Origin of the sequence: Roseibium sediminicola (genome assembly GCF_023156505.1) — a bacterium.
Classification (GTDB): domain Bacteria; phylum Pseudomonadota; class Alphaproteobacteria; order Rhizobiales; family Stappiaceae; genus Roseibium; species Roseibium sediminicola.
Genome location: NZ_JALNMJ010000019.1, coordinates 1 through 111,733, shown reverse-complemented (window position 1 = coordinate 111,733; position 111,733 = coordinate 1). Strand labels below are relative to the sequence as shown.

Annotated in this window: 96 protein-coding genes and 1 pseudogene; 46 read left to right on the top strand and 51 right to left on the bottom strand. The window is 61.6% G+C overall.

All coding sequences use genetic code 11. The annotated features are described in order from the left end of the window. Nucleotides 1-117: 117 nt before the first annotated feature. Together M0H32_RS22375 and M0H32_RS22370 are read right to left on the bottom strand one after the other, a co-directional pair. Complete coding sequence (locus M0H32_RS22375; protein WP_248157770.1) at nucleotides 118-1,305, bottom strand: hypothetical protein; 1,188 nt, start codon at nucleotides 1,303-1,305, stop codon at nucleotides 118-120. Nucleotides 1,306-1,469: 164 nt separating this feature from the next. Continuing rightward, nucleotides 1,470-2,249: an SDR family oxidoreductase gene (locus tag M0H32_RS22370; protein WP_248157769.1), complete on the bottom strand. Its 780-nt coding sequence runs from the start codon at nucleotides 2,247-2,249 to the stop codon at nucleotides 1,470-1,472. Nucleotides 2,250-2,513: 264 nt separating this feature from the next. Between M0H32_RS22370 and M0H32_RS22365 the strand changes: the two genes are divergently transcribed. The 4 genes from M0H32_RS22365 to M0H32_RS22350 all read left to right on the top strand — a co-directional run bounded on the left by M0H32_RS22365 (nucleotide 2,514) and on the right by M0H32_RS22350 (nucleotide 7,240). After that, nucleotides 2,514-3,317, top strand: a complete 804-nt coding sequence (locus M0H32_RS22365) for a UDP-2,3-diacylglucosamine diphosphatase (protein WP_248157768.1) — start codon at nucleotides 2,514-2,516, stop codon at nucleotides 3,315-3,317. Next, nucleotides 3,314-4,363: a glycosyltransferase family 4 protein gene (locus M0H32_RS22360; protein WP_248157767.1), complete on the top strand. Its 1,050-nt coding sequence runs from the start codon at nucleotides 3,314-3,316 to the stop codon at nucleotides 4,361-4,363. The genes M0H32_RS22365 and M0H32_RS22360 overlap by 4 nt, the downstream gene beginning before the upstream one ends. Nucleotides 4,364-4,578: 215 nt before the next feature. After that, complete coding sequence (locus M0H32_RS22355) at nucleotides 4,579-5,604, top strand: threonine ammonia-lyase (protein WP_248157766.1); 1,026 nt, start codon at nucleotides 4,579-4,581, stop codon at nucleotides 5,602-5,604. Between the two features lie 304 nt (nucleotides 5,605-5,908). Beyond that, nucleotides 5,909-7,240 (top strand): globin-coupled sensor protein, encoded by a 1,332-nt coding sequence (locus M0H32_RS22350; protein ID WP_248157765.1) that lies wholly within the window; start codon nucleotides 5,909-5,911, stop codon nucleotides 7,238-7,240. 85 nt (nucleotides 7,241-7,325) lie between these two features. Here the strand turns inward: M0H32_RS22350 and M0H32_RS22345 are convergent, their stop codons facing one another. After that, nucleotides 7,326-8,501, bottom strand: coding sequence for a protein phosphatase CheZ (locus tag M0H32_RS22345; protein WP_248157764.1), 1,176 nt, complete (start codon nucleotides 8,499-8,501; stop codon nucleotides 7,326-7,328). A gap of 121 nt (nucleotides 8,502-8,622) precedes the next feature. On the opposite strand from M0H32_RS22345, the gene M0H32_RS22340 reads away from it, so the two are divergent. Then, on the top strand, nucleotides 8,623-9,783 hold the full coding sequence (locus M0H32_RS22340) for an MFS transporter (RefSeq protein ID WP_282449491.1): 1,161 nt from the start codon (nucleotides 8,623-8,625) through the stop codon (nucleotides 9,781-9,783). 186 nt (nucleotides 9,784-9,969) lie between these two features. Here M0H32_RS22340 and dgcA read toward each other — a convergent pair whose 3' ends face one another. Next, on the bottom strand, nucleotides 9,970-10,953 hold the full coding sequence (gene dgcA, locus M0H32_RS22335; protein ID WP_248157762.1) for an N-acetyl-D-Glu racemase DgcA: 984 nt from the start codon (nucleotides 10,951-10,953) through the stop codon (nucleotides 9,970-9,972). Further along, nucleotides 10,950-11,963, bottom strand: coding sequence for an N-acetyltransferase DgcN (dgcN, locus tag M0H32_RS22330; RefSeq protein ID WP_248157761.1), 1,014 nt, complete (start codon nucleotides 11,961-11,963; stop codon nucleotides 10,950-10,952). Before dgcN ends, dgcA begins: the two co-directional genes overlap by 4 nt. A 92-nt stretch (nucleotides 11,964-12,055) precedes the next feature. Between dgcN and M0H32_RS22325 the strand changes: the two genes are divergently transcribed. Genes M0H32_RS22325 through M0H32_RS22310 form a run of 4 tightly spaced genes read left to right on the top strand, consistent with a single transcriptional unit; the run spans nucleotide 12,056 to nucleotide 16,660 of the window. After that, on the top strand, nucleotides 12,056-13,204 hold the full coding sequence (locus tag M0H32_RS22325) for an ABC transporter permease (RefSeq protein WP_248157759.1): 1,149 nt from the start codon (nucleotides 12,056-12,058) through the stop codon (nucleotides 13,202-13,204). 38 nt (nucleotides 13,205-13,242) lie between these two features. Beyond that, nucleotides 13,243-14,022 (top strand): ABC transporter ATP-binding protein, encoded by a 780-nt coding sequence (locus tag M0H32_RS22320; protein ID WP_425607349.1) that lies wholly within the window; start codon nucleotides 13,243-13,245, stop codon nucleotides 14,020-14,022. A 10-nt stretch (nucleotides 14,023-14,032) separates the two neighbouring features. Continuing rightward, on the top strand, nucleotides 14,033-16,027 hold the full coding sequence (locus M0H32_RS22315) for an MlaD family protein (protein WP_248157756.1): 1,995 nt from the start codon (nucleotides 14,033-14,035) through the stop codon (nucleotides 16,025-16,027). A 27-nt stretch (nucleotides 16,028-16,054) separates the two neighbouring features. After that, nucleotides 16,055-16,660: an ABC-type transport auxiliary lipoprotein family protein gene (locus M0H32_RS22310; protein WP_248157755.1), complete on the top strand. Its 606-nt coding sequence runs from the start codon at nucleotides 16,055-16,057 to the stop codon at nucleotides 16,658-16,660. A gap of 10 nt (nucleotides 16,661-16,670) precedes the next feature. On the opposite strand, the gene M0H32_RS22305 is transcribed toward M0H32_RS22310, so the two are convergent. From M0H32_RS22305 to M0H32_RS22280, 6 genes are all read right to left on the bottom strand, one after another. Then, nucleotides 16,671-17,951 (bottom strand): CynX/NimT family MFS transporter, encoded by a 1,281-nt coding sequence (locus M0H32_RS22305; protein ID WP_248157754.1) that lies wholly within the window; start codon nucleotides 17,949-17,951, stop codon nucleotides 16,671-16,673. Next, nucleotides 17,948-18,625 carry a FadR/GntR family transcriptional regulator gene (locus M0H32_RS22300; RefSeq protein WP_248157753.1) on the bottom strand — a complete coding sequence of 226 codons (678 nt, stop codon included), beginning with the start codon at nucleotides 18,623-18,625 and terminating at the stop codon, nucleotides 17,948-17,950. The genes M0H32_RS22305 and M0H32_RS22300 overlap by 4 nt, the downstream gene beginning before the upstream one ends. 126 nt (nucleotides 18,626-18,751) lie before the next feature. Next, nucleotides 18,752-20,086: an adenylate/guanylate cyclase domain-containing protein gene (locus tag M0H32_RS22295; protein WP_248157752.1), complete on the bottom strand. Its 1,335-nt coding sequence runs from the start codon at nucleotides 20,084-20,086 to the stop codon at nucleotides 18,752-18,754. An 87-nt stretch (nucleotides 20,087-20,173) separates the two neighbouring features. Next, nucleotides 20,174-21,481: a TRAP transporter large permease gene (locus M0H32_RS22290; protein WP_248157750.1), complete on the bottom strand. Its 1,308-nt coding sequence runs from the start codon at nucleotides 21,479-21,481 to the stop codon at nucleotides 20,174-20,176. A 4-nt stretch (nucleotides 21,482-21,485) separates the two neighbouring features. Further along, a complete protein-coding gene (locus tag M0H32_RS22285; protein WP_248157748.1) occupies nucleotides 21,486-21,995 on the bottom strand; it encodes a TRAP transporter small permease in 510 nt (169 codons plus the stop codon). A 2-nt stretch (nucleotides 21,996-21,997) separates the two neighbouring features. After that, entirely contained in the window at nucleotides 21,998-23,026 is a 1,029-nt protein-coding gene (locus M0H32_RS22280) for a TRAP transporter substrate-binding protein (protein ID WP_248157747.1), read from the bottom strand. A 164-nt stretch (nucleotides 23,027-23,190) separates the two neighbouring features. Between M0H32_RS22280 and M0H32_RS22275 the strand changes: the two genes are divergently transcribed. Then, nucleotides 23,191-23,724, top strand: coding sequence for a MarR family winged helix-turn-helix transcriptional regulator (locus M0H32_RS22275; RefSeq protein WP_248157746.1), 534 nt, complete (start codon nucleotides 23,191-23,193; stop codon nucleotides 23,722-23,724). A gap of 338 nt (nucleotides 23,725-24,062) precedes the next feature. On the opposite strand, the gene M0H32_RS22270 is transcribed toward M0H32_RS22275, so the two are convergent. Together M0H32_RS22270 and M0H32_RS22265 are read right to left on the bottom strand one after the other, a co-directional pair. Beyond that, nucleotides 24,063-24,575, bottom strand: a complete 513-nt coding sequence (locus M0H32_RS22270; RefSeq protein WP_248157745.1) for an Hcp family type VI secretion system effector — start codon at nucleotides 24,573-24,575, stop codon at nucleotides 24,063-24,065. Between the two features lie 636 nt (nucleotides 24,576-25,211). Further along, on the bottom strand, nucleotides 25,212-30,788 hold the full coding sequence (locus M0H32_RS22265) for an apolipoprotein A-IV repeat region-like domain-containing protein (protein ID WP_248157744.1): 5,577 nt from the start codon (nucleotides 30,786-30,788) through the stop codon (nucleotides 25,212-25,214). 280 nt (nucleotides 30,789-31,068) lie between these two features. Here M0H32_RS22265 and M0H32_RS22260 point away from each other — a divergent pair, with 280 nt between their 5' ends. The 3 genes from M0H32_RS22260 to M0H32_RS22250 all read left to right on the top strand — a co-directional run bounded on the left by M0H32_RS22260 (nucleotide 31,069) and on the right by M0H32_RS22250 (nucleotide 32,433). Beyond that, nucleotides 31,069-31,383: a hypothetical protein gene (locus tag M0H32_RS22260; protein WP_248157743.1), complete on the top strand. Its 315-nt coding sequence runs from the start codon at nucleotides 31,069-31,071 to the stop codon at nucleotides 31,381-31,383. A gap of 253 nt (nucleotides 31,384-31,636) precedes the next feature. After that, on the top strand, nucleotides 31,637-31,999 hold the full coding sequence (locus tag M0H32_RS22255; RefSeq protein ID WP_248157742.1) for an Hpt domain-containing protein: 363 nt from the start codon (nucleotides 31,637-31,639) through the stop codon (nucleotides 31,997-31,999). Between the two features lie 113 nt (nucleotides 32,000-32,112). Continuing rightward, nucleotides 32,113-32,433, top strand: a complete 321-nt coding sequence (locus M0H32_RS22250) for a 2Fe-2S iron-sulfur cluster-binding protein (protein ID WP_248157741.1) — start codon at nucleotides 32,113-32,115, stop codon at nucleotides 32,431-32,433. Between the two features lie 495 nt (nucleotides 32,434-32,928). Here M0H32_RS22250 and M0H32_RS22245 read toward each other — a convergent pair whose 3' ends face one another. Beyond that, nucleotides 32,929-34,155, bottom strand: coding sequence for an MFS transporter (locus M0H32_RS22245; protein WP_248157739.1), 1,227 nt, complete (start codon nucleotides 34,153-34,155; stop codon nucleotides 32,929-32,931). Between the two features lie 249 nt (nucleotides 34,156-34,404). Between M0H32_RS22245 and M0H32_RS22240 the strand changes: the two genes are divergently transcribed. From M0H32_RS22240 to M0H32_RS22225, 4 genes are all read left to right on the top strand, one after another. Continuing rightward, entirely contained in the window at nucleotides 34,405-34,785 is a 381-nt protein-coding gene (locus M0H32_RS22240; protein ID WP_248157737.1) for a hypothetical protein, read from the top strand. Further along, the gene (locus M0H32_RS22235) at nucleotides 34,785-34,982 is read left to right on the top strand and encodes a helix-turn-helix transcriptional regulator (RefSeq protein ID WP_248157735.1); all 198 of its coding nucleotides are present in this window, start codon (nucleotides 34,785-34,787) and stop codon (nucleotides 34,980-34,982) included. Before M0H32_RS22240 ends, M0H32_RS22235 begins: the two co-directional genes overlap by 1 nt. Nucleotides 34,983-35,028: 46 nt before the next feature. Further along, a complete protein-coding gene (locus M0H32_RS22230) occupies nucleotides 35,029-35,817 on the top strand; it encodes an AraC family transcriptional regulator (RefSeq protein WP_248157733.1) in 789 nt (262 codons plus the stop codon). A gap of 67 nt (nucleotides 35,818-35,884) precedes the next feature. After that, the gene (locus M0H32_RS22225) at nucleotides 35,885-36,313 is read left to right on the top strand and encodes a universal stress protein (protein WP_248157731.1); all 429 of its coding nucleotides are present in this window, start codon (nucleotides 35,885-35,887) and stop codon (nucleotides 36,311-36,313) included. Between the two features lie 7 nt (nucleotides 36,314-36,320). Here the strand turns inward: M0H32_RS22225 and M0H32_RS22220 are convergent, their stop codons facing one another. The 8 genes from M0H32_RS22220 to M0H32_RS22185 all read right to left on the bottom strand — a co-directional run bounded on the left by M0H32_RS22220 (nucleotide 36,321) and on the right by M0H32_RS22185 (nucleotide 46,544). Continuing rightward, nucleotides 36,321-37,436, bottom strand: a complete 1,116-nt coding sequence (locus M0H32_RS22220; RefSeq protein ID WP_248157729.1) for a class I SAM-dependent methyltransferase — start codon at nucleotides 37,434-37,436, stop codon at nucleotides 36,321-36,323. Further along, nucleotides 37,433-38,608 carry a vWA domain-containing protein gene (locus M0H32_RS22215; RefSeq protein ID WP_248157726.1) on the bottom strand — a complete coding sequence of 392 codons (1,176 nt, stop codon included), beginning with the start codon at nucleotides 38,606-38,608 and terminating at the stop codon, nucleotides 37,433-37,435. Before M0H32_RS22215 ends, M0H32_RS22220 begins: the two co-directional genes overlap by 4 nt. 83 nt (nucleotides 38,609-38,691) lie before the next feature. Further along, complete coding sequence (locus M0H32_RS22210; protein ID WP_248157724.1) at nucleotides 38,692-41,745, bottom strand: beta strand repeat-containing protein; 3,054 nt, start codon at nucleotides 41,743-41,745, stop codon at nucleotides 38,692-38,694. A gap of 200 nt (nucleotides 41,746-41,945) precedes the next feature. Then, a complete protein-coding gene (locus tag M0H32_RS22205; protein ID WP_248157722.1) occupies nucleotides 41,946-42,992 on the bottom strand; it encodes a YcjF family protein in 1,047 nt (348 codons plus the stop codon). Beyond that, nucleotides 42,989-44,482: a YcjX family GTP-binding protein gene (locus tag M0H32_RS22200; RefSeq protein ID WP_248157720.1), complete on the bottom strand. Its 1,494-nt coding sequence runs from the start codon at nucleotides 44,480-44,482 to the stop codon at nucleotides 42,989-42,991. The genes M0H32_RS22205 and M0H32_RS22200 overlap by 4 nt, the downstream gene beginning before the upstream one ends. Nucleotides 44,483-44,547: 65 nt before the next feature. Next, on the bottom strand, nucleotides 44,548-45,072 hold the full coding sequence (locus tag M0H32_RS22195; protein ID WP_248157718.1) for a SixA phosphatase family protein: 525 nt from the start codon (nucleotides 45,070-45,072) through the stop codon (nucleotides 44,548-44,550). A 61-nt stretch (nucleotides 45,073-45,133) separates the two neighbouring features. Continuing rightward, nucleotides 45,134-45,652: a hypothetical protein gene (locus M0H32_RS22190; protein ID WP_248157717.1), complete on the bottom strand. Its 519-nt coding sequence runs from the start codon at nucleotides 45,650-45,652 to the stop codon at nucleotides 45,134-45,136. 46 nt (nucleotides 45,653-45,698) lie between these two features. Next, complete coding sequence (locus M0H32_RS22185) at nucleotides 45,699-46,544, bottom strand: AAA family ATPase (protein WP_248157716.1); 846 nt, start codon at nucleotides 46,542-46,544, stop codon at nucleotides 45,699-45,701. A 304-nt stretch (nucleotides 46,545-46,848) separates the two neighbouring features. Here M0H32_RS22185 and M0H32_RS22180 point away from each other — a divergent pair, with 304 nt between their 5' ends. From M0H32_RS22180 to M0H32_RS22170, 3 genes are all read left to right on the top strand, one after another. Further along, nucleotides 46,849-48,231, top strand: a complete 1,383-nt coding sequence (locus tag M0H32_RS22180; protein ID WP_248157715.1) for a flagellar hook protein FlgE — start codon at nucleotides 46,849-46,851, stop codon at nucleotides 48,229-48,231. A gap of 70 nt (nucleotides 48,232-48,301) precedes the next feature. Continuing rightward, complete coding sequence (gene flgK, locus M0H32_RS22175) at nucleotides 48,302-50,155, top strand: flagellar hook-associated protein FlgK (RefSeq protein ID WP_248157714.1); 1,854 nt, start codon at nucleotides 48,302-48,304, stop codon at nucleotides 50,153-50,155. Nucleotides 50,156-50,169: 14 nt separating this feature from the next. Then, complete coding sequence (locus M0H32_RS22170; protein WP_248157713.1) at nucleotides 50,170-51,705, top strand: flagellar protein; 1,536 nt, start codon at nucleotides 50,170-50,172, stop codon at nucleotides 51,703-51,705. Between the two features lie 97 nt (nucleotides 51,706-51,802). On the opposite strand, the gene flaF is transcribed toward M0H32_RS22170, so the two are convergent. The 9 genes from flaF to M0H32_RS22125 all read right to left on the bottom strand — a co-directional run bounded on the left by flaF (nucleotide 51,803) and on the right by M0H32_RS22125 (nucleotide 61,098). Beyond that, nucleotides 51,803-52,138, bottom strand: coding sequence for a flagellar biosynthesis regulator FlaF (flaF, locus tag M0H32_RS22165; RefSeq protein ID WP_248157775.1), 336 nt, complete (start codon nucleotides 52,136-52,138; stop codon nucleotides 51,803-51,805). Further along, nucleotides 52,068-52,565 (bottom strand): flagellar biosynthesis repressor FlbT, encoded by a 498-nt coding sequence (gene flbT / locus M0H32_RS22160; protein WP_248157712.1) that lies wholly within the window; start codon nucleotides 52,563-52,565, stop codon nucleotides 52,068-52,070. Before flbT ends, flaF begins: the two co-directional genes overlap by 71 nt. 91 nt (nucleotides 52,566-52,656) lie before the next feature. Continuing rightward, nucleotides 52,657-54,150, bottom strand: a complete 1,494-nt coding sequence (locus M0H32_RS22155; protein ID WP_248157710.1) for a flagellin N-terminal helical domain-containing protein — start codon at nucleotides 54,148-54,150, stop codon at nucleotides 52,657-52,659. A gap of 288 nt (nucleotides 54,151-54,438) precedes the next feature. Continuing rightward, entirely contained in the window at nucleotides 54,439-55,941 is a 1,503-nt protein-coding gene (locus M0H32_RS22150; RefSeq protein ID WP_248157708.1) for a flagellin N-terminal helical domain-containing protein, read from the bottom strand. A gap of 555 nt (nucleotides 55,942-56,496) precedes the next feature. Continuing rightward, complete coding sequence (locus M0H32_RS22145) at nucleotides 56,497-57,999, bottom strand: flagellin N-terminal helical domain-containing protein (RefSeq protein WP_248157706.1); 1,503 nt, start codon at nucleotides 57,997-57,999, stop codon at nucleotides 56,497-56,499. A 491-nt stretch (nucleotides 58,000-58,490) separates the two neighbouring features. Beyond that, a complete protein-coding gene (locus M0H32_RS22140) occupies nucleotides 58,491-58,886 on the bottom strand; it encodes a flagellar protein FlaG (protein ID WP_248157704.1) in 396 nt (131 codons plus the stop codon). A gap of 255 nt (nucleotides 58,887-59,141) precedes the next feature. Continuing rightward, the gene (locus tag M0H32_RS22135; RefSeq protein WP_248157702.1) at nucleotides 59,142-59,636 is read right to left on the bottom strand and encodes a flagellar protein FlgN; all 495 of its coding nucleotides are present in this window, start codon (nucleotides 59,634-59,636) and stop codon (nucleotides 59,142-59,144) included. Further along, complete coding sequence (locus tag M0H32_RS22130) at nucleotides 59,633-59,956, bottom strand: rod-binding protein (RefSeq protein ID WP_248157699.1); 324 nt, start codon at nucleotides 59,954-59,956, stop codon at nucleotides 59,633-59,635. The genes M0H32_RS22135 and M0H32_RS22130 overlap by 4 nt, the downstream gene beginning before the upstream one ends. Next, entirely contained in the window at nucleotides 59,956-61,098 is a 1,143-nt protein-coding gene (locus M0H32_RS22125; protein WP_248157697.1) for a flagellar basal body P-ring protein FlgI, read from the bottom strand. The genes M0H32_RS22130 and M0H32_RS22125 overlap by 1 nt, the downstream gene beginning before the upstream one ends. Nucleotides 61,099-61,411: 313 nt before the next feature. On the opposite strand from M0H32_RS22125, the gene M0H32_RS22120 reads away from it, so the two are divergent. Both M0H32_RS22120 and dksA read left to right on the top strand, forming a co-directional pair. Then, a complete protein-coding gene (locus tag M0H32_RS22120) occupies nucleotides 61,412-61,831 on the top strand; it encodes a flagellar assembly protein FliX (protein WP_248157696.1) in 420 nt (139 codons plus the stop codon). 165 nt (nucleotides 61,832-61,996) lie between these two features. After that, on the top strand, nucleotides 61,997-62,413 hold the full coding sequence (gene dksA, locus M0H32_RS22115; protein WP_248157695.1) for an RNA polymerase-binding protein DksA: 417 nt from the start codon (nucleotides 61,997-61,999) through the stop codon (nucleotides 62,411-62,413). Between the two features lie 275 nt (nucleotides 62,414-62,688). Here dksA and M0H32_RS22110 read toward each other — a convergent pair whose 3' ends face one another. The 8 genes from M0H32_RS22110 to flgF form a co-directional block, all read right to left on the bottom strand. After that, nucleotides 62,689-64,671 carry a bifunctional 2',3'-cyclic-nucleotide 2'-phosphodiesterase/3'-nucleotidase gene (locus tag M0H32_RS22110; RefSeq protein ID WP_248157694.1) on the bottom strand — a complete coding sequence of 661 codons (1,983 nt, stop codon included), beginning with the start codon at nucleotides 64,669-64,671 and terminating at the stop codon, nucleotides 62,689-62,691. 154 nt (nucleotides 64,672-64,825) lie between these two features. After that, entirely contained in the window at nucleotides 64,826-65,689 is an 864-nt protein-coding gene (locus M0H32_RS22105; RefSeq protein WP_248157693.1) for a dienelactone hydrolase family protein, read from the bottom strand. Nucleotides 65,690-65,942: 253 nt separating this feature from the next. Continuing rightward, on the bottom strand, nucleotides 65,943-66,203 hold the full coding sequence (locus tag M0H32_RS22100) for a lytic murein transglycosylase (RefSeq protein WP_248157692.1): 261 nt from the start codon (nucleotides 66,201-66,203) through the stop codon (nucleotides 65,943-65,945). A 166-nt stretch (nucleotides 66,204-66,369) separates the two neighbouring features. Continuing rightward, nucleotides 66,370-67,131 (bottom strand): NAD(P)H-dependent oxidoreductase, encoded by a 762-nt coding sequence (locus M0H32_RS22095; protein ID WP_248157691.1) that lies wholly within the window; start codon nucleotides 67,129-67,131, stop codon nucleotides 66,370-66,372. 436 nt (nucleotides 67,132-67,567) lie between these two features. Further along, a complete protein-coding gene (flgH, locus tag M0H32_RS22090; RefSeq protein ID WP_248157689.1) occupies nucleotides 67,568-68,317 on the bottom strand; it encodes a flagellar basal body L-ring protein FlgH in 750 nt (249 codons plus the stop codon). After that, nucleotides 68,317-69,300: a flagellar basal body P-ring formation chaperone FlgA gene (gene flgA / locus M0H32_RS22085; RefSeq protein ID WP_248157688.1), complete on the bottom strand. Its 984-nt coding sequence runs from the start codon at nucleotides 69,298-69,300 to the stop codon at nucleotides 68,317-68,319. The genes flgH and flgA overlap by 1 nt, the downstream gene beginning before the upstream one ends. A 17-nt stretch (nucleotides 69,301-69,317) precedes the next feature. After that, a complete protein-coding gene (gene flgG, locus M0H32_RS22080; RefSeq protein WP_248157687.1) occupies nucleotides 69,318-70,100 on the bottom strand; it encodes a flagellar basal-body rod protein FlgG in 783 nt (260 codons plus the stop codon). A 21-nt stretch (nucleotides 70,101-70,121) separates the two neighbouring features. Continuing rightward, a complete protein-coding gene (flgF, locus tag M0H32_RS22075; RefSeq protein WP_248157686.1) occupies nucleotides 70,122-70,862 on the bottom strand; it encodes a flagellar basal-body rod protein FlgF in 741 nt (246 codons plus the stop codon). Nucleotides 70,863-71,145: 283 nt separating this feature from the next. Here flgF and M0H32_RS22070 point away from each other — a divergent pair, with 283 nt between their 5' ends. The 5 genes from M0H32_RS22070 (at nucleotide 71,146) to M0H32_RS22050 (ending at nucleotide 78,621) form a co-directional block, all read left to right on the top strand. After that, complete coding sequence (locus M0H32_RS22070; protein WP_248157685.1) at nucleotides 71,146-71,655, top strand: flagellar basal body-associated FliL family protein; 510 nt, start codon at nucleotides 71,146-71,148, stop codon at nucleotides 71,653-71,655. A gap of 17 nt (nucleotides 71,656-71,672) precedes the next feature. Next, the gene (gene fliM, locus M0H32_RS22065; RefSeq protein WP_425607348.1) at nucleotides 71,673-72,902 is read left to right on the top strand and encodes a flagellar motor switch protein FliM; all 1,230 of its coding nucleotides are present in this window, start codon (nucleotides 71,673-71,675) and stop codon (nucleotides 72,900-72,902) included. Continuing rightward, nucleotides 72,899-73,453 (top strand): DUF6468 domain-containing protein, encoded by a 555-nt coding sequence (locus M0H32_RS22060; protein ID WP_248157684.1) that lies wholly within the window; start codon nucleotides 72,899-72,901, stop codon nucleotides 73,451-73,453. The genes fliM and M0H32_RS22060 overlap by 4 nt, the downstream gene beginning before the upstream one ends. Further along, complete coding sequence (locus tag M0H32_RS22055; RefSeq protein WP_248157683.1) at nucleotides 73,450-74,202, top strand: MotE family protein; 753 nt, start codon at nucleotides 73,450-73,452, stop codon at nucleotides 74,200-74,202. Before M0H32_RS22060 ends, M0H32_RS22055 begins: the two co-directional genes overlap by 4 nt. Nucleotides 74,203-74,391: 189 nt before the next feature. Continuing rightward, nucleotides 74,392-78,621, top strand: a complete 4,230-nt coding sequence (locus M0H32_RS22050; protein WP_425607347.1) for a tetratricopeptide repeat protein — start codon at nucleotides 74,392-74,394, stop codon at nucleotides 78,619-78,621. Between the two features lie 410 nt (nucleotides 78,622-79,031). Here M0H32_RS22050 and M0H32_RS22045 read toward each other — a convergent pair whose 3' ends face one another. From M0H32_RS22045 to M0H32_RS22035, 3 genes are all read right to left on the bottom strand, one after another. Next, on the bottom strand, nucleotides 79,032-80,102 hold the full coding sequence (locus tag M0H32_RS22045; RefSeq protein ID WP_248157681.1) for a DUF2336 domain-containing protein: 1,071 nt from the start codon (nucleotides 80,100-80,102) through the stop codon (nucleotides 79,032-79,034). Between the two features lie 214 nt (nucleotides 80,103-80,316). Next, nucleotides 80,317-81,009, bottom strand: coding sequence for a flagellar type III secretion system pore protein FliP (fliP, locus tag M0H32_RS22040; protein WP_248157772.1), 693 nt, complete (start codon nucleotides 81,007-81,009; stop codon nucleotides 80,317-80,319). Nucleotides 81,010-81,083: 74 nt separating this feature from the next. Further along, on the bottom strand, nucleotides 81,084-82,661 hold the full coding sequence (locus tag M0H32_RS22035) for a flagellar biosynthetic protein FliO (protein ID WP_248157680.1): 1,578 nt from the start codon (nucleotides 82,659-82,661) through the stop codon (nucleotides 81,084-81,086). A 419-nt stretch (nucleotides 82,662-83,080) separates the two neighbouring features. Here M0H32_RS22035 and flgB point away from each other — a divergent pair, with 419 nt between their 5' ends. The 9 genes from flgB (at nucleotide 83,081) to chrA (ending at nucleotide 91,659) form a co-directional block, all read left to right on the top strand. Beyond that, nucleotides 83,081-83,485, top strand: coding sequence for a flagellar basal body rod protein FlgB (gene flgB / locus M0H32_RS22030; protein ID WP_248157679.1), 405 nt, complete (start codon nucleotides 83,081-83,083; stop codon nucleotides 83,483-83,485). A 32-nt stretch (nucleotides 83,486-83,517) separates the two neighbouring features. After that, the gene (gene flgC, locus M0H32_RS22025) at nucleotides 83,518-83,928 is read left to right on the top strand and encodes a flagellar basal body rod protein FlgC (protein WP_248157678.1); all 411 of its coding nucleotides are present in this window, start codon (nucleotides 83,518-83,520) and stop codon (nucleotides 83,926-83,928) included. Nucleotides 83,929-83,959: 31 nt separating this feature from the next. Next, on the top strand, nucleotides 83,960-84,274 hold the full coding sequence (gene fliE / locus M0H32_RS22020) for a flagellar hook-basal body complex protein FliE (protein WP_248157677.1): 315 nt from the start codon (nucleotides 83,960-83,962) through the stop codon (nucleotides 84,272-84,274). 24 nt (nucleotides 84,275-84,298) lie between these two features. Next, the gene (gene fliQ / locus M0H32_RS22015) at nucleotides 84,299-84,565 is read left to right on the top strand and encodes a flagellar biosynthesis protein FliQ (RefSeq protein WP_248157676.1); all 267 of its coding nucleotides are present in this window, start codon (nucleotides 84,299-84,301) and stop codon (nucleotides 84,563-84,565) included. A 13-nt stretch (nucleotides 84,566-84,578) separates the two neighbouring features. Beyond that, on the top strand, nucleotides 84,579-85,352 hold the full coding sequence (gene fliR, locus M0H32_RS22010; protein WP_248157675.1) for a flagellar biosynthetic protein FliR: 774 nt from the start codon (nucleotides 84,579-84,581) through the stop codon (nucleotides 85,350-85,352). 9 nt (nucleotides 85,353-85,361) lie between these two features. Beyond that, nucleotides 85,362-86,441, top strand: a complete 1,080-nt coding sequence (gene flhB / locus M0H32_RS22005) for a flagellar biosynthesis protein FlhB (protein WP_248157674.1) — start codon at nucleotides 85,362-85,364, stop codon at nucleotides 86,439-86,441. Nucleotides 86,442-86,593: 152 nt separating this feature from the next. Next, complete coding sequence (gene cckA, locus M0H32_RS22000; protein WP_248157673.1) at nucleotides 86,594-89,146, top strand: cell cycle histidine kinase CckA; 2,553 nt, start codon at nucleotides 86,594-86,596, stop codon at nucleotides 89,144-89,146. A 374-nt stretch (nucleotides 89,147-89,520) separates the two neighbouring features. Then, on the top strand, nucleotides 89,521-90,339 hold the full coding sequence (locus tag M0H32_RS21995; protein ID WP_248157672.1) for a chromate resistance protein ChrB domain-containing protein: 819 nt from the start codon (nucleotides 89,521-89,523) through the stop codon (nucleotides 90,337-90,339). Nucleotides 90,340-90,372: 33 nt separating this feature from the next. After that, nucleotides 90,373-91,659: a chromate efflux transporter gene (gene chrA / locus M0H32_RS21990; protein WP_282449492.1), complete on the top strand. Its 1,287-nt coding sequence runs from the start codon at nucleotides 90,373-90,375 to the stop codon at nucleotides 91,657-91,659. Nucleotides 91,660-91,738: 79 nt separating this feature from the next. On the opposite strand, the gene M0H32_RS21985 is transcribed toward chrA, so the two are convergent. Genes M0H32_RS21985 through M0H32_RS21965 form a run of 5 tightly spaced genes read right to left on the bottom strand, consistent with a single transcriptional unit; the run spans nucleotide 91,739 to nucleotide 96,374 of the window. Next, the gene (locus M0H32_RS21985; RefSeq protein WP_248157670.1) at nucleotides 91,739-92,479 is read right to left on the bottom strand and encodes an alpha/beta fold hydrolase; all 741 of its coding nucleotides are present in this window, start codon (nucleotides 92,477-92,479) and stop codon (nucleotides 91,739-91,741) included. Continuing rightward, nucleotides 92,476-93,276, bottom strand: coding sequence for an HpcH/HpaI aldolase/citrate lyase family protein (locus M0H32_RS21980; RefSeq protein WP_248157669.1), 801 nt, complete (start codon nucleotides 93,274-93,276; stop codon nucleotides 92,476-92,478). The genes M0H32_RS21985 and M0H32_RS21980 overlap by 4 nt, the downstream gene beginning before the upstream one ends. After that, entirely contained in the window at nucleotides 93,270-94,115 is an 846-nt protein-coding gene (locus M0H32_RS21975) for an HTD2 family dehydratase (RefSeq protein WP_248157668.1), read from the bottom strand. The genes M0H32_RS21980 and M0H32_RS21975 overlap by 7 nt, the downstream gene beginning before the upstream one ends. 1 nt (nucleotide 94,116) lies before the next feature. Next, a complete protein-coding gene (locus tag M0H32_RS21970; RefSeq protein ID WP_248157771.1) occupies nucleotides 94,117-95,211 on the bottom strand; it encodes a CaiB/BaiF CoA transferase family protein in 1,095 nt (364 codons plus the stop codon). 2 nt (nucleotides 95,212-95,213) lie between these two features. After that, nucleotides 95,214-96,374 carry an acyl-CoA dehydrogenase family protein gene (locus tag M0H32_RS21965; RefSeq protein WP_248157666.1) on the bottom strand — a complete coding sequence of 387 codons (1,161 nt, stop codon included), beginning with the start codon at nucleotides 96,372-96,374 and terminating at the stop codon, nucleotides 95,214-95,216. 126 nt (nucleotides 96,375-96,500) lie between these two features. Between M0H32_RS21965 and M0H32_RS21960 the strand changes: the two genes are divergently transcribed. Continuing rightward, nucleotides 96,501-97,439 (top strand): LysR family transcriptional regulator, encoded by a 939-nt coding sequence (locus tag M0H32_RS21960; RefSeq protein ID WP_248157665.1) that lies wholly within the window; start codon nucleotides 96,501-96,503, stop codon nucleotides 97,437-97,439. 181 nt (nucleotides 97,440-97,620) lie between these two features. On the opposite strand, the gene M0H32_RS21955 is transcribed toward M0H32_RS21960, so the two are convergent. Further along, nucleotides 97,621-98,592: a LysR substrate-binding domain-containing protein gene (locus M0H32_RS21955; RefSeq protein WP_248157664.1), complete on the bottom strand. Its 972-nt coding sequence runs from the start codon at nucleotides 98,590-98,592 to the stop codon at nucleotides 97,621-97,623. 95 nt (nucleotides 98,593-98,687) lie between these two features. On the opposite strand from M0H32_RS21955, the gene M0H32_RS21950 reads away from it, so the two are divergent. The 3 genes from M0H32_RS21950 to M0H32_RS21940 all read left to right on the top strand — a co-directional run bounded on the left by M0H32_RS21950 (nucleotide 98,688) and on the right by M0H32_RS21940 (nucleotide 102,404). Then, on the top strand, nucleotides 98,688-100,265 hold the full coding sequence (locus tag M0H32_RS21950) for a trimethylamine methyltransferase family protein (protein WP_248157663.1): 1,578 nt from the start codon (nucleotides 98,688-98,690) through the stop codon (nucleotides 100,263-100,265). A gap of 8 nt (nucleotides 100,266-100,273) precedes the next feature. Further along, a complete protein-coding gene (locus M0H32_RS21945) occupies nucleotides 100,274-101,458 on the top strand; it encodes a mandelate racemase/muconate lactonizing enzyme family protein (protein WP_248157662.1) in 1,185 nt (394 codons plus the stop codon). A gap of 214 nt (nucleotides 101,459-101,672) precedes the next feature. Further along, nucleotides 101,673-102,404, top strand: a complete 732-nt coding sequence (locus M0H32_RS21940) for a trypsin-like peptidase domain-containing protein (protein WP_248157661.1) — start codon at nucleotides 101,673-101,675, stop codon at nucleotides 102,402-102,404. A gap of 283 nt (nucleotides 102,405-102,687) precedes the next feature. On the opposite strand, the gene M0H32_RS21935 is transcribed toward M0H32_RS21940, so the two are convergent. After that, nucleotides 102,688-103,311, bottom strand: a complete 624-nt coding sequence (locus M0H32_RS21935; RefSeq protein WP_248157659.1) for a DUF1287 domain-containing protein — start codon at nucleotides 103,309-103,311, stop codon at nucleotides 102,688-102,690. 232 nt (nucleotides 103,312-103,543) lie between these two features. Between M0H32_RS21935 and M0H32_RS21930 the strand changes: the two genes are divergently transcribed. From M0H32_RS21930 to M0H32_RS21920, 3 genes are all read left to right on the top strand, one after another. After that, complete coding sequence (locus tag M0H32_RS21930; RefSeq protein WP_248157657.1) at nucleotides 103,544-105,016, top strand: diguanylate cyclase domain-containing protein; 1,473 nt, start codon at nucleotides 103,544-103,546, stop codon at nucleotides 105,014-105,016. Between the two features lie 190 nt (nucleotides 105,017-105,206). Beyond that, nucleotides 105,207-106,019: a type VI secretion system amidase effector protein Tae4 gene (locus M0H32_RS21925; RefSeq protein WP_248157655.1), complete on the top strand. Its 813-nt coding sequence runs from the start codon at nucleotides 105,207-105,209 to the stop codon at nucleotides 106,017-106,019. Next, the gene (locus M0H32_RS21920) at nucleotides 106,016-106,492 is read left to right on the top strand and encodes a hypothetical protein (RefSeq protein WP_248157653.1); all 477 of its coding nucleotides are present in this window, start codon (nucleotides 106,016-106,018) and stop codon (nucleotides 106,490-106,492) included. Before M0H32_RS21925 ends, M0H32_RS21920 begins: the two co-directional genes overlap by 4 nt. 445 nt (nucleotides 106,493-106,937) lie before the next feature. On the opposite strand, the gene M0H32_RS21915 is transcribed toward M0H32_RS21920, so the two are convergent. Both M0H32_RS21915 and M0H32_RS21910 read right to left on the bottom strand, forming a co-directional pair. Beyond that, entirely contained in the window at nucleotides 106,938-107,978 is a 1,041-nt protein-coding gene (locus M0H32_RS21915) for a PLP-dependent cysteine synthase family protein (protein ID WP_248157651.1), read from the bottom strand. Nucleotides 107,979-108,016: 38 nt separating this feature from the next. Continuing rightward, nucleotides 108,017-108,562: a LuxR C-terminal-related transcriptional regulator gene (locus M0H32_RS21910; protein WP_248157650.1), complete on the bottom strand. Its 546-nt coding sequence runs from the start codon at nucleotides 108,560-108,562 to the stop codon at nucleotides 108,017-108,019. Between the two features lie 408 nt (nucleotides 108,563-108,970). On the opposite strand from M0H32_RS21910, the gene M0H32_RS21905 reads away from it, so the two are divergent. The 3 genes and pseudogenes from M0H32_RS21905 to M0H32_RS21895 form a co-directional block, all read left to right on the top strand. Beyond that, on the top strand, nucleotides 108,971-110,500 hold the full coding sequence (locus M0H32_RS21905) for an AMP-binding protein (RefSeq protein WP_248157649.1): 1,530 nt from the start codon (nucleotides 108,971-108,973) through the stop codon (nucleotides 110,498-110,500). Next, nucleotides 110,497-111,300, top strand: a complete 804-nt coding sequence (locus M0H32_RS21900; protein ID WP_248157648.1) for an SDR family NAD(P)-dependent oxidoreductase — start codon at nucleotides 110,497-110,499, stop codon at nucleotides 111,298-111,300. Before M0H32_RS21905 ends, M0H32_RS21900 begins: the two co-directional genes overlap by 4 nt. Before the next feature lie 332 nt (nucleotides 111,301-111,632). Further along, nucleotides 111,633-111,733, top strand: a pseudogene (locus M0H32_RS21895) (IS5/IS1182 family transposase); the annotation flags it as partial.

The following is a 111,733-nucleotide window of genomic DNA, read 5'->3' as shown; positions in this document are numbered from 1 at the left end:
CTCGAAAAAGCCGAACGCCACGTTCGCGGAACTCAGCTGTATATCTCGGGGGAACTGTCTTCTGATCCATAACGGGTATCCTGTGAGAGTTTTACTCTCCGGTAAACCCGGGGCGGTTCAATACTGTACAATCTCCCAATCACTCAGCAAGCCAACTGGCTTGAGCAGGCCGCCCTGTAGGCAGAAGGCCGAGTTGCCGCGCAATAGATTGATTTCATTCTCGACAATCATCAGGTGAAGAGCGTCATGGTCCTGCAGGGGGGATGCAAAGGCCTCGCCAAAGAGTCGTCTCCAGCCTTGTGTTTCCAGGAAATCCAACTGTTTACCTGCTGCCTGCACGATCTCCAGCATTCTTTCATTGGAGACCTGGATCTGATGTGTTTTTAGCAACGAGAAATATGGGTTGCGATCTTCTTCCTGAACAAACCGGTTGTCTTGCGACCGATGGAACCCATTGCCGAGCCACCTTACCTCAATATTAGGATGTCTTTCGGTCGCTTCCGTCTTGATGGACGAAAGCGTGACGGGATCCGCGTTGTTCGCGCGCAGTCTTCCGGCGACCGTCAAAAGCAGGTCAGACAGCTCTTGAAGGCTCTTGCATCGCTCCGGAAAGGCGACGGTGGGTGTAGGTGGAAAATACCAGTCGCGCGCCGCACCGCCCAGTTTGCCAACAGCCTCATTGCCAACGTCTCCGAACCGGATCGGGATTGGGTTGCCTATACCCGTTGTTGCGTCCATGGCTTCTGCAAAGTAGCTCAGCTCTCCAGCCGAGTTGCAATACCAGGCAGTGCCTTCATCCGCACCGGAATAATGCGTCTGAATCAGCCAGAGTCCACCATTGATCAGGTAAAGCCCAAGTCCGTAGCTGTCACGAACACCGAGCGCTTTAACCGCCAGATCCCGCCAGACGGTCTTCTCCAGATCACTGAGCACCGTGCGCGCCGCCTTCAAAGCGTTGCGAAGAGCCTCGGGCGTTTTGCCGTCTTGATTTGATGTGCCGGAAGCATAGTTGGCGCGTTCCGTGATATGACCCGCCCCACGGTCGTTCTCCGGTTCGCGGCCCGATCCGTAGCCGTCCAGATACGCATGCCGGTAAAACTGCGAGGCCTCCCAATAGCTGCGCCCAATCTGAACGGCACACCAATAATCATCATAGTCCGCATCGTTGAACTTGTGCGGATAGGCAATGATCAGGATCGGCTCGTTGCCAAGCGGTTTCAGTTTTTCGTCTGCGTTCAGAAGCAATTTTCCCAAAGCGTTTGAAGCAGCTTCGGCGTCGGTTTCATTGTCGGAACTCTTCGGCATCTCAAATCCGGATTGAGCAATTGGTTCGCCCCTGCTGGTGAAGCATTTGGTAGCGACCCATCGGATCATGGCGCAAACGGAATGAGTTAGGGGCCCAATCATGCATTAGTTCCTATAGGTGAGCCTCATTTGGGCAGATTTCAGGAGTCCGCCGCTCTCCCCCCTCAAAACGCCGCCGGATAAAGTCCGCCGTCCATCAGGATGTTCTGCCCCGTGATGTAGCCCGCATGCTGCGAGCAGAGGAAGGCGCAGGTCTGGCCGAATTCTTCTGCCGTGCCGAAACGCCGGGCCGGAATGCCGGCGGCCTGCTCAGTGCGGACCTCGTCGAGGCTCTGGCCGGTCTGTTCGGCGGTGCGGGAAAAACCGCCCTTGAGGCGGTCGGTGTCCATCTTGCCGGGCAGCAGGTTGTTGATTGTGATGCCGTGCGGAGCCAGCTGGCGGCAGACTCCGGCCAGGAACGCGGTCAGGCCGGCCCGTGCACCGCTTGAGAGATCAAGGCCCTCGATCGGCATCTTCACCGAGAGCGAGGTGATGTTGACGATGCGGCCGAAACCGCGCGCCTTCATGCCGGGCGTCACCGCCTGGATCAGCTCGATCGGCGTGACAAAATTCTGGATGGCGCCATTCAAAAGCGCCTCGCGGTCAAGTTCGGTATAATCCTTGCGCGGCGGGCCGCCATTGTTGTTGACGAGGATGTCCGGTTCAGGACAGGCCTCGAGCAGGGCCTTCTGACCGTCCTGCGTGGAGACATCGGCGGCGACGGCCGTGACCTGGACGCCGAAGCGCTCCATGATCGCGGCGCGGGTGGCGGCGAGCACGGCTTCGTCGCGGCCATTCAGAACGATCGCGCAGCCGGCTTCGGCGAGTGCTTCCGCGCAGCCCCGGCCAAGCCCCCGGCTGGACGCGCAGATGATGGCCTTCTTGCCCTTCAGGCCGAGATCCATGGAACGTCTCCCTTGCGTTGTGTTGTTCGTCTTTGTGGCCGCTTGTGACCTGGGCTGTCAAACAGTCCGCGGACCGACACCGGCGCCGGCCGGGCCCGCTTCCGATCCGGTGCCGCAGCGAACGGCGAGGGAGAATTGCCTCTCCGGACAAGAATTAACCCATAAGGCGGAAAACAACTCCGGAACATGAAGACGGCTTAATTGTCATAATAGTGATACTTGAATCGCGTCTATAGCGGCCCAAAAGGATTTTGGAGAAGTGCTATGTCGACCGCTGAGGAACCTCGGCATTACAGGACCTTGTTTCTTTCAGACGTTCACCTTGGCACCCGCGGTTGCCAGGCGGAGATGCTGCTCGACTTTCTGAAGGACCATGACGCCGAGACCATTTACCTCGTCGGCGACATCGCCGACGGCTGGCGCCTGAAGCGCTCCTGGTACTGGCCGCAGCTGCACAATGACGTGGTCCAGAAAATCCTGCGCAAGGGCCGCAAGGGCGCGCGCATCGTCTACCTTCCGGGCAATCACGACGAATTCCTGCGCAATTTCCTCGGGACCCATTTCGGCGGTGTCGAGGTGACCGACAGCATCATCCACGAGGCCGCCAACGGCAAACGCTATCTGGTGATCCATGGCGACCAGTTCGACGTTGTCATTCGCCACGCCAAGTGGCTCGCCTTTTTCGGCGACAAGGCCTATGTGACCGCGCTCAGCATCAACACCTGGGTCAATTTCGTGCGCAGGAATCTCGGCCTGACCTATTGGTCGCTGTCCGCCTGGGCGAAGCTCAAGGTGAAGAACGCTGTCAGCTTTATCGGCCGCTTCGAAGAGGCCCTGTCCGACGAAGCGCGCCGGCAGGGCGTCGAAGGTGTCATTTGCGGCCATATTCACCATGCAGCCGACAGGGACCTTGACGGGATCCACTATATCAACACAGGTGATTGGGTGGAGAGCTGCACGGCGGTCGCCGAACACCATGACGGTACGTTTGAGGTGATCAGATGGGTGGACAAGACCCAGACCAAAGAGGTGCGGCCAAAATCGAAGGAAGCACCGGTCGCCGCATGAGTTCCATTTTGATTGTGACGGATGCCTGGCATCCACAGATAAACGGTGTTGTCCGGTCCCTGGAACGCACCGCCGAAGAGCTTGAAGCCATCGGTATCCGGGTCGAGGTGCTGTCGCCGCAGGAATTCAAGACCCTGCCATGTCCGACCTACCCGGAAATCCGGTTGTCGCTGACCCATCGTGGCATTGTCCGGCGCAAGATCGAGGAATATGGCTGCGAGCATCTGCATATTGCGACAGAAGGACCGCTTGGCATCCTGGCCGCGAGCGCTGCCAAAAAGACGGGCCGTCCGTTCACCACCAGCTATCACACGCGCTTTCCGGAATATGTGTCCGCGCGGCTGCCGGTTCCCCTGGCCTGGTCCTACAGCTGGCTGCGCCGGTTTCACAATTCAGGCAACGGCTGCATGGTGGCCACAAGGTCGCTTGAGCAGGATCTGCGCGCCCGAGGCTTCAACAATCTGATGCGCTGGTCGCGCGGCGTCGACGAGCAGCAGTTCAAACCCTATGAGGGCTCCGTGCTGCCGGCGGATCTGCCGCGGCCGGTGTTCATGTATGTCGGCCGGGTCGCGGTCGAAAAGAACATCAAGGCCTTTCTGGATCTCGACCTGCCGGGCTCGAAAGTGGTGGTCGGCGGCGGCCCGCAGCTGGAAAGCCTGCGCCGGGAATATGCCGGCGTGCATTTCACCGGCTCAAAAGTGGGCGAGGATCTGGCACGCCACTATGCGGACGCGGATGTGTTCGTGTTTCCCTCGCTCACCGACACGTTCGGCAATGTCATACTGGAAGCACTGGCCTGCGGCGTTCCGGTCGCCGCGTTTCCGGTGATGGGGCCGCTCGATGTCATCGGCGACACGGGCGCAGGCGTGCTGTCGGACGATCTCAAGGAAGCCGCGGAAGCGGCTCTCGACATTCCGCGCGACCATTGCCGCAAGATCGCCTTGAACTACACCTGGGCCGCCAGTGCCCAGCAGTTCCTGGACAACTGCATCGAGGCACAGGACATCTTTAACAGCGTCTCCGGAGATGCCAGGGCAGCGGAATAGCACCTGTCCCCGGTTTGCGCCGGTGGCAGAGCCAATCCGGCCGGAAAAGCTCCAAAATTGACACCGGGACAAGTTCCGGCTGGATCGAACAGCTTACCTGTGAAAACACTTGCTCCCAGAAAGCCGCCCTTTTTGAAGGGCGGCATGGCCTGTCCGTGCGCCGCCGGCACACGGTCGGCCTCAGCGTCAACGTTTGAGATCAAAAGCGAGTTCCGATGGCCGATATCCAGTCTCAGCCCCTTGCCGAAGACGTGCCGGATCTGTCCGGCTTTGCCGTTTCTATCGAGGATATCGAGGCCGCGGCAGGGCGGATCGATGGCCAGGCGGTGAAGACACCGGTGCTGCGCCATCCGCTGCTGGACGAACGCACCGGCGCCCGTGTCCTGATCAAGCCGGAGAACCTGCAGCGCAGCGGCTCGTTCAAGTTCCGCGGGGCGTTCAACCGCCTCAACCTGATCCCGGAAGCAGACCGGCCGAAGGGCGTGGTGGCCTGTTCATCGGGAAACCATGCGCAGGGCGTCGCCGCCAGCGCCCAGCTGCTCGGCATGCCGGCCACCATCGTGATGCCAGAGGACGCGCCGCAGATCAAACTCGAACGCACCCGCGGCTATGGGGCCACCGTGGTGACCTATGACCGGGAAACGGAAAGCCGGGACGCGATTGCCAAGGCGCTATGCGATGAGAGCGGCGCGACTTTCGTTCATCCCTATAACGATCCGGGTGTGATCGCGGGACAGGGCACCGTCGGCCTCGAATTGGCGGCGCAGGCGGCCGCGCTCGGGCTGCCGCTCGACGACGTGCTTGCCTGTACCGGTGGCGGCGGACTGGCCAGCGGCATTGCCGTTGCGCTGGCGCACAAAACCCCGCAGACCCGCTTCCATACGGCCGAGCCGGCTCTTTTCGACGACTATAAACGGTCCCTGGAAAGCGGAACCATCCAGACCAATGCCGCCAAATCGGGATCGGTCTGTGACGCGCTCCTAACCGAAGCGCCGGGAGAGGTCAGTTTCTCCATCCTGCGCGAGCTGGCGGGAGAAGCGGTCGCGGTCACCGACGAGGAAGCACTCGCCGCGGTCGCCTTTGCCTTCAGCGAATTGAAGCTGGTTGTCGAACCTGGCGGGGCCGTGGCACTGGCCGCCCTGCTGACCGGCAAACTGCCGCTTCAGGGCCAAACCGTCGGAGTTGTTCTGACCGGCGGCAACATCGATCCACAGATGCTGATGCAAGCGCTCGGCCGTTAACGCCCTCTTAGGAGCCTCTTCGATAGAGCGGAAGGGAAGGCGGCAACGTTTGCAACCGGGCAAGGGTCCGGTGCGATGGTGCCGCCGTCATCTCGTCATGACGGGACGAACGGAATGCAGGACCTGATTTTGAACCGCAACGGCTGAGCGCCGGCGGGACATGTCTTCTTCCATCACCGGGACGTAACCGTGACACCGTACCGACGCCTTGCGTTGTGCGGCCGCTGCCTCCCCGTTTGCGCGGGCAGAGGCCCGGGCAGCACCTGGCGGGCCGGCACGTGCTTTATCGATCCAAGAGGCAGAAATGCAGAACACCAGTTTGAACGACCGGCTGAAATTCTTCCGATACACGGAGGAAGACCGTGCTCTTGCACGCGCGCTCTGGCCCTTGTTCAAGGATGCCCTGCCGGAGATCCTTCAGGACTTCTACGCTCATGTGAAAACGGTGCCGCACCTGGCGGCGCTGGTCGGCGACCAGCAGTCCCGGCTGGTCGCAGCCCAGCTCGCTCACTGGCAGGGGCTGTTCTCCGAAGGGCCGGACGCGGCCTATCTGGAACGGGCCGTCCGGATCGGTCTGGCGCATGTGCGCATCGGCCTCGATCCAAGCTGGAATATCGGCGGCTATTCCTTTGCCGTCACCCGGCTGAGCGATGTGGTGATGCAAAAACGCTTTCTCACCAACAGCAAACGTTCCCAGGCGCTGGGCGTTCTGAACAGGCTCGTGATGCTGGACATGGATGTCGCGATCTCGACCTATCACGACAAGATGGTCGCGGATGCCGTCGCGCGGGAAAACGGTCTGAAGGGCGCCCTCCAGGAGTTTCAGGAGGCTCTTGGCGGCACCATCGGCGCGCTCAGGACGGCGTCGGACGATCTGGACACGTCCTTCGGCAGCCTGAGCCGGGAGACCGAGGCCATCAGCGCGCGCATGACCGCCATGGACGCCTCGTCCGGGGAAACCGCAAGCGGGGTTCAGTCCAGCGCGACGGCAACGGAAGAAATGTCCGCCTCCATCACCGAGATCGGCCGCCAGGCCGGCCAGTCGCGCGAGATGGCCCTGAAGGCTGTTGAGGGCGCGCGCAACACCAACGAGTCCATGACCCAGCTGGCCCGGTTTGCCGACCAGGTCGGCTCGGTGATCGGGCTGATTTCCGACATTGCCGCCCAGACCAACCTGCTGGCGCTGAACGCCACCATCGAGGCCGCGCGGGCCGGCGAGATGGGCAAGGGTTTTGCGGTCGTGGCGTCGGAAGTGAAGGAACTGGCCAGCCAGACGACAAAGGCGACCGAGGACATCACCGAGCAGATCGCCAGCATCCAGCAGGCCACCCAGCGGTCCGTGCAGGACATCGATGGCATTACCGCCATCATCGGCGAACTGTCGGAGATCGCCACCAGCATCGCCTCCGCCGTCGAGCAGCAGGCGGCCGCGACATCGGAGATTTCCTCCAGCGTCCAGCTGGCGGCCCAGGGCACCCAGGCGGTGACGGACGAAATCACGGCGGTGCGCGGTTCGGTCGAAACGGTCGACGGCACCGTCGGGTCGATCCGTTCCCTGTCTTCTTCGCTCAAGGGGCAGGCGGACGATCTCGGCCGTCAGGCGGAGCGGTTCTTCGCGCAGATCAATGTGAGTTGAGGCAACGGCCCCTTAGTTTACGTGCGGTTCAAGAAAAAGGGCGCTGCCATCCGGCAGCGCCCTTTTTCCATTCCATGTGCCGTGATCAGTTGAAGAGCGCCTGGCGCTCGGCTTCCGACAGGTTTTTCAGCGGATCGTCGCCGTCTTCTTCAGCGGCTTCCGCGGTCAGTTCCCAGTCGGCATCGGCTTCCGCTTCGTCTTCCTCGGCTTCCGAAGCCTTCACCTCGTTGTCGAACAGCGCCTCGATGGCGGCTTCGTCAAGGGTTGCGTCCGGGTCGGCGCCCGCAAAGTCATCCTCTGCAGCGGCCTCGTCTTCTTCTGCGGCCGGCGCGGCGGCAAACATGTCGTCGATGGCGGCTGCGTCCATTGGTTCGTTGCCGCCAGCCATGATCGCGTCGATATCGGCTTCGTCGGCCACAGCGTCTTCCGCGGCATCGGTGGCGGCCATGATGGCATCGACATCGGCATCGCTGGCATGAACCGGTGCCGGTGCGTCGATGGCAGCGTCCGCCTTGGTTTGCTTCATCGCCGCGTCAAAGACATCGTCGCTGGCGGAGAACAGCTCGTCGACATTGTTTTGCGAAACGCCGCCAGCAAGCTGCGGGCCATTGAGCAGATGGGCATCCGGGCGACTGTCGACAGGGCCGGCGGTGTCGTCGGCTTCCATGTCCTCGATGCCCCAGATGTTGATCATCAGGTTGATGCGGCTTTCCAGGTAACGCAGCACCTGGACCACCTTGTTTGTGCGCTGGCCGGTCAGGTCCTGGAACGAGCAGGCCATGAAAATCTCGGTCGCCTTGGCATCGATGTCGTCGCAGGTCGCGTCGTCGGCACCGTTCTCGCGCAGCACCCAGGCCTTTTCCTGGATTTGCTCGGCGGCTTCCAGGATCGACTGGGTCGCGCCTTCCGTCTGGGTGACGATGGCATCGAGCTCGTGGGAGGCGTCGACGAAGCGGTTGCTCTCGTCGCCTTCCTGCTTGATATTGGCGATCTCGGCCTTGGTCCGCTCGATCGCCTCATGCATGTCGGCGATGTCAAGGCGGATCTTGTCGAGATCCGGCACCTTGCGCTGCCGGGTGACCACTTTCTCAAGCCGGTGAATGGCACCCAGGATCTCTGTTGTCTCGGGTGTCTTGTTGCGATTGAGAAACTCTTTTAGAAACCGACGCCCGCGATCGGATTCCATCAGGGTCTGTTCGAGAGTCTGATACTCGGCTTCGCCGATCAACTCTGGCTGTTCCTGTACTGCTTCCGCTTTCATGTGGACGCGAATCTCAACTTGCCTAAGGGTCGTTTGTTGCCGTACCACGGACAACTTCTCCTCCAAGGTAAGGCGAAAATCGTTAACATCCTTTTTAGCAAGACACCTTGCCTGGTTATTCATGTCCTTTGCCCTGCCCAGTATTAGCGCCCGGGTTTCCGGTCTGTTTGCGAGCCATTTCTTCGGAGTTGGCTTGTTTCTGCCGTTTTTTCCGGTCGTTCTGGGGTTTCGCGGGCTTGATGCCGCCGAAATCGGTCTTGTCCTGGGAATTGGCACGATTGCCCGTATCGGCGCGAGCCCGGTGTTGTCGAATCTCTCAGACCGGACTGGTCAGCGCCGGCTGTCGATCCTGATCTACGCGCTTGCGGCGGCCGCGCTGCTCCTGCTTTACTTCCTGCCCTTCGGTCTGGTGTTCGTCTCGGTGGCGGTGATCGGCTTCATGGTCATGAACGCACCGATCGTGCCGCTCAGCGATGCCTACGCGCTTGATGTCCAGCGCAACACAGGCGCGGATTATGCCAGAATGCGCCTGTGGGGTTCGGCGGGGTTCGTTGTCGCCAGCATCGTCGGCGGGACGCTGGCCTCGGAAGACACGTCATGGCTGGTGGTGGTTGCCATCGTTCTTTCCTCGTTTGCGACGGGGGCGGTGGCGATGTCGCTGCCGAGACAGAAGCGCGGCAAGGAAAAGCAGGACAGCGATGCGGCGGACGCGGCCACGCCTTTCCGGAGCGTGTGGTTCTGGCCGCTGCTGACGGTACTGGGGCTGTATCAGGCCAGCCATTCGGCATTTTACGGCTTCGGCACGATCTACTGGCAGGCCATGTCGGTCCCCGATTTTGCGATCGGGCTGCTCTGGGCGACCGGGGTGGTCGCGGAAATAGCACTGTTCACGGTGGCCGGAAAGCTTTCACAGCGTTTCGATCCGGCGATCTTTCTGCTGGCGGCCGGTGTTGCGGCGTCCCTGCGCTGGCTGCTGTTTCCCTTTGCCGACACTCTGCCGGCCATGGCGGCCCTGCAAACCCTGCACGGCCTGTCCTTCGGCGCGGCCCATCTTGGCGCCGTCGCGATCCTGGCCAGGATCGTTCCGAGCCAGTGGGCGGGCACCGGGCAGGGGCTTCTGGCCACTTCCGTCGGCATCCAGATGGCCATCGGTCTCAGCATTTCCGGCGCGCTGTATGAGGTGAACCCGGACTGGCCGTTCTACCTGATGTCCATTGTTGCGGCGGTCGGCACCCTGGCGACGCTGGTCATGACGCCTATGCTGCGGCGGAAGATGGGCTAGGGGGACCATTCCACTTCCAACCAGAAGCGTCATCCTGAGGAGGGCCATCAGGCCCGTCTCGAAGGAGCGGCCAGACACTCTGGTTCAAGCGGCGGATCCTTCGAGACGGCGCTAGTGCGCCTCCTCAGGATGACGTTGTTTGTGTTGAACCTCAGTGCTTTGGCACAAGTCCGATCGGATTTCAGCCTACCCCCAAAGCTCCGGCTCCGGCGGATAGAGCGTGCTGCCTTCGAACCGAAGGCCGGGCGTGCGGTCCTCGGCGAGCAGAAGCGGTCCGTCGAGATCGACATAGTCGGCTTCCTGCGCGATCACCACGGCGGGGGCCATGGCCAGCGATGTGCCGAGCATGCAGCCGACCATCACTTTCAGATCCTGTGCGCGCGCGTCTCGGACAAGCTTCAGCGCGGCGGTGAGGCCGCCGGCCTTGTCGAGCTTGATATTCACCGCGTCGTATTTCTCCGCAAGGCCGTCGATGCTCTTGCCTGGATGCAGGCTCTCATCGGCGCAGATGGTGACCTTGCGTTTCAGCCCCGCCAGAAGCCCGTCGTCCTTGGAGGGCAGGGGCTGTTCGATCAGGGCAACGCCTGCGGCTTCGCAGGCGGCCATGTTGATCTGAAAGCAGCTGTCGTCCCAGGCCTCATTGGCATCGACAATCAGGGTGCTATCGGGAGCGGCCGCGCGCACGGCTGCGATGCGGGCATCGTCGCCGGGACCGGCCAGCTTGACCTTGAGCAGCGGCCGATGGGCCGCCGCGCGGGTCTTCTCCGCCATGATTTCCGGACTGTCGACACTGATGGTGAAAGCGGTCATGACCGGTTTCAGAACGCCTGGGCCGGCCAGCTCAAAGGCCCGCTTGCCGGTGCGCTTCGCCTCGAGATCCCAAAGGGCGCAGTCAACCGCGTTGCGGGCGGCGCCCGCGGGCATGGCCTCCAGAAGCTGGTCCCGCGTCAGGCCTTCCTTCAGAAGTTCGGCAACTTCCCCGATCTGGGTCTGCACGCTTTCCAGCGTTTCGCCGTACCGTGGATAGGGCACACATTCACCGTGGCCTTTATGGTCGCCGTCGGCAAGCGTGACGACCACCACCTGGGCATGGGTGCGGGTTTCGCGGGAGATCTTGAAACCGCCCGCGATTTCGAAGCGCTCGGCCTCGATCTCTACGGACAGGCTCATGGCGCGCCGAACTCGGCGGACACCTTGTCGACAATCGCCTCCATGCCATAGCGGACCGGGTCGGTCGCCGGCAGCCCGTGTTTCTCGCCGATCTTGGCGAGATAGGCGAGCGCCTCGTCGTCGTCGAGCGCCTGGGTGTTGACGGCGATGCCGACACAGCGGATCTCCGGATTGGTCAGCTGGCCGCACTGGATCGTCATGTCGATCACCTGCTGGATGGTCGGCAGGGGCGTCTCGACACCGCGCATCCTGGTGCGGGTCGGCTCATGGCAGACGATAAAGCCGTCCGGCTGGGAACCGTGCAGGAGGCCCAGGGTCACACCGGCGAAAGACGGGTGGAACAGGGAGCCCTGGCCCTCGACAATCTGCCAGTGATCGTCTTCAGTTGCCGGTGAGATCCATTCGGCGGCGCCGGAAATGAAGTCCGCGATCACGGCGTCGAGAGCGACGCCGCGCCCGGAAATGAACACGCCGGTCTGGCCAGTGGCACAGAAGGAGCTCTTGTAGCCGCGCTCATTCATGGCCTTGTCCATGGCAAGCGCGGTGTATTTCTTGCCGACCGAACAATCGGTGCCGACAGCCAGGATGCGTTTGCCGGACCGCTTGGTGCCCTTGCCGGTGGCGAAGGTCTCCGTGCTGTGGCGCACATCGTGCAACTGGCGGCCGTTTCGTTCCGCCGCGTCCTTGATGGCAGGAATGCTGGCGAGGCGGACATGCAGTCCGGAGGCAACGTCGAGACCCGCGTCGAGGGCCTCGACAACCGATTCGACCCAATGTTCGGGCAGACGGCCGCCGGCATTGACGGCGCCGATGATGAAAGTTTTCGCACCGGCCGCCGCGCCTTCGGCAATCGTCTGGTCCGGAAGCCCCGTGTCGGCGGCGCAACCGGGCAGGCGCACCTGGCCAAGACACCAGTCCTTGCGCCAATCGACGATGCCAATCGCGGTCTTGGCGGCCAGGGCATCAGGAACGTCACCGAGGAACAACAGGTAAGGACGGGCAATTTCCATGGACAAAGCTTTCAAGTGGCTGCTGGACGTTAAACTTCTCAATCAGGTATACGAGGGATGACGAACCAGCGGCAAGAGGGCAGCCAGCCGGAATGGCATTCTTGGAAAAAAACACGGCACCGTCGATCGCTCTGAAGGCGGACGGTCCCGAACATCAGTTCCTGGCCCTGACCGGCGACTGGACCGTCAGCACCATCGGCGATGCCGAAAAGGAGCTGACTGACCTCCAGGTCGCCCGCGATCAGCTGACCTGCATCGATGTTTCCGGGATCGACCATCTGGACACCAGCGGCGCCTGGCTGATTCACCGCACCCGCGGCCGGTTGGAATTCAAGGGCCGCCGGGTAGGGCTGACCGGCGTGACGCCGGTCCGTCAGTCGCTCTTTGACGAAATCGAAAGCCATCATCCGCCGAGCTGGAAACCAGACTACAACGGCTTTTCCATCGCCGGTTTCCTGGAGAACATCGGTCGCCATATGGTTGATGCCTTTCAGGATGCGAAGGCCATGCTTCATATCCTGGGCTCTCTGGGGCTGGTGCTGTCGACCGTTCTCATGCAGCCCAAACGCCTGCGCAGCATCTCCATCGCGGTGCAATTCGAGCGCAGCTGTGTCGGCGCGGTGCCAATCGTGGCGCTGATGAGTTTTCTGATCGGTGCCATCATCTCGCAACAGGGCGGATTTTATCTCAGGCAATTCGGGGCGGACATCTATGTTGTCGACTTGGCGGGCATTCTGGTGCTGCGTGAAATCGGCGTCATCCTGACCGCGATCATGGTCGCCGGCCGCTCGGGGTCCGCGTTCACGGCGGAACTTGGGGCCATGCGCATGCAGGAAGAAGTCGATGCGCTGCATGTAATCGGCCTAAGCGTCACGGAAGTGCTGGTTCTGCCGAGAATCCTGGCGCTGATGGTTGCCCTGCCGATCCTGACCTTCATTTCCGACATGGCCGCCCTGTTCGGTTCCGGCCTGATCACCTGGATCTACCTGGACATTCCGCCAGCCGCATACCTGACGCAGTTGCAGGCGGCGATCTCCATCGACACGCTGGTGGTCGGCCTCGTGAAAGCGCCGTTCATGGCGTTGATCGTTGGTCTTATCGCCTGCGTGGAAGGTCTGAAGGTCGAAGGCTCTTCCGAATCGCTCGGGCGCCACACGACCATGTCCGTGGTCAAGGCGATCTTTCTGGTCATCGTGGTCGATGGATTTTTCGCGGTGTTCTTTGCCGCTATTGGAGTCTGAGCCTGCCGATGAATCAGCCAGCGACAGATACCCCGGCGATGGAGACCCTGGATACGGGAGAGGACGCCGATCACGTCCTGTCGGTGCGCGACGTCACCGTCGGCTTCGGCTCTAAGATCATTCTGCAGGATCTGGACCTGGACGTGCGCCGGGGCGAGGTGCTGGGATTTGTCGGCGGGTCGGGCACCGGCAAATCCGTGCTGATGCGAACCATTCTCGGGCTGACGCCCAAGCGGACCGGGGCCATTTCGGTCTTCGGGCACGATCTGTCGCGCGCCAATCAGAAGGAACGCAAGGCGATCGAGCGCCGCTGGGGGGTGCTGTTCCAGCAAGGGGCCCTGTTCTCTTCGCTGTCGGTCAAGCAGAACATTCAGGTGCCCATGCGTGAGCATCTGAATCTGTCACCGCAGCTGATGGATGAACTTGCGAGCCTGAAACTCGAGCTGGTCGGACTGCCCCAGGACGCCGCGGACAAGCTGCCGTCGGAACTCTCCGGCGGCATGGTCAAGCGCGCCAGCCTGGCCCGCGCCCTTGCACTCGACCCCGATTTGGTGTTTCTGGACGAGCCGACCTCCGGTCTGGATCCAATTGGGGCGGCTGCTTTTGATTCGCTGATTGCAAACCTGAGTTCGACACTCGGACTGACCGTTTATATGGTTACACATGACCTGGACAGTCTGCATTCCATCTGCGATCGCATTGCTGTTCTTGGGAAAAAGCGTGTTCTGGCGATTGGAACACTGGACGACATGACAAAAAATGACGATCCCTGGATCAAGTCTTATTTCCGCGGCGAGCGGGCATTGCGCCGAATATAGGTTGGACTGAATGGAAACCAGAGCGAACTACATCCTGATCGGTGCTTTTATGGTGGCCATACTGATCGGTGCGTTCGGTTTTGTTTACTGGAAGGCCGTCTCCGCCGAATCCCGCCAGAACGTGGAACTGAAGATCCTCTATCCGGGGCCGGTGACCGGCCTTCCGGTCGGCGGCCAGGTGCTGTTCAACGGTATCAAGGTCGGTGACGTGAAATCCCTGGATTTCGCGCCCGGGGACCCGACCAAGGTTGTGGCCACGGTCCGCATCAGGCCGACCACTCCGTTGCGCGAGGATACCAAGGCAACCCTGAACTTTACAGGCCTGACCGGTGTCGCCTATGTGGATCTGAGCGGCGGAACCTCCGATTCTCCTCTTCTCCTGGGCCGCGACGACGGCAAGGTGCCGGAAATCGAGGCCGAACGGTCCTTCTTCGACGATATTGTCGACGGTGCTCGCGACGTGCTGAAGCGGGCGGATTCGACCATGAAGACGGTCGACGACCTTTTGAAGGACAACGGGCCTGCGATCTCCAAGATCATCAACAACGCGGAAACATTTTCCGACGCGCTAGCGGCCAATTCCGATGGCGTGAAGGACTTCATGGCCAGCATCGGCAAGGCATCGGATGCCTTCTCGAGCCTCTCCAGCCGGCTCGAAAAGCTGGTCGACGAGGGTGAGCGGCTGATGGCCGCCGTGCCGTCCGACAAGGTGACGGCGATTGTCGACGATTTCAGCACTTTCTCTGAAAGCCTCGGCAAGGCCAGCAAGGACATCGACCTGCTGATGGCCGACGCGCAGAGCGCCGCCAAGGAACTGGAGACCTTCACCAAGAACCTGAACGAGGGCCTCGACAACGTGCACAAGATTGTCGAAGCGGTGAAGCCCGAGGACATCGAGAAGGTCATGGCGGGTGCCGCGGCGCTCGGCGACGTGCTTGAAAAGCGGACCGGTGACATCGACACGCTGATCAGCTCCACAAGCAAGACCATGGAGAACGTCAGCCAGATCGTCGAGGTCATTCAGCAGCGCGAAGGCACCGTTGTGGAGATCCTGGAAGGCAGCCGCGATGTGGTTGCCAAGGTCGATACGATCATGAGCCGCGGGGTGGAGATTGCCGCCGCCATCGATCCGCTGCGGGTCGAGCAGGTTGTCACTTCCGTCAGCACCTTTTCAGAGGGCATGAATGCCTCGCTGGTGCGGGTCGACGAGATCCTGGCAAGCGTCGATCCGGATAAAGTCGGCAAAACCGTCGACAATGTCGCCGCCATCGTCGACAACTTCAACAATCAGCAGAGCCAGATCAACGAGATCATCGCCTCCACCAAGTCGACGGTGCAGAATTTCGAGGCGGTTTCCGCCACAGTGCGCGGTCAGGATGACCGGATCGCGGCATTGATCACAGATGTCCAGGCCGCCGCCGAACGCTTTGCGACGACGCTGGAAACGGCCAACGAACTGATGCAGGCGGTGGATCCGGAAAAGGTCGCCAACATCGTCGGCTCGGTCGAGACGGCGGCTTCGGGCCTCGCCAATCCGGAAGACGGTATTCCGGCGATCCTGGCCAGCGCCCGCAAGGCGGCGGACAATGTCCAGGAGATGACGGCGAACCTGCAGAAGCGCACACCGGATGTCGACCAGATCATCACCGACGCGAAGCAGATGACTGCGACGCTGAACTCCACGTCCGTGCGGGTTGAAAGCCTGGTCGAGAAGGTTTCCACCATGGTGGATGGCGACGGTGAGGGCTTGATCAAGGAAGCGACGCTCGCAGCACAGGCCATCCGCAAGATCGCCGTGGCTTTTGAGAGCCGGGCGGATACGATTGCCGGTGGCCTTTCCAAATTCGCGACCCAGGGCTCGTCGGATTTCTCCGCGGCGCTTGGCCAGGTCAATCGTACGCTGATCTCGATCCAGCGCGCGGCGGAGAGTTTTGAACGCAGTCCGAACCGGGTGATCTTCGGGGGCGAGGATGTGCCGACCTATACAGGCGGGCGCCGGCGATGAGACAGAAGAATTAAGAGGCAAGGGCGCATGACGAAGACAGGCACAGACATGACCCGCCGGGGCGTTCTTGGAGCGCTCGGGTTCGGCGTGCTGGTGTCCGGCTGCGCCAGCTCCGCACCGTCCGCCTATTACGGCATCCGCGCGGCCGACGGCTCCGGTCTTGCCGGCCGCGCCAGCCGCGTCCAGGTGCTGGTGGCCGCGCCGCGGGCGCTGAAGGCCCTAGACACCAGCTACATCGCCGTTGTCGACAAGGGCCCGATCTACAGCTACTTCCCGGACAGTGCCTGGGCGGACACGCTGCCCAATGTGGTGCAGCAGAAACTGGTCGAAACCCTGCAGAATACCGGCCGCCTGCGCGGCGTCGGCGTGCCGGGCGACGGGCTCCTGATCGACTATCAGCTGCAGACCGAAATCCGGGCGTTCGAGCTCCGGGTTGACGGCACAGACCGCGGTCTTGTCGAGATCTCCGCACGTGTCGTCAACGACCGCAACGGCCGCACGGTCGCCACCAAGGTGTTCCGCGCCGAAACCCCGTCGGGCAGCACCTCGGTCGACAAGGCCGTAGAGGCGATGAACGCCTCCGCCGACAGGGTCTTCGCCGAAATGGCCGCCTGGACGCTGCGCAACGTTTGAGGCGATCCCGCTAACCGCCAAGTTTCACGGTTTCGGCCTCAACTTGGAGCGCTTGGCCCGCAAAGTAGCCGTTGACGGCCGCGCCGAGGCCGAGCGCCACGAACAGGACGGCGCTCCAGGCAAAACTGCCGGTCCAGCCCTGAATAAGGCCGACCAGAAGCGGGCCGATGGCTGCCAGAGAATAGCCGACGCATTGCGCCATGCCGGACAGTTGCGCAGCGGCATGCGGATCCTTTGTTCGGAGTACGATCACCGTCAGCGCCACGGCAATCAGGCCGCCCTGGCCGATCCCCTGCAGCACGGCCCAGAGCCAGACCGTCGACAGCGGGGCGAATTGCAGGCCGAGAAGGGCTGTCACCGCCAGAACGCTGAGCGCGACATTGATCAGCCGCTGGTCCCGGCCGCGAACGGCCAGATGGGGCAGGATCAGGCAGGCCACGGCCTGGACCATGACGGACACGGAGACGACGGCGCCTGCCGTCACCCCATCCAGGCCACGGTCCCGGAGGATCGGAACGAGCCAGCCGAACACGCAATAGGCGAGGGCGGATTGCAGGCCCATGAACAGCGTCACGTGCCAGGCAAGCCGGTCGCGCCACATGCCCCTGACCGCATAGCGGTCGCGTTTGACGCGGCTGCGGGACGACAGCACTTGCGGCAGCCACAGCAGCGCGACGACAACCGCCGGCACGGCCCAGATCGCCAGGGCGCCGTTCACGGAACCGCCGAGCATGGATTGCAGCGGGATGGTCAGGCCGGCACCACCGGCGGCACCGGCGCACAGAGCCATCGTGTACCAGCCGGTGACCAGCGCGGCCTTGTCGGGAAAGTCACGCTTGACCAGGCCCGGCAGAAGGACATTGCCGACGGCAATGCAGGCGCCTGCGAGTGCCGTACCGAGATAGAGCAGCGGAATGGAATCGAGGCCGCGCGCAGCCGTTCCAAGCGCCAGCAGGAAGACAATGGCCAGAAGCGTGCGTTCCGTGCCGATCCTGCGGGCGAGGATCGGGGCGAAAGGAGAAAAAAGTCCGAGACACAGAACCGGCAAGGTGGTCAGCAGGCTTGCCGCCGCACTCGAAAGTCCGAAGCCGTTTCGAATTTCCGGAAGCAGCGCGGACGCGCTGGAAAAGACCGGCCGCAGATTGAAGGCGATCAGCACCAGGCTGGCGCCGAGAAGAAGCCGGACCATCGCCGCCGGCGCAGGCGCGGCCTCCACGCTGTCACGCTCGAGCAGGGGCTCGGCTTCAATCAACTCGATGGAACCGGGATCTATCCGGTCTGTGTCCCTCATGATCCGAGCAACCGTTCCAGGTCTCTGAGGACGGGCGCCATGAAGCCGCGCACGACGGCTTCCGCGCGGTCCGGATTTCCTGTTTCAATGGCGTCGATGATGGCGGCGTGGGCGGCCATGTCGGGTTCCTGCAAGTCCTTGCCGAGCGTTGCCTCGATGGTTTCGCTGATAAGCGTGGAGAAGAAGGCGTACATGTCGACCAGAACGCGGTTTCTGGAGGCCGCCACCACGGCCTTGTGAAAGGCCAGATCGCGCGCAATGAAGCCTGCCTTGTCGCTGCCGTCGAAATTGCCGCGCCGGTCCAAAAGTGCGCGCAGCTCGACGATCACCTGAGGGGTCTGGCGCAGGGCCGCCAGCCGGGCTGCTTCCGCGTCGAGGGCAAGGCGCGCCTCGAACTGGTCGCGCAGGCTGGCCCGCCGCGCCATGGTCAGCGGACCGGTCGCATCCGCGGTCGACAGCACATAGGTACCCGAGCCCTGACGTGTCTCCAGATAGCCTTGCGAGACAAGGATGCGCACGGCCTCGCGCACGGTTCCGCGGCTGACCGACAGGAATTCGGAGAGTTTGGCTTCGTTCGGCAGTTTTTCCCCGACCGGCCAGCGGTTGCCGGCGATTTCGGTGCGGATCGCGTCCGCCGCACGATCGGCCAGGCTGGTCTTGTTGAGCGATTGCATGGGCGTTTTATCAGGTCATCAGATGACTTGATGACATAGCAGGGAGGATGCGGGATGTCCAGCCGTGGCGTGACGGGCAGATGGGCGGGGTTTCGCGGATGATGCCTTTGCTCTGACCCTAGGCTGTTACAGCTGGTAAACGTCGATTTCCCGACTGTGGCCGCGCAGCTTGATCGGGCCGCGATGGGTCAGCCTGGCGCGGAGAGCCGCCACGTCAGGGCGGTTTTCAGCTTCCGCGGCTGCGATCAGCGAGGCGCTTGCCAGACAGCTGCAGCCGATGTCCCTGGTGGCGCCCTCCAGACGGCTGGCCACATTGACCGTGTCGCCGAGAACGGCAAATTCCAGCCGCCTGCGGCTGCCGATATTGCCGACCACCACCGGTCCGTAATGCACGCCAACGGCGAGCCGCAAATGCCTGCCCTCTTCAGGACCGCCGGTCTGTTTCCAGCGTTCGAACACCTCGATCATCTCGATCATGGCGGCGACCGCGTTCGAGGCGTCGGCGTTTGAGGGTTCCGGCGTGCCGAAGGTTGCCATCAGGCCGTCGCCGATGAATTTGTCGAGGGTGCCGTCATGCCGGAACACTACCTCGGCCAGCAGGCCGTGGACCTCACGCAGGAGCTTGATGGTTTCCTTCGGGCTATGCTTTTCCGACCAGGAGGTGAAGGCGACCAGGTCGGCGAACAGAACGGCGGCCTCATGTTCGCTCGGACTGGAAAAGGGATCGGTGCGTTCGGCCAGCATCTGGGCTGTCTTTTTCGGAAAATACCGGCCGAGATTTTCCTTCTCCCGGGCCAGAACCGCCTGCCGCAGGGCAATCGTCCGTGAGCGCCTGACCGCCAGGGCCAGCAGGCCGGCGGCAATCAGGAACACAGCAATTTCCTGGAGAGCTACGCCGGCGTCTACATAGGTTGGATTTGCGATTGCGGCGAACAGGGTCTGGAAATCGGTCTCTCCGGACGGGGCCGCAACGGTGTCGGGGAGAGCCATCAGGCAGGCGATGCCGATGGCCCAGCTGATTGAGCCTGAGATGCCGCCCCACAGCACCAGCCTGGGCTGGTAAACGTAGGCGAGGCCGGCCAGCAGAACGAAGAAATAGATGAACGGGCCGAAACGCAGGGCAAATTGCGGCGGGTAGTCGAACGGGGTCAGCGGATTTGGATAAAGCAGCGTGACAGTCAGCAGTGCAAAATCCGCCGTGACAAAAAGATATTGATGCCAGGGCCTGCCCCACTCGGATCGGGCGACGAACCAGGCACACCAGCCGAGCCAGACGAATACCGCCAGCAGTCCATAGGTGAAAAGAGGTGCCGGCCAGGGCGAGAGCAGGGTGACGAGCGCGGCGATGACGACCAGGGCAATCGTACGGCCGGTCATTGCGGTCTTCTGAGCCGCCAGTTCCTCGGCCCTGAGTGCCTTCAGCGTGTCCAGGTCGCCGAGTTCCGTTTCACTCAGTTTCACTTTTTCCCCCTGCCCAGGTTGTGCTGGCGGCACTATAGGCACAAGCGCGGGGGATGTCGTGCAGGAGAACGCCAGCCTGCAATACGCTCAGACCAGAAGCAGGGACAGCGCCGGAACCGCGATCAGGAGCGCCAGCCGCAGGATATCGGCCAGCCAGAAGGGCAGGATGCCGGCGAACATGGTCCGGAGCGGCACGTCGGTCAGGACCGAGCGCAGCACGAACACATTCAGGCCGATGGGCGGCGAGATCAGGCTGATCTCGGTGACCACGACGACGACAATGCCGAACCAGATCAGCACCATTTCCGGGTCCGACAGGAGGCCGCTGCCGAAATCGAGCGAGGTCACCAGCGGGAAGAACACCGGCACGGTCAGCAGGATCATGGAAAGGCTCTCCAGGACCGCGCCGAGGACCACGTAAATCAGCACCAGCACGAGGATGACCACATAGGCGTTGACGTCGAGCGACTGGACGAAGCTGAGCAGGGCATCCGGCACGCCGGCATAGCTGATGAAATTTGAAAACACTTCCGCGCCGATGATGATGGCGAAGATCATCGCCGTGGTGCGGGCGCAGTTGAGGCCCGCGCTGTAGAGTTTTTCCCAGGTGAGGCCTCCGGAGACAAGCGCAATCACGAGCGCGGCGGCGGCGCCGATACCGGCGGCTTCCGTCGGAGTAAAGAAACCGCCATAGATGCCGATCATGATCACGGCGAAGAGGCCGACCACGGCCAGAACGCCCCAGACGTCCTTGCGCTCAAGCTGCAGGTCTTCCGCGTCCTGCGGGGCAAGGCCGGGCTTCAACAGCACGGTGACATAGACGGCGGCGAGATAGAACAAAACACCGAGCAGGCCCGGGATGATACCGGCGATGAACAGCTTGCCGATATCGGCCTCTGTCAAGAGGCCGTAGATGATCAGGATGACGCTGGGCGGGATCAGGATGCCGAGCGTGCCGCCAGCGGCGATCGAGCCGGTGGCGAGGCTGTCGGCATAACCGGCCTTGCGCATGGAGGGCATCGCCACCTTGGACATGGTCGCGGCTGTTGCCAGCGACGAGCCGCAGACGGCGGAAAAACCGCCGCAGGCAACGATCGCCGCCATGGCGAGACCGCCGCGCATACGGTGCAGCAGGCGATGGGCCGTGGAGAACAGCGACTGGCTGACGCCGGAGATGGTCAGAAGATTGCCCATCAGGATGAACAGCGGGATCACCGAGAGCGTGAAGGAGAGGCCGGTGTCGAAGGCGGCGTTGCCGAGCAGGTTCAGCGCCGCGTTCCAGTTGCGCAAGGCGGCAAAACCGGCGGTGCCGACGATGATCATGGCGATGGCGATGGGCACGCGCACCAGCACGAGGGCGAACAGAGCGCCAAATCCGATCAGAGCTTCAAACACGGGCTCAGGCCTTTTCGCGGAAACGTTTGGTGAAGAAGAAGAGAGCGGCCAGGGCCGAGACGGCAAAGGAAGCCGCGCCGAGCCAGCCGACCAGGGAGAGCGGTATTTCCAGGGAATCCGTCACCCGGCCGCGGCGGCCCAGTTTTTCGGCATGGCCGACCATCTCCACGGCGATGACACCGAAAATCCCGACAGTACAGATGGCGGCCGCAACGGTGCCGAGCCGCTTCAGGAAACTGCCTTTCAGGCCGTCGAGCAGTTCCACCTCAATATGTTCGCCGGCGGCCGTCGTCAGCGGCAGGGCGAGGAAGATCAGGGTGGCGAGCAGGATCTCCGTCAATTCATAAGCGCCGGTAACCGGGCTGTTGAAGGCATAGCGCGCGACGACGTCGACGCAGGTCAGGCCGATCAGCGCGGCCAGCACCAGCAGACAGGCCAGGCCGAGAAGAAAGGCGGCTCCGCGCCGGATCTTTGCAATCCGGCCCGGAGCGTCTGTGTGTGGCTGCGGCAGCATGATCAGGGCTTGATGCCGGTCTGGTCGCGGAAGGCTGCGAGGGCGGCAGTGCCGTCAAAGCCGGTCTTCTCAACCGCGTCTGCCCAGGCGGCCTCATGCTTGGCAGCGAGCGCCTTGACGGCTTCGAGAACCGGGGCCGGGGCGTCATAGACCTCGATGTCCTTGTCGGCGATATAGGCCGCGCCGCGCGTGTCGGCGCTGTCCCAGACGGACCCGGCCAACTCGGCAAGGGCAGCGCCGGAGACACCTTCAATGGCGGTCTGGTCTTCCGCTGAAATGCCGTCCCAGATGTCCTCGTTCATGACCATGAACCAGGAGGTGTTGTAGATGCCGCCCGGGATGCGCATGGAAAATTTGATGTGATCGGTCAGATTGAACGCCTGCAGGGCTTCCATCGGGAAGGTGACGCCGTCAATGACGCCGCGGGAGAGTTTTTCATAGACTTCGCCCGGGCCCATGAACTGGGTGATGATGTCGAGATCCTGGGCAAGACCGGCAATGTAGCCGCCCGGCGTGCGCACCTTCAGGCCGGAGAAATCTTCCGGGGTCTCAATCTTGCGCTGGTTGTTGTGGAACATGCCCGGGCCGTGCACCCAAAGGCCCAGAAGCTTGGTGCCCTGATGCTCGGCTTGCGCGTCCAGCGAACCGGCATAAACGTCCCAATAGGCCTTCGAGCCGTCGGTCGCGGTGTCCGCGATGAAGGAGAACTGGCCGATGCGCGAGCGCAGGAAGCGGTCGTCCTTGGTGAAGGAATGCAGGCCGTAGGTGATGTCGACAATGCCTTCGGCGGCAAGGTCGAAATGCTCCGGCGGCGAGCCGACCGGCTTCGGCAAGATGCGCACCGTGACGCGGCCCTCGGTGACATCGGCGACCTGGGCGGCCCAGGGCTCGATGACGCCGGTGACGATCGGGTGTTTCGGCGGCAGCCAGGACGACAGCACCAGTTCGTCGGCGCTTGCGGTCGAGACGAGGCCGGTCAGGGCGGTCGCGGCGACGCCTGCCAGAATGGAAAGTGCTTTAAACTGTTTCATGATTTTCTCCTCCCCCTCATTTCATGAAGGCCGGTCTTGCCGGTATGATCCTGTGTCTGAGGTGCGATACTCAACATAGTTACATATGAAACAAAATAGTTGCAAGTGAAACCAAGTCAATCGTAAAATCGTGTTGATAGCCAAACGGACGATGCTGAGGACCGATGAGCAAGCTGACCGACCTGAACGAGGATGTCTCGGAACTTATTGAAAACGCGGTTGAAACGGCGACTGAAGACGCCGCTTCCTTCGAGCTGGAAACGTTTTTTCCCTATCGGGTTCGGGTGTTTTATTCCGACGTTACACGGGCATTGTCGGCGGTTTATCAGCGCGATTACGGCATGATGCCGGCCGAGTGGCGCACCATGGCGATCCTTGGATCGGCCTCCTCAGGCCTGCAGGCAACGGAAATCGTCGCCCGCTCCAGCATGGACAAGGTGGTGGTCAGCCGGGCGGTCAAACGCATGGAGGAGCGCGGCTTCCTGGTGCGCGAGAGCAACGCCGCCGACGGCCGCAGCTTCCTCCTGAAACTTTCCGACGAGGGCCGGTCGGTCTATGAGGACCTCGGCCCCAAACTGAAAGCCGTTGAGCAGCGCATGCTGGACGGCCTGTCGGCGAGCGAGATCGAAGGCTTTCTGGAAGTGACCCGGCGGATCCGGGAAAATCTTGCCGGGGAGCTGGACGGGGTGAGCGATTAGGGCAAGCGGTCACTGGACGTGAAACACTGTTTTCAGCGGCACTCTCTGGCGTCACCCCGGCCAAGCGCGGCGCGAGCCGGGGCCCACTCGCAGTTCCGCTTGTCGAAGCGGTGCCAAATTGCGGCTCTGCCGTGCCGGAAAACAAAACGCTCTGGAAATGAGTAGGCCCCGGGTCTCGCGATGCTCGCCCGGGGTGACACCTGAGGGGAGCTTGGTCCTAAAAAAACCGCCCGGTGGTGGGACCGGGCGGTTTGAGCCGGCAGGAGGGGCATCCCTTCGGCTGATCGGACCGCGTTGCAGGTCGCGGTCCAAGGGTGTTATTGGGGCTATGTCAGGCCTTAGGTGACCGGAGCGCGGTAGTCGTCGGATGCGTTGGTACCGGCTTTCTCGTGGGTCCAGACGGCCTTGCGGTAGGTGAAGGACCACTTGTCGCAATCGCCGCGGGAGGCGTTGGTTTCGTCATTCACATCCGGCAGGATCGTCTTGCCTTCGACCAGGACGGCGTCTTCGAACTTGACCGTGTAGTAGTGTTCCTGAACGCCCGAGGTTGACGTGCGCCAGAACTGGACTTCGATTTCCAGGGTCTCGCCGGTGGCCAATGCCTGCCACAGCAACGGGGTGGCCTTGTCGACCGGCTTCATGAAAGAGGTCGGCATGTGGCGCCGTGTGGCGATGATGGAGCCGGACTGCGGGTCCCGCGGCACAACGGCGTGCTGTTCGAAGGCATAGACCAGGGATTCGCCTTCATGGCCTTCCTGCCACAGGTTGCCGATGCTGTCGGCGGTGGTGGCGTCGGACGTGATGTCGCCCTGGGTTGCGCCTTTGATGGTGACATATGCGATGTTGGACATTTTCAGTCTCCTTGGATCTTGCGTTGGTGTCTGTACTGCCTGTTGTCTTTTCGATTTCCGGGGCGCCGTGTTGTCCGGTGCCGATGCAAACAGAATTGCAACAGGCGTGCCAACTTGGCGAGACTTCCTCAGTTCGTTGATATTTAAAGAGAAAATCCCTTCAAGGCGAAAGTGTTAAAATGTGCAACTGTGCAGATTTCTGCACAGTCCTCCAGTTGATGCGAACAAACATGCGCAGTGAAAGTGTGACGAACATCACAAAATGAGATTTCGAGGAAAAGGGCCTGAGACGGGAGTGGATCTTGCCGCGAGATTGGTCGCGCCAACTGGTCGGTCTCTGGAAATGAGTGGGCTCCGGGGGAGGTCAAAGTCCGCATAACCCCGGTGTCACCCCGGCCAAGCACAGCGCAGAGTCGGGGCCTACTCGCATGTCCACTTGTTAAAAAAGGGAGGAAGCGGCTAAGCAGTGCCAAAGAAAGGGGCGCTCTGGAAATGAGTAGGCCCCGGGTCTCGCGTCGCTCGCCCGGGGTGACACCAGGGGGGAAGGTTTCAGGTTTCTGAAACCATGGGAGGCCAATCAGGTCCCCAAAAAAAGGCGGCCCGGGGCCGCCTTTTTCGCGTCTTGATGGTCTCGACCTAGTCGAGGCGGCCGCTGGCGTGGGCCAGCATGGTGTAGACCTTGCCGGTGTCCGAGGTGAGATACGTCTGGCCGAGCATGTTGTCGCGGTCATTGCGCGACACCTGGGCCAGGAGCTGCTCGAAATCGGCCACGTAGCGTTCCACCGCCGTGCGGAACTCAGGGTCGCGGGAATACTTCTGACGGATTTCGTCGAAGGTCTGCTGGCCCTGAAGGGTGTAAAGGCGGCGGGTGAAGACGTGACGCTCACCGTTGCGGTAGCGGTTCCACAGATCGACGAAAGTCTCGTGATCGATGGCGCGGGCAATGTCCACGGACAGCGAGTTGAGGCTTTCTACCGTCTGCAGCGGTGTCCGGCTCATGTCGGTGTCCGAGCTGGCATCGTCATCCCGCGAGGCGCGGCGCAGAAGATCCGCGACCCAGCCCTTGCCGCCGGAAGACCCGGCTGGTGCGGCCGGTTCCGGCTGCTGACGGCGCGGCTCGGCCGGGCGGACCGGCTGCTGCTGGCGGGGTTCGCTGACCGGAGCCGCCGGAGCATAGCTCGCCGGGGCCGGCTGCGGCGCAGAGTGTTGCTGCGGGGCAGGGGCGGCGCTGGCGGCGACTGCCTGGGCCTGCGGCCGGGAAATGTCCAGCGAGTTGGACTGCTTGGCAACGATTTCCGACAGCTCGGTGAGCGCACGGATCTGCTCGTTGACCACCTTGCGCAGGGCCGCGGAGGATTCCTCGGCTTCGTCCGGCAGGTTGAGCACACCCTGTTTCAGTTCGTTGCGGGTCGCTTCCAGTTCACGATGGACCTCGCGGGCGACGTCACGCATGCGGGTGGCCGCATCGTTGAAGCGCTCGGAGGCGTCGCTGACCGTGCGCGACATTTCCGAGATGATGTCGTCCTGGGCGGACCGGATGGCTTCGCGGGCCTTCTGGCCCTCCATGCCGGCGGTCAGGCGCATCGATTCGAACTGCTCGGCCACCTGCTTGGAGGCAGCTTCCGCGGCCGCCGACAGCATGTTGGCGGCATCGCGGGCCTTGTCGTCGGCCGATTCCAGCGTTTCCGACAGCGTCTGGGTGAAGGTCCGCATGAGGCTGTCGACGGCTTCGGTCTTGGACAGAAGCGTTTCGGCAACTTCCTCGATGGCGGTGCGGCGCTCGGCCACGCGGCCCTCGACGGAGCGGTTGGTCTCTTCCAGATGCCGGGCGGCCTTGGTCAGTTCCTCCGACTGGTCGCCGAAGCGGCCGGTCAGATTCTGGATGTCGGCCAGGGTCGTCTCGGTGACATCGCGCAGGTTGGAAACCTGCTCGGAGATCAGCGTCGTGGTCGCATTGGTGTCGGTCACGGCGCGGTCGACCGCGGAGCGGAACTCGCCGGCGCGGCGGGCCAGGTTGCCCTCCACTTCGTTGAGGTTCTCGCCGGCCGTTGAGACGATGCTCTGCAGGTTGGTGTTGCTTTCCTCGATCTTGTTGAGGATCTCGGTGACATCGGCTTCCAGGCGCTGCTTGGTGTCGCTGAGCAGGCTGGTCGCCTGGGCGCTGCGCTCGTTGATGCTGGCAACGATGCGGTCGCCGGCTTCGACCAGCGAGCGGGTCGCATCGAGACCGGTATGCGCGAAGGTGTCGGTGACATCCCGGCCCTTGACCGTGATCGCTTCCAGGATGGCGGTGTGGACCTCGGACAGGCGTCCAGTGAGGTCGTTGGCGCGCATCTCGATGGCGTTGACCAGTTCGTTGCCGTCGGTGCCGACGATCCTGGCGAGCTCGCCGGAGCGGGCACCGAAGGCCTCGTTGAGGCTGGTGGCCTTTTCAAGCAGCTCGTTGGCGACCTCGTTGCCGCGTCCGACCAGGAGGTCGGCGGCTTCGGCCACCGCGCTGTTGACCCGGGCGCGGACCATGCCGGCCTCGCTCGACATCTGACCGCGGATTTCCTCCAGGGTCTTGGCGAGGGTCATGCGTGCCTGTTCGCTTTCCGCGGACAGGTTGCCGGAGATTTCGGCGATCAGGCCGGACAGCTCGTTGCGGACCTTTTCGCTCTCGCCGGTGAGCGAGCCGGTGAATTCGGCCAGCGTGCCGGCATAGAGCGTGCGGGCATTCTCGCTTTCGGCGGCCATGGCACGGGCGGCATCGCTGACGGCGCTGAGCACCAGGTCGCGGATCTTGCCGCTTTCACCCGACATGGCGCCGGTGGCCTGCTGCATGGCCGTGGTGACCGCGTCGGCCGCCTTCTGGCTTTCGCCGACCAGTACGCCGCGGGCCTCGCCCACGGAGCCGAGAACGATCTGGCGCATGCGGTCGCCTTCGCCGGTGAGCTTCTCGGTTGCCTGGGAGAGGGCGCCGTCGACGATTTCCACCGTCTTGGTACGCTCTTCGGCCAGGGTCTGCACCGCGGCGGTGACGGCTTCCTGAATGACGTCGCGCAGCTGCGTGCTCTCGGTCGACAGGGTCGCGCCGGCTTCGGAGATCACGGCCGTGAGGATGTCGCGGGCGCGCTCGCTTTCACCGGTGAGCGTGCCGGAGATGCTTTCCAGGCGCTCGTTGAGGATGGTTTCCAGCTGGGTCGCGCGGCTGTCGAGGGTCTCTGCGACCTCGAACACCTTGGCGCCCAGGGAGACGTTGATCTCGGCGATACGCTCGGAAAGGGACTCGGTGAGCTCCTCGCTCTGTTTGCCGAGCACGTTGCCGGCTTCCGCCAGACGGTTGTCGAGGGCCGAGGTCATCTCGTCCTGACCTTCGACAAAGGCCTGCGCGATTTCCTTGGTGCGGTTGATCAGCGTCTCGGAAATCTGGCGGGCCCGGGCATCGAGGGTCTCGTCGATGCGGTCGGTGCCGCTGGTCATGGAAGCGGACAGGAGTTCCGCTTTTTCGGCCATGGAAACAGCGGCGCCGTCAACCCGTTCGGACAGCGACTTGCCGATGTCTTCGGCGCGTTCCGCCAGGGTGTTGCCGGCTGCCTCGATGCGCTGACCGAGCTGCAGGGTGATCGCATCGGAGCGGTCGGCCAGAACATCGGTGATGTTGCGGGTCTTTTCCTCCAGCGCGTCGCTGATGCCCGTGGTGCGGTTCTCGATCGCGTCCGACAGGATCTGCGTGCGGGCTTCCAGGGTAGCCTCGAAGGCGGCCGTGCGCTGATCCAGGGTCAGATCCAGCGTGTTGATGTGGCTGCCAAGCGACGCATCCATGGTGGAAATGCGCTCGCTGAGCGACGTGTCCATGCCGGTGAAGCGCTGCTCAAGCGAGGAGTCCAGAGTGCTGATCCGGTCGGTCAGCGTCGCATCCATCATGGTGAAGCGCTGCTCGAGCGAAGTGTCCATCGTGGAGATGCGCTCGCTCAAGGTGCCGTCGATGGCCGAGTAGCGCTGATCCAGGGACGCGTCCATGGCGGCGATGCGGTCGCCGAGGGAGGCGTCCATGGCATCGATCCGGGCTGCGAAGGTCGTGTCGAGCGTGCCGAGGCGTGAATCCAGGGCTTCGGACAGGAGCAGGGTCTTGGTGTCGAAGGCGTCGATCAGCTGGCCGCCGCGATCTGTGACAATGGTCTCCAGCTCGGTGAGGCGGGTGGACAGGCCTTCCTGCAGCGCCTGGCCGCGGACTTCCAGCGTTTCGGCGATCTGGCCGCTGATCTGGTTGATGTCGCCGGCAACCCGGTCGCCGCGGCTGCCGATCAGTTCGGCCAGCTGCGTTCCGGTTTCGGCCAGCTTCAGCGTGAGGGCGTTGGTCTGCTCGCCAAGACCGGCGGCAAAGGTGCCCGAGACGCTTTCCAGGGTCTCGCGGAAGCCGACGGTCTGCTGTTCCAGGATCGTGGCCATCTCGTTGCTGCGGGCCGCCAGGCGCTGGTCCAGCTCGGCACCGTCGATGGAGATCGCGGTGTAGATGCGCTCGGAAATATTGTCGAATTTCTCGGCCAGTTCGCCGCCGCGTACCGTGATGGTCTCGGTGAGGGAACCCGCGGTCTCGTCCAGCTTGGAGGCGATTTCGCCGCCGCGCAGGGACAGATCGACCACGATGCTCTCGCCGGTGCCGCGCAGGATCTCGGCGACTTCGGTGGAGCGGCTCGACAGGGTCTCGACAATTTCCGCGCCGCGGATCGAGATGGTGTCGGTGACCGTCTGGCCTTTTTCCGAAATGCTCTCGACGACCCGGTTGCCGGTTTCGGCCAGGGACTCATCCAGCGAGGTGACGCGGCTGTCGACGGTGGCGACCAGTTCCTCGGTGCGCGAGGTGATCGTGTCTATCAGGCGGCCAGAGGTAAGCGACAGGTTGGCGTTGATCTCTTCGCCACGTGCCGTGATGATGTCGCCGACCGTGTTGCCGGTGTTTTCCAGGGTCAGGCGGAACTCGTCCGCCTTCTCGCTCATGGAGCTGATCACCGAGGTGCTGGACGTGGCGAGGGTCTCGTTGATTTCCGTGCTGCGCGCGGACAGGGTTTCCACGAAGGTGTTGGCCGTGGACGCGAAGCGTTCGTTGACGTCGTTGCCGCGGGCGGTCAGCGTTTCCCACATGGTGGCGCCGGTTTCCGCCAGGCTGTCGACAAGGTCGTTGCCGGTGGTCGACAGGCGGGCGACATAATCCTCGGCACGCACGGTCAGGCTGTCGACCAGTTCGTTGCCGGAAGCATTCAGCGTCGCCCCCAGGGATTCAATGCGGCTGTCGACGGTCGCCGTCAGTTCCTCGACGCGGCTGTTGACGGCATCGATCATGCGCTGGGTTGCCAGATCGACGTTGCTGCCGAGTTCGCCGGAGGTGCTGGACAGCTGCGAGGCGAAATTCTCATGCGCGCCGGCGATTGTCTCGCGCACGCGCTCGGCGTTCATGACGATGGATTCGCGCTGGCTGACCAGTTCCTCGATCAGCCCGCGGATCTTCAGTTCGTTGTCATTATAGGAACGTTCCAGCGAGGATACCTCGTTGTGTACGAGAACCTCCAGTTCGCTGGCCCGGGCAATGGCGCGCTCGATGCCGTCGCCCATGGCGGCGACTTCGCGGCGGATGGCCTGGCCGACACTCAGGATGCTTTCCTTGGCCATGTCTTCCGGCTCGGCCAGACGCAGGGCGACCTCTGTCATGCCGCGGGCGACAATGCGCATTTCCTGCGCGCGCCAGATCATCATGGCCATGACAAAGAAGAAGATGATCGGTACGACGATGCCGACGGCCGCCAGGATCATCTCAGGAGAAGCCAGCAGTGCCTGCGGATCGGTGAGGGACGTGACCTTGTCTGAGAAGGCGCTCATGAAGAGGCTGCTGCCGAGCGCGGCCCAAAGGGCGCTCAGGGCCAGAGCCCCCCAGAACGGGGCGGAGGAGGGACGGCGCTGCAAGGCATAGATGAGGCTGCCGATGTTGCGCCGGTCGTCGTTGGCTGCGGGTGGGCGTCCACCACGGCCGCGGCGGCGCGACTGGCGCTCCTCCCGCTGGGTCGTGCCTTTGGTGTCCGCCTCGGCCCGGTGCGCGGGTTCCGCTTGCGCCGCGCTTGCCTGGGCCGCCGGTTCGGACAGCATGGTTTCCGGTCCGCCGAAATCGAGTTTCAGGGCCTCTTCCACTGCTGACAGGGCTGCTTCCGCCGGATCTTTCGCCTTTGTCGGATTTGCCATTTAGGGTCGCCTCACATCCGTACTCATTACACACCGGTAATACACCCGGACTGCCGGGGGCAGTCCGTTACAGTTCTCTACCGGATGCGTCCTCGTTGCGCGCCGCCCACCGTGACAGCATCGCAAAACCTGTTCGTGGTGGAGGGCCGCCGCTGACCGACCGCGAACTTTTCGTTCGACGGTTCTCTCCCCACCTTGCCGCATCAGTAACTGTAATGGCACACTCTCTCCTAACGAACAAGAAACGGCAATAGCGTGAGTCACTTAGGGGGCGGTCCGGATGTCAGAATCGAAGGCGGGCGACGTGGCGGAAGGTGCTGAAATCGCGGTTGGAACGGCTGCGCTCAAAGCGAGCAAGCTGACGGCGCCGCAAAAGCGCTGGTTGCAAAAGGGGCTCGATCAACCGGGAGGCAAGCTGCCGCTGTTCGACGATCAGGGTAAGGAAATTCCGGCGCGCACAATCCGGGCCTGTGTCGAGGCAGGCTGGGCAGAGCCTTGGTTTTCCAACCCAATCAAGCCCGATTGGCTGGTCTGCAAGCTGACGCCTGCCGCAGTCGAGGTGCTCTCCGCAAGCCAAAAAGGTAAAAAAAGTTAACGCCGAATCAGATGATTAAAATTTTAGCGATTCGAAAAACCGGCGGAAATGCAAGGGCTTTTTTGAGCGTGTTTCGAAAGGCGCGTTAATTCGCGTTAACCAAGAAATCAATTTTTTGGGGACTTCCGCGCATTCAGCCGGTTTCACGAACCGGTTTAACCCGCTGTTTGCCGGTTGAGGCTCACTCTGACTGACAGTGAGAGCTTGCGGCAGGGTGCCGTCAGGCATGAGTTGAGTAGTTTGGAGCACCCTCATGGCCCATTCTTCCCTGGCCCGCGTTGCCGGCCGGACCACTCCGGAAGCACCGATCGATCTGGTGCAGCTGGCAACCAACACCTTGGGCAACCGGGACCTTGAGGTCCAGGTCCTGCATCTGTTCAAGTCGCAATCCGCCGGCACGCTCGAGCGGCTCGCGCGGGAAAGCGATGCCACGGTGCGGCGCGATCTTGTGCACACGCTCAAGGGCTCGGCCCGGGCCATCGGCGCGGAAAAGGTTGCGCTCGTTTGCGAGACCCTGGAAGGTGAAATGCAGACGGATGCGGACGCGCCGACGGACGGGCTGGCAAGCGTTGTGAATGAAGTCAACGCCTATATCCGGGATCTTCTGGACAGCTGACGCAAATACCGGTGGCAGAATGCCGCGCGGAAACGGCACGGTCCTTGACCTTTTGCGCCAAATCTTTATGTCGGTCCTTGAGATGTTCAGAATTCAGGGCTTGGACGCGACATATGCCGAAAATCACATACGTAACCGCCGACGGAAACCAGACCGAAGTTGAGGCCGCCGAAGGCTCCACGGTGATGGAAAATGCCATCAAGAACATGGTTCCCGGCATCGAGGCGGAATGCGGCGGCGCCTGCGCCTGCGCCACCTGCCACGTCTATGTCGACGAGGCCTGGAGCGGCAAGACCGGCTCTCCGGAGCCGATGGAAGAGGACATGCTCGACTTCGCCTACGACGTGAAGCCGACCTCGCGCCTGTCCTGCCAGATCAAGGTCACCGGCGATCTGGATGGCCTCGTCGTGCATATCCCGGAGCGCCAGGCCTAAGGCCTGGGCAAACAAATCCATCAGCACATTTTGCCTCATCCTGAGGAGCGCGCCCGCGCGCGTCTCGAAAGGGCCGCGTCTTGTTACCGAGCGAGCCGCGGGTCTTCCGAGACGGGCCTGCCGCGCTCCTCAGGTTGAGGTTTTTGTTTGGGGTGTTGGTCGGGTGAGAACAGGGCAGACCGTAGCCAATTCCGAACGCTCAGGACTGGCACGGCCTCTCCACCGTCATTCCGGACGGTCTGCAGCGCAGCTGCATGACCAGATCCGGAACCCTGCGGATACTTTGCGCCTTATGCGCGCCTTTATAAAAACAAATCAGTTGCTTGTTTGGATTTGTGCTCGCTTTCGCTTGCGCTGATGCGCTGGGTTCCGGATCAGCGTGCAGCGCTGCTGCACTTGTCCGGAATGACGAGTTGACAGGCAACGAAATACGTAAAAGGGCGGTCGTTGGACCGCCCTTTTTGCGTGGTGTCAGCTTTCTTCAGCAGAACCGTCTCACTCCGCCGGCTGGGCCGCCTGCTTGCGGTACCAGAAGTCAACTTCGTGGCCTTCTTCCGGATGGCTGGGGATCAGGCTGGCCAGAAGCAGGCTGATCACCGCCATGCCGGCACCGGCCAGGAACACGGCCGCCGGGGAAATCAGCCAGATCAGGCCAAACAGCACCGGGATGAACACCGCTGCAATGTGGTTGATGGTGAAGGCGACACCTGCGGTCGGCGCGATGTCGGCCGGGTCGGCGATCTTCTGGAAATAGGTCTTGATGGCGATCGCGATGGCGAAAAACGCATGGTCGATCACGTAGAGGCTGGCGGCCAGGGTGGCGTTGGTGACGAAGGCATAGGTCACGAACACGCCCGCCAGACCGACATATTCAAAAATCAGCGCCTTGCGCTCGCCGAAGCGGACGATCAGCTTGCCGAGACTCGGCGCCAGCAGCATGTTGAAGGCACCGTTCAGGAGAAACAGCAATGCCAAATCGTCGACGTCGTAACCAAAGCGCTCGACCATCAGGAAGCCGGCAAAGACCGTGAAGATCTGCCGCCGCGCACCTGCCATGAAGGTGAGGGCATAATAGAGCCAGTAGCGCTTTTTCAGGATCAGCTTCTTGTGCTGCGGCACGCCCTCGCGGAAATGCGGATAGGCCATCATCAGGAAGGCCAGCACTACGAGCGTCAAACCGCCGGCAATGGCAAAGACGACCGTGAAGGAGAGGTCGAAGCGTTTCCAGGCTAAGTAGATCAGGCCATAGGCGATCAGCTGGGCAAATGCCCCGACCGAAATGATCTTGCCCATGCTGGCGGCGGCCGTTGCCTTGGGTAGCCATTGCAGCGACAGCGACTGGGCCATTGTCTCGTAATAATGAAAGCCGATCGACATGATCAGGGTGGTTATGTAGAAACCCATGGCCGTCGGGAAATAGCCGGTGACGGCGACACCGACGCCCAGGAGCAACAGCGAGACATAGGCAAGGGTCTGCTCGCGCATCAGCAGCAGCAGATAGATCGCCAGAAAGCTCAGAAAGCCCGGGATCTCGCGGATCGATTGCTGAATACCGATTTCGCGGCCGGTGAAATCCAGCTCCTGAACCGCGAAATTGTTCATCAGGTTCCACCAGGCCGCAAAGGACAGCTGCATGGCGCCTGCCATGATCATCAGGAGAACCGCCGGCGAGCGCCAGCCAGTCATTTCATTGGGATGGGCGTTTTTCGTGAAGTAGGTCATTCCGTAGCCAGATAAGAGAAACAGTCCGACAGCGCTGTGCCTTGCTTTTAAGCCGAAGGGCGTGTTGCGTGTTAGCGCTGTTTTGTCATGATATGTTTCCGAGGCGCCAAATTTTCGACAGATGGTCTATTTCCTCTGGACAGACGGCGGCTGAAATCGTGCCGCGCCGAGTGATGTAAAGGTTGCTTTACATTCTGTGCGGGATGTGAGAGGTAAAGCTTGCTTTATATTATGATCCGGGAGCCGGAGATGACCAAATTTGATCGCCTGTCTGCAAGATATACATTTGAAGCCTTGTCTGCCGCGGTTCTGTTCCTAGCGGTCAGCTATTTTGTGCAACCTTTTCTGGAAGCAGATCGTCCCTTGGCCGAGCTTGCCGGCCTTGCGGCCCTGTCGGTCCTGCCGATGGCACTGGCGATGTGGTCCGTTGTCCGCTTTTTCCGAAATGTGGACGAGCGGGAGCGGCATATCCTGGCGACTGCGGGCGCCATAACGGTCATGGCCGGCGTGCTGGTCGCGATGTTCCTGGCAAAGCTGGACGGGGTCCTGACCGTCAATCTCAATTATTACGCTGCTTTTCTCATGATCTTCTGGACTGGTGCGACCCTGATCGTGCGCTGGAGAAGCTGATGGACAATTATCTGAAGCGGCTCCGGGCCGAACAGGGCTGGTCCCAGGCGGATCTTGCCGAAAAGCTCGACGTCTCGCGCCAGACGGTGATTGCCCTGGAACGGGGAAGATACGATCCGAGCCTGAAACTCGCCTTCCGACTGTCGAAGGTGTTCGGCCTGCCGATCGAGCAGCTGTTCGAACCGGACGAGGGCTGATTGCAACCGCTGTGCAATTGTCGGCAACGCCTGTAAGATCCGCGCCATGAGCATTCATCCCGAACTTGCCGAATTCCCGACCGTCGCCATTCCCGGCCCGCTGATCGGCTATGCCAAGAGCCAGCCGGCCGGGCAGGGTCACAATGGCTGGCACTCCCATGATGCCGGCCAGTTGTTCCATGTGGTCAAGGGCTCGATTGCCATCGACACGGAGATGGGCACGTTTTTCGCGCCGCCCGAGCGGGCCGTCTGGCTGCCCTCGCGTGTGCCGCACCAGACCCGCTATCTGACCGATACGGAAATCCGCTACATCTATGTGCAATACGACCATGCGCAGGATCTGCCGCAGACGGCGCAGGTCATCCAGGTGACCACGCTGCTGAGGGCGCTCATCCTGGAATTCATGTCCTATCCGCGCCTCGAGACCGCCGAGGGACCGGCGGCCCGGATCGCCGCGGTAATCCTTGATCAGCTGAAAATGCTACCCGCCGCGCCTTTGCAGCTGCCGATGCCGCAGGATCCACGGCTGCGCGACCTTTGCGAAGCCCTGGTACGTTGTCCGGCGCATATTCCCTCGCTCAGCGAAGCCGCCGAGCGCTGCACCACCTCGGTGCGCTCGTTCGAGCGGCGGATCAAGGCCGAGACGGGGCTGAGCTACCGGACCTGGTGCCGGCAGGTGAAACTGTTCCGGGCTCTGGAACTGCTTGCCTCAGGGCGCAGCGTCTCCGATGTCTCGCACAAGCTCGGCTATGAGGGGCCGAGCGCCTTTGTGGCGACCTTCAGGAAATCCTTCGGTGTGACGCCGGGCCGCTACTTCGGCGGCGAAGCCGATTGATCCTTGTCATGGCGGGCACACGTTCCCCGCCGCAAGAATGGCTCAAACCATCTTGGGGAGTCATCAGATGTTCAAGAAAGTTCTCGTACCCGTCGATCCCGCCGAAACAGGCTTTGCAGAAGACGCGCTCGCAAAGGCGTCGCAAATCGCGCGCGACTACGGCGCCAAGATCCATCTTCTGGCGGTTTGCCCGGAGGTCCAGAGCTTTGTCGCCAGCCAGCTGCCCGAAGGCTGGCAGGAAACAGAGTTTCAGGAAACGGCCAAGATTCTCAATCAGATAGCCGAAGGCCTCGACGCGCCGGCCGGCTCGGTGGATGTCGCCGTGCGCATGGGCTCGGTCTATCACGAGGTGATCGAGGAAGCGGAGCGGTCGGCCTGCGACCTGGTGCTGATGACCTCGCACAAGCCGGGCTTGTCGACCTATTTCGTCGGCTCCAACGCGGCCCATATCGTCCGGCACGCGCCGTGCTCTGTTCTGGTTCTGCGTGGAAAATAAGCGCTTGTCAGCCAGTGCGCGTCAGCAGCATGGCAATGGCGATGTAGCGGAACGGATAGCGTTCCGGATTGGCCTTTAACAGCTCTACGGCCCTGTCGTAGATCCGATCGACGAGCCTGTCCCTGTCCGCCGTCGCGGGCAGGGCGGCCTTGAGCACGGCTTCGGTGAAAGCGCGGAAAAAATTGACGTAATCCGTTGCATAGCGGTCCAGGTCGCCGTCGGCCGCATAGCGTTCGTTGAACGGCACCGCGACCTCGTAGGATTTTGTGTCCTCGATCTGAAAAAGACCCGACGCCCCATATCGATCCTTTGTGACCGGGGCAGTCAGTTCCGCCAGGGTTCGCATATAGACCGCCTGATAGTAACGGTCATAGGTCTCCGCCGCGATGTCACCGGTGCCGACGGAGGCCAGAACGGCGTCGTTTAGGAGGTCGTAGATGCCGTCGCAAGTGCGCGCGTCCTCATTGCCGCCGAATACCTGAACCAGCAGCTTGCCACCTGGCACAAGCTCACGGGAACGGGCTTTCAGGAAGGCACCGACATCCCGTTTCGCCTGATCGGCGAAGGCATTTCGATCTTCTTCCGAAACGTAACCGTTGCCCCGCGCGGTGCTTGGACCGTTCGGGAGAATATAGCCCGGAAGGCTGTCGACCGGGCGGCGTGACAGGAACCCGATCGCATTGAAAGTGGTTGCCAGATGCACGGAGCTGTCGGGCAACAGCTGGTCGAACATGGACCCGCCGACCGCTGCTGAGAAAACCTGTTCGCTGTCGAAGGCTTTTTGACGGCCGGCGCCAAGGGTCAGGAACAGCTTGGAAAAATCGTTGCTCGGCAGGTCGGAATGAACGGTCTGGACCGGCCGTTTCGTGCGCGGCAACAAGATGGCGAGAGCCTGCTGCATCACCGCGATCGAGTTACGGCCTTCCGAGCAGCCGAAATCAGCCAGGCCGACGGTTCCCGTGCCCTCAATAGGGAGCGACGCGGCGGCCTTGTTGACGAGGGGCAGGACGGCCTCGATTGCCTTCCATTGGGCCGCGGAGTTCGCATCGTAGAACCCGCCGCCGATCATTCCGGAGGTGGTGCTGTGAGGTGTAAACGGGGTTCCGCCCGTTTGTTTGCTCACCGCGCCAGTTCCTTCATCGCCTCGGTGAGGCCTTCCACGGTCATCGGGAACATGCGGCCCTCCATCAGTTCGTTCAGCATCTGGATGGACTGGGTGTAGTGCCAGTGCTGCTCCCGGACCGGATTGAGCCAGATCGCGCTTTTGTAGAGCCCGGTCAGCCGCTGCATCCAGGCAGCGCCCGGTTCCTCGTTCCAGTGCTCCACCGAGCCGCCCGGATAGGCGATTTCATAAGGGCTCATGGAGGCGTCGCCGACAAAGATGATCTTGTAGTCGGCCGGATACTTGTGCAGCACGTCCATGGTCGGAATGCGCTCGGTGTGGCGGCGGCGGTTCTCCTTCCAGACATATTCGTAAAGGCAGTTGTGGAAGTAGAAATGCTCCATCACCTTGAACTCGGAACGGGCGGCCGAGAACAGTTCTTCGCAGATCCTGATATGGTCGTCCATCGAGCCGCCGATGTCGAAGAACAGCAGCACCTTGACAGCATTGTGCCGCTCCGGGCGCATCTTGATGTCGAGCAGGCCCTTGTGGGCGGTCGCGCGAATGGTGTTGTCGAGATCGAGTTCGTCGGCCGCGCCGGTGCGGGCAAAGTTGCGCAGCCGTTTCAGGGCGACCTGGATGTTGCGGGTGCCGAGCAGCTGGGTGTCGTCGAGATCCTTGAACTCGCGCTTGTCCCAGACCTTGACCGCACGCCGGTGTCGGCTTTCCTTCTGGCCGATGCGCACGCCTTCCGGATTGTAGCCATAGGCGCCGAAAGGGGAGGTGCCGGCCGTGCCGATCCACTTGTTACCGCCCTGGTGGCGCTTTTCCTGTTCCTTCAGGCGCTCGCGCAGGGTTTCCATCAGCTTCTCGAAACCGCCAAGGGCCTCGATCTGGGCCTTTTCTTCTTCGCTCAGGTGCTTTTCGGCGAGCTTTCGCAGCCACTCTTCCGGAATGTCGGTCAGGGGCACGTCGCTCATCAGCTCCAGGCCCTTGAAGACATGGCCGAACACCCGGTCGAACTTGTCCAGGTTGCTCTCGTCCTTCACCAAAGTCAGGCGGGCGAGGTAATAGAAATCCTCGACGCTTTTCTCGGCCAGATCCCGGTCAAGCGCCTCCATGAGGGTGAGATATTCGCGGAGCGAAACCGGGATGCCGGCAGACTTGAGTTCGCTAAAGAAGGTGATGAACATGGGGCGAAGGTAGCCGCGCCCAACGGCTCTGTCGAGATGGCAATTGAGCGGCCGGTGCAGCCGCTCACCGGGTCAATTTCGGATCAGAAAGCGACCTTGCCACCGAGGCGGACGGTCGCGGACAGGGTCTCCGCGCTGTCATAGCCGCCTTCGATGCCGGCCAGGAACTTGGCGCCGCCATTCGATTGCCAGACGGCATTGGCGGCGGCAAAGCCGCGCACCACCGTGTCGTCATCGTCGATGGACAGGTTCAGGGCGGTTCCCGACACATCGCCGTCAACGTCGTCGCTCAGGGTGAAGATGCCGTCTATGCCGGCTGCAACGCCGAAATGAAACGCGCCGGTGTCGCGCATGATCGGTGCGAAATCGTATTCAGTCTGGCCGCGGAGCTCCGCAACGTTAACGGATCTGCCGGAGACAGTCAGGCCCGTGTTGCTCTCCGTGGCGTCACCGGTCTGCCAGAGGCCGGAATAGCGTGCCCGAATGCTCGGCGTGAAGGTGCCCTGCGCGGACGCAAAGGCATGGCCCAGCCGGATCGTGGGGCTGACAAACACATAGTCATAGTCGATGGAGACATTCTGGACTCCGCCAGCGACCATGTTGTTGAGGACGGAGACGTCTTCGTCGCTGCCCAGATAACCGCCGAGCAGACTGAACTGCGCGAAGGTGGCCTGCCAATTCCGGGTGACATAACCACCGGCGAAAACGCTGTAGGATTCGGCGGAATGGACGTCATTGTCGCTGTCGGTCTGGCCAAACGAGAAACCACCGGTCACGCCGGCCCGAAGGTCCGCGCCAAAGCCGCGTTCCGCACCGCCCATCAGACCGCCGAAACTGTGGTTGAAACCATCGCTGCCGCTGCGGTTCAGCACACCGCCATAGAGCGTAGCCCAGACTGACCAGCGATCTGCGACCGTCTGTGCGGGCGAGCCGTTGGTGGCGACAAAACCCGTTTCGCCGAGACGACTCAGATCCATCTGCCGCTCGGTGACATCCGCCAGCTCGCGCGACAGGGCGGTGAAGGTCAGCGCCGTGGTGCCGATCTGAAAGTCGTCCGGATTGAGATAAGTGACGGTGTTGCCATTGGTCCCGAAGACCAGGTCTCCGGAAGTCACTGTGCCGGGCACGCTGGAAAAGCCGAAGATCGCGGTCCGGTCGCCCGCATAAGAAAAGGACGCGGTCGAGGCGTCGGTAAACGTCATTTGGCCAATGATCAGGGACCCGTCCCTCAGGGTCACTGTGGCATTTGCGCCGTTGATGTAAATGGCCGAGCCGTTGTCGGAAGATATAGTTCCGGAATTGGTGACAGTGGCATTGTCGCCGACGATCGAAACGCCGTGACCCGACGCCGCGACTGTTCCGGTCCGTGCCCCGGTGTTCTCGATATTGCCGGTGTTGGTGACCGTTGCGTTGTCTCCGGTGATGCCGACGCCGTTGCCGTCTTCGCCCGACGCTGTGATCTGGCCGGAATTGTCGACATCGGCATTGTCGTTGTCGACCTCAATCCCGAAAGCGTTGCTGCCGCTGACCGAAATGGTGTCGAAGCTGGTGTTGGATATGGTTGCACCGCTTCCGGTGGCGCTGATGCCATGCGCTTCCGCGCCGGAAGTGTGGATAGAGCCGGTGTTGGCAATGGTTGCGCCGTCACCATCGGCGTCGATCCCGTGCCCGCCGTCTCCGGTCGTCGTGATCGACCCGCTGTTGGTGACGTTGGTGTCGTCGCCATCGGCGTCAATGCCGTGCGCGTCCAACCCGGCGGTCGTGATCGAGTTCGAGTTGAGGACAGTCGCCCGGTCGCCATCGGCGTTGATGCCGTCGGAATCTTCGCCCTCGGTTGCAATGGTACCGGAGTTGGTCACTTCCGAGTCATCACCTGTTGAGCCGATGCCGAAGGCATCCTCACCGGTGGTGGTTATTGAACTTGAATTCAGGACGGTCGCGCTTGCACCGGACGTGAAGATAGCGTCGGAATCTTCGCCTGCCGTCGTGATCGTGCCAGAGTTGGTGACATCGGCGCGATCTCCGAGGGCTCCGATACCGAAGGAACTGAAGCCGGTCGTGGAGAGGGTTCCCGAGTTGGTGACGGTGGAATCGTCGCCCTGGGAGCCAATGGCCGGAGCGCCGCTTCCTCCGGTGGTGATCGAGCCTGTGGCGGAGTTGGTTATGGTGCTGCCATCGCCTTTGGACTCGATCCCAAGCGCACTGTCGCCCTGAACGGAGATGGTCCCGCTGTTGGTGATGACGGCGTTGGTGGCGCCGCCGTCGGAATCGATCCCGGTGGCGTCGTCGTTTGTTGTGGTGATGGTGCCGCTGTTGGTCACAACGGCATTGGCGCCGTCCGCATCGATGCCGTGGGCGTCGTCGCCGGTCGTCGTGATCGTGCCGGAGTTTGTGGCGCTCGAGTCGTCTCCGGCAATATTGATGCCATCTGCATCGTCGCCAGTCGTGGAGACCGTACCGGAGTTGGTGACTGTCGCGTCATCACCGTCGGTGCCAATGCCGAAAGAGTCGTCGCCTGTGGTGGTAATGGTGTCGTTGTTGATCAGCGTGGACGCTGCACCGTCGGAATAGATGCCAAAAGCATCTTCTCCGGTGGTCTCGATCGTACCGCTATTTGTGGCCGTGCCGTTGTCGCCGAAAATATACATGGCATCGGACTGAAAACCGTTGGTGAAAATACTGCCAAAGTTTTCCGCACTAGAATCGTCACCATCGAGCTCGATGCCGGTCGTGAAATCGCCGTCAAGATCGATGATTCCCGAATTGACCACAACCGCGTCGTCTTCCGTCGTGACGATACCGAAAATGAAGTCGCCGGTGCCGGTAATGGAACCGTTGTTGGAAATATTGGAATTGGTGCCGAGGGACCCGATGCCCGCAAGGGAGGGGCCGCCCGTGCGCTCAACAAAAATGTCGCCATTGTTGACGGCCGTCTGGTCGTCGTTGTCGAGGACCAGGCCATCCTCGTCGGTGACGTCAATCGTGCCACCGCTGTCGATGGTGCCGGTGTCGCCGACATCTGTCAGCGTTTGTGTAGTGGTAACCGTCGTACCGCTTGGGATTGTGATGTCACCGGCATGGGCCGTCGCGGACATGGCAACCCACAGCGCGCAACTTGCCAGCAACGCCTGTTTCATGTGGTTAGCCCCGCGGCCGGGCTTGCGTTTGCCGGTCATCCCTGACGCCTTTTGATTTTCTTAATTTTTATCTTATTTCGCGAGCAGCACGAAGCGAAAACGATTTGCCGGGACAGGTCTTAAGAGGTCCGTTGTAAATGCACAACAGACGGGATGCGTTTTGACGTTAAACTAAGGTTTAATTAAGTTTTTTCAACATGTTAACTGTTTCCGTCTGTGTCCTGTTTATTCGCGAGCGACGTCAGTTCAGCCATGAAATCCTTCACGCTTGGACCGGTTCCTGCGATGAAGGGGGCCGGGCGGCAGACAGAGATTGCGGCAATCCCGATGCGCGCGGTCAGGAGACCGTTGATGACACCTTCTCCCAAACGTGCCGACAGCCGGGCCGCAAGACCATGCCCCAGAATCTCCGAGGCGAGGCTGTCTCCGGCGGCCATGCCGCCTGTGACGGCCAGGTGGGCGACCACGTGCCTGGACAGGCGCAAAAACCCGAGCGTGCCCGGCCGGCCGCCGTAAAGCGTCGAGATTCGGCGGATGATTCTGAGGTTTTCGAAAAGCACCATCAACAGGTCGACCAGGGCTCGCGGGCTTACGGCCGTGACGATGGAAACGCGCTTGGCGCTGTTGAGGACGATCCGGCGCGCCTCCAGGTCAAGCGGGCTCAACAGGTCGCGCTCGGCCAGTTTGACCAGGTCGCGCCCATCGATGACTTCATGCATATGTCCGGCCAGGGCCTTGCGGCCCTGAGCCGTTTCCGGGCGGTCTGCGTAAAGCGCCATCAGCTCCTTCAGTCCCGCCGTCGCGGTTCTTGCATCGTCGTCGTCGGCCGCCGTTCTGAGCTTGTCGCGCAGGTGGTCGATCCGGCCGAGCCGCGCCAGCCCGGCCAGCTCGCGAGCGACCAGTCCCAGAAGACCGAGGGCCGCCAGGGCCGCCAGGGCGACGGCGAGCCAGCCCAGCCAGTCTGTGCGCGCGAAGAGATCGCGGATCAGGCTGTCCACCGCCAGTCCGATACCGAGCGAGACCAGACCCGTCAGGCCGACCATCAGCCATTTGCCGAAGCCGAAACCGCCTTTCGGCGTGCTGGCGGCGCGGGGAAGGCGCGGCTCTTCGTCGTCGAGGAAAGCCTGGGTGATCAGCGCTTCGTCGGCCGAGGGTCTCCTGCTGTCGTCGTCGGTCAGGCGCACCTTGCTGTCGTCGAGGCGGAAAGCTGTCGGCTTGCGGCCAGGAGGCGTTGACGATCCGCTCATGCCAGTCGATCTCCGATCAGAAATTCAAGGGCCCGGTCCAGCCGGATATGGGGCAGAGACAGGGTCAGGCCTTCCGCCGTGGTGTCGAGTTCGGGCGGACGGAAGCGCAGAAACTGAAGATTCGCCTGAGCTGCTTGAAAACTTGGTCGAGTCTCCTCGGAAACTGAATCAACTTTGGCAAAAAGTGATTCAGGATCCTGGGGCAAGTCCCCAGGAAACATCGCGATTTCCGTCCCGCCGTCATAGGTGTCGCCATTCAGGCGCTCGCCCGGCAGCGGGGTGCCGAGGATGGCCGGCAACTCCTCCCCACGATGTTTCACGGTCGCTTCCCGGGTTGCGCGAACGGCAGCCATGGCCAGCACCTCCACCTCCGCGCCCTTGAACCGCGCCCGGTTCTCGGCGCGCGCGACCAGACGTTTCAGGATCGCTTGCAGACGGTCGTGATCGGTTCGGTGCAGGTGGTCCGCCTTGGTGGCGGCAAACAGGATGCGGTCGATCCGGCGCGTGAGGATGGAGGAGAGCCAGCTGCGCCTGCCTGGCCGGAACGCGCCGAGCACTTCGCTCAGGGCGACTTCCAGATCGGCAACCGCGTGAGGGCCCGCATTCAGCGCGTGCAGCACGTCGACCAGAACGATCTGGCGGTCGAGCCGGGCAAAGTGGTCCCGGAAGAACGGGCGCACGACATGCGACTTATAAGCTTCATACCGCCGTTCCATCATGGCGCGCAGGGTTCCGGTCCGTGCAGGCGCGGCGTCGGCGGGCAGGTCCAGAGGCGCGAAGGTCAGGGCAGGAGAACCGTCCAGGTCGCCGGGCATGAGAAACCGGCCCGGCGGCAACATGGACAGGGCGTGCGCGTCGGCGCGGCAGGCCGCCAGATAGTCCTTGAAACAGGCCGCAAGTTTCTGCGCGGCGGGCTCGCTTTCAGGCGCGTCCGGATCGGTTGCCGCAAGCGTGTTCAAAAACGGTTCGGCGATTTGCGCGCGGCTGGAGGCAAGGGCGCGCTGCAAGGCTTCGGCGGAGAAGGTGGCGTAGTCCTTGCCCAGAAGCGGCAGGTCGAGAAGCCACTCGCCCGGATAGTCGATCAGGTCCAGATGCAGACGTCCAGGTCCGAGCTTTCGGTAGAAATAGGACGCGCTTTCATAGTCGATGGTCAGGCGCAGTTCTGAGACCTGGCGGGTAGAGGCAGGCCAGACCCTGTCCTTAATCAGCGCGTGGACATGAGCCTCGTAGTCGAACCGGGGCACAGCGTCGTCCGGCTGCGGCTTGAGCTGCGCGCCGGTCATGCGGTGGCCAGCTGCGGCCGCGAACAGCGGCAAGCGGCCGCCGTGAACGAGATTATGGACAAGCGCCGTCAGAAACACGGTCTTGCCGGCGCGGGCGAGACCCGTCACGCCCAGGCGAACGCTCGGCACGGCCAGATCGGTCGCCGCGTCAGCCAGGTTGGCCAGTGTCAGCCGGGTCTCTTCGGTCAGTGTGGTCAGTCGGTTCACAAGGCGCCTCCAGCGCGTTCATGTAAGCGCAGGGCAGGCCAAGTGCAATTGCCGATCTAAGCCGGTCAGTCGAGATCGTCCCGCAGGTCACGTGGTTTGATGAACCGCTCCAGGTGGCCGGTGCCCGGCTGGAGTTCGCTCCAATCAACAATGTCAAAATCGATCACGGCAAGCGCCGCGGTCGGATATTTTTCCTTCAGATCCGCCATGGCTGCACTGTCGCCTGTGCCGGTGAGCGTGAGAGCCGTGTCTTCGGTGGCCGGATTGTGCGCGATCACCATCAGGTTCTGGGCTCGGCCGCCGTGTTTGCGGATGAGACCGAGGTAATCGTCTTCGCTTTGCAGGTAGAGGTCGGACAGAAGATGGATCTGGGCTTCCTGCTGCAGACTGGGCAGAACCCGGGCCAGCGTTTCGCGGGCGCGCTGTGCCGTTGAGCACAGGATCTGATTGGGCAGGAGGCTCTGATCCTTGAGATAGCGGGCCATCTTCAGGGATGCGGCCTTGCCCCGGCTGTTCAGGGGGCGGTCGATGTCGGCCAGGGCGGTGTCGCCCCAATCGGATTTGGCATGTCTGAGCAGTAAGAGCCGCATCTGTGTTTCCAGCTTTCTGAGTGGCCGCGGAGGAAACGCCAGCGCAGGCCTTTCGTCAAGGTCAGTTCTGGTTGGCGAGGGCCTGTGTAAACGCGGTCACCGCAGGACCGATATCCACTTCCTGTGTCGGCAGCGTATAGGACAGCCACAGCGTATAGTCCGCTTTCGCGCCGGAAAAGTACCAGAGCGTTTCGCACAGATTTGTCGGTGTCCAACCGCGCGTGCGGAAAGAGATCCCGGAGGCGGCGGCACCGGACAGCTTGATTGGTTCGAATCCGGCAGCCTTGTAGTTGCGCGAGAAGGTCAGCGCCTCGCGCCGCCCTGTGCCTTCAAGATGTTTGCGCAATATGGCGGTGATGCCGTCGCGGCCCGTATAGACACAACCGGCAAGGCTGACTTCGTTGCCTTCCATCACCTTGATCCGGTAAAAGCGGCCGATCATGTCGGGACAGCGCAAACCTGTGAAATGGCGCAGGCCTTCGACATCGCTTTGCCAGCCGGCATCCTGTTCGGGAGGCACCTGAGCCCGGACCGGTGCCAACATGGCGACGCACAAGAGCACTGCCGCAAACACCCGCATCAATTGGTCCGTCGGCCGGTGCGCCAAAACGTTCACCTCAGCATGGTTAGGTCCGTTCCCTGCGCGACATGAAGGCGAGCCGTTCGAACAGGTGAACATCCTGCTCGTTCTTCAGCAACGCACCATGCAGCGGCGGAATCAGTTTGGCGCTATCTTGTTGACGAAGGGTTTCAGGGTCAACGTCCTCATTGAGCAGCAGCTTGATCCAGTCGATCAGTTCGGATGTTGAAGGCTTCTTTTTCAGGCCTGGAACGTCGCGCACGTCATAAAACAGGCGCAGGGCTTCGGAGAGGAGCCTTTGTTTGATGCCCGGAAAATGCACTTCGACGATCTCCGTCATGGTGTCCGCGTCCGGGAACTTGATGAAATGGAAGAAGCAGCGGCGCAAAAAGGCGTCCGGCAGGTCCTTTTCGTTGTTGGACGTGATGATTACCACGGGACGCTGCTTCGCCCGCACCGTTTCGCCCGTCTCGTAGACGTGGAACTCCATCCTGTCGAGTTCCAGAAGCAGGTCATTGGGAAACTCGATGTCGGCCTTGTCGATCTCGTCGATCAGCAGCACCGGCCTTTCGGGCGCGTCGAAGGCTTCCCAGAGTTTGCCTTTGCGAATGTAGTTGTTGATGTCCTTGACGCGTTCATCGCCAAGCTGGCTGTCGCGCAGCCGAGACACCGCGTCGTATTCGTAAAGACCCTGCTGCGCCTTGGTCGTGGATTTTACATGCCACTCGATGAGCGGGGCCTTCAGCGCGGCGGCGACCTGCTCGGCAAGCACGGTCTTGCCGGTGCCTGGTTCGCCCTTGACCAAAAGGGGGCGCTCCAGGGCGACTGCCGCATTAACGGCAACTCGCAAATCCTCGGTGGCAATATAGTCTTCAGTTCCTTCAAAGCGCATCGGCCGTCCTTCCTCAATCCGGCGCAAGGTGGCAGGCCGCAATGAACCGCGCAAGCCGTAAAAAGGCACTATTTCAGCAAAGGCCATAGGGGACAGACTTGCCGGTCATGCGGGGAAGTTTTTGCCTGTCTGTGCATGGCTTGCCTGGATGCTTTCAGTCGGCTCACGGCTCTCTTTAGTTCTAACAATCTGACAAATAATGATTTTTTCTGGTGGTGAGGACTTGGCACGGCCTTTGCGGAGATAGGCCGATTATGGGCGTAAGCCCGCGTCAGCAGTGCCCAATCTATCAAGAGGACCTACAATGGGTATTTATGGGGCTATCAACTCGGCCGTCTCCGGATTGGCTGCGCAGGCTACGGCTCTGGAAAATATCTCCGGTAACGTCGCCAACTCGCAGACGACCGGTTTCAAGCGTCTCGACACGACCTTCTCGGATCTCGTCTCCGGTGGCGGAGCCGTTCAGGCTTCCCAGGTGTCCGGTACGACATTCGCCACATCGCGTGCCACCAACACGGTGCAGGGCGATATCACGTCCGTGGACGTGGATACCTACATGGCAATCAACGGCGAAGGCTATTTTGTCGTGACCAAGGCATCGGATGTTGTCGACGGTTCGACCACCTTTGCCGATGAGACTTACTATACCCGTGGCGGCGACTTCGAGCGTGACAAGGAAGGCTACCTGATCAACGCTTCGGGGTATTACCTGCAAGGGTTCGAACTCGACCCGGATACCGGCAATGCGATCGGTGACGATCCGACGGTGATCCAGATCGAGAACCAGCCGCTGGCAGCTTCGGCAACGACGACCGTTGACTATCAGGCCAACCTGCCGCGTGTTCCGCAGACCAACGACTATGACGGATCCGACGAGGACACGGCTCTCCTTGCCGCCGCAGTCGGCGCGGGCAACGTGGCTGTCGCCAACGAAGACGCCTTTCTGGACAGCTCCATTTCCGGCGGGTCGATCACCATTTACAATCAGAACGGTACCGCGATGAATGTCGAGGTCCGCTATGCCAAGACGCTGAATTACGATGCTGGTGTTCCGCAGGACGACACCTGGACGATGTATATCAGTTCCGGTGGTGACGCGGCGACGGCCTATTACGATGTTGGCGACATCACCTTTGACACCACGGGCGCCATGCTGGGCATGACAGCCGGTGCCATCGGTACGGTGAACGGCACCAGCGACGGGTTCGACATCGCGACCCTGACGGTCGGCAGCACGACGGCCTCGAATGTCGAATTCTCCTTCGCCAACGGGTCGCTGACCCAGTATTCCGACCCGGACGGGACAGCAAGCTCCGTCTCTCTGGACCAGGACGGCTATCCGGCCGGTGAGCTGACCGGCGTTGCCGTCGACGATGCCGGTCGGGTGATCGCAAGCTACTCGAATAACCAGCAGCGTGCGGTCTATCAAATTCCGCTGGCAACCTTCGAGGCAGAGCAGAACCTGCAGCGTGTCGACGGAGCGGCGTTCGCGGCAACGGCGTCCTCGGGGGATCCGGATCTGTCCGGTGGTGGCCAGATCCTGTCGAACAAGCTGGAATTGTCGAATGCGGATATCGCCGACGAGTTTTCCAAGCTGATCATCACGCAGCAGGCCTACTCGGCAAACTCGAAGATCGTTACGTCCGCGGACCAGATGCTCGACGATGCTCTGAACATGATCCGGTAATGAGCTCGGGGCCGGCGGGACAACGCCGCCGGTCCCCGGCCAAGTCGCGTAACAGGAAGGAGAAGCCGCTATGGGTCTGACAAGTGCCTTGAATACAGCGGTTTTCGGAATCACCTATAATCAGCGCCAGTTGGACGTCACCGCGACCAACATCGCCAACGCTGACACGGCTGGCTATTCCAAGAAGACAATCTCCGCCGACGTCTACTTCGACGGCATGGGCAACGTTGCCGGCATGAACGCGACGGAGGTTCGCCGTATTCTGGATGAGCAGATCCAGGCGGACTATTTCAATTCTCTGGCTGACACCAACTACGCCAAGCAAATCGCGGAATTCACCGACCGGCTCGATGATATTTTCGGCACTATCGGCGACAAGAGCAGCCTGTCTTCACTGGCAGGGGAGCTGGCGTCCAGTCTGGCCGTTCTGGTCAACGATCCCGGCAACTACGCCGCGCAGAGCGATGTGGTGGCGGTGGCCGATGCGTTTGCCCGTGAACTCAACGCTTCTTACGAGCAGATTGCGGACCTGCGTCAGGAAGCCGACGACCTTCTGGCGAGCCAGACCGACACCGTGAATGGCTTGCTCAGCAGCATCGAAGATATCGACGAGGCGATCCGGGACGCGACGCAGTCAGGTGTTTCAACCGCGGATATGGAAGACGAGCGCGATCGGCTGATCGAGCAGCTGTCAGGTTACCTGGACGTCAATGTCTCCAAGGGCTCGAACGACACGCTGTTCATTCAGACTGCCGATGGACAGCAGCTTTACGCCGACAACCAGGCATCTACCCTGAGCTTCTCGTCTTCGCATTCGCTTCAGCCAGGGCAAAGCGGTAACTCGGTGACCGTCACGACGCCCGGCGGCACGACCTATGATCTGATTGCCGGGTCCCGGTCGGGATCCATGGTGGCGACTGCGGAACTGCGCGACGATATTCTGACCGAAGCCCAGACACAGCTGGATACGATCGCTGCCGAAATCTCGTTGGCCTTTTCCAACGTGACCGTCGAAAGCACCGCGGTAACGGTCGGCCTCGACGACGGTTTCGATCTCGATGTCTCTGCGCTGCAGTCCGGCAACACCATTACGGTCGAATATACCGACACGGGCGGCGTCGCCCAGACGGTGACACTGGTCGGAGTTGATGACGCAACCCTTCTGCCTCTGGTTGATTCCGCGACAGCTAATCCAAATGACACCGTCTACGGGATTGATATCTCAAGTGGAACGCCGGCAACAATCATCACAAACATCATTGCGGCGCTTGGCGGTACGGGCCTGCAGGTCAGCAACAACGGCTCCGATGAACTGCGTGTCCTAGGCGACAACACAGGGCCGACCACGATTGAGAGCCTGACGGCGGATGTCACTGTAACAGGCAGCACCGATCAGGGGCTTGGCCTGGCGATCTTCGTTGACAGCCGGGATGCGCCGGAGCTGTTTTCCGATGCGCTGGAGGATGGCGGCCAAAGGGTTGGCTATGCCAACGCGATCGCCGTCAATCCGGACCTTCTGGCGGACAGCGCGCTTCTCGTGAATTACCAGACCACGCCGACGGCCAACACCGCCAACGACCCGGCGCGCGCTCAATATCTTTCGGAAGCACTGACGTCTTCGACAATCTATTTCGACCCGGGGGCCGGTATCGGCAGTTCCTCGACGCCGTTTCAAGGCAGCGTTATCGACTATGTCAACCAGACCGTGGCCTTCCAGGGAAACCAGGCCGAGGACGCGGCAACCTACGCTGATTCCAAAGAGGCCCTGACCATGAACCTGGCGATCCGCTACGAAGAGAGTTACGCGGTCGATCTCGACACCGAACTCGCCTTCATGGTGCAGCTGGAAAATGCCTACGCGGCCAATGCGCGCGTGATGCAGACCATCAAGGAGCTCTTCGACGAGCTTCTGAACATCGTATAGGGGATAGGTGAGTTATGGCTGTCTCGACCGTTACCACTTCACGGACCTATCTGATCCAACAGTTGGGAGAACTCAACGACACGCTGGCGCAAAAGACCACGCAGCTTGCCCGCGGCAAAGTCGGAACGACCTATGGCGATGTCGGCGACCGGCGTTTGCTCGACATTCAGCTGACCCAGAAGGTCAGCATGATCGAGACCTATCAACAGACCATCACGATTTCCAATCTGCATCTGCAGACGGGCACGATGGCCCTCGACCGGCTGGAGGATATCCGCCAGGATTCCAAGTCCGCGCTCGACACCAACGATTTCATCCTTCAGAATGACGGCCAGACACAGACCCAATCCCGCGCGGAGCTTCTCCTCAACGAAGCCATCAACATCCTGAACACGGAAGTTGCCGGCTATTATGTGTTTGGCGGCACCGATGCCGTCAACGATCCGGTCGCGACGATGGAGGCCATTCTGGATGGGACAACCGGGCGGGACGGCTTGCGCACGTATTTGAGCGAGTTTGCCGCCGCCAACCTGGGCACAAATGAAAACGGCCGTTTGGACACGTCCGCGCTTGTGACCAACTATGCTGGCGCCATTCCGACGGATTCGACCTTCACGATCTCCGAGGACGGTGCACACGATTTCGGTTTCGACATCTCGGCCGTTACCTCGACACTGACCAATGTCACCGTGACGGGGCCTTTGGCGGCAGACCCTGACAGTTTCGACGTCCAGTTCACCGGACAACCCGAACTGGGCGAAACGATATCTCTGGATCTGACCCTGCCGCCGGACCACACCGAGACGATCACGATCGAATTCACGGCTTCGGCAACCGGGGAAGAAGAGGGAACTTTCGCGATCGGAGCGGATCTGGAAGAAACCGCCCAGAACCTGCGGGACGCACTCGAGGCGGAAATCGAAAACCAGGCACAGACAACCTTGCGCGCCGTTTCGGATGAGTGGGCGGCGGAAGAGTTTTTCACCACCTTTGGCGGCGAGGAACCGCAACGCATCGACGGGCCGCCATTTGATACGGCGACCGCCCTGACAGCCGGCGGCTCGACGACCGTGGAATGGTACACGGGCCGCAATGACAGCGTCACCGACCCGCGCGATGACAAGAACGCCGTGATCGACGGCAACCTGACCGTCAATTACGGCGTGCGCGCAAACGAGACAGCTCTTCGTGAGCTTGTTCAGTCCCTGGCCGCCTTTGTGGCGGCGGATTTCTCCGGCGGCACCCAGACCGACGAGGAGTATTACAACGCATTGTCGGCCAATCTCAGATCGACGCTGCATCCCCCTGGTGTCGAACAATCGGGCATTGTCGACATCGCAACGGATATTGCGATTACACATCGGACCGTGTCCCTGACGGAAGACCGCCACGTCCAGATGAAAAACACCTATGAGGGCACGATCGACGAGATCGAAGGGATCGATCAGGACCAGATTGCCGCCGAGATCCTGCAATTGCAGACGAATATCGAGGTGTCTTACCGGGCGTCGTCGATCGTCTTCAACCTGACCCTGTCCGATTACCTCTGACCGGCCAGGAGAAAAGAACCACAAATAGCCCTGGGGGCGACAAAGAAAGGCCGGTGCATTAGCACCGGCCTTTTCTATTTCTGATCGATCGCCGCTGCTATTCGGCTTGCGTCGGCTGGGATCTCAGACCCTCGGCAATCGCGCGATTGATGCTGATGAGAACGTCAATCTTGTTGCTGTCATCCGAGGTGATGATCGACATGGTCTGCTTGAACACGAAGATGCCCAAGGAGGCGATGTTGTTCTTGATATCCTGCGGCAATTCGCTTTCTTTGTCTGTCGCCGAGGTTACCAGGATCGTCCAAAGCTTGCGGTTATAGACCAGCACATCGTCTTTTTCGGCGAGTGAAGATTCCTCCCACTCATCCTTGATCAACTGCAGCTTCGCTGCGGCTTTCATCAGCAGATTCGCTTCCAGCTCCCGAGGCGACACCGCTGCCACCTGGGCTGTTTTCTGGTAAGCCTGCGCTGCCTGTTTGTACATGACTGATCAGCGTCCCTTCATACTCAATGAGCTTACGTGCTTCTTTCAGTGCTTTGTAAAAGGCGCCGGTTAGGATGGCGTTACTTATCCTGGTAACGTAAGGGATCGTACTCGGTGCAGCCTTCACAATGTCATTGACGAGGATGAAGTAATTCTCCTGAATTCTTTCGATATCCGTCGACAGATACATCAGTTGCACGGCCAGATAGACACGTTTGGCAGGCGTATCTGCCGTGGCCGGCGTGAGAATGTCCTTTTCTCTCAGAATGGGAGCCTGGCCTTCGATAAACAGGCGGGTGCGCTGATTATCATTGGTGATAACACTGTCCCCGATGATAATCCGTTCGCCCGGTTTCAGCTCGACCTTGAGCGCCATTCCGTGACCTCCACGCATGAGTATCGCTGCGAAACGTTAACGAAAGCGTTAACGCATACTCGCGATACCTTAATGATAATTGCCGCCGGTGTTAACCGAACAGGCTCAACACGCTCTGGTCCGCCTGGTTTGCAAGCGACAGAGCGGTTGACGACAGCTGCTGGCGCGTCTGCAGAGCCAGCATGTTGGCGCCTTCCTCATTCATGTCGGCGATCGTCAGTTCGCCGGCGCCGACTTCAAGCGTGTTGATCATGTGCTGGGTGAAATCCGTGCGGATTTCAACCGTGGACAGCGCGGTGCCCATAGCGCGGGCCGCGGATCGGAGCTCGTCCAGCGCCGCGTTGATCGCCTGCAGCGTCCGGTCGATATCCGTGTCGGTCTTGAACTCGGAAGCGGCCGCCGACAACGCCACCGTGCCCGAGCCGCTGCCCAGGGTCATCCGATTGAAATCGGCATTGCTGCTGGAGATGTCGAAAGAGACCTCGCCGATGAGCGATATGCTGCCACCGGAAAAGGTGGCATCAAGGCCCTTCACGTTGTCGATGAAGGTGACCAGGTCACTAACCGTTGTTTCATCGTCGATTTCAATCGACGCCGGTTCGAAGCCGTTGCCGTCCGTTATGGTGATCGTGTCGCCAGCCTGAAATCCGCCCGATGAGATCAGTGTCGCCGTCGAGCTCAGCGCGGACACTGTCAGCGTTGACGTTGTGCCGCCGGTGTCGCCACCGTCCGTCGCCGTGCCGCCACCAGAGTTGTCCTTGGAAATATACAGTGCGTTGTCCAGGCCGGACGTGATGGTGATGGAATCCGTCGCCTCGTCGAAGCTCGCGTGAACGCCGCTCAGATCGTTCAGCGCGTCCACATAGTCCTGAACAGTGGTGATGTCTGTTCCGACGGTGAAGTTCGTCGTGCCGGAAGAATCGGTCACGGAAACGATGTCGCCGTTGGCCCAGTCGCCAAGATCGGTCAGATTTGAAGAGGCCTGCAGGCCGCCAAGGCTCAGCGTGGTGGTGCCGCCATAAAGGTTGAATGCGGAGGTGCCGGTCCCGCCCGGGTCAAGATCGTCCAGATTGAGACCGTCGTCCAGCGTCGTGTCGGTGAAATCGACCGGATTGACCGTCAGGTTGGACGTGCTGTCCTCGTTGAAGATGACTTCCAGTTCGTTGCCTGCGCCTGCCAGAAGGTTCTTGCCCTTGTAGCTGGAGTCCCGGGCCATGTCCTCGATCTGCTCAAGCAGGTCGTTGTACTGGCTGGTGAACTGCTTGCGCTCGTATTCACTGGAGGTCTGAAGGGCCTGGTTGGCGATCGCCTTTGCTGATTCGACCAGCTTGGTGATCGAGGTGATGCCCTTGTCAGCCGCCCGGATGGTCTGGACCGACTGGCCCATATTGTCGAGCAGGTTGGTGAGGTCGCTCGCCCGGTCGTTCAGGGATTGCGCCGTGAAGAAGGAGTTCGGATTGTCGAGCGCCGTGTTGACTTTCAGACCGGTCGCCAAGCGCGTCTGCGTTATCGACTGCAGATCCGCCGTTTGCTTCAGTGACAGGAGATTGTCCCGGACAGCACTGGAGAGAACAATATCAGGCATCAGACTTCACCGCTTTTCCTGTTCAGTACCCGCCGAGGGAAATCGCAAGACGTTGTAGTTAAGTCCGCACCCTCGCCGTAAATCTAAATGGAAAGTTAATCACCGATGCATCTGTTAACTTACCGTAAATAAAAGTTACCAAAAGGTTTCTTTTAAGGCACTGAAAAACAACAGGAAATTCTAGCGATCTGTAAGGCGGTCCCCGACCAAAAAGAAAACGGCGAACCGATGGTCCGCCGTTTGCAAGTCTTCTCGGGAGAATCAATCGTCTGACTGATTCTGCTTGAATTAGAAGAGGGATAGCACTGTCTGGTCGGCCTGGGAGGCGAAGGACAGGGATGTCGATGCCAGCTGCTGACGGGTCTGCAGGGCCAGCAGATTTGCACCTTCTTCGTTGGTATCGGCCAGGGTCAAAAGACCTGCACCTTCCTGCAAAGTATTGATCATCGTCTTGGTGTAGTCTTGACGGATCTCAACGGTAGACAGGTTGGTACCGAATTCGGAAGCCTGGGATCTCAGGTTGCTGAGAGCCGTGTTCAGGCGGTCGACCACGCGGCTGATGTCCGAGTCTGTCGCGAAACCGCTGTCGGACAGTGCGGACAGGGTCACGCCAGTGGTGTTCGCGGTAAATGCGTCGCTGGCAAAGTCCGAGTTATCACTGGTGAGCGACAGATCCACGTCCGAGGTAATGTCCAGGCGGCCGGACGAGGCATTGAAGGTCGCTTCAACGCCGTTGAAGTCGTCAATGAAGTTTTCCAGATCATCGACGGTGGTGTCGTCTTCGATTTCCAGCGAGCCCAGTTCGAAGCCGTTGCCGTCCGTCAGAGTCAGCGTGTCGCCAACCGCGAAGGAGCCGGTGTCGGAGAGCAGGGCGCCGGTCGAAGCCAGAGCCGTTGCAGCCACTTCGAAGGTGGACAGAGCGGCGGAGTGCGTGTCGACAGTGTCAGAGATGTGGAAATCCTGGTCACTGTAGATGGTCAGCTCACCGCTGGTGTCATCGAACTCAGCGCGAACACCGGAGATGCTGTTGAGGCTGTCGACCAGATCCTGAACGGTCGCACCTGCGGTCACCGTGTCGGAACCGGAGATGATGGCGTTCGGGCTGTCGATCGCGTCAACGAATTCCAGAGTGGTCGTGGTCGAGATCACGTTGGATTCTGACAGCGAGGACGCCGAGTTCAGCGTCGTGGTGCCGTCGGTCAGCGTGATGGTCGTCTTGCCGCCCTGGAGGGTGAAGGAGGTGGTCGAGCCCTGGCCTTCCGCCAGTGCCGAAAGGTTCAGGCCGGTGGAGAGCGCAGTGTCGGTGTAGTCGACCGCTTCAATCGTCAGTTTGGACGTGGAGTCTTCGTTGAAGATCGTGGTCAGGTCGTTGCCGTCGCCGGCCAGCAGGTTCTTGCCCTTGTAGGAACTGTCCTTCGCGACATCTTCGATTTGCTCGAGCAAGTCATTGTACTGCTCGGTAAACTTCTTGCGCTCGTACTGGCTCTGGGTCTGCAGTGCCTGATTGGCTTTTGCCTTGGCGGTTTCCACCAGGTCGGTGATGGTTTGGATGCCCTTGTCGGCCGCCTTGATCGTCTGCAGGGACTGGCCCATGTCGTCCAGAAGAGTGGACAGGTCATTGGCGCGGGAGTTCAGACCGGAGGCCGTGAAGAAACTGTTCGGGTTGTCCAGCGCAGAGTTCACCTTAAGACCGGTCGCCAGCTTGTTCTGGACACCGGACATAAGATCGGCTGTGGACTGGAGCGTGAGGAGGTTCTGCCGCACGGCAGCTGACAGGGTAATATCCTGCATCTGACTATCCCTTTCCTGGGTCACATTTCAGCTGCTCTTCCTGAGCAGGTTGCCTTGGATCATTGATTGTTAACCTTAATCAATGGTTAAACGCTTGAAATTTAGGGTTAGTAGAGCGTTAACGCCGGTGGCGGGGTCGCAAGGAATCCTGATGGAAAGGGGATGGGTTTGCGCCTGCCAAGGCGAAGAAATGACAGTGTGAAAATCGCCCTGGAACCGGCCCCGGAATTTTTTAGCGCCAAGGCGGTTCGCTTCGGTGCGCGGGAATCCGCCATTTTGGAAACGCCGACCGGCCCGATTGGCCTGCGACACAACAAAAAGGTCAAAAAAAGTTCGTGCCGGTTTTGGGAAGGGGCGTCGCCTGCCCGGGGCGCGGGGCAAATACGGAAATTCTCTTCAAGGCAGTCCTGAGCACGTTGACCGCAAGGAAAACGGACGAGCGTGTTGTGGAGCAGGCGGGACCGATGCTGGAATCGAATCGAGGCGTTCGCGGCCCCAGAAAAAGAAAAAGCGGGCCAAAGCCCGCTTTCCCTGTTTTGGAGAAGTCTTTCTGACTTAGAAGAGACGCAGAACGTTCTGGTCTGCCTGTGCTGCGAAGGACAGCGAAGTCGACGCCAGGCTCTGACGGGTCTGCAGAGCCAGGAGGTTTGCACCTTCTTCGTTGGTATCGGCCAGGGTCAGGAGGCCAGCACCTTCTTCCAGCGTGTTGATCAGGTTCTTGGTGAAGTCCTGACGGTTTTCCACGATGGAGAGGTTGGTACCGAACTCGGAAGCCTGGGTCCGGAGCGAACTCAGCGCCGTGTTCAGACGGTCAACCACGCGGTTGATGTCGGAATCGGTTGCGAAGCCACTGTCGGAGATTGCCGAGAGCGAAACGCCGGTCGTGTTGGCAGAGAAGGCATCGCTCGCGAAGTCGGCGTTGTCACTGGTAAGCGACAGATCGACTTCAGAGGTGATGTCCAGACGGCCGGACGAAGCGTTGAAGGATGCAGAGACGCCCTGGAAGTCGTTGACGAAGTTCGTCAGGTCATCGACGGAGGTGTCGTCTTCGATTTCCAGCGAGCCCAGTTCGAAGCCGTTGCCGTCCGTCAGGGTCAGCGTGTCGCCAACCGCGAAGGAGCCGGTGTCGGAGAGCAGGGCGCCGGTCGAAGCCAGAGCCGTTGCAGCCACTTCGAAGGTGGACAGAGCGGCGGAGTGCGTGTCGACAGTGTCAGAGATGTGGAAATCCTGGTCACTGTAGATGGTCAGCTCACCGTTGGTGTCATCGAACTCAGCGCGAACACCGGAGATGCTGTTGAGGCTGTCGACCAGGTCCTGAACGGTCGCACCTGCGGTCACCGTGTCGGAACCGGAGATGATGGCGTTCGGGCTGTCGATCGCGTCAACGAATTCCAGAGTGGTCGTGGTCGAGATCACGTTGGAATCAGACAGCGATGAGCTGGAGTTCAGCGTCGTGGTGCCGTCGGTCAGCGTGATGGTCGTCTTGCCGCCCTGGAGGGTGAAGGAGGTGGTTGCGCCCTGACCTTCAGCCAGATCCGAAAGGTTCAGACCGGTGGACAGGGAAGAGTCGGTGTAGTCGACCGCGTCGATCGTCAGCTTGGACGTGGAGTCTTCGTTGAAGATAGTGGTCAGGTCGTTGCCGTCGCCGGCCAGCAGGTTCTTGCCCTTGTAGCCGGCGTCTTTCGCCAGATCCTCGATCTGGGTCAGAAGCTCATTGTACTGAGACGCAAACTGCTTGCGCTCGTACTGGCTCTGGGACTGAAGGGCCTGATTTGCTTTTGCCTTGGCGGACTCAACCAGCTTGGTGATGCTGGAAATACCTTCATCAGCAGCTTTCAGCGTCTGAACCGACTGGCCCATGTCGTCCAGAAGGGTCGACAGGTCGTTTGCACGAGAGGTCAGGCCAGAAGCCGTGAAGAAGCTGTTCGGGTTGTCCAGAGCAGAGTTCACTTTCTTACCGGTCGCCAGTTTGTTCTGGACGTCGGACATGAACGATGCGGTTTGCTGGAGAGTGTTAAGGTTCGAACGAACCGCGCTGGACAGAGTAATGTCAGCCATAGTGTTTCCTTTCTAGGAATACGAGATACTCAGATCCGTCCTGGATCCGGCGGCCATTAATGCGCGCTTGTCTAAAACAATTTCTAAAGAAACAAGGTTAGCGGATATTAACCTTAACGTCCGGTAACTCCTTGCAAATAATGATGTTTCTGTTTGCGGTTGAAGGTGTTGTTTATGAAGGGGTTGGCGGGGTGCGAGAAAGCTTTCGCAGCAGGCGGACGGCAAATCACAGCGATGTTTGGACGGGTGCGATCCGCGCTGAAAAACCGAATATCGGGCGCCAGAAGCCCCTTTTAGAGCGAAACTGTTAACCGGTGGATTGTGTAGGGGGGGCGGGGAGGCGAAACCCTCAGCTCCAGAAGCCATGGGTGATGGAATGTTGGCCGGCGAAAGGATCAAACAAGGTAGGCGTTGATACTGGGGAGCGAGTTTGCAGACAAGCGGGTAGATGCCGGAACCGAACGATCCGCAGTGAAGTATCCGAGTTGGGGTCAGACGACGCGTTGGAAAGCCTGGGCGCTGTCCTGGGTCTGCTGGGTTTCGACGGTCTTGGAGTAGGCGCGCAGGCGCAAGAGGGTTTCGCTCGGGATCTGCCGAACGACATTGCCGGTTTCCGTGTTGGTGGCAATGTAGACGAGGCTCTCGCTGTCCTCATCGATGATATTCTGGCGCTCGACGGTCGGCGTATACCGTTCCAGCAGCGAACGCTGGTCGCGTTCGTTGTTCGCAGCCCTCTGGCTGTTTTCGGTTTCCGTCGGCGGAGACACCGTCTCTTCAGCCGGCAGATCCGTCTTGGCGGAAGGCTCGTTCCGTTCCGGAGCCCGCGTAGCCGGCGTGATCGCCGTATACGTCGGCGATGGCGGCCGGGCCAGTCCCGTGTCCAACATCTTTCCCTCCGGGTTAATCAACACATATACCCGTGCACCGTCGAATATAACGTAAGGGAATGAATCCTCTGTTAACGGAATGATTAGAATTTTAAGGGTCCGGATCTATCCGCTTGCGCGCGTTCCTGATTCGTTGCCAAGGGTGAAATCCGTTGTATATTAGAAGACCTTGATAGCTTTTCTGAGGCATAGAAAGACACCGCCCAAAGGACGGTGTCTTGTAACCTTCGCATTTGAATGAAGGAAGTAACCAGTCTAAAGGGACTGGTTGACCGCGATGCCCCGTGCCGATTGCGGGCCGGTCGGTGCCGAGCCGTTGCGGCCATAGGTCGTAGGCGCCGTGGCGTTCTTGGCTCCGGCCACCTTGGCCACCGTGGAGACGATGTTGTTGGCAACGTCGCGCGCCGTGGAAAGAACCGCCAGGTTGATGCGCAGAACGGGCTGGAATTCGCCGTGCTGCCGCCGGAGGTTCTGGGTTGCGGCCGGCGCCAGGTTGCCAAGCGCGACCGCGTGTTCCTTCGCAGTCATCATGCCGCGCGTGTATTCATGGATCAGCCGGGCCTTATCCGCCTGCAGCTCACCGGCTTCCCGGAGTTTGCCGGCCCGCACCAGATCCGTCTCCATCTCGATGACGGACAAGAGAGCTTCCATGGTGCCGGAGAGCGCGGAGCAGAAGTTCTCAGCGTCCTGCTGACTGGTTGGCCGTTCCAGTGAAAACGGAAAGGCTGTTGCGTTCGGTTGTGCGGTCATCTTGCGCCCTCCTGCAATGCGAGCAGTTCACGTTCCACGCTGTCGGCAAGGCCGATGCCGCCGCTGTCGGCAATGGTGCGTGCATATTCGTCGATCAAAAGGCTCTGCCAGGCGTCGGACCCGGTGCCGCCGCCCCAGGCGCCACCGTTCTCAAGGCCGGTGAACATGTTCTGGAGCATGTTGTTCAGGAACACCGCTTCAAATTCCTCGGCAGCTGCACGGACCGCGGTCTTGTTGGTTGCGTCGAGGCCGCGCAGAGCATCCTGGGGTGTCGGCCGGGCTGTCGCCGGTGCCGTTTGAGGTGAAATCAGGTCAAGCATCACAGCACCTCGATCTCGGCTTGCAGGGCGCCACTGGCCTTGATGGCCTGCAGGATGGAAATCATGTCGCGCGGGCCGATTCCCAGGGCGTTCAACCCGTCGACAAGCTGTTTCAAGGTAACGGTTTCCGGGACAATTGCCAGTTTCGTTCCATTGTCATCCACCGACACTTCCGAACGGGGCACGACAGTTGTCTCGCCATTCGCAAAGGGCAGGGGCTGGGACACTTGCGGCGTTTCCGCGATGGTCACGGTCAGATTGCCCTGGGCAACGGCGACCATGGACACCTTCACGTCCTGACCCATCACGATAATGCCGGAATTCTCGTCGATCACGATGCGGGCGGCGAGGTCTGGTTCGACGATCAGCTGCTCGATGTCGGTCAGAAGGTCGACAATGTTGCCGTCATATTGCTGCGGCAGGTTCAGCTGAACGGTTGCCGGATCCAGCGGTTCGGCGGTCGGCATGCCGATTAGTTCGTTGATGGACAATGCGACCCGGCGGGCAGTGGTCAGATCCGGATTGCGCAGGGCGAGCCGCAGGGTGGTCAGCGAGGCGAGCTTGAAATCCAGCTCGCGTTCCACCAGACCGCCATTGGCGATACGGCCCGCCGTCGGCACGCCGCGCACCACGGAGGCCGCGTCCGCCTGGGCGGAAAAGCCGCCGATCGCGACCGAGCCTTGAGCGATTGCGTAGACTTCACCATCCGCGCCGACCAGAGGCGTGACCAGCAAAGTGCCGCCCTGAAGCGAGTCCGCGTCGCCGAGCGCGCTGACATTGACGTCAATGCGCGTGCCCTGTGTGGAGAAGGGCGGCAGGTTGGCCGTGACCATGACCGCCGCCACCGTGTTGGTGTTGAGGTCGACGTTCCGGGTATTGACGCCGAGCCGTTCCAGCATGGCCTGGAGGCTCTGCTGGGTGAAGGGGGAGTTGTTGAGGCTGTCGCCGGTGCCGTTCAGGCCAACGACCAGGCCGTAGCCGATCAGCTGGTTTTCACGAATGCCTTCAAAATCCGCGATGTCCTTGATGCGCGAAGCCGCTTCCGCCGGTGTTAGAATGGCAACCGCGCCGAACAGGCAAAGTGCGGTTGCCAGGACGAACCGTCCAAAGGTCTCGAAGATCGTGTCGCCTAAATGTCGCATTACTACTTCTGGCCTGCCATTCAAGGAACCGGCGCATGGACCGGCGTACTAAGTCGACTTGCGTAATGCGAGAGCCGTGCCACTTTCAGAGGTGCACCGGGTCTTTTCCGCAAAGTGACGGGATTCTGGGCCTATTTCTGGTAGGATGGCGAGCATATCCACGCAAAACCGTTGGGCGGGGTTAAAGTTTTGTGTTTGCTACCCGGCAAATGTTGCCTCCTTCATAAGGACTCATTTACCCTTCTCGGCAGATTCTGACAGGTGATCCGGTGGTTTGCGCCAGGATTGCGGTCGGACCATTGGAAGATCGAACATGCGCATCACTGGCAATAAACCCATCACCGGCGTTCAGGGCAAAAGTGCCAAGAAAGGCAAAAGCTCGAGTTCGGAGTCCTTTGCTCCCGACTTCGGGAGCGAGGTTGTGTCCTCGTCGCAGACGGCTGGTGGATCGGCGATCCAGGGCATGGATGCCCTGCTGGCGCTCCAGGAAGTGGACGAACGGGCGGAACGCCGCTCGCGCGCTGCCAGGCATGGCCATTCCCTGCTGGACACTTTGGAAACCGTGCGCACCGATCTGCTGGCGGGCCAGGTCTCCGAGGACCGGCTGGAGTTGCTTGCCCGTCAGGTTTCGAAACGACTCGAAAGCGGCGATCCGAAAATTGATTCGGTGCTGGAAGAGATTGAATTGCGTGTGAAAGTCGAGCTTGCCAAGCTTGGCCGATTCCCCGACTGAGCGGCGGGCCAAACGGTTAAACTTTGCCGCAAAACTGTCTAAAAGTTACGCAACGGATTGAAAGATATAAACTTTCCTTGATGCCATTTTCTGCAAATGAACCGTTGTAGGCAGAGGGAAGCGGCTATATATTGCGCCCGGCATAACGGTAATCCGGAGCTATCGATGACGGTTGAAATTGAGTCTGAATATCGACCCTCGGAAGACGAGCCGTTCATGAATGACAGGCAGCGTGAATATTTTCGAAACAAGCTGCTTGCATGGAAAGAAGAGATCCTGAAGGAGAGCAAGGAAACGCTTACCAACCTTCAGGAGGAAAGCCAGAACCACCCCGATTTCGCCGACCGGGCGTCCTCTGAAACCGACCGCTCCATCGAGCTGCGGGCCAGGGACCGTCAACGCAAGCTGATTTCAAAGATTGACGATGCTTTGGAACGGATCGCAGACGGCAGCTACGGCTATTGCGAAGAAACCGGGGAACCCATTTCCCTGCGGCGCCTTGAGGCACGGCCGATCGCGACCTTGTCGATCGAAGCCCAGGAAGCGCATGAGCGCCGGGAAAAGGTTTATCGCGACGACTGATTTCCAGAAAACGGCCGATCCGCCGGCAACAGGCGGATCCGAATGACTTTCAAAACCTTCCCCCCTGTGGGAAGGTTTTTTTATGTCATTGTTATCGCTGCTCTAAAAACAAGCTCATTTTGAGGAGGACTGTCAGGTCCGTCTCGAAGGATCGGCCACACGTTCGAACAAGCGGCCGGTCAGTCAAGAAAGCGCGTTCACGCTGCTTCAAGTTGCGGTTTGATTCTGGGAGCCGTTCAACGAAAACGGCTCCCAGAATACACCTGCTTCCGCGTTCAGAGCGTGATCCGATACTGCGCGAAGCCGTCGGCGCCGTCGCCGGCCGGTTCGATCCGCACACCCTCGACCGAGGCGGCGTGGTCGGCACCACCCGGGCCGGTTTCAAACAGAACCGTGGTGTCCGGAACCGGACGGAAGCGCCAGTTGGCGTCCGCCGACGGGTTGATCGTGCCCTGTTCGACAATGTAGCGCACCAGCACGTCCCGGTTGGTGTCCGGGCCGACAAAGACCACGACTTCGTCGTTGATGCCGGGGAAATTGCCGCCGCCGCCGGCGCGGTAATTGTTGGTGGCGACGATGAACGTGTCGTCGAAATTCAGCGGCTTGCCGCCAAACTCCAGCTTCACGATGCGGTTGGCGTCCGGATTGATCAGCTCGCCCTTTGAATCGTATTTCGACGGCTGGGTGAGGTCGATCTCGTAAGTGATCCCGTCAATGACGTCGAAATTGTAGCTCGGGAAGTCCGGGTTGATCAGCGGCTGATCGGCCTTGCCCGGTTCCACCTGCTGGAAGATGCCGGCGGAACGTTCCAGCCATTCCTTGACCGTGCCGCCCTTGATGGCGACCGCGCGCACCGTGTTCGGATAAAGATAGAGGTCCGCGACATTCTTGATGGCGACATCGCCGACCGGCACATCGGTGTAATAGTCCGGGCCACCGCGGCCGCCCGCCTTGAAAGGAGCGGCAGCGGAGAGCACCGGCAGGCCCTCCCATTCCGTGCCCTTCATCATCTGCTCGATGTACCAGGTCTGGGCCTTGGAGACGATCTGGACACTCGGGTCGTCGGCAACGAGGGCGAAGTAGGAATGCAGCGGCGCGGAGGTCTTGCCGACCGGGCGGCGGACATATTGCAGCGTTGCTTCGTGGTCTTCCTTGACCGCGTCCAGAACATCCTGCTGGCTCTCGACCAGCGGCGTGACCGTGCGGCCTTCCTTTTCATAGATCGAGCGGGCTTCGGTCATGAAATTGGCGACCCGCCAGCCGTTGCCGTCGCGCTCGATCATCAGGTCGATCACACCCAGATGCGAGCCCCAGAAACCGCCCATGGCGGCCGGTTTGCCGAAGAGCGTTCCCTTTTCGGCGTCAACGCCCGGCAGGCCTTCATATTGCGGCCCCGGGAACACCAGGTGATGGTGGCCGGTGAAGACGGCGTCGATGCCGTCGACGGCGGCAAGATGCAGGGAGGCGTTTTCCATACCTTCGGCATAGTCGTTGGCGTCAATGCCGGAATGGGAGAGGGCGATGACGAGGTCGCAGCCCTGTTCGCGCATTTCCGGCACGAAGGCCCTGGCGGTGGTAACGATGTCGCGTGCGCTGGCGTTGCCCTCCAGGTGGCGCCGGTCCCAGTTCATGATCTGCGGCGGCACGAAGCCGATGAAGCCGATCTTGATCGGGGCCTTGTTGCCTGCGCCGTCGGTGATCTCCTTTTCGACGATCACGTAAGGCTTCAGGAACAGGCTGTCGTCACGGGCGCTGGCGGCCAGCGTCGTGCCCTTGACCAGGTTGGCGCAGACGACCGGAAAATTGGCCCCGGACAGGACTTTCATCATGAAGTCCAGGCCATAGTTGAATTCGTGGTTGCCCAGGGTGCCGGCGTCAAAGTTCAGGACATTCATGCCCTTGATGACCGGGTGAATGTCGCCTTCGCGCATGCCGCGTTCATAAGCGACGAAGTCGCCCATCGGGTTGCCCTGCAGGAAGTCGCCATTGTCGACCAGCACCGAATTGGTGGCCTCGTTCCGGATCTGACGGATCAAGGTTGCGGTGCGGGCGAGGCCCGCCGTGTCCACCGGGCGGTCGCCGTAATAATCATAGGGAAACACATGGACATGAAGGTCGGTGGTTTCCATCAGACGGATATGGGCGGTACCTTCCTTTGCCAGCGCGGAATAGGGGTGCAGCGCCGTGGCAAGGCCGGTCGCCGCGGCGCCCATAAGCAGGCTGCGCCGGGAAAGGGAAAAATCGTTGATCGTGGACATGAATAAGCTCCTGTTCGGCCGCACGGCCGTCAGCGGGTTTTGCGACGCCCAGGTTACAACCGTGTGACGGATCAGGCTGCCTTAACTGTCATTTTTGTCAAGGCGTTACGGTGCATCTGGTGGAGGTGGCCACAGCGTTCTGAAAAGTCTGCCGTCAGAAATCCAGGTTTTCCCTGAGGAAGGCGAGAACATCCTCCTGGACGGATTTGAACTCCAGCAAACCGTGTTTGTCCGCGATGGTGTCGTCGCCATACACGATGGATCTGCTGCCGTTGTCCGGGTTCAGGAATGGCGCGCAATTGCCGCTTGTCCATTGATTTTGATACCAGGGGTCCCGTTCACCGACCAGAGTCAAAACCGGTTCATCCTCGCGCGCGTTGACGCCTTTGTCTTCTTGCCAGGGCGTGTGGCATGTCCAGCCTTCCGCGACCCTGGCCTTGACCCGTTGCCGCTCGTTTTGCGGCTCGAACGATGTGGTAGTCATCGCGCCCTCGCTGAAACCGATCAAAACGATGTTCTCATCGTCGACAATCGAGATCTGCCGTGCCTGTTCGATGGCATGTCCGGCATCGTTGCGTCTGAGTGTCATGGTGCCGCGAAACAACCCGCCCTCGCGGGTTTCCACATTGCAGGACCGCGGATAGACCTCCCGGGCCAGACTGGCCGGCGCGATGACAAGGAAGCCGTTGTCCGCAAAGAACCTGATCCGTTCATGAGTGCCCGGCCAGAATCCGCTGCAGCCGTGCAGGTAAATGACAGTCGGCAGTTTCCGGTCGATCCCCGTTGTTTGCTTCTGCAGGTCCTCGGTTGTTACCTGTCTGGACTGTCCTGCCGCGGTTGGAACCCGAACGATGGCCGCTTGCCATGTCCGCTCCAGCTCAAGCGGATCGTTCCAGTGTTTCCAGCTGAGATCGGCGGGCGCAGAGAACATCTTGGTGCTGTTGTGCAGGCCCTGATCCTGCGCCAAGGCGTGAGCTGTCGCGGTGACGGCGCTTACAAACGCGATCGCGGCTGCCATTGCCGCGGATTTCCGTCCATGAAATATATGCACTCGAGCAGCCTCCGTTGGTGAGCCGTTGGGCGCTCACAGCCAACAGGTGTTGTTCTCCCCGTTGGTCCCGTCCGGATAGATGGCCGGATAGGTCGCATTCGGCGAAAGTGCACAGAATGCGTCTATTCTACCTGAAAATCGGGAAAAATGACTATATTTCGTGCGCCGCGGTCCGTGCCGGTTCGACATTGATTGCTCGGGTTTGGTAGGCTGTTGCCGGTCAGTTGCCGAGCTTCTGGCCGCGCTTGATCATCGCGTTGTTGACCCGCTTTGCATGGAACTGCTCGAAGCTCAGCTTGATGGATTTCTGGTTGCGGTCGAGACGGACGACCTTTCGGCTGTAGCCGACATTCTGCAGTGCCTGTCTGACCACGCGCTCCTTGAGGCCATAACGGGAGGAATTGGCAATAAAGGCTTGTTTCCAGGCTTCAAACCCACCCGGACCGTTGCCGCAGCTGGCGCTCCAGGCGGGAGCGGACATAAAAAACGGCTGAAAGGAGAGATGCGAAAAACAAGCGCATGGAGACCTCACCAACTCGCAAGTAACCCAAGGGCATCTTAGCTGAAGTCCGGTTGGCGTCATCCTGGCGAGACGGAATTGGCAGGGCGGGACTTCTGCGGTTCCCGCCAGGGGCGTCCCTATCCGGTCAGGGATCCTGCCGAATGAAAAGCGAGTGGACGGGAGCCCCGTTGCGCAGTTGCCCGCCTTCGAACTCGTCGTCCGCATTGAAGGTGAGCCGGGGCAGGGCGGCGTAGTTCTCCAGCAGCTCCCGCTGGTCCATCAGCGCGCCGCGCAAGCGCTCTTGAAGCGCGTCCCTGGCGGCCCCCTTGTGGTAGCCGTGCACACCGTGGACGACGTGGGGACGCAGCACATCGAAGCCGAGATAGCGGAAGGTGTAAGCGAGCGGCCAGAGCAGCATCTGAACGTCGCCTTCCTTGCCGTTATGGGCGCTTTCGGCGGCTTTTGAGCCCGTCGTCACGCAAAACAGAACGGATTTGCCGCGAAACAGGCCCGTGTCGAAGCGGTTGTCGGTGTCGTGCAGGCCGCCATTCACCAGCACCCGCTCGCACCAGCCTTTCAGCATCGCCGGCGGCGCGAACCACCACAGCGGAAAATGCAGAATGATCCGGTCCGCCGCGCGGATCTTGTCGACCTCGTTTAGGACCGGCTGCGGCAGCGCGCTGGTCTCGGAGGCAGCCTGCTGGGTTTTCAGCACATCAAATGGATCGGTCGCCACACCTTGCGGGTAATGCACGGCTCGCTCGGCAGGATCGAAGCCGAGGTCATACAGGTCGGACATCAGCACTGTGTCGCCGAAAGCGCGACAGGCTTCTTCCGACGCGCGCGCCCAGGCGGCGTTGAAAGAGGTCGGGGCAGGGTGGGCGAGAACGATCAGGGTGGTGGTCACAAGCAATGGTCTCCGGGGTCTGCACCGGTATTATACCAACCTCATTAGATAGGACCCGATCTGACCGCGTTTGGGGACTGTTCGGCAAGGAGCAGGTTGCAGGGCGATATGGTTTATCGGTCAATACCTGCGACGTGGCTGAACAGTCCCCAAACACGGCCTTCGGTGGCCTGCTCCGGCCCGCCGGACAGCGTTGCGCTGCTTGAACGGCCAACCAGGCCGTCCTGCGCAACGCGCCTTGCCGGCCAAACCGGATCAAAGCCATCAGATCGGTTCCTATCTATTGAGGTTGGTATTACCCCGGATTGCCCGGACTTGAAAACGAGAACGGGCACGGCACTCGGGGAGCGAGATGCCGTGCCCGTCGTCAGCCGTGGCCGGCAACGCTTCTAGAACACGTTGCCGGTTTCGGGCCGGGGGACTGTATTTATTGGGATCAGAACGGCAGCAGGATATCGAGGACCTGGTTGCCGACCCGGGGTTGCTGGACATCGGTGATCTGGCCGCGGCCGCCGTAACCGATGCGCGCTTCGGCAATCTGTTCGCTGGCGATGCGGTTGTTGGCGGTGATGTCCTCAGGCCGTACGATACCGGCGACGATCAGCTCGCGGACCTCGAAGTTTACCCGGATTTCCTGACGGCCCTCGATGACGAGGTTGCCATTGGGGAGGACCTGGGTAACGACGGCCGCGACGGTGGTCTGCAGGGTCTCGGTGCGGTCGACCTTGCCGGAGCCTTCGAAATTGGAACTGCTGTTGACGTTGGCAAGGTCGCTGGCCGCCGTGCTCGCAGGCATGAAGATGGTGTCGATGGCCGTGCCGAGGGCACCGCCGACACCGGCCGAGCTGGTGTCGGACCGGCTGCGTTCGGTATCGTTTTCGAATTCTGCCTCATCGTCGATGGTGACCACCACGGTCAGGATGTCGCCGACCTGGCTGGCGCGCTGGTCCTTGAAGAAGGCTCGGCTACCCGACTGCCACAGGGAATTCGGGTTGTAGTGGGCCTGCACCGGTTCCGGCATCGGCATTTGCACCGGCCGGTACCCGGGTGTCGTGGTCGGGTCCTGAATGGCGTTCAGGGCGGGTTGCTGGCCGACATTGGCCAGTTTGTCGGCGGTGCCGCATCCGGCGGCAAGGGCGGAAAGCGCTATGCTCGCCAGAAGCTGTCTGGGGAATGTGCTCAGCATTATTGGGTCTCGCTGTTCAAGCTTGCGACAATAGGATTGGCGGCGTGAACGCGTACTTGGCCGCGGGAGGTGACAATCGCCGGGACGATGCGCCGGGAGGTAAGGTTCATGACGTCGATGACATCGCCCTTGGCGCCGTCATCCATGGCCTGGGCACGGGACGTGAGCTTCATGCCCGGCATGATGAAGGTGACCGTGATCTTTTCTCCGCGCTCGATCAGCACGGGCCGCTGGAAGTCGCGGCGCGACAGCGGTGCGTTGGCGCGGACATTGATCCGGGCCTGCTTGCCGACAATGTCATCGAGGTCTGTCAGGGCGCCGGCGGGCACCTTGTTGCGTGCGATTCGGAGCATGTCCAGATCCTCTTCCTTGACGATGTCTCCGCGCCGGACTGGCTGCGCCAGAGTGACCACATCGATCATTTCCGTGGCAATGCCCGACAGGATCAGCCGGTCTGTGCCGAATTCGACTGCGACGGTCGCATGAAGCGTGAAGTGGCCGCTGGTCTGGGACCACTCGACCCGGTCGATCCGGATGGGATCACTCACCTTGGGATCCGCCAGGACCTGGTCCGGAGCCTGCAGCAGGCGGATGTCGAGCTTGTCGGCATTCAGGCCGGCATTGCGCTCTTCCAGGGACTTGCGCACCAGTCCGGCCAGCTGGTCCCGGTTGAGCTTGGTCGCGCCGCGATAGACAACGACGGTTCTGAGGCCATCGGTTCCGGCTGTTTCCAGTCCAGCGGCGCGTGCGCGCTCCGCGACGTCGCTGGCCGGAACATTGCCCGAGGTGCCCATGTCCGGAGAGCGGAACAGCGGCTTGGCGGCGAACCGGCCCGCATTGGTGTAGAAATCGCCAACCGTGACGATATCCGAGAGGGTCATGACCTGCGAGCGCAGAACCGGACGCTCCTCAGCCCGGGAGGGGGCGGTGGCGAGGCCTATCAGCAGCAGGCCGAAGGCGGCTTTGAGCAGCTGTTTCATCATCCTAATGCCTTCCCGTCCTAGCGGAGGTTTGTGGTGGTTGAGTACATCTCGTCGGCGGCCTGGATGATCTTCGAATTCATCTCGTAGGCGCGCTGTGCCGAGATCAGGTCGGCGATTTCCGTCACCGCGTCGACATTGGCCATTTCGAGGAAATACTGCTGCACAGAGCCGAAGCCGTTGTCTCCAGGATTGCCTGTCTCGGCCTGGCCGCTGGCATCCGTTTCCAGGAACAGGTTGTCGCCGATCGCCTCAAGGCCCGCCTTGTTGACGAAGCGGGCAAGCTGCACCTGGCCGAGCTGCACGGTGTTGCCGGCCTGGTCGACGCCCTGAACGACACCCGTGTTGGATATGGTGATGTCCTGGGTGGTCTCCGGAATGGTGATACCGGGATTGACAGTATAGCCGTCAACGGTCACCAGCTGGCCGTCGGCGTCGCGTTCGAACGAACCGTCGCGGGTGTAGCCGGTGGTGCCGTCGGGCAGGTCGATCTGGAAGAAGCCTTCGCCGCGGACAGCCACGTCCAGGGCCTTGCCGGTCTGTTCCAGTGAGCCCTGCGACATGATCCGGGTGGTCGAGGCGAGCTTCACGCCCGAGCCGATCTGGATGCCGGTCGGGACGATGGTGCCGGTGTCGGAGGTTTCCGTGCCCATGCGCCGGAGGTTCTGGTAAAGCAGGTCCTGAAAGTCGGCGCGCTGCTTCTTGAAGCCCGTTGTGCGCATGTTGGCGACGTTGTTGGAAATGACTTCGACGTTCAATTCCTGGGCTTTCATGCCCGTCGCGGCAATGTGGAGTGCTTTCATGTCTGTTTCTCCTCGTGCCGATTAGGCCTGGAACCGGCCGAGCGTCGAGATCGCCTGCTGGCGCAGCTCGTCCGCGTCCTTCAGGAATTTGGCGACGGATTCATAAGTGCGTGTGATTTCAATCAGCCGGGTGACTTCATAGATGCCGTCGACATTGGACTGCTCCAGAGCACCTTGAACCACGCGAACCCGGTCGGGAAATCCGGCGTTCTCGCCCTGGTAAAGGGTCTCGCCGATCTTCTGGAGCGCCTGGTTGTCCTCAAAGGTGACAACACGAACCTGGCCGCGCACACCCAATTGGGTCGAGATGGTTCCGTCTTCGGCTATTTCGATCAAGCCGTCTTCGCGGGTGAAGGTCAGCGGACCGGCGTTGGTCAGAACCGGGCGCCCTTCCGACGTAACCAGTTGGCCTGTCGAATCCAGGTGAAAGGCTCCGTTGCGTGTGTAGGCTTCGGTGCCGTCTCCCAGCTGAACGACAAAAAAACCGTCACCTTCAAGGGCGAGGTCCAGGTCGTTGCCGGTCAGCTTGAAGCTGCCATTGTCGAAATCCGTGTGCGTCTTGTAGTCCAGCACATAGGACAGGGTTTCGTCCTGCGTCTCGAATTCGGTCGCCTCGGCGATCGGCATCAGGTATTCTTCAAACAGCAGGTTCTGCGACTTGAAGCCGGACGTATTGATGTTCGCCATGTTGTTTGCGACCACATTCAGCTGATTCCGCAAGGCGGTCTGCCGTGACAAGGCGATTAATTGCGCGTTCTCCATGGTGAACGGTTCCCTTCATGCTCCCCGATGAACCCGCCGGTCTCCCCAGACCTGCCGGCTCGTTAAGGTTAATGCACGTGCCGTGCCAGTTTTTAAATCCTTGGGAAATCTGGGTAAAAATCCAAACGCCAGGGTGCATGCGGCAAGAGATTCCGGCAGAAGTTAACCACTTGGCAATTTTTGCCCGGTGACTCGCGTTAATGGTCCGGTAACCATTCGTTAACCATTAACTCTTTAGTAATAAATGGCGCGCGCGAGCGCCTGGCTGGTAGCGGAGTGCGGAATGACAGACGAAAACGCCGCAGCCGACGATGATGGCGACGAAGGAGCCGCCGCCGGTGGCGGCAAAAAGAAGCTTTTCCTGTTTGGCGGTATCGGGCTGGTGCTGCTGCTCGTGATCGGTGGCGCCGGTTACTATTTCTTTCTGATGGGCGACAGCATTCCCATGCCGGCGCCGGGAGAGACAGAGGTGCCGCAGGTCGTGCAGAAACCGGTGGTCTTTTACGATCTGCCGGAAATGACGGTGAATTTGGCGACGGACGGGCGGACCACCTATCTCAAGGTCAGGATCGCGCTGGAAGTCGAGAACCGCGCGATGATCGACCAGATCCAGCCGTATCTGCCGCGGATCCTGGATGCGTTCCAGATCTACTTGCGAGAATTGCGCCCCGCGGACCTGGAAGGGTCCGCCGGTCTGTTCCGTCTGAAGGAAGAATTGCTCAGGCGGATCAATCTGTCGGTCTATCCGGCAAAGGTTGAAGGGGTCCTGTTCAAGGAAATCCTTGTGCAGTGAGGGATTGAATGGCTGACATCGACGACGATGACGATCTGTCCGAAGAGGACATGGCCGATGCGTGGGGGGCGGCCCTCGCGGAGCAAGGCGCGGGCGGCGACGACGACGAGGATCTCGCCGCGGCCTGGGGTGCTGCCCTAGAGGAGCAGGGCGCCGGCAGTTCCGACGATATGGCGGCCCAGTGGGCGGCCATGATCGACGACAGCGAGCCCGATCTGGAAAACGCCACCCGCGGCGCCGACCGTGTTCTGAACCAGGAGGAAATCGACAACCTCCTCGGCTTCAATATCGAGGATACGATCGCCGGCGACCAGAGCGGCATCCGCGCACTGATCAACTCGGCAATGGTCTCCTACGAGCGCCTGCCGATGCTGGAAATCGTCTTCGACCGCCTGGTGCGGCTGACGACGACCTCCTTGCGCAATTTTACTTCCGACAACGTCGAAGTGTCGCTGGATTCCATCAGCTCCGTACGTTTTGGCGACTATCTGAACTCGATTCCGCTGCCGGCCATTCTCGGGGTCTTCAAGGCCGAGGAATGGGACGGGTTCGGCCTGATCACCGTGGAATCCAGCCTGATCTATTCGATCATCGATGTGCTGCTCGGCGGCGGCCGCGGCACCTCGGCCGTGCGCGTCGAGGGGCGTCCCTACACCACCATCGAGACCGGTCTGGTACAACAGATGGTGGCGTTGATCCTGCAGGACGCCGAACACGCCTTCGCGCCGCTGTCACCGGTCCATTTCAATCTGGAACGTCTCGAGACCAACCCGCGTTTTGCGGCGATCTCCCGCCCTGCCAACGCTGCCATCCTCGTCGAGCTGCGCATCGACATGGAAGACCGCGGCGGCTCGGTCGAGATCATGGTGCCCTATGCGACGCTGGAGCCGATCCGGGATCTGCTGCTGCAGATGTTCATGGGCGAGAAATTCGGCCGCGACCCGGTCTGGGAAGGCCACTTGGCAACCGAGATCCATGCGGCCGAAGTCGACATCGATGCCGTGCTTTACGAGACTTATCTTCCGCTCGGGCGGGTGCTGAGCCTGGATGTCGGCCAGACACTTGTCTTCGACAAGGCGCCAACGGACCCGGTGATGATCAAGTGCGGAAACATTCCGCTGACCGAGGGAACGCTCGGGAAAGTGGAGGATTCCATTGCCATCCGTGTCGCAAAGAATTTGCGTAAGCCGAAAATGACGCTGGCCGCTTTCGAGCGCGCCATGCAAAGCGAAATGGGGGACCAATGAGCACCTTGCCACTCGGAATGATCATTGAGGGACTGGTGGCCGTGTTGCTGCTGATCACGATCGGCTATTGCTGGACGCTGAACCGCCGGCTGCAGCGCCTGCGCGCCGACGAGGAAGTCCTGCGGGCCACCATTTCGGAGCTGATGACGGCGACCGAGATCGCCGAGCGCGCGATCCTGGGCCTGAAGACCACGGCGGCGGAAGCTGATAAAACTTTGGGCCTTCGTCTTAAGCAAGCGGAAACCATGTCTCACACCCTTGCTGGCCAACTGGGCGAAGGTGAGAAAGTCTTTAGCAAGATCTCCCAGATTGCCGACGCCGCCAGGGCTGCCTCGGCACATCGGGAGCCGGCGCCCAGGGCAGAGAGCTATGCGCCTCAGCCTTCGCTGGAACCGCAATATCATGCGCCTATGGCGGATGATTACGCGCCAGCCCCTGCTGTCGAGCCGGAGCGCCGGCGCAGCAGCCGGACGTCGGACATTCGCAGTGCCGCCGCGGAGGCGACTGCGCGACTTGAACAATTCCGTAAACGGAATGGTGCCGCTGCATGAATTTGAGACTGCTGCCATTGCTTGGAATTTCAGCGAGCGCGCTGCTCGCCCTGAAGCTGCTCGCGCTGACGCTCGGGCCGCAGACGGGCGAGTTTTCCATCAATGGCGCGGTTGCGCAGGAGACCCCCCCGGGCGGCGATCAGCAGACAATGGAGCTGCCCGAGATGGCGGACGGCGCAGGCGACGGGGCGGCGATGGCGCCGCCGCCGCCACCGCCGGGCGATCTCCCCGAACAACCTGTGCTCCCGGACAGTCTGGAAATCGGCGGCTCGGCCGCCGAACGCGCGGTGCTCGAAAGCCTGGGCAAGCGGCGTGAATCGCTGCAACAGCAGGAAGGACAGCTGGATCTTCGGGAAAAACTGCTGCAGGCCACCGAGGAACGGATTCAAAAGCGCGTTGACGAGCTGAAGAAGCTTGAGGAGCGGATCGAAGCGGCGGTCGAGGAAAAGAAGAAACAGGAAGAAAACGAGATCGCGGGCCTGGTGACCATGTATGAGAACATGAAGCCGAAGGACGCCGCCAGGATTTTCGACCGGCTCAGCCTGCCGATCCTGATGAAGGTGGTGCGCCAGATGAAGCCCCGGAAGATGGCGGATATTCTGGCCAAGATGCATCCGGAAGCGGCCGAGCGGCTGACCGTTGCCATCGCCAGCAATGCCTCCGCCCCCATGGAACCGCCGGCGCAGCCCGTCCAGGCGCGCGCACAGGCGCCGGCTCAGGACCAACTGCCGAAAATCCCGTCGAACTGACAGGAACAGGCGGATTTCCGGCGATCGCGTAAGGGCACGTTAAGAAGACCTGACTAAAACTAGAGTGTTGGCGTCATCCGAGGACAGATTACTTTGCCAGGGCCATTCCTGACATCTTCAAACAGCTGCCGCACCGCCTCAGCCGGCGGTCCGCACGGGCTGTTGCGGCTGGCCGCCTCTGTCTGGCTGATGCTGGGCTGTCTCATGCTCTTCGGCGCCACGCAGGCGCGCAGCCAACCGCTCGAACCGGTCGAGCTGAATGTGTCGGAAGAAGAAGGCTACGGCCGCATCGTGCTGACCTTCAAGGACCGCACCTTATTGCCGATCTACGACGCGGTCATCACCGGCGGCGTGCTCAGAATTTCCTTCGAGGAGCCGATCGACATCAATGTCGATGACGTGCCGCTCGATCTCGGCGACTATGTCACCATCGCCCGGCGCGATCCGGACGGCAGCGCCATACGGTTCGCGCTGAAGAACCAGTACCAGATCAACACGCTCGAAGCCGGCGAGAAGCTGTTTGTCGACATCCTGCCTATGTCCTGGCAAGGCCTGCCTCCCGGTCTGCCCGACGACGTCGTGCGCGATCTTGCCAAGCGCGCCGAGGAAGCCATGCGCAAGGTCCGGGCGCTGGAACAGGCCCGGCTGAAGGCCCAGGAAGGCCCGGAAGTCACGCTTCATGTCGGCGAGCATCCGACATTCACCCGACTGGTGTTCGACTGGTCGATCAAGTTCGATACCGCGTTTGTCCGCGAAAACGACATCATCAAGGTCACCTTCAACCATCCGGCGCAGCTCGACATTGCCCATTTGCGGGCGCATCTGCCCCAGGGCGTCATCGACGCGACCTCGTTTCTGGACCAGGGCAAGCTGAAATTCCTGATGCGTGTCGAGCCGTCCGTCGACATCAGGGCGTTCCGCGAGGAGCAGACCTATGTCATCGACGTGACGCCGGAAAACATGGAAGTCAACGATCCGGCCAATGCACTGATCAACAAGGAACTGTCGGTCGAGGACAACGAGAACCGCAAGGACATGATCTCCGCGCAGGGATTGCGGGACACGCGAGAAGTCAAGAACCCGCGCGGCCTGCCGCCGGCGGGGGCGACCACCACGGCAAGTGGCGGTGTTCTGAAGGAATCGACGGCAGATGAATCTCCGGCCTATACGGTGATGCCGATTGGCGACGGCACCGGCAACGACGGGGCCCAGGCACCGGCTGTTGTGCCCGCGCGCCCGGAAGGGCAGCAGCAGGCGGCTATGCCACGTGATCCTCATCCCGAAGCCGGAAGAGCCGTCGAGCAAGTTGAATCCCGCATCGCCATGGCGCCAAGGCCAAAGCCGGTGCTGGTGGCGGCGGGACCGCCGCCCGGTGGAGATCAGGAGGGTGCGCCCTCCGACGACACGACCGATATCGCCGCCGCCGGCCCAGACGAGACGACGACCGCCCCGGCGGTCGAAACGCTTCCCGCCCCCGAGGTCGTCGCAGCCGTGACGCCGTCGCCGGCCGGTGGAACGGCTGGCGAAGACGGATTGACCACGGCGACCATCCCGCCGGTTGGCACGGTAACCGCCGCCAGCGCACCGCCTGCCCGGGGCGAGCCGGCTCAGGCGGAAATTGTCGTTGCCCAAGCCGAGCCCGGCGCGATGACGCTCGGGGAGCCGATGCCCGAGACGGAGGAGATCGTGCGCGAGGCGCCGATGCTCGATCTGTCCCAGCAGTCGATCGAGGAACCGCAGGAGGTTGCCGCACCGGAGAACAACGGAATTCCAACCCTGGAGCCCACGGAATCCCTCAATCGCGGTGCCCAGCCGAATGCGCCTTATCAGGCAGAGCCGGTCCAGGTCCAGAATTCGCAATCGCTTGGCGGAAGCGACGTGCCGGCCGGAATCAAGCTGCCGGACCAGCCCAAGGCGGAGCCGGAGGTCTGGCGCGCCACTGGCGGAAACGATGTGGACAAGATGCCGCCGTCCCCGGAAAAACCGCCGGCAAGCTTCGCGGCGGAGGTGCGCAACTTCGTTTCCGCCGAAGCGCGGCGGATCGGCAACACCGTGCGGGTCGTGTTTCCATTCTCCGAGCCGGTTTCCAGTGCCGTCTTCCGGCGTAATGACAGCATCTGGCTGGTGTTCGATACCGATGCGACCATCGACACGCGGGGCATGGTGTCGGCACTGGCGGAAACCGCGGAGACCATTGAAGTCCAGCAATTCGACGATTATCAAATCCTGCGCCTCGACATGAACGATCCGGTTCTGGCCACGGTTGGCGTCGACGGCAACGCCTGGTCCCTGGTGATTGGCGACCTGATCCTGGAACCTTCCAGGCCGCTGCAGCTTGAACGCAACGTGCGCGGTGACGGCGGGTCCGTGCTCCGCGTGCTTTACCAGGATCCTCAGAACATCCGCCAGGTCACCGACCCGTTTGTCGGCGATGCCATTTCCCTCGTGACCGGCTTCGGACCGCCACGCGGCCTGTTGAAGCCGCAGACTTTCGTTGACCTTGACGCCCTGAGTTCGGCGCAGGGCATCGCCATCGTATCGAAGTCCGACGGCGTCAAGATGAAGATCCTTGGCGATGACGTGATCATCGAGAAGGAAGGCGGGCTGGCGCTGTCGAACAATTATCTGCGCGGCGGCACCGGTGCCCTCAACAACATCGTCGATCCGGAAGAGAGCGGTTACGTCGAGTTTGTTTCGCTCAGTACCGAAGGGCCGGGGGCCTACCGGTCTCGGCTTCTGGAACTGCAGAACAAGCTGTCAAAGGCACCTGAGGGCCGCCGCCGCAAGCCATTGATGGCACTGGCGCGGTTCTATCTTGCCCATCAGTTCGCCCAGGAAGCGCTGGGGCTGATGAAACTGGCGCTGGAAGAAGAGCCCGCGCTCGCGGAGGACAGCAACTTCAACCTTATGATGGGCGCGGCCCAGACCATGGCCGACCGGCCCGACGAGGCCTTTGCTCATCTGAACCGTCCGGATCTCAAGAACAGCCCGGATGCTGCCGTCTGGCAGACCATTGTCGACGTGAAGCTGGGCAACTGGACTTCCGCGCGCATTGCCATGCCGCGCGGCCGGGCGGTGGTCGGCAATTACCCGCCTGCGATCCAGACCGAATTCAAGCTGGCGGCGGCCCAGGCAATGGTCGAGGTCAATGATTTCGGTGTCGCCAACAGTGTCCTCGCCGAGATCGAGCCCGCCGAAGTGACCCGAACCCAGGCCGCGCGTTACGATATCCTGCGCGGGCGTGTCGCGGATGCCTCCGGACGCTCCCAGGAGGCGCTGGCCGTGTTCGATCTGGTGACCCGCTCGGATGACCGGCCACGGGCCGCGGAAGCAGAATACCGGGCGCTTCGGATCCGCTACCGGGATGGCGAACTCACTGTCGATGAGACACTCGACCTGCTGGCCGGTTTGGCAACGTCCTGGCGCGGCGACGAAATCGAACTGAAGACGCTTCGTTTCCTGGCTCAGCTCAACGCGGAACGCGGTCATTACCGGGAAGCCTTCGAAGCGATGAAGTCGGCGGTGCAGGCCGAACCCGATTCCGACACTACCCGGCTGCTGCAGGAAGAGATGAACGGCCTGTTCAATTCCCTGTTCCTGGATGGCAAGGCTGACGAGATGCCGCCGGTCAAGGCGCTGGCCCTTTATTACGATTTCCGGGAAATGACGCCGATCGGCCGCCAGGGCGACGAGATGGTGCGGCTGCTGGCGAAGCGGCTGGTCGAGGTCGATCTGCTCGACCAGGCAACGGAGTTGCTGCGCCACCAGGTCGACAACCGGCTCAAAGGCGCGGCGCGCGCGCAGATCGCAGCCGATCTGGCGGCGATCTATCTCATGGACCGCAAGGCGGAGGAAGCCCTGAGGGTGCTGAACCGGACCCGGCAGGCGAGCCTGCCGTCGACCCTCGAGCGTCAGCGCAACATCGTTGAAGCCCGGGCCCTGACCGAAAGCGGGCGGCCTGATCTGGCCTTGGAACTGGTCCGTAACATGCGCGGGTCGGATGTCGACCGGCTCCGGGCCGATACGTTCTGGGCAGCTGAAAGCTGGCGTGATGCGGGTGAGCAGCTGGAGGCCATGCACGGATCGCGCTGGTCCGACAATATCCCGCTGGAGGATCTGGAGAGGCGGGACATCCTGCGCGCTGCCATCGCCTATTCGCTGGCTGGCGATCAGCTCAGCCTGCAGCGCCTGAAAACCAAATACATGACCAAGATGGCCGACAGCTCGGAAGCGCTTGCCTTTGAGGTCGTCACGCGGCCGGTGGAGGCACAGGGTGTGGAGTTTCTGGAAGTGGCCAACCGGTTGGCAGATACCGACTCCCTGGAGACCTTCCTGCAGGAATACCGCCGGCAGTACATGTCACCGGACCGCAGTCCGGATCAGTCCGCTGCAGCGCCTGGTCCGGAAGTCGCCGGCTGACGCCCAGTTCTATAGCTTTTCGAGAAAAGTATGAGCCGACTTTAACTGCCTCTCGGCTCTGCCTCGAACGCAAAAGTCGGCAAAGTTTGGTTCAAACAATTCTCGAAACGCTTTAGAGCATGTCGCGTTTATTTGGGTTCATTTGATGGCGCGAAACGGTTCACTCGGCAAGGCGCGTCGCGCAGCGCGATGCGGTGCATCGGGCAAGCGGCGCAACGCTGACGATGGGCTGTTTCGCACCACTCGGAAAAGTTCGACTTTCCTGGCTTTGGTACTCGAATGGGCCGGACAATTTTGGCCACCTGCGTTGTTGGCTTGCGCTTGTGGTGGGTGACACCACGGCGCGCAAACCGCCTCGCCGGTGACCAAAATTGTCTCGGTCAAATGAACCCAAATAAACGCGACATGCTCTAATTGGCGATTTTTTGCTGTTCGGCAGGCACCGCGGTTCTACGCGGCTTTTTCAGTTCGGCCTTGTAGCGCATGACCAGCTCTGGGATCGAGCGGGTGCTCCGGTCGAGCCATTCGCAGCGGGCTTTCAGGAAATCGCGATAGGTCTTTTCGTGAATGCCGGTCTGCAGCATCAACCGCATGATCGCGCCGTCGGCGTCGGACTTGAGCGTGTCGGAGACAACCTCATCAGCAAGATTGATCTTGCGGCTGATCAGCCAGATGGCGGCGTCGATACGTTCCTGTTCGAACAGCGTGCGCAGGATCGCGTCGAAGGACAATTCGCCATTGGCGATCTGGATGCTGGCCTCGTGGCGTGAATAGTGGACGCCGTCCAGTTCGATGTCGCCGTCGCGCTGCATCTGGTCGATCGACTTGGCGAGCCTTTCCAGGTCGCCGGCTTCCAGGGCCTTCTTGAGCGGTGCGGGGATCAGCGGACAGTTGGTTTCCAGAACATACATCTGGGTTTCCAGGAATTCCTCGTCCGCCATAGCGCGCCGGGCGATGCCTGCAAGCACCGCTGCTTCCGTGTTGGCGAAGATCAGCAGCGCAAGTGTTCCCTTGACCGAGAAGGGCGCTTCCAGATTGTCGAGCAAGGCATGGACGACATCGCGGCTGGCGCGCGCAATCATCGTATCCGTGATTTCCTCGCTCAGGTCCGCGCGCCGCGCCACTGACAGGCGCTTGTCGTTGCCGCCGTTCTTGGCAATCCTGATCAGGGCGTCCTGGCTGATCATCGGCGAGGACTCGATCACAGGTTCTGACAGGTCATAATCTTCCTGTGCCAGCCGGTCGGCGAGGTCAGAGATGATCCGGTCGGTCTTGGCAAGGCGGACAACCAGCTCGTAACGCGCTGCCCGGTCCAGCTGATCGAAGACCGACAGAACAATGCGCGAAAACAGTTCCCGTTCCATCTCGCTCGGATCGTGGTCCTCGGACCGTGCATATTCACCGACGAGGGTTCGGATGAGCTTCGATCTTGCCTCGGGCTCCTTGATCCTGGCGAGTTGTTCAAGTTGATCTCTTAACACGGACCTGTCGCTATTAATTCGGGGAAACAATTCTCACGCGTAGATTCGCCAATAATTACAGTTCGATCTTAATTTTCTTCTACTTTGAAGGCCGTGAGGATTTGGGTTTCCGTCATGGTGGAGGGCAGATTTCGTCCACCTTGTAGAAAGAGCGTATGCATTGTTGTCTCCCTCCACAAGGACTTTCAACGGGCCCCCGGCCGCGCCAGAAGTGTCAACCGCCGCCGAAACTCTTGACCAGAGACCCCGCGACCAGGTTCCAGCCGTCGACCAGAACGAAGAAGATCAGCTTGAAGGGAAGCGAGATCACCACCGGAGGCAGCATCATCATGCCCATGGACATCAGCACCGAGGCGATCACCAGATCGATGATCAGGAAAGGCAGATAGAGCAGAAAGCCGATCTCGAAGGCGCGCCGCAATTCCGAAATCATGAAAGCCGGCACAAGGGTGGCCATCGAAAGGTCTTCCGGACCCTCCGGGGCGTCCCGGCCGGACAGCTCCTGAAACAGCGCCAGGTCCTTTTCCCGCACCTGGGACAGCATGAACGTCCTGAACGGATCCGACACCCGTTCATAGGCCTGTTCAATTTCGATGTTGCCGTCGACAAGCGGCTGGACGCCTTCGTCGTAGGCCGTCTGCAGTGTCGGCATCATGATGAAGGCCGACAGAAACAGCGCCAGGCTGACCATCACCATGTTCGGGGGCGCCGTCTGCAAGCCGATCGCCGAGCGCAGCAATGAAAGCACCACAACGATCCGCGTGAAGCTGGTCACCATGATCAGGATCGACGGCGCCAGCGACAGGACCGTCAAAAGAATAACGATCTGGACGGCCCGCTCCGTCAGGCTGGCGTCGTCGCCAAATCCGACCGAGATTTCCTGCGCAAACGCCGGTCCGGCCAGCATGGCAAGGAGGAGGCCTGTCAGGGCGGCCAGAACCCAGCCTTTGCCGGACCTTGATGTGGGACGGGCCTCGTTAATCAATTCGGTTGTCCGCCCAGCTCGTCAAGGATCTTGGCCATCTCTTCCTCGATCGGGTTTTTATCTCCAAGACCGCCGCTTGGCCGGGGGGCGGGCTTCACCGTTGTGGCCACCAGGTTGGCGGCAGGTTTGTCATGGTCCGCATCGGGTGCGGTTTTTGCTGCTTCGCCGGATTGCGACTGCTCCTGATCGGTCGCCGCCGTCGAAGCTTCCAAAGCGTTGTCTTCGCCGGACTTCGGGGGGGCGGACTTCGGGAGCTCGGTCTGCGGAGGCTGGGCTGGGGCGGGCACGTCTTCCAGCAGATCGCTCATGTCGAGCGCAATGTCGGGCTCTGCCGTCGTCGCCGTCTCGCCGGTTGCTGCCGGAGCCTCGGCGGCCTCGGAGGGTGCCTTTTCAGAGGTGGCTTCTTTGACGTCGGACTGATGCTTGATTTCAGGCTTGTCCTGAGGGGCCGAGGCTTGTGTCTGCGCCTGTGCCGCCGCGTCGTCTTCGTCCGGCGCTGAGAGCGCCGGCGGGGCAGCGACAGGAGGCGCCGTTTCCGTGATTTGGGAAGCGGTCGCTGTCAAAACCGGCTCGACCTTGTCTTGCCCGCGCGCTGCCTCAAGTGGCTTCAACAGCGCTGTCTTGGCCCTTGCGGCGGGGCCGGAAGCCGGCGGCGTAATCGAGTGGTTGCCATAGGAGGGCCGGTCCCGGGGGCTGAAAGGGCGCGTCAGGGATTTCAAGGCAGAGCCCGTTTTGCCATCCGCGGCCGAACCGGCTGCGTCGGCCGGTTTGGGGACAGGCCGAACCTCCGGTGCGGATTGGCCTGCGGCTTCCGGTTCGGCCGGGGCAGTCTCCGAAGACAGGGCGCCCGGTACTGCCGGTTTTGAACCGCCTCTGTTGAATCCGTTCTGGGTCGCCGCCCGCAGCAGATCCGCTGCGCGATTGAGGCCGCCCCCCGTTTCCGTCACGGGCGCTGGGGATTTGACCGGCGCCGGGGAGGGCGTTGGCTTGGGGGGCACGCTGACAGGCCGCTGCGGCGCCGGCTCGGCCGAAGCGGCGGTGTTCGGGAGAGACACAGGCGCGGGACTTTGAACGGAGATTGGCGCCGCGGGGGCGTGCGACGAGGTGGCTGCGGGAGGTCTTGCCTGCATGGCAGGCGGTGGTGGAACCTCGCTTTGAGCGACAAGATCGTCCGGGCGCGGGGGAATGTCCGGTCCCGGGGCCACAGGCCCCCTGAGCGGCACCTGTCCGGCAAGGCCATGGCCCTGGCCGGGCCGTTGCTGCGTCAGTGGCGTGTTTCGAATGATGTTCGGTTCCACGACCACGTCGGTCGGTCCGCCGATCAGGAGAAGATGCTCGATATTGTCCCTGCGGATCAGGACGAGGCGGCGCCTGGTGTCGATGCTGGCGCTGTCCATCACCGCGATGCGCGGCTGCCGGTTGCGGTTCTGCGTTGCCTGTCCGCCCATCAGGCGCTTCAAAATGAATATGAACAGGGCAAACAGCACCAGCACAACAGCGAGAGCCAGGATGACCGCTATTGCCTGTGTGACGCCACCGCTGACGTTGAATGTCGTTTCAATCCAATTGTACATCTTACCCTCGTGCCGCCCCGCCTGCGGTGTGATTGCGAATTCCGGTTACTCCGGTTTCTTGCCTCAATTGGGGAAGCACGCCTTTATCCCCAGTAAATCCGGCCCGTATGCCAATTTGGACCGCCAGCCCCAAGCTGCTTGGATGTCTTGTCTTTCCGGATGGAGGAGGCTCTTGCGCCTCCCGAAACGTTGCATCCGTTTCTTGCCGTTCCGGTTCGAATCTCACTAGGGATCAAAGTTAACAGAAGCAGGCAAATTTTGCCCGCCGGAGGCCATGCTCTTTTTGCGAAATGCAAAGGAATGTTGCTTCTTCCACCGGTTTTGAAGGGTTTGCGCCCGCCGCGGCGAAGCGGCGTTAACCATTCGTTAACCATTGGGGCGGCAATCATTGCCGAGTTGGTTAACGAATGGTGAATCAGATGGCCGTGACGGATCTGCCCCTGTTCCAGGCGCTCAAGTCGAAGATGCAATGGCATCAGACCCGCCAGGGCGTGCTGGCGGAAAACATCGCCAATGCGGACACGCCCGGATACCAGGCGCGCGACGTCAAGGAATATTCGTTCCAGGATCACATTGGCCGGCAAGCATTCGGTTTGTCGACCTCGACGACCGCGTCCGGGCATATCGCCGCGACGATCTCGGGGCAGGGCGCCGCCAAGGTGGAAGAGCACGACACGTTCGAGATCACGCCCAGCGGCAACAGCGTCGTTCTGGAAGAGCAGATGATGAAAATCACCGAGAACCAGATGGACTATCAGGCCGCGACAACACTCTACACCAAGGGGCTCGGCCTGATCCGGACGGCCCTGGCCAAGACCGTCTGATCGTTACCGGCGACAGGTAAAGGACTGAGATTATGGACCTGATCAAATCCCTGTTCATCTCCGCAAGCGGGTTGAAGGCGCAGAACGGGCGCATGCGCGTGATCGCCGAGAACATCGCCAACGCAAACTCGACGGCCAGGACGCCGGACGAGGAGCCCTACCGCCGCAAGATCCCGACGTTCGAGTCGCATTTCGACAAGGAAATGAAGGCGAACATGGTCGAGCTCGGCAGGATCGCCGAGGACACGACCGACTTCAAATCCGTGCATATGCCCGGCCACCCGGCCGCCGACGAAAAGGGCTACGTGTTGCAGCCCAACGTCAACACGCTGGTCGAAACCACCGACATGCGCGAGGCGCAGCGGTCTTACGAAGCCAATCTGAACGTCATCGATACCACCCGCAAGATGCTGCAGCGGACCATCGATATCCTGCGCGCGTAACGCCGCCAAAACCGACTAGGGAGCCGGAGTCATGACCACAGCATCGATTGCCAACAATGCCTATCAGATGGCGGCCAAGCTGCAGCAGCAGGCCCGGGCCATGCAGGACACCACCCCGCAAGCGGAAGCGGTCGATTTCGGCAAGATGGTCCAGGAGGCCGTCGGCACCGTCGTCGACAAGGGACGCGAGGCAGACAACAAGGCGGTCGGCCTGATCGAAGGCAAGGCCGACGTCGTCGATGTGGTTACCGCGATCGCGGAAACCGAGGTGGCCCTGGAAACCATGGTGGCAGTGCGCGACCGGGTCATCTCCGCCTATGAAGAAATCATGAGGATGCCGATCTGATCGGCGGATTTTAGGGGCGCGGTCATGACCGGTGGAGAAGTGCTTGATCTGGCCCGCGAGGCCGTCTGGACCATGATCCTGGTGGCGGCGCCGATCATGATTGTGGGGCTGCTTGTCGGTATCGTGATCGCGCTGTTCCAGGCGCTGACCCAGATCCAGGAAATGACGCTGGTGTTCGTACCGAAGATCCTGGCGATTTTCGTGACAATCCTGATCACTCTTCCCTTCATGAGCAGCATGCTCGAGACCTTTATGGGGCGGATCAGCGAAATGATCCTGACCTCCGGTTAGGGTTGTCCGCCACATGACCATCCAGCTTGATTTTCTGCCCGATGTCGCCGCCGCATTCATGCTCATGTTTGCGCGGCTCGGCACGATGATCATGCTGATGCCGGCGCTTGGCGAGAGCTCCATCCCGACCCGTTTCCGGCTGACCATCGCCCTGGCACTGACCCTGGTGCTTTACCCGGTCGGTGCGCCCTACTACCCGGCGGGGCTGACGGAGAACACGACACGGCTGATCATGCTGCTGTTCGGCGAGATGGCCATCGGCTTCGGCGTCGGCCTGTGCGCCAAGATGATCACCACGGTTCTGCAGATCGCTGGCGTGATCATGGCCAACCAGTCCGGCCTTGCCTTCGCGCTCGGAACAGATTTTGCCAATGGCGGCCAGCAGGGCGCGCTTTATGGCAACTTTCTATCCATCCTCGGCATCACCCTGGTGTTTGTGACCGATACACACTACCTCGTGATTGCCGCCTTGCATGACAGTTTCGCCATGTTCCCGCCCGGGCTGGTGCTGCCTGTCGGCGACTTTTCCCAATACGCCACGGAAACGGTCGCGCATGTCTTTACGATTGCAACCCGGATGAGCGCGCCGTTCCTGGTTGTTGGTCTGGTCTTCTATTTCGGTCTGGGCCTGCTCAACAAGCTTATGCCGCAGATGCAGATCTTCTTTATCGCCATGCCCGTGAACATCGCGATCGGGTTTTTTCTTCTCCTGGCCCTGCTGACGACTCTGATGATGTTCTATCTCGAACATTTCCAGGACTCGCTCGGCAAGTTCATTGTGGGGTGATCCGTCACAATGGCCGACGATACCGACGATTCGGAGAAAACTGAGGACCCCACGCAAAAGCGCTTGAAAGAAGCGCATGACAAGGGGGACGTACCGAAATCGCAGGAAGTCAGCACCTGGTTCACATTGGCCGGGGCGACGCTGATGATCGCTCTGCTGGCGCCGGGAGCTGCGGTTGCACTCGCCGACCTGATGAAGGGCTATCTGGAACATGCGCACCAGATGCCCGTCGACGGCTATGCCTTGAGGGCCCTGTGGCGGGACACGGGGCAGTCGGTTGCCCTGATCGTTGCCGTGCCGCTGCTGGCGCTGGTCGTCATGGCGGTCGCGGGCAATCTGGTGCAGCATCAGCCCCTGCTGACGGCCGAAACGATCAAGCCGAAATTTTCGAAGATATCGCCGGCGTCCGGGTTCAAGCGGTTGTTTTCGGCGGACAGCCTGGTGAATTTCGCCAAGGGCATGGCGAAAATCATGATCGTCGGGGCGGTCATGGTTGCCGTGATGTGGCCGCATCGGGACGAAGCGGAAATCATTATCTTTGCAGATGCCAATGTTATCCTGCAGGAAGCGCGGGTCCTGATCCTGCAATGCCTTGCCGCGATCCTGGCCGTGATGACGGTCGTTGCCGGCGCCGACTTCATCTACCAGAAGAACAAGTGGTGGAACAAACAGAAGATGTCGCTGCGCGAGATCAAGGAAGAATTCAAGCAGACGGAAGGTGATCCGCAGATCAAGGGCAAGATCCGCCAGCTGCGCATGGAGAGATCGCGCAGGCGCATGATGGCGGCGGTGCCGCAGGCGACCGTTGTGGTCACCAACCCGACCCACTATGCGGTTGCCCTCAAATATGAAGAGGGCATGGGGGCACCGTTGTGCCTTGCCAAGGGAACGGATGCGGTTGCCTTGAAAATGCGCGAGATCGCCAAGGAACACGAGGTTCCGGTGATCGAGAACCCGCCGCTTGCCCGCGCGCTCTACGCAACGGTCGATATCGACCAGGAAGTGCCGGAAGAGCACTATAAGGCGGTTGCCGAGGTGATCGGCTTCGTCTTCCGCATGCGCAAGCGGGCCGCCTGGCGGTCGAACTGAGGTTGGCCGGCAAGGGTTCCTTGGGGCGCAGCCGGGTCAAACAGGTGAATTTCAACAGGACACGGTCGCATATCAGTTGAAATCGGCTATTAAGCACAGAATGCTTATGTACGGCCCGTTCAAAGGCGAATCGGGCCCGGGAGTATGGACGGATGAATGACATGGACGGATCGCCGAGCGGGCCGATGATCAGCCGGCCGGAGCGATCCGGAAATATCGGCCTGCTGATTGGCCTGGCGCTGCTGCTTGTCGGCGCAGCGGCTGCGTTCGCGGTAATGGACCGGGACGTTGCGCAGCCGTTCATCCTTGCGCTGCTCGGGATTCTGGCCGTGGTCGGCGTGTTCTGCCTGTTCGCCGGCGCCATCGGCTTTTTGCGCCTGTCAGCCAAACCGGGCGAAGCCAATCCGCTCGCCTCCGCTTTTCTCGACACGCTTGAGGACGGTGCGCTGATCACCGATCTCGATGGACGTCTCGTCTATGCCAACAAGGCCTATGCGGATCTGACCGGTGCCGAGTCCGCATCCGACATCCGCGTGGTCGAACGGGTATTCTCTTCCGATCCCGACGCGACCGACGCTATTTTCCGTCTGTCCCAGGCCATGCGCGACGGCCGCCGTGCCCAGGAAGAAATCCGCATGCCGTTCCCGCTTGGCCGGGCGGACGGCACCGCGCGCTGGTACCGGGTGTCGATCCGGCCGCTGCAGGTCTCCAAGGACCGTGGCGGCGGCAAGCCGATGGCGGTCTGGCAACTGGCCGACATCACCCGTGACCGGGCCGAGCAGGAAAACTCCTTCCAGGAGCTGCAGCGGGTCATCAATTTCCTCGATCATGCTCCCGCGGGCTTCTTCTCTTGCGATGCCGAAGGCCGCATCGTCTATCTGAATGCGACGCTGGCCGACTGGCTGGGCTATGATCTGGCCCAGTTCGATGCCGGCGACCTCGATCTTTCCAGCATCGTGCGCGGCGACGGCACCGAGCTGATCCGGTCACTGAAAGGCCAGGCCGGCGAGGTCAAGAGCGAAACCTTCGATCTGGACTTCGTTACCCGAAACGGCCGCGGCCTGCCGGTCCGCCTGCTGCACCGGGTGCCCTTCGGCGAGAACGGACAGCCCGGCGACAGCCGCACGCTGGTGCTCAACCGCTCCCGTGGCGAGGAAGCCTCAGAGGCCCTGCGCGCTGCCGAAGTCCGTTTCGCGCGCTTCTTCAACAACACGCCGATCGCGATTGCCTCGCTCGACAAAGAGGGCAGGGTGCTCCGGACAAACGCACCGTTCCTGAAACTGTTCGGCGCGGTCGACACGGACGATGAATCGCCCAAGCTCGAAGCCTATGTGGCCGAAAGCGGGCGCGAGGAACTGTCGAAATCCCTGCGGGCCGCCGCCAAAGGCATCGGCGAGATCATGCCGATCGACATTCCGCTGGTCGAGGGCAACGATCCGCGCTCGGCAACCTTCTACGTCTCCGCCGTCCAGGAAGGCGAGGGCGACGGCGAGGCGGCCATCGTCTATGCGCTGGAAACCACCCAGCAGCGCGCGCTCGAAGCACAGTTCGCCCAGAGCCAGAAAATGCAGGCCATCGGCCAGCTCGCCGGCGGCGTTGCCCACGACTTCAACAACGTCCTGACCGCGATCATCGGCTTCTCCGATCTGCTGCTTGCCAGCCACCGGCCCACCGATCCGTCCTTCCAGGACATCATGAACATCAAGCAGAACGCCAACCGGGCCGCGGGCCTGGTGCGGCAGCTGCTGGCATTCTCGCGCCGCCAGACCTTGCGTCCGCAGCAGCTCGAACTGAACGACGTTCTGGCGGATCTTTCCATCCTGCTCGACCGCCTGCTCGGCGAGAAGGTGGAGCTGAAGGTGATCCACGGCCGCGACCTGTGGCCGGTCATGGCCGATCTCAACCAGCTGGAGCAGGTGATCGTCAACCTGGCGGTCAACGCGGGCGACGCCATGTCCGACGGCGGCCGTCTGACCATCCGCACACGCAACGTCACCGAGGCCGAAAGCACCCAGTTCGACAACACCCGCGGCATGCCGCCGGGCGAATACACGCTTGTCGAGGTCGAGGACACCGGCCACGGCATGCCGCCCGACATCATGGAGAAGATCTTCGATCCGTTCTTCTCCACCAAGGAAGTCGGCAAGGGAACGGGCCTTGGCCTGTCCACGGTCTATGGCATCGTCAAACAGACCGGCGGTTTCATCTTCTGCACCTCCGAGGTCGATCTCGGCACCATCTTCCGCCTGTTCCTGCCGCGGCACATCCCGCTGGTGGTCGAGGAGAAGAAGAAGGAGCCGAAAGAGGTCGAGCCGGAAAAGGTCGCAGATCTCACCGGCTCCGCCTCGATCCTGCTGGTCGAGGACGAGGAAGCCGTGCGTGCCTTTGCCGCCCGTGCGCTCGCCTCGCGCGGCTACACCGTCTACGAGGCGGGTTCCGGCATGGAGGCGCTGGAGGTGATGGAGGAGACCGACGGCGAAGTCGATCTGGTGGTTTCCGACGTGGTCATGCCCGAAATGGACGGACCGACGCTCCTGGTCGAATTGCGCAAGACCCGCCCGGACCTGAAGATCATCTTCGTCTCCGGCTACGCGGAAGACGCGTTCGAGGAAAACCTGCCCGAAGGCGAACAGTTCTTCTTCCTGCCCAAACCGTTCACGCTGAAACAGCTGGCGACGACCGTGAAGGATGTCCTGAACGGGTAAGGCGTCCGGCGGGCTCCAGGCTAGTCATTCCGGACGGTCTGCAGCGCAGCTGCACTTGTCCGGAATGGTTGCAAAAGGCTGATGTTCGGCAGAGGTTGCTTCAAAAATCAGCGTCATCCTGAGGAGGGCCGGAGGCCCGTCTCGAAGGACGGGCGGCAAGCTCCTTGAAAACACTCCCTGACATGGGGCCCATCCTTCGAGACGGACCTGGCGGTCCTCCTCAGGATGACGCTGTGTGGTGGGGCGGCTTACTTCTCTGCGCTTGACAGAAAACCGCCGATTTGGCACTTAAAATCCATGGGGCATGCGAACACCCCGTGAGGCGTCAGCTGAAGTTTCGCGTCCTGAAACCCCAATTGACGGGAGGACGCGCCATGCCGTCTCCGAACACCATCACCGTTTCCCAGCTCAGCCGCCTGATAGGCCTGCCGGATATGCCGGTTCTAGTCGATGTGCGCATCGACGAGGATTTCGACGCTGATCCCTGGTTCATTCCTTCCGCCTTTCGTCATCCGTTCGACGGGATCGACGTGCTGGCGCCAAAGCTTGCCGGCCGCAAGGTGGTTGCCGTCTGCTGGAAGGGGCTGAAGCTGAGCGAAGGTGCCGCGGCCAGTCTGCGCGCCGCGGGTATCGAGGCGGAAGTCCTGGAAGGTGGCACGACCGCTTGGGCTGAGGCGGACTTGCCCAGGGTACCGGCCGCCAGTCTCCCGGACCGCAATGCGCAGGGTCAGACCGTCTGGGTGACCCGGCACCGGCCGAAGATCGACCGGATCGCCTGCCCCTGGCTGATCCGGCGCTTTGTCGACCCTGGTGCCCGGTTTCTCTTTGTCTCGCCTTCGGAAGTCGCCGGCGTCGCCGAACGCTTCGACGCAACGCCGTTCGATGTCGAGGGTGTTTTCTGGAGCCACCGCGGGGAGCTTTGCAGCTTCGACACCATGGTCACGGAATTCGGCCTTGAAACCGAGCCGCTCAAACGCCTTGCGACCATTGTGCGCGGTGCCGACACCAACCGGCATGACCTTGCGCCCGAAGCCGCGGGCCTGCTGGCGGCATCCCTCGGCCTGTCGCGCATGTATAAGGACGACCTCAAACAGCTCGAGGCGGGAATGGCGCTCTACGATGCCTTTTACCGATGGGCCCGCGATGCGGTAGAGGAAGGCCATGACTGGCCGGCCGCGAGCAGGAAGGGCTGATCCGTGAGTGCACATCAAAAAACGGCTCCGGAGATGTCCGGGGCCACGCCGTCCGGTGGGCAGGATGCTTCCTGGGGGCGGATTTTTTCTGTTTTTGGCGGCATCGGCCTTCTGTCCTTTGGCGGACCGGCGGCGCAGATCGCGCTGATGCACCGCAAGCTTGTCGACGAAACTGGCTGGCTGTCTGAAAAGAGCTATGTCAACGCGCTCGGCTTCTGCATGCTGCTGCCGGGCCCGGAAGCGATGCAGCTGGCGACCTATTGCGGCTGGAAGCTGCGCGGCGTCACCGGTGGTCTTCTGGCTGGTCTGTTGTTCCTGGTGCCGGGGGCGCTCGCGATCTTCGCCCTGGCGACGATCTATGCGCTATACGGCAACGTGCCGCTGATCAGCCAGCTGTTCCTGGGCATCAAGGCCGCCGTCCTGATCGTGGTGCTGGAGGCGCTCCTGCGCCTCTCCAAACGGGCGCTTAACGAGCGGCGGCAGTGGGTGATTGCGGGGCTCGCCTTTGTCGGAATCTTCTTCCTCGTGTTGCCCTTTCCGCTGATCGTGCTGGTGGCGGGGCTCTACGGGGCCGCGGTCAGTCCGCCGCACAGGGAGGTGGCCGTACCGGTCTCGGTCGGCGTTTCCCTCGGCGGGACCTTTCGGACGATTGCTGTCTGGCTCGTCGTCTGGCTCGGCCCGCTCGCGGTTCTGGAAGCTGCAACGGGCCTTCCCATCCTGAGTGATCTCGGCTGGTTCTTTTCCAAGCTCGCGGTCGTCACCTTCGGCGGGGCCTATGCGGTGCTCGCCTATATGGCCCAGGATGTCGTCACCATCCATGGCTGGCTCGGCGCGGGTGAAATGATGGACGGTCTCGGCCTGGCAGAAACCACGCCAGGGCCATTGATCCTGGTGACGCAATTCGTCGGCTTTCTGGCTGCCGCCAATGAAGGAGGCCTGGTCCTCGGTTTTGCCGGTGGCCTGGTCGCACTCTGGGCGACCTTTGCGCCCTGTTTCCTCTGGATCTTCGCCGGCGCACCCTACATCGAGTGGATCTCCGCCCAACCCCGGCTGAAATCGGCTCTCAACGCGATCATCGCCGCGGTGGTCGGCGTGGTGCTCAACCTGTCGGTCTGGTTCGCCCTGCACGTCTTCTTCACGGATGTCTCGGCCGAACGTTGGGGCTGGCTGACCCTGTGGCTGCCGGATCTTGCCAGCCTCGACTGGCGCGTGCCCGTGCTGGCGGCGCTCTGCGGCGTGTTGCTGCTGCGCTTCCATGTCGGGCTGATCTGGGTGCTGCTGGTGTCCGCACTGGGCGGGGTGTTGCTGTCGCTGATTTAGGGCGGCCGCAGCAGAGTCTGCCACGACCCGAGCTCAGTTTCTGATTCAAGTGTGTCGCAAACTGATTCAAGGAAAGCGTTCAAGTTTCTGATGACGCTTCGGCAATTCGAGCGTTGGGCTCGGTCCCACGCCTCAGGAGCGCCCGCAGACTTGCCGTCACCTTGTCCGGTTCCTCGATCGGCGTCAGGTGGCCGCTCTCCTCAAGAATGACCAGTTCGGCGCCCGGAATGCGCCGTGCCATGTCCTCGTGCAGCGAGGGCGGCGTCAAGACATCGTGGCGGCCGCACAGGACCAGCGTGGGGCAGGGGATCCGGGTCAGCGAGGCGCGGCTGTCGGGGCGCTCGATCCGGGTCTGGCGGATGAACACCTCGGGACCGAGCCGCTCGGTCATGGCGCGCACGCGGCCGATCAGGTCTTCATTGGACTGGTTGACCGGCGAGAGGTAAGACCTTGCCAGCTTGCGGCCGAAGCCGTGAAAGCGGCCGGGCTTCTTCGCCTGGGCAACCAGGGCTTCCCGCTCGGCCGCGCGCTCCGGTGTATCCGGCAGCATGGTGGTGTCGAGCAGCGCCAGATGGGTGATCCGTTCCGGCGCCCGGCGCATCACTTCCTGGGCGACAAGGCCGCCAAGGGAAAATCCGGCAAGGGCAAATGTGTCGGCACTGGTCGCCAGCACCATCTCGGCAAGCACGGCGAGAGTGTTGCCCTTCGTGATGTCGGCGACGCGCGGCTTCGCGATGTCTTTCAGCCCGGAGACCTGGTCGCGCCAGAGATCGGCATCGTTCATCAGGCCGGGTATCAGGACAATCTGCGGCGGGCTCATGCGGTTTTCTCCGGTAAGGTCGCCAGGATGGCCCGGGCCCGCATGCGCACAGGTTCATCGACCATGGCGCCGTCAATACTGACCGCGCCATCGCCGCTGGCCAGGACACGCCGGGCCCATTCGACTTCGGTTTCACTCGGGGCAAAGGCACGCCGTACCTCGGCGACCTGTTTCGGGTGAATGCAGAGTTTGCCCGTCATGCCGAGATCCTTTGCGTGGACCGTGTCCGAAAAGGTCTGGTCCGGATCGCTCAGGTTCGCGGTGACACCGTCAATGGGAGCAGCAATGCCTGCGAGTTTCGAGGCCAGCACCAGTTCCGTGCGAACCGGCAGCAGCACCTCGCGTTCATGGGCACAGCCGAGATCGGCGCAATAGTCGATCGAACCGAACGCAAGGCGCACAACACCTTCCAGAGAGGCAAGGGTGCGGGCGTTGGCAAGGCCAATTGCGCTTTCGATCAGGGCGATGACCGGCACCTCGCCATCGAGAGCCGACCAGAGCAGCGCAATATCCGCCGTCGCCTCCGCCTTGGGCACCATGACCGCGGCGACGCCGAGCCGCTTCAGGGCCTCGATATCCGCGTCGTGAAAGGCCGTGCCGACCGCGTTGATCCGGACGATCACCGGGTTGTCGGTGAAGTCTGTCACGAGGTTCGCCCGGGCGCTGTCTTTCTCTGTTGCCGGGACCGCGTCCTCCAGATCGAGAATGATGGCGTCCGCATCGCTTGCCGCCGCCTTGGCGAAGCGCTCTGGCCGGTCGGCCGGGACGAAGAGGGGGGCTTGCAGTGAACCTACCATGAAGCGCTCGCCTCCATTGCGGTGGGGCCGCCAGCTTGCGCTGTCCAGAGGCGCAGGCCGCCGTCTTCAGCCTCCACGGCATTGATGGTGAAGTCATTCGTGTCGAAAATCGTGCCGATGCTGCGGAAAGAGAACGTCGCCGGGCGTGTGCCCTTCAGGTCGGCGGCGAACTGGCAGAGCAGGGTGGCCTGAAGCGGGCCATGGACGATCAGGCCGGGATAGCCTTCGACGTCACGGACATAGTCCTTGTCATAGTGGATGCGGTGTCCGTTGAAGGTCATGGCGGAATAGCGGAAGAGATAGGCGGCGGATGGCGTGATCTGCGTGGATTTCTCCCCAAGAGGTGCAGGATCGGCGGCTGGCTTCGCGGGAGACTGGCCTTTTGCCGGGGCCTCCCGGTAGACGATGTCCTGGCGCTCGGTGAGCACGGGCCGTCCATTGGCCGTGACCTCGTGTTCCACGGTGACAAAACAGAGCGGGCCGGTGCGGCCGGTCTTCAGAACCACGTCCTTCACCACCGACCGCCGCGTGACTTCGTCGCCGATCAGGATATCGCCGTAAAACGAAAAGGCACCACCTGCCCACATGCGCCGGGGCAGGGGCACAGGCGGCAGGAAACCGCCTCGGGCGGCATGGCCGTCCGGGCCGAGCTCGGTGGTCGGGACGGTGGGTTGAGCCAGGCAGAAATGGACCAGCAGCGGAGCGACGTCTCCAGGGGTCTCGCCGGAGCTCCGGTCGAAAGTGGCGTTGAACTGGCGGATGAGGGCGGGGCTCAAGACTTCAGAGGCGCTGTCCTCGCGCCCGATCCAGCCGCGCAGATGATCGATATCAAGGCTCATGTCAGCTCTCCAACGGGTTCAGGGCCGGGATCGGGCCGTAGGAACGGGGTGCGTCCTTGAAGATCGCCGCCGGGGCGGGAAAGGAAACCTTGCCGTTCGGACTGTCGACCGTGACCCGTCGCAGATGCGGATGGGCCGACAGGCCTGCCATGTCGTTGACGGTGGCCAGCGCGATGCCGGCTTCGCTCAAGCGCTCGATCGCATTTGCTGCGTCCAGCCGCGCAAAGGCCTCGGCAACGGTGCCGTCGGTTTCCGCCCGGTTGGTAACGCGGGCGACATTGGTGGCAAAGCGCGGATCGGTGCCAAGCTCCGGCCGGCCGATGAAGTCGCTGCAAAGCACACGCCACTCCCGGTCGCTCTGGATGGAGATCAGGATCGGCGTGCCGTCCTTGGCGGTGAAGACGCCATAGGGCGAAATCGACGGGTGGGCGAGGCCGATGCGTTTCGGCGTGTGCCCGCCCTCATGGTTGAGCAGCGGCACGGTCAGCCAGTCTGCGAGCACATCGAACATGGAGATCGAGATCTGTGCGCCCCTGCCGGTGATGCCGCGCTGGATCAGGGCTTCCAGGATCGCGGAATAGGCGGTGGCGCCGGTGGCGATGTCGACCACCGAAATGCCGACCCGGGACGGTTCGTTCGGCCCGCCGGTGATCGAGCAGAGGCCGGTTTCGGCCTGGATCAGCAGGTCATAGGCCTTGCGGTCCGCCATCGGGCCGCTCTCGCCGAAGCCGCTGATGGAACAGGTGATCAGGCGCGGGTGCTTTTCGGCAAGCTTCTCGGGATCGAAACCGAGCCGGCCAAGGGCGCCGGGCTTCAGGTTCTGGATCAGGACGTCGGCCTCGGCGATCAGGTCGCCGAGCGCTGCCTTACCCCGGTCCGAGGTGAGATCCAGCGTGATGCTGTCCTTTCCCCGATTGAGCCAGACGAAATAGCTCGACTGGCCTTTCGCGACATCGTCATAGCCGCGGGCGAAATCGCCCTCGGGCCGTTCGATCTTGGTCACCTGCGCGCCGGCATCGGCAAGGCGCGAGGAGGCGAAGGGAGCGGCAACCGCCTGTTCAACTGCAACGACCTTCAGGCCTTCAAGGGGCAGCACCATCAGAACGACCTCGGCAGGCCGAGCACATGCTCGGCGACATAGGAGAGGATCAGATTGGTCGAGATCGGCGCGACCTGGTAGAGCCGTGTCTCGCGGAACTTGCGCTCGATGTCGTATTCGGCGGCAAAGCCGAAACCGCCATGGAACTGCAGGCAGGCATTGGCGGCCTCCCAGCTGGCCTTGGCCGCCAGGTACTTGGCCATGTTGGCCTCCGTGCCGCAAGGCGCGCCAGTGTCATAAAGCGCGCAGGCCTTGTAGCGCATCAGGTTGGCGGCCTCGATCTCGATAAAAGCCTCGGCAATCGGGAACTGCACCCCCTGGTTCTGGCCGATCGGGCGGCCGAAGACCTCGCGTTCGCGCACGTAATTCGTGACCTTGTCGGTGAACCAGTAGCCGTCGCCAATGCATTCGGCGGCGATCAGGGTGCGCTCGGCATTGAGCCCAGTGAGGATATATTTGAAACCCTTGCCTTCCTCGCCGATCAGGTTCTCCTCCGGGATCTCCAGATTGTCGAAGAAGAGTTCGTTGGTCTCGTGATTGACCATGTTGGGGATCGGCCGCACCTCCATGCCGGACTGCATGGCTTGCTTGATGTCGACTAGAAAGATCGACAGGCCTTCGGATTTCTTCTGAACGTCCTTCAGCGGCGTGGTGCGGGCCAGCAGGATCATCAGGTCGGAATGCTGCACCCGGCTGATCCAGACCTTCTGGCCGTTGATCACATAGCGGCCATCCTTCTTCACCGCCGTGGTCTTGATCTTGGTGGTGTCCGTGCCGGTGGTCGGCTCGGTCACGCCCATCGACTGCAGGCGCAAGTCTCCGGCGGCGATCTTCGGCAGGTATTTCCCGCGCTGCGCCTCGGAGCCGTGCCGGACCAGGGTGGTCATGTTGTACATCTGGCCATGGCAGGCGCCGGAATTGCCGCCGGCCCGGTTGATTTCCTCCATGATCACCGAGGCCTCGGTCAGGCCGAGACCCGAGCCGCCATAGGCTTCCGGGATCAGCGCGGCCATCCAGCCTTCCCGGGTGAGGGCGGAGACGAAGTCTTCCGGATAGGCTCGGGCCTCGTCGATCTTGCGGTGATAGTCGGCGGGAAACTGGGCGCAAAGGGCCCGGATGCCGTCGCGGATGTCCTGATACGTGTCTGGCTGGGCGGTCATGGTGGCTTCTTGCTGGAACCGGAATGAGCGCAGTTAAGCCCCGGTGTGGGCATTAAACAAATATATGTTTTGGATATTTGCCATACCGAAATTATATGGAAATGGGATTTCGCTCCAGAGGCTCACATGGACATCAGGCAACTGCGCTATTTCCTCGAAATCGTCGAGCAGGGTTCGCTCACCCGGGCAGCCGAGCGGCTTCATGTGGCCCAGCCGGCCTTGTCGCTGCATGTGAAGACGATGGAGGAGCAGCTCGGAACGCGGTTGCTCCTGCGCGGCCGATCCGGTGTCCGGCCGACAGAGGCGGGCGAGCTGCTCTTGCGCCGTGCACGCGGCATTCTCGACGATCTGGCGCGCACCGAGGACGACATCCGCAACCTGGAGAGCGATCCGTCCGGCATCGTTCGGCTCGGGTTTCCGGGCACGATCAGCGCCATGGTGTCGCTGCCGCTGATCCTGGCGGCGCGTGAGCGTTATCCGCGGATCACGCTCAACATCACCGAGGCGATGAGCGGTTTCATCGGCGAGTGGCTGTCTGAGGGCAAGATCGACCTTGCCGTGCTCTACAGCCGGTCCCGTGACCCGAATATCCTGTCGGACCTGCTGCTGGAGGAAGAACTGGTGGTTCTGTGGCCGGGCGGCAGCGCACCACCGGAGACGCTTGATCTGGCAGCATTAAAAGGCGAACCGATGGTCCTGCCCAGCAGCGCCCATGGCCTGCGGGTTCTGATCGACCAAACCTGTCAGGGGCTGGGTTTCGCGCCCGAGATCGCCATGGAAATCGACTCCTTCAACAACATCAAGCGCCTGGTCGCCGCCGGTTTCGGTCCGTCGATCCTGCCGTTCTACGCGGCGGAGGAGGAGGTTGCCTCGGGCACGCTCACCGTCAGCCACATCGCCGCGCCCGGCCTGTGGCGCGGCGCCCACCTGGTGTCCCGCGCTGGCCGGCCGGTGCCCAGGGCACAGGCGGCTGTCCGGGATCTCCTCAAGGAAGTGATCATCGGCCTGCGCGACACAGGTGAGTGGGCAGCGGCACGGGTGCCGGAGCTATGCCCCACACACTGAGGTCATCCCCGACTTGATCGGGGACCCAATCCACTTCCCCGCAAGTGGTAGCTCGGGACAGTGAGCAGGCCTTCACAACGCATCGCAAACCAACAAAAACTCTGGAAACGAATGGATCCCCGATCAAGTCGAGGATGACCCGGAGAGAGGAAAGCGCGTCGGAAAACCAGACCGATTGTGACTACCGCAAATTTCCTGAACCACCTTGGAGCACATTCAGTTGTTTGAAACCGCTGTCTGTCTGCTCCGCCGCCCTCTGCCTCAGGATCCAGTCGCGCACGGCGCGGGAATTGTCGTCCAGGTCCCTGTCCTTTGGCCAGACGACGTAATAGCCGTTGCCGGTCCGGAAGGTGTGGCCGGTGACCTTTTGCAAGCGGCCATTGTCGATGAAGGCCTCGACCAGATGGCGCCAGCCGAGGGCGATGGCGTCGCCGTCGAGGGCCATCTGGACCACGGCGACATATTCATTGGCGCGTGAGCCGCGTACCTTGTCGGCACCGGCAACACCGGCCGAACGCAGCCAGTCCTTCCAGGTCGCGGCATAGCGATATGGTTCGTCGAGATGGGCAAGGTGATGGTCGAGCAGGTCCCGGGGCTTTTCGGGTGTGCCGTGTTTTTGCAAGTAGGCAGGGGAGGCGACGGCGATGATCTCCTCCGTGTCGAAGCGGTCGCAGGCATAGCCAGGCCAGTCCTTCGGCCGGCCGCCCCTGATGCCAAGCGGGATGTTCTCGGCAACAATATCCAGATCACGGTCTGCGGTGTGCAGGCGCAGCTCGATATCGGCCAGATCCGTGCGCAGCAGCTGCAGGCGCGGGGCGATCCACAAGGTGGCGAAGGCGGTGGAGACCGAAACGGTGACGACATCGTCCGCCGGCTTTGTCCGGACCGCGTTGACGCCGTCGGCCAGGAGGTAGAGCCCGCGCGTCACTTCCGCGTGCAGCCGGTCGCCGGCGCTCGTCAGGCGGACCTCCCGGTGGCCGCGCTGGAACAGCGGCTGGCCGACTTCTTCTTCCAGAGCCTTGATCGAATAGGAGACGGCGGACTGGGTCATGCCCAGTTCCTCGCCGGCCCGGGTAAAGGAACCGAGGCGTCCGGCGGCTTCGAAAGCGATCAGGCCCCGGAAAGACGGCAGCAGTCTGCGCAGGTTTGTCATGAACAAATCTTATGTGAAGCATGACAATTTTCAAGCGTCACAAAGCGAAAACGCACGTCTAGCATCAATTCAAGATATGCTTCTGGGAGGATGTTATGGCCGCGGTTTCAGATGTTGCCAGCCGGGAAGAGGTGAACGAGGCGGCGCGGGGCGGGCGCAGCGGTGGACGTGCCGGACGCCGGGCCAAGCGTTCAGTGAGCGTCGCGCCGGTCGGCATTCCCTATATCGTGCGGCAGCTGCCGCCCCACAACATCCTTTCCGAGGAAAGCCTCGTGCGCATTGAGGCAACGGCGGAAACGCTGCTTGCCGAGATCGGCATCGAGTTCCGCGACGATCCGGAATGCCTGGCGCTCTGGAAAGGGGCGGGCGCGGAGCTGGACGGCGTCCGGGTCCGGTTTCCCAAGGGCCTGATCCCCGAGCTTTTGAAAACGGCGCCAAGACGCTTCACCCAGCATGCGCGCAATCCCGCCAACAGCGTCGAGATCGGCGGCGACAACGTGGTCTTCGCGCCCGCCTATGGCAGTCCGTTCGTGATGGATCTCGACGAGGGGCGGCGCTACGGAACCATCGAGGACTTCCGCAACTTCATCAAGCTGGCCCAGTCCTCGCCCTGGCTGCATCATTCAGGCGGCACGATCTGCGAGCCGGTCGATGTGCCGGTCAACAAGCGCCATCTCGACATGGTTCTCGCCCATGTCACCTTGTCGGACCGGCCGTTCCTGGGCTCGGTGACCGCGCGGGAGCGGGCGGAAGATTCCATCGAGATGGCCCGGATAGTGTTCGGCTCGGAGTATGTCGAAAACAACTGCGTCATCATGGGCAATCTCAATGTCAATTCGCCGCTGGTCTGGGACGGAACCATGACCAGTGTCCTGCGCGCCTATGCGGCGGCCAACCAGGGCAATGTGCTGGTGCCATTCATTCTGGGCGGCGCCATGGGGCCGGTAACGACGGCCGGCGCGATCGCCCAGGCCCATGCGGAAACGCTGGCGGGCTGCGCCCTGACCCAGCTGGTGCGGCCCGGCGCGCCGGTGATCTACGGCAATTTCCTGTCCTCTATGAGCCTGCGCTCCGGCTCGCCGACCTTCGGCACGCCGGAACCGGCGGCAGGCTCGCTGGTGGTCGGTCAGCTGGCCCGAAGGGCAGGACTGCCGCTGCGCTGCGCCGGCAATTTCACCACGTCGAAGCTGCCGGACGCACAGGCGATGAACGAGGGCACCATGTCGATGCTCTCGGCGATCCATTGCGGCGCCAATTTCATCCTGCATTCCGCCGGTTTCCTCGATGGCCTGCTGTCGATGTCCTATGAAAAATTCATGATGGACGCGGATTTCTGCGGTGCGCTGCACACCTATCTCGGCAGTGTCGTCGTCGATGACAACACGCTGGCGCTCGACGCATTCAGGGAAGTCGGACCCGGCAATCATTTCTTCGGCTGTGAGCATACCTTGCGCAATTACGAGACCGCGTTTTTCGACGCGGCCGCCGCCGACAACACGCCGTTCGAGACCTGGGAGGAAAACGGTTCGGTCGATGCGGCAACGCGCGCCAACAAGGCCTGGAAGGAGACGCTTGCCGCTTATGAGGCACCGCCGCTGGAGACCGGCCTTGCCGAGCAGCTGGCGGATTTTGTGGCCACCAGAAAATCCTCCATGGAAGACCGCTGGTACTGAGGCTCAATATGAAAATCACCAATATCCGCGTGACCCATGTCAACGTGCCGTTCGATGCGCCGTTCTGGTGGACCGGTGGGCTTTATCCGGGCGCCTCCAAGTCGATCGTCGAGGTGGAAACCGATGAAGGTGTCGTCGGCCTCGGCGAGGCGCCCTGGTATCATTTCGGCGAGGTTATCAAGGCCGAGATTGCTCCGGCACTGATCGGCGCGGATCCGCTGGACCTGGCCGATTGCGAGGCGCGTTGCGTACCGCCCTGGCAGATCACCGCCAATACGGGCGAGGGCGCGGCCTCGGTCGCCTTCGGTGCGGTAGAACTGGCGCTCTGGGACATCAAGGGCAAGGTCTTTAACCTGCCGCTCTACAAGCTGCTCGGCGGCGCCGTGCGCAAGGATATCAGGTTCTCCGAGTATTTTTCGTTCCGGCCGGAGCATAAGGGCGCCGGCGGGGAAATGTGCCCGGAGGCGATCCGAGACTATTGCCTGAGGATGCGCGACGAGCACGGATCCAGCATCTTCGAGGGCAAACTGATCCAGGGCGATCCGGAGCTTGAAATCCGGACGGTCCGGATGCTGCGCGAGGCGCTGGGCGAGAAGGCCCAGATCAAGCTCGACAGCAACATGCAATATTCGCTGACGACGGCGCGCTGGCTGCTCAGGGAACTGGAGCCCTTCAACATCCGCAACTACGAGGACCCAGTCGCCACCTTCGAGGAAATGGCGGCCCTGCGCCAGCACAGCCTGATACCGTTCTCGACCCATGTGCCGGACCTGAAACGGGCCGTCGCGCTGGGCGCGCCGGACAATTTTGTCTGCAATTTCGCCGCCCTTGGCGGGATCTCCAGAAGCCTGAAATTCATCGCCGCCTGCGAGGTGATGGGCAAGGGATTCTGGTGTTATTCCAACGATCTCGGCATCATGACCGCCGCTTACCTGCATGTCTCGGCGGCGACCCCGCTGATCTCGGAGGCCTCGCAATCGCTGTTCCGCTGGCAGATCGGCGATGTCATCCGCGGCGGACCGTTCCGGCAGATCAACGACGTCGTCCGCGTGCCGGAAGGACCGGGTCTCGGGGTTGAACTCGACCCGGACGCCATGCGGCGCTGGGCGGTCCTGTTCGAGGACGAGGGCCCGATGAGCCACTTCTTCGACCCGGCCCGGCCGACCCATCACCGGACACTGCCGCTGCACTGACACAATGCGGAGCGGCTGCGGTTCCGAACCGGTCTGCCTCACTTTTACGCAATAGCTCCGGAACGGCTGGTCCGCCCGTGCATTTCATTCTAGGGTCCTGGCCCTGGCGTTCGTCGCAACCAGGATTTGCGACTGAAAGGGAGAATGGATTGGCACAGTTTGGGTCCGGTTTCTGTCGAGCAGACCTGTCGCGGGCGATGAGCGGGGCGGGTCGATGATCGATCCTGTCCTTTTGACGTCGCCGCGCATTTCAACGTTCCAGGGACAGAACCTGCTGACCACGGCCAGCAGCTTCTTCTTCGAGCGCGACGAGCGCCTGTTTCTGGTGACCAGCCGGCACGTGATGATCGACACGGCAAGCCAGCATTATCCGGACCGGATCGAGATCGAGCTGCACAGCGACCCGGACAATCTGGCGGCAGCGGTGAACCTGTCCATTCCGCTTTACCAGAACGGCGAAAGCCTGTGGCGGCAGGGAACGGATGCCGCGGGCGAAATCGATGTCGCGTTGATCGAGATCGACCGCTCCGTTTTGCCGGAGACGATCACCTACCGGGCCTTCAGCCCGCAGCACCTGTGCGACCCGAAGGATCACGTCGAGATCGGCAGTTCGATCCTGGTTGTGGGCTTCCCGCTCGGCTTTCATGACACGCTGCACCACATGCCGGTCGTCCGGCATGCCGTGGTTGCCTCGTCCTTCGGTTTCCGGTTCCAGGGCCTGGGATACTTCCTGACCGACGCGCGGACCCATCGGGGCACCAGCGGAGCGCCGGTGGTCCTGAGGGCGCGCGAACTGGAGGGCTTGCCGGGAGACCTTCCCTGGAAACTGCTTGGGGTGCATTCCGCGCGTCTTGACGTTGGCACGCGCGACATGGTGCTGGACGAAGCACTCGGTCTCAATTGCGCCTGGTTTGCCGACATTCTGCTGACGCTGACCGCGGACTGAACAGCTGCTAGAGCGTTTCACGGTTAGATTGAAGCGTTCCGTTTGTCGTCCGGCGAGACGAATGCGCGGAGGGTCGTGAAACCCATAGCGGGGCTATGGGTGAGTGGCACGACAAAGCAGACGTCCGCCGGACGTGAACCCGAAGGGCCGGGCCGGTTTGGTCCAATGCCGTCGGTCTTTGTCTCGACCGTGCAGCCAGCACGGCCTTCGACAAAGCCCTTGGCCTTGAACCAAACCGACCTCGGCAGAAGGCTTCAATCTAACCGTGAAACGCTCTAACCCGTCAGGCTGGCTGGAACCGGTAGTGGCTGGTGATCTTGAAATCGAACAGACGGTCCTCGAGCCGCGTGCCGGCGCCGATATTGTGCACCAGCATCGGCCGCTCGCCGTCGGCGGAGCGCCGGTGGGTGACGATGGCGATATGGGGCAGGTTGCCGGGCAGCATCTGCGAGACCAGATCGCCCGGCACATAATCGCCCGCACGGTCGCTGACGGGCAGGGCCGCGTTTCGGCGCTCGAAGAAGGTCTGCAGGTTGGGCACGCGCCGGTGATCGATGTTGCGGTCCGGCCCTTTCAGGCCCCAGATTTTCGGATAGCGGGAAAAATGCGCCTTCATGTCGGCATTGACTTCCCTTTGCAGGTCGAAACCGAAGGCGTCCCGGTAGGCGCGAACGATCACATCCGTGCACACTCCACGTTCCCGCGGCACATCGCCGTTCGGAAAGCCGAGGCCGGTATAGGCGGGATCGTAGATCAGGGTGACGCCGATCTGGCTCTCCGCCGCGCTGATCAGTTTCTCCGCCCAGGGCTGCGGTGTTTGCCAGACCTTCTCGGCAGAGGCGGCCCGGACCAACGGGAGCGATGCCGCCACAAGGCCGGTTCCAAATAGAAAACTGCGTCGGTCCATGTCGTCCTCCTGAGCCATCGCATAGCGCCTCATTGGGACGGCATCAGGGCAGGTGGCTGCCGTTTGTTGGCACGGGTGCCAAGTGGCTTCAGCAATTTATAAGCGTAGGATTTCGCCGATTTGTTTTTGAAAATTTAATCAGATGGACTTTTACTGATGGCAAAAGGCGTGTGTGTTGATGAATCTCGTTAAAATACTGTCAAAACTGACAATATTTTATTGTGTATTTCTGTTGGCGGGGCCAGCTTCCGCACAGCAACGCCTGCTCTATGAGCAAGCCGTCTCAAATCACAGCGCCACCATTCTTCTTGTCGACCCGGATACGGGCGCCATTCTCGACGCCAACAAGGCGGCGCAGGCCTTTTACGGTTATGACTGGGCGACGTTCCGCGGCATGGCGATCCAGGACATCAACCAGCTGACGCCGGAACAGGTGCTGGCGGAGCGCCAACTGGCGAAATCGGAAAACCGGAACTTCTTCATTTTCAGGCACAGACTGGCCGATGGATCGGTGAAGACCGTGGAGGTGCATTCCACACCGGTCGACTATCTCGGCAGGACGGCGCTGATGTCGATCATTCACGACATTTCCGCCGACAGCGAGCGCAAGGAGGAGCTGTGGCACTACAAGAACCGTCTCGAGGAGATGGTCGATTTGAAGAGCGCGGAACTTGCCTCCGCCAACCAGGCCATGAACCGCTGGATGCTGGCACTGGTGATCACGCTTGGCCTATCGCTGGTGGCCTTGACCCTGATGCTCCTGGAGCGGAACGCAGCGCACCGGCAGCTGCGCTCCTCAGAACAGCGCCTGCGCGAGATCATTTTCGGAACCAATGTCGGCACCTGGGAGTGGAACGTCCAGACCGGCGATGCAATCTACAACGAGCGCTGGGCCGAGATCATCGGCTACTCCCTGGCCGAGCTTTCCCCGACAAGCACGAAAACCTGGGAGAGCCTGGCGCATCCGGATGACGTCAAGCGGTCTCAGCAGAAGCTGCAGGAAGTGTTCGAGGGCCGCAAGGAAGCCTACGATTGCGAAATCCGCATGCGCCACAAGGACGGCCGCTGGATCTGGGTGCTCGACCGGGGCAGGGTGGTCGAGTGGACCAAGGACGGCAAGCCGCTCCGGATGTCGGGCACCCATGCGGACATCACCCAGCTGAAACAGACCGAGGAAGAGGTCCGGCGTCTGGCCATGACCGATTATCTGACCGGTCTGTCCAACCGGGCCCATTTCAGCGAGAGCCTTGAGGAAAATGTCCGCATCGCCAGGCGGGACAAACGCAAATTCGCGCTGATGATGCTGGATCTCAACACGTTCAAGCCGGTCAATGACAGCCACGGTCACCCGGTGGGCGATGCCCTTTTGAAATCCGTGGCCGAAACCATCAAGAAATGCACCCGCGACGGCGACATCGTCACCCGGATCGGCGGCGACGAATTTGCCGTCATCATCGGCGATTATTGCGGCGAGGACGATGTCCTGAGCTGCGCGGGGCGCATCTATCGCGAGATTTCCAAACCGACAGAGATCCAGGGCAACACGATTGCGATCACCGTCAGCATCGGGATTTCCTATTTCCCCGATGACGCCGACACCGCCGCCGACCTGATCAAATGCGCCGACCAGGCCATGTATCAGGCCAAGAAGAGCGGCTCCAACGTCCTGACCTACAAGACCTTCCGCATGCGGGCAGCGAGCTGAAGCGCGGACCGGGTCAAGACTTCGTCAGCATCTTTTTCGAGCGCTTTCAGCTTTGGCAACCCTTGCGGGTTTCCGGTTGGCTGTGTCATGATTTCCGCTACATCAAGAAAAGTCCGGCGGCTCAGGTGCCGCCCATCGCCTTGTGCCGAAGACTGCGTACGTCTCCATTCGAGTATCCGGGAGCGATGTCATGACCCTCAGAATAGAAGTTGTCAGCATAGCCTACACCGGTGGCGACATCGGCGATGACATCCGGGCCAGTTTCAAGGTAAACGGAAGCGTCGCCCAGAAGGACTTCAAGCTGGCCAAGGGCAAGACCTGGACACCGCCGATCCGCTGGATCCTGCTGAACGATACAAAGTCGCCGACCGCCGCCGGCGCCACCCAGAATGTCCTGATCACGATCACCGAGCGCGACGCGTTCATCAATGATGTAGGCAGCAGCACCTTTACCTTCACGGTGCCCAAGCACAGTTTCCGTGAGAAGACCTTCACGCACACCGTCACCGTCACGGAAGACAGCACCACGGCGACCTTCACCGTGACCTTCAAGATCCGCTGCATTCACCTGCTGTTCGAGACCCTGTGGGCGAACCACCCAACCACCCGGGGCAACAACGATCCCTGCCAGACCGGGGGAAAGTCCAACTACGACAATCAATGCGCCATCCGCATGGGACTGACGCTGGAACGGTCCAGCGTCTCCCTGTCGGGTTTCAACGGCGCCCACTGCTGGCACGGCCACGGGAGGGAGCATGTGCTGCGGGTCGAGGAGTTGATCGCCTGGCTGCAAAGCCAGACCACCAGGCTCGGCACGCCGGTGACCCACACGTCCGTCACCAGCGCCGATTTCGCCAACAAGCTCGGCATTGCCGCCTTCATCAACTTCTGGGGAACAGGCAATCAGGGCGACCACATCGACCTCTGGAACGGCAAGATCGTGCGCAAGGGCGATCCCAACTATTTCCAGAGATCGGAACGTGTGGTGTTCTGGCAATTATGAAACATGTCGTGCTCTTGGCGGTCCCGGCCCTCCTGATGGCGGCCGCCCTTGTCTATCTTCTGCCATCGGACAGTCCTGAGCGCAGCCAGGCGGAGGCAAGGATCGAAATTGACGGCTTCCGGTTGACGCTGGCCGCCCGGGAAGGCACCTGCCATCTTGATTTCAGCAAGGAACAGGACACCGGCTCCGTACCGCTCCGTGTGGAGCCGCCGTGCCGCTTCATGCGCGCTGACGGCGGCGGGGTGCTGTTTTCGGCCGAGGACGGACGGCGGCTGGTCGCAATTGTCGGCGGAACGCCCGAGGACGACCCTATCGACCCGCTGACCCGCCGCGCCGATTGCGGCACCGCCATTGCCGGGGTGGAACTGTCGGGCGGCAGCTTCACCGCCACCTCCTATCTCATCGGCCCCGGCGTCTATTGCGCGCTGATGGGCCTGGAAGGCCGCGAGATCTGGCTGCTGCTGAACGGCTAGGGACAATCGTATCTTTCAGCCAAGCCACACCTATCGGTGTCGCCCCAGGCGAACGAAGGGAGACCCGGGGCCTACTCGTTTGCAGAGAGCTGGAGTGAAGGCACCTTCGAGGACACCCAAATGCTTTGGCAAGCGGGTCGGCGAGTGGGTCCCGGCTCGCGCTGCGCTTGGCCGGGATGACACCGAGGGGGACGTCTTTGACACAGCTTTGGCGAGGAGGTGCATACGGCAGATCTTGCGCCCTTCTCCCTCCTTGGGGGGGAGATGTCTCCGCCAGGAGACAGAGGGGGGTATCAACCTATCGAAATCATGCAGCGTTTCAGAATTGGGGGCAACCGTTTCACCCCCCCTCTGTCCGGTTCCCGGACATCTCCCCCGCAAGGAGGGAGAGGGGCGCAAGCCGCAAGGCCTGAGATTGAGTATGGGGCTGCTTGAAAACGGCTTGCTAGACCCAGCCCTCCAGCTCCCGCGAAAAGGCCCAAAGATCGCCGAATTTGGCGGTGACCCAGTCCGGATTGTAATAGGTGTCGAGATAGCGCTGGCCGCTGTCGCACATCACCGTGACGATCGAGCCTGTCTCGCCGCGTTCGATCATTTCCCGGGCGATCTTGAGTGTGCCCCACAGGTTGGTGCCCGTGGAGGGGCCGGCCTTGCGGCCGACCAGCTTTTCCAGAAACAGCATGGTGGCGACGCTGGCTGCGTCCGGCACCTTGATCATCCGGTCGATGACATCCGGCAGGAAGGAATGTTCCACTTCCGGCCGGCCGATGCCCTCGATGCGGCTGGAGCAATTTGCGGTAAGGGTTCGGTCGCCGGTCTTGAAGGCGTCGTAGAAGACCGAATTTTCCGGATCGACCACGGTCAGCTCCGTGTCGTGGCCGCGATAGCGGATGAAGCGGCCGAGCGTTGCCGAGGTGCCGCCGGTGCCCGCGCTCATCACCAGCATCCTGGGGACCGGATGCGGCTCAAAGGCCATCTGCTCGAAGATGCTTTCGGCGATATTGTTGTTGCCGCGCCAGTCGGTCGCCCGCTCCGCATAGGTGAACTGGTCCATGAAATGACCGTTCATCTCGGCCGCCAGCGCCTCGGCGGCGTCATGCATTTCCGGCGCGGAGCCGACATAATGCGGTTCGCCGCCATAAAGCCGGATCAGCTCGATCTTGCTCAACGCGGTCGATTGCGGCACCACGGCAATGAAGGGAACGCCGATCATCTGGGCAAAATAGGCTTCCGACACCGCCGTGCTGCCCGAGGACGCCTCGATCACCGGCGTGCCTTCGCGGATCTTGCCGTTGCACAGCGCATAGAGAAACAGCGAACGGGCGAGCCGGTGTTTCAAACTGCCGGTCGGATGGGTGCTCTCGTCCTTCAGATAGATGTCGACACCACCCGTCTCGATGCCGTGCAGCTTGAACAGATGCGTGTCGGCGGATCGGTGCGCGTCCGCGTTGATTTTGGCGATCGCGCCCTGCACCCATTTGTCCATCTGTCTCTCCCGGAATCCTCTTTTCAGGAAGAGTGGCCCTAAAGAGGGATGCCCGCAATATGGGCGATCAGTTCCAGGCTGTTGCGGGCGCTGAATTTTTTCATCAAGCGCGCCCGGTGGACCTCGACCGTGCGCGGCGACAGATCCAGGAGCCGCGCGATTTCCTTGGTGGTATTGCCTTCGGCAAGCAGCTTGGCCACCTGCCTTTCGCGCAGGCTCATCTCGGCGAGCGGCCGGTCCTCGGAAATGTCGGCAAAGCTCCACACCGCCCGGGCAAAGGGCGCTTCGGGGTCGAGCGACTGGCCGCGCACCCGGCACCAGAACAACTCGCCGCATTTGCGGCGCATGATGCGCTCGTCACGGTAGCGGCCGACGCCGCGCATGATTTCCTGGCCGATCCGGCCGATGCGCTGGAACTCTTCCGAAGACGGGTAAAGCATCGACAGCGACGCGCCGGTCAGCGCCTCCTCGGAGAAACCGAACATCTCCGCAAGCCGCGGATTGCAGCGCCTGATATCCCGGTTTTCGGTGAAGGCCAGCCCGATGGGGGCATTGTCGAAGGCCAGCGCGGCGAGGTCGTCCATTTTGTTTCCGTTACGTGTTTTGCCGGAATATCCCGGCCAAGGTCCGGGATAGTATCTGAATGGGCGCAGATCGGTCCCTGTTTTCAATATACTGAAAACAGCCAAAAGGGGATTGATCCAAAGAGATCGGTTGTGCGCGCGACTGCGCCCGAGGCGGCCTGGAGGAGGCTTGCGCGGGTTAAAGGGCGGGAAACCTTGCATCGCCGCACCCCTCTCATCCTGGGGAGCCGTTCGCCCGTATTCCGTGCCTTGCCCGCGGCAGCAGCGTGCGAGGTCCTCATGTGCGTAAGGTCTCGGGCCGTCTGTCCGGAACGCGCGGCCTGAGCGGGGCAGGGCTTCTGACTGCTCCCCAGGATGAGGCTTTTGTAAGGTCCCGGCTCGCCCGGAACCGCCGTGTGGGAGGAAGACATGAACCCGGCCGAATGGCTTACAAGGACCGCGTCCAGAACGCCAGAGGCGCCGGCGCTATTGGAGGGCACCGAGCGCCGCGCCACCTATGCCGAATTTGCCAAAAGCGCCGCGGCGATTGCCGCCGCGCTGAAGGGCCACGGCGTTGCGAAAGGCGATCGGGTGGCGCTCTTTGCCGGCAATTCCACCCGCTATCTGGAGGCGCTTTACGGCGTTTGGTGGGCGGGCGCCGCGGCCGTGCCGATCAATGCCAAGCTGCATGAACGGGAAGCCGTCTGGATGTTGGAAAATTCCGGTGCATCCTTCGTCTTCTCAGATGACAAGTCCGCCGCCGCGCTGGCACCGCTCCTGCCCGACAGCGTCGTTCTGGTCTTGCTGGAAAGCGCCGAATTCGACGCCATGCGCCTGACCGCACCGCTTGGGAGCCCCGTGCCCCTCAAGGGCGAGGATCTTGCCTGGCTGTTCTACACCTCCGGCACGACGGGCAAACCCAAGGGCGTGATGCTGACCTGCGGCAATCTTGCCTCGATGGCGCTGACCTATTTTGCCGATGTCGACGACGTCAAACCGCAGGACGCCGCGCTTTATGCCGCGCCGATGAGCCATGGCGCCGGGCTCTATAATTTCATGCATGTGATCAAGGGCGCGCGCCACGTGGTGCCGAGAAGCGGCGGCTTCGACGCGGAGGAAATCCTCTCTATCGCCCCGCTGATCGGCTCGATCTCCATGTTCGCCGCGCCGACCATGGTGCGCCGCCTGGTCGATGCCGCCAAGGCGGGCGGGGGAACCGGCAAGGGGCTCCGCACCATCGTCTATGCCGGCGGGCCGATGTATGAGGCCGATATTCTCGAAGCCGTCGAGGTGATGGGCGCGCGCTTTGTCCAGATCTACGGCCAGGGCGAATGCCCGATGGGCATCACGGCGCTCGCCCGCCACGAGGTCGCGGATCGCAGCCACAGGCGCTGGCGCGAGCGGCTGAATTCCGTCGGCACCGCCCAGTCGGTGGTGCGGGTGGCGATTGTCGATGACGCTGGCGCGGAGCTGCCGCGCGGCGCGGTCGGCGAGATCGTCGTCGAGGGTCCGACGGTGATGGCCGGCTATTGGCGCAACCCGGATGCCACCGCCGCGACGCTCAAGAACGGCTGGCTCTGGACCGGCGACATGGGCCGGATGGACGAGGACGGTTATGTCACCCTGCAGGACCGCTCCAAGGACGTGATCATTTCCGGCGGCTCCAACATCTATCCGCGCGAGGTCGAGGAGGTGCTGCTGGCCCATCCCGCCGTGCACGAATCTGCCGTAATCGGCAAGCCGGACGCCGAATGGGGCGAGGTGGTCGTTGCCTTTATCGCCTGCCATCCGGGGCAGAGCGTCACGGAAGCGGCGCTGAACGCGCTCTGCCTCGACAACATCGCCCGCTTCAAGCGGCCCAAGATCTACCGTTTCGTCAAGGATCTGCCGAAGAACAATTACGGCAAGATCCTGAAGACGGAGCTGCGCAAGGACATCCACGAGGAGGAACCGGCATGAGCGATCTCAAAGGCAAAACGGCACTTGTCACCGGCTCGGTCCAGGGCATCGGTCTCGCCGTCGCCAAAGCTCTGGGGGAAGCGGGCGCCCGCATCGCCGTTCACGGCCTCGCCACCCCTGAGGAGGCCGAGGCGGCCGTCGCCGAGGTCCGGGAAGCCGGTGCGCCGGAGGCCAAGTTTTTCGACGCCGACATGCGCGACGTCGCGGCGGTGGAACGCATGATGGCCGAGGTCGAGGCCTGGGGCGGCGCGGATATCCTGGTCAACAATGCCGGCATCCAGAAAACCGTCAGTTTCAGGGAGGCGGACGCCGCCACCTGGGACGCGATCATCGGCGTCAATCTCTCCGGCGTTTTCCACACCATGCGCCTGACCCTGCCCAAAATGGCGGAAAAAGGCTTCGGCCGGGTGATCAACATCGCCTCGGTGCACGGGCTCGTGGCCTCGATCAACAAGGCGCCCTATGTCGCCTCCAAATTCGGTGTCGTCGGCATGAGCAAGGTCGCGGCGCTGGAATATGCCGCAGAGGGCTCCAAGGCCTCCGGCGGCATCACGGTCAACTGTATCGCCCCTGGCTGGACGGAAACCGCCATCATCGAACCCCAGGTGGAGGCTCGCGCCGCGCTGTTCGACGGCGACCGTGACAAGGGGATTGCGGATCTGCTGAAGGAAAAACAGCCCTCGCTGCGGACAAGCGACCCGTCGGAAATCGGCGCGTTGGCGCTGTGGCTGTGCAATCCGATGGCCCATAACGTGACGGGGGTGACAATCCCGGTGGATGGGGGCTGGACGGCGCAGTAGGGGAGGGGGCCTGGGACGTCCGGAAAGGGCGGTGAGGAGAAGGCCAGTTTCTGGTGGCCCGCTCACCTATGTCGACATTCTTTGGGGCAATACCTGTGGTAGTTTTCGGCCCAAAGCGGCCATTGCTCACTTTCTCAACGAATGGCGGGTTATAGCATTTCGAGAAAAGTCTGAGCCGACTTTAGCTGCCTCTCGGCTCTGCCTTGAACGCAAAAGTCGGCAATGCTTGTTTCAAGCAATTCTTGAAATGCTTTAGAGCCCGATTTAAAAGTAGTTGAGTGATATCAAAGGGTTGTGATTCAACCGTCTTAGTCTAGAAGATGGAGGATCGAATGCCCTGGGATGATATCACTCGCCGACAGCATAACCGGGACCATCTGCGTTATCCAACCGATTTGATGGACCCGGAATGGGCGATTTTGGCGCCGCTGAT

Excerpts from the sequence above, each read along its gene's own strand:
- M0H32_RS21985 (WP_248157670.1), bottom strand. The coding sequence starts at position 92,479 with ATGAGCCCGCCGCAGATTGTCCTGATACCCGGCCTGATGAACGATGCC.
- M0H32_RS22370 (WP_248157769.1), bottom strand. The coding sequence starts at position 2,249 with ATGGATCTCGGCCTGAAGGGCAAGAAGGCCATCATCTGCGCGTCCAGC.
- M0H32_RS21975 (WP_248157668.1), bottom strand. The coding sequence starts at position 94,115 with ATGAGCCTTGATATCGATCATCTGCGCGGCTGGATCGGGCGCGAGGAC.
- M0H32_RS22185 (WP_248157716.1), bottom strand. The coding sequence starts at position 46,544 with ATGCGCTTTGAAGGAACTGAAGACTATATTGCCACCGAGGATTTGCGA.
- M0H32_RS22365 (WP_248157768.1), top strand. The coding sequence starts at position 2,514 with ATGTCGACCGCTGAGGAACCTCGGCATTACAGGACCTTGTTTCTTTCA.
- M0H32_RS22340 (WP_282449491.1), top strand. The coding sequence starts at position 8,623 with ATGTCCTTTGCCCTGCCCAGTATTAGCGCCCGGGTTTCCGGTCTGTTT.
- M0H32_RS22240 (WP_248157737.1), top strand. The coding sequence starts at position 34,405 with ATGACCAAATTTGATCGCCTGTCTGCAAGATATACATTTGAAGCCTTG.
- M0H32_RS22060 (WP_248157684.1), top strand. The coding sequence starts at position 72,899 with ATGAGCACCTTGCCACTCGGAATGATCATTGAGGGACTGGTGGCCGTG.
- M0H32_RS22210 (WP_248157724.1), bottom strand. The coding sequence starts at position 41,745 with ATGAAACAGGCGTTGCTGGCAAGTTGCGCGCTGTGGGTTGCCATGTCC.
- M0H32_RS21920 (WP_248157653.1), top strand. The coding sequence starts at position 106,016 with ATGAAACATGTCGTGCTCTTGGCGGTCCCGGCCCTCCTGATGGCGGCC.
- M0H32_RS22375 (WP_248157770.1), bottom strand. The coding sequence starts at position 1,305 with ATGCCGAAGAGTTCCGACAATGAAACCGACGCCGAAGCTGCTTCAAAC.
- flbT (WP_248157712.1), bottom strand. The coding sequence starts at position 52,565 with ATGGCGCTCAAGGTCGAGCTGAAACCGGGCGAACGGATTATCATCGGG.
- M0H32_RS21900 (WP_248157648.1), top strand. The coding sequence starts at position 110,497 with ATGAGCGATCTCAAAGGCAAAACGGCACTTGTCACCGGCTCGGTCCAG.
- M0H32_RS22150 (WP_248157708.1), bottom strand. The coding sequence starts at position 55,941 with ATGCAGGATATTACCCTGTCAGCTGCCGTGCGGCAGAACCTCCTCACG.
- M0H32_RS21940 (WP_248157661.1), top strand. The coding sequence starts at position 101,673 with ATGATCGATCCTGTCCTTTTGACGTCGCCGCGCATTTCAACGTTCCAG.
- M0H32_RS22350 (WP_248157765.1), top strand. The coding sequence starts at position 5,909 with ATGCAGAACACCAGTTTGAACGACCGGCTGAAATTCTTCCGATACACG.
- M0H32_RS21955 (WP_248157664.1), bottom strand. The coding sequence starts at position 98,592 with ATGACAAACCTGCGCAGACTGCTGCCGTCTTTCCGGGGCCTGATCGCT.
- M0H32_RS22225 (WP_248157731.1), top strand. The coding sequence starts at position 35,885 with ATGTTCAAGAAAGTTCTCGTACCCGTCGATCCCGCCGAAACAGGCTTT.
- fliR (WP_248157675.1), top strand. The coding sequence starts at position 84,579 with ATGACCATCCAGCTTGATTTTCTGCCCGATGTCGCCGCCGCATTCATG.
- cckA (WP_248157673.1), top strand. The coding sequence starts at position 86,594 with ATGAATGACATGGACGGATCGCCGAGCGGGCCGATGATCAGCCGGCCG.
- M0H32_RS22035 (WP_248157680.1), bottom strand. The coding sequence starts at position 82,661 with ATGTACAATTGGATTGAAACGACATTCAACGTCAGCGGTGGCGTCACA.
- flgH (WP_248157689.1), bottom strand. The coding sequence starts at position 68,317 with ATGCTGAGCACATTCCCCAGACAGCTTCTGGCGAGCATAGCGCTTTCC.
- M0H32_RS22110 (WP_248157694.1), bottom strand. The coding sequence starts at position 64,671 with ATGTCCACGATCAACGATTTTTCCCTTTCCCGGCGCAGCCTGCTTATG.
- M0H32_RS22245 (WP_248157739.1), bottom strand. The coding sequence starts at position 34,155 with ATGACCTACTTCACGAAAAACGCCCATCCCAATGAAATGACTGGCTGG.
- M0H32_RS22275 (WP_248157746.1), top strand. The coding sequence starts at position 23,191 with ATGAGCAAGCTGACCGACCTGAACGAGGATGTCTCGGAACTTATTGAA.
- M0H32_RS22050 (WP_425607347.1), top strand. The coding sequence starts at position 74,392 with ATGCTGGGCTGTCTCATGCTCTTCGGCGCCACGCAGGCGCGCAGCCAA.
- M0H32_RS22360 (WP_248157767.1), top strand. The coding sequence starts at position 3,314 with ATGAGTTCCATTTTGATTGTGACGGATGCCTGGCATCCACAGATAAAC.
- dgcA (WP_248157762.1), bottom strand. The coding sequence starts at position 10,953 with ATGAGCCTGTCCGTAGAGATCGAGGCCGAGCGCTTCGAAATCGCGGGC.
- fliQ (WP_248157676.1), top strand. The coding sequence starts at position 84,299 with ATGACCGGTGGAGAAGTGCTTGATCTGGCCCGCGAGGCCGTCTGGACC.
- M0H32_RS22305 (WP_248157754.1), bottom strand. The coding sequence starts at position 17,951 with ATGAGGGACACAGACCGGATAGATCCCGGTTCCATCGAGTTGATTGAA.
- fliE (WP_248157677.1), top strand. The coding sequence starts at position 83,960 with ATGACCACAGCATCGATTGCCAACAATGCCTATCAGATGGCGGCCAAG.
- flgC (WP_248157678.1), top strand. The coding sequence starts at position 83,518 with ATGGACCTGATCAAATCCCTGTTCATCTCCGCAAGCGGGTTGAAGGCG.
- M0H32_RS22190 (WP_248157717.1), bottom strand. The coding sequence starts at position 45,652 with ATGCGGGTGTTTGCGGCAGTGCTCTTGTGCGTCGCCATGTTGGCACCG.
- M0H32_RS22325 (WP_248157759.1), top strand. The coding sequence starts at position 12,056 with ATGGCATTCTTGGAAAAAAACACGGCACCGTCGATCGCTCTGAAGGCG.
- M0H32_RS22270 (WP_248157745.1), bottom strand. The coding sequence starts at position 24,575 with ATGTCCAACATCGCATATGTCACCATCAAAGGCGCAACCCAGGGCGAC.
- M0H32_RS21905 (WP_248157649.1), top strand. The coding sequence starts at position 108,971 with ATGAACCCGGCCGAATGGCTTACAAGGACCGCGTCCAGAACGCCAGAG.
- dgcN (WP_248157761.1), bottom strand. The coding sequence starts at position 11,963 with ATGGAAATTGCCCGTCCTTACCTGTTGTTCCTCGGTGACGTTCCTGAT.
- M0H32_RS22255 (WP_248157742.1), top strand. The coding sequence starts at position 31,637 with ATGGCCCATTCTTCCCTGGCCCGCGTTGCCGGCCGGACCACTCCGGAA.
- M0H32_RS22155 (WP_248157710.1), bottom strand. The coding sequence starts at position 54,150 with ATGCCTGATATTGTTCTCTCCAGTGCTGTCCGGGACAATCTCCTGTCA.
- M0H32_RS21950 (WP_248157663.1), top strand. The coding sequence starts at position 98,688 with ATGGCCGCGGTTTCAGATGTTGCCAGCCGGGAAGAGGTGAACGAGGCG.
- chrA (WP_282449492.1), top strand. The coding sequence starts at position 90,373 with ATGTCCGGGGCCACGCCGTCCGGTGGGCAGGATGCTTCCTGGGGGCGG.
- dksA (WP_248157695.1), top strand. The coding sequence starts at position 61,997 with ATGACGGTTGAAATTGAGTCTGAATATCGACCCTCGGAAGACGAGCCG.
- M0H32_RS22320 (WP_425607349.1), top strand. The coding sequence starts at position 13,243 with ATGGAGACCCTGGATACGGGAGAGGACGCCGATCACGTCCTGTCGGTG.
- flgB (WP_248157679.1), top strand. The coding sequence starts at position 83,081 with ATGGCCGTGACGGATCTGCCCCTGTTCCAGGCGCTCAAGTCGAAGATG.
- M0H32_RS22355 (WP_248157766.1), top strand. The coding sequence starts at position 4,579 with ATGGCCGATATCCAGTCTCAGCCCCTTGCCGAAGACGTGCCGGATCTG.
- M0H32_RS22285 (WP_248157748.1), bottom strand. The coding sequence starts at position 21,995 with ATGCTGCCGCAGCCACACACAGACGCTCCGGGCCGGATTGCAAAGATC.
- M0H32_RS22315 (WP_248157756.1), top strand. The coding sequence starts at position 14,033 with ATGGAAACCAGAGCGAACTACATCCTGATCGGTGCTTTTATGGTGGCC.
- M0H32_RS22125 (WP_248157697.1), bottom strand. The coding sequence starts at position 61,098 with ATGCGACATTTAGGCGACACGATCTTCGAGACCTTTGGACGGTTCGTC.
- M0H32_RS22145 (WP_248157706.1), bottom strand. The coding sequence starts at position 57,999 with ATGGCTGACATTACTCTGTCCAGCGCGGTTCGTTCGAACCTTAACACT.
- M0H32_RS21960 (WP_248157665.1), top strand. The coding sequence starts at position 96,501 with ATGGACATCAGGCAACTGCGCTATTTCCTCGAAATCGTCGAGCAGGGT.
- flgA (WP_248157688.1), bottom strand. The coding sequence starts at position 69,300 with ATGATGAAACAGCTGCTCAAAGCCGCCTTCGGCCTGCTGCTGATAGGC.
- M0H32_RS22215 (WP_248157726.1), bottom strand. The coding sequence starts at position 38,608 with ATGTTCATCACCTTCTTTAGCGAACTCAAGTCTGCCGGCATCCCGGTT.
- M0H32_RS22120 (WP_248157696.1), top strand. The coding sequence starts at position 61,412 with ATGCGCATCACTGGCAATAAACCCATCACCGGCGTTCAGGGCAAAAGT.
- M0H32_RS21925 (WP_248157655.1), top strand. The coding sequence starts at position 105,207 with ATGACCCTCAGAATAGAAGTTGTCAGCATAGCCTACACCGGTGGCGAC.
- M0H32_RS22300 (WP_248157753.1), bottom strand. The coding sequence starts at position 18,625 with ATGCAATCGCTCAACAAGACCAGCCTGGCCGATCGTGCGGCGGACGCG.
- flgF (WP_248157686.1), bottom strand. The coding sequence starts at position 70,862 with ATGGAGAACGCGCAATTAATCGCCTTGTCACGGCAGACCGCCTTGCGG.
- flhB (WP_248157674.1), top strand. The coding sequence starts at position 85,362 with ATGGCCGACGATACCGACGATTCGGAGAAAACTGAGGACCCCACGCAA.
- M0H32_RS21995 (WP_248157672.1), top strand. The coding sequence starts at position 89,521 with ATGCCGTCTCCGAACACCATCACCGTTTCCCAGCTCAGCCGCCTGATA.
- M0H32_RS22230 (WP_248157733.1), top strand. The coding sequence starts at position 35,029 with ATGAGCATTCATCCCGAACTTGCCGAATTCCCGACCGTCGCCATTCCC.
- M0H32_RS22055 (WP_248157683.1), top strand. The coding sequence starts at position 73,450 with ATGAATTTGAGACTGCTGCCATTGCTTGGAATTTCAGCGAGCGCGCTG.
- M0H32_RS22100 (WP_248157692.1), bottom strand. The coding sequence starts at position 66,203 with ATGTCCGCTCCCGCCTGGAGCGCCAGCTGCGGCAACGGTCCGGGTGGG.
- M0H32_RS22130 (WP_248157699.1), bottom strand. The coding sequence starts at position 59,956 with ATGCTTGACCTGATTTCACCTCAAACGGCACCGGCGACAGCCCGGCCG.
- flgG (WP_248157687.1), bottom strand. The coding sequence starts at position 70,100 with ATGAAAGCACTCCACATTGCCGCGACGGGCATGAAAGCCCAGGAATTG.
- M0H32_RS22280 (WP_248157747.1), bottom strand. The coding sequence starts at position 23,026 with ATGAAACAGTTTAAAGCACTTTCCATTCTGGCAGGCGTCGCCGCGACC.
- M0H32_RS22105 (WP_248157693.1), bottom strand. The coding sequence starts at position 65,689 with ATGGCAGCCGCGATCGCGTTTGTAAGCGCCGTCACCGCGACAGCTCAC.
- M0H32_RS22260 (WP_248157743.1), top strand. The coding sequence starts at position 31,069 with ATGTCAGAATCGAAGGCGGGCGACGTGGCGGAAGGTGCTGAAATCGCG.
- M0H32_RS22205 (WP_248157722.1), bottom strand. The coding sequence starts at position 42,992 with ATGAGCGGATCGTCAACGCCTCCTGGCCGCAAGCCGACAGCTTTCCGC.
- M0H32_RS22180 (WP_248157715.1), top strand. The coding sequence starts at position 46,849 with ATGGGTATTTATGGGGCTATCAACTCGGCCGTCTCCGGATTGGCTGCG.
- M0H32_RS22170 (WP_248157713.1), top strand. The coding sequence starts at position 50,170 with ATGGCTGTCTCGACCGTTACCACTTCACGGACCTATCTGATCCAACAG.
- M0H32_RS21980 (WP_248157669.1), bottom strand. The coding sequence starts at position 93,276 with ATGGTAGGTTCACTGCAAGCCCCCCTCTTCGTCCCGGCCGACCGGCCA.
- M0H32_RS21945 (WP_248157662.1), top strand. The coding sequence starts at position 100,274 with ATGAAAATCACCAATATCCGCGTGACCCATGTCAACGTGCCGTTCGAT.
- M0H32_RS22265 (WP_248157744.1), bottom strand. The coding sequence starts at position 30,788 with ATGGCAAATCCGACAAAGGCGAAAGATCCGGCGGAAGCAGCCCTGTCA.
- M0H32_RS22250 (WP_248157741.1), top strand. The coding sequence starts at position 32,113 with ATGCCGAAAATCACATACGTAACCGCCGACGGAAACCAGACCGAAGTT.
- M0H32_RS22140 (WP_248157704.1), bottom strand. The coding sequence starts at position 58,886 with ATGTTGGACACGGGACTGGCCCGGCCGCCATCGCCGACGTATACGGCG.
- M0H32_RS21935 (WP_248157659.1), bottom strand. The coding sequence starts at position 103,311 with ATGGACCGACGCAGTTTTCTATTTGGAACCGGCCTTGTGGCGGCATCG.
- M0H32_RS22310 (WP_248157755.1), top strand. The coding sequence starts at position 16,055 with ATGACGAAGACAGGCACAGACATGACCCGCCGGGGCGTTCTTGGAGCG.
- M0H32_RS21910 (WP_248157650.1), bottom strand. The coding sequence starts at position 108,562 with ATGGACGACCTCGCCGCGCTGGCCTTCGACAATGCCCCCATCGGGCTG.
- M0H32_RS21915 (WP_248157651.1), bottom strand. The coding sequence starts at position 107,978 with ATGGACAAATGGGTGCAGGGCGCGATCGCCAAAATCAACGCGGACGCG.
- flgK (WP_248157714.1), top strand. The coding sequence starts at position 48,302 with ATGGGTCTGACAAGTGCCTTGAATACAGCGGTTTTCGGAATCACCTAT.
- M0H32_RS22195 (WP_248157718.1), bottom strand. The coding sequence starts at position 45,072 with ATGCGGCTCTTACTGCTCAGACATGCCAAATCCGATTGGGGCGACACC.
- M0H32_RS22070 (WP_248157685.1), top strand. The coding sequence starts at position 71,146 with ATGACAGACGAAAACGCCGCAGCCGACGATGATGGCGACGAAGGAGCC.
- M0H32_RS22235 (WP_248157735.1), top strand. The coding sequence starts at position 34,785 with ATGGACAATTATCTGAAGCGGCTCCGGGCCGAACAGGGCTGGTCCCAG.
- fliP (WP_248157772.1), bottom strand. The coding sequence starts at position 81,009 with ATGCTGGCCGGACCGGCGTTTGCGCAGGAAATCTCGGTCGGATTTGGC.
- M0H32_RS22345 (WP_248157764.1), bottom strand. The coding sequence starts at position 8,501 with ATGAAAGCGGAAGCAGTACAGGAACAGCCAGAGTTGATCGGCGAAGCC.
- M0H32_RS22135 (WP_248157702.1), bottom strand. The coding sequence starts at position 59,636 with ATGACCGCACAACCGAACGCAACAGCCTTTCCGTTTTCACTGGAACGG.
- M0H32_RS21965 (WP_248157666.1), bottom strand. The coding sequence starts at position 96,374 with ATGACCGCCCAGCCAGACACGTATCAGGACATCCGCGACGGCATCCGG.